The organism is Metaclostridioides mangenotii (assembly GCF_017873185.1).
Taxonomy (GTDB): Bacteria; Bacillota; Clostridia; order Peptostreptococcales; family Peptostreptococcaceae; genus Metaclostridioides; species Metaclostridioides mangenotii.
Genome location: NZ_JAGGJX010000006.1, coordinates 1 through 115,343, shown reverse-complemented (window position 1 = coordinate 115,343; position 115,343 = coordinate 1). Strand labels below are relative to the sequence as shown.

General features: G+C 31.1%; 111 protein-coding genes, 45 tRNA genes, 1 rRNA gene, 1 other RNA gene, 1 pseudogene and 3 other annotated features. Of the genes and pseudogenes, 13 read left to right on the top strand and 146 right to left on the bottom strand.

The genetic code is table 11. The features are described 5' to 3' along the window. Window positions 1-27: 27 nt before the first annotated feature. Together J2Z43_RS12380 and J2Z43_RS12375 are read right to left on the bottom strand one after the other, a co-directional pair. A complete protein-coding gene (locus J2Z43_RS12380) occupies window positions 28-339 on the bottom strand; it encodes a hypothetical protein (protein ID WP_209457436.1) in 312 nt (103 codons plus the stop codon). 49 nt (window positions 340-388) lie between these two features. Then, complete coding sequence (locus tag J2Z43_RS12375) at window positions 389-940, bottom strand: helix-turn-helix domain-containing protein (protein WP_209457435.1); 552 nt, start codon at window positions 938-940, stop codon at window positions 389-391. Window positions 941-1,065: 125 nt separating this feature from the next. Here J2Z43_RS12375 and J2Z43_RS12370 point away from each other — a divergent pair, with 125 nt between their 5' ends. Continuing rightward, window positions 1,066-2,016, top strand: a complete 951-nt coding sequence (locus tag J2Z43_RS12370; RefSeq protein ID WP_209457434.1) for a DMT family transporter — start codon at window positions 1,066-1,068, stop codon at window positions 2,014-2,016. 188 nt (window positions 2,017-2,204) lie between these two features. On the opposite strand, the gene J2Z43_RS12365 is transcribed toward J2Z43_RS12370, so the two are convergent. Further along, window positions 2,205-2,543 carry a zinc ribbon domain-containing protein YjdM gene (locus tag J2Z43_RS12365; RefSeq protein ID WP_027703116.1) on the bottom strand — a complete coding sequence of 113 codons (339 nt, stop codon included), beginning with the start codon at window positions 2,541-2,543 and terminating at the stop codon, window positions 2,205-2,207. A gap of 459 nt (window positions 2,544-3,002) precedes the next feature. On the opposite strand from J2Z43_RS12365, the gene ppnP reads away from it, so the two are divergent. Continuing rightward, on the top strand, window positions 3,003-3,311 hold the full coding sequence (gene ppnP, locus J2Z43_RS12360; protein WP_209457433.1) for a pyrimidine/purine nucleoside phosphorylase: 309 nt from the start codon (window positions 3,003-3,005) through the stop codon (window positions 3,309-3,311). Window positions 3,312-3,487: 176 nt separating this feature from the next. On the opposite strand, the gene J2Z43_RS14895 is transcribed toward ppnP, so the two are convergent. From J2Z43_RS14895 to J2Z43_RS12310, 11 genes are all read right to left on the bottom strand, one after another. Continuing rightward, on the bottom strand, window positions 3,488-5,581 hold the full coding sequence (locus J2Z43_RS14895; RefSeq protein ID WP_234926385.1) for a vWA domain-containing protein: 2,094 nt from the start codon (window positions 5,579-5,581) through the stop codon (window positions 3,488-3,490). A 7-nt stretch (window positions 5,582-5,588) separates the two neighbouring features. Next, window positions 5,589-7,241 (bottom strand): AAA family ATPase, encoded by a 1,653-nt coding sequence (locus J2Z43_RS14890; RefSeq protein ID WP_234926384.1) that lies wholly within the window; start codon window positions 7,239-7,241, stop codon window positions 5,589-5,591. Window positions 7,242-7,290: 49 nt separating this feature from the next. Further along, entirely contained in the window at window positions 7,291-7,638 is a 348-nt protein-coding gene (locus J2Z43_RS12345) for a GIY-YIG nuclease family protein (RefSeq protein ID WP_209457432.1), read from the bottom strand. Window positions 7,639-8,050: 412 nt separating this feature from the next. Next, window positions 8,051-8,296 (bottom strand): DUF1653 domain-containing protein, encoded by a 246-nt coding sequence (locus J2Z43_RS12340; RefSeq protein ID WP_209457431.1) that lies wholly within the window; start codon window positions 8,294-8,296, stop codon window positions 8,051-8,053. 120 nt (window positions 8,297-8,416) lie between these two features. Continuing rightward, a complete protein-coding gene (locus tag J2Z43_RS12335; protein ID WP_209457430.1) occupies window positions 8,417-9,271 on the bottom strand; it encodes a GNAT family N-acetyltransferase in 855 nt (284 codons plus the stop codon). A gap of 95 nt (window positions 9,272-9,366) precedes the next feature. Continuing rightward, the gene (locus tag J2Z43_RS14885) at window positions 9,367-9,858 is read right to left on the bottom strand and encodes a hypothetical protein (protein ID WP_234926383.1); all 492 of its coding nucleotides are present in this window, start codon (window positions 9,856-9,858) and stop codon (window positions 9,367-9,369) included. A 120-nt stretch (window positions 9,859-9,978) separates the two neighbouring features. After that, the gene (locus tag J2Z43_RS14880) at window positions 9,979-10,287 is read right to left on the bottom strand and encodes a hypothetical protein (protein WP_234926382.1); all 309 of its coding nucleotides are present in this window, start codon (window positions 10,285-10,287) and stop codon (window positions 9,979-9,981) included. 324 nt (window positions 10,288-10,611) lie between these two features. After that, window positions 10,612-11,460, bottom strand: coding sequence for a C39 family peptidase (locus J2Z43_RS12325; RefSeq protein WP_209457429.1), 849 nt, complete (start codon window positions 11,458-11,460; stop codon window positions 10,612-10,614). A gap of 404 nt (window positions 11,461-11,864) precedes the next feature. Continuing rightward, on the bottom strand, window positions 11,865-12,065 hold the full coding sequence (locus tag J2Z43_RS12320) for a cold-shock protein (protein WP_024621548.1): 201 nt from the start codon (window positions 12,063-12,065) through the stop codon (window positions 11,865-11,867). A 187-nt stretch (window positions 12,066-12,252) separates the two neighbouring features. Next, on the bottom strand, window positions 12,253-12,870 hold the full coding sequence (locus tag J2Z43_RS12315) for a DUF488 domain-containing protein (protein WP_209457428.1): 618 nt from the start codon (window positions 12,868-12,870) through the stop codon (window positions 12,253-12,255). 100 nt (window positions 12,871-12,970) lie between these two features. After that, window positions 12,971-13,393 carry a GtrA family protein gene (locus J2Z43_RS12310; RefSeq protein WP_234926381.1) on the bottom strand — a complete coding sequence of 141 codons (423 nt, stop codon included), beginning with the start codon at window positions 13,391-13,393 and terminating at the stop codon, window positions 12,971-12,973. A 208-nt stretch (window positions 13,394-13,601) separates the two neighbouring features. On the opposite strand from J2Z43_RS12310, the gene J2Z43_RS12305 reads away from it, so the two are divergent. Continuing rightward, a complete protein-coding gene (locus tag J2Z43_RS12305) occupies window positions 13,602-14,321 on the top strand; it encodes a tRNA 2-thiocytidine biosynthesis TtcA family protein (protein ID WP_209457427.1) in 720 nt (239 codons plus the stop codon). Between the two features lie 192 nt (window positions 14,322-14,513). Here J2Z43_RS12305 and J2Z43_RS12300 read toward each other — a convergent pair whose 3' ends face one another. Beyond that, complete coding sequence (locus J2Z43_RS12300) at window positions 14,514-15,569, bottom strand: ABC transporter substrate-binding protein (RefSeq protein ID WP_209457426.1); 1,056 nt, start codon at window positions 15,567-15,569, stop codon at window positions 14,514-14,516. A 465-nt stretch (window positions 15,570-16,034) separates the two neighbouring features. Between J2Z43_RS12300 and J2Z43_RS12295 the strand changes: the two genes are divergently transcribed. Together J2Z43_RS12295 and J2Z43_RS12290 are read left to right on the top strand one after the other, a co-directional pair. After that, window positions 16,035-16,958, top strand: coding sequence for a PhzF family phenazine biosynthesis protein (locus J2Z43_RS12295; protein WP_330617500.1), 924 nt, complete (start codon window positions 16,035-16,037; stop codon window positions 16,956-16,958). 20 nt (window positions 16,959-16,978) lie between these two features. Next, window positions 16,979-17,164 (top strand): annotated as a pseudogene (locus J2Z43_RS12290) (DDE-type integrase/transposase/recombinase); the annotation flags it as partial. Window positions 17,165-17,354: 190 nt separating this feature from the next. Here the strand turns inward: J2Z43_RS12290 and J2Z43_RS15340 are convergent. The 6 genes from J2Z43_RS15340 to J2Z43_RS12260 all read right to left on the bottom strand — a co-directional run bounded on the left by J2Z43_RS15340 (window position 17,355) and on the right by J2Z43_RS12260 (window position 22,961). Further along, window positions 17,355-17,558: a DUF2935 domain-containing protein gene (locus J2Z43_RS15340; protein WP_334299292.1), complete on the bottom strand. Its 204-nt coding sequence runs from the start codon at window positions 17,556-17,558 to the stop codon at window positions 17,355-17,357. Window positions 17,559-17,833: 275 nt separating this feature from the next. Beyond that, window positions 17,834-17,980 (bottom strand): AgrD family cyclic lactone autoinducer peptide, encoded by a 147-nt coding sequence (locus tag J2Z43_RS12280; protein ID WP_077173542.1) that lies wholly within the window; start codon window positions 17,978-17,980, stop codon window positions 17,834-17,836. Further along, window positions 17,977-18,564 (bottom strand): accessory gene regulator ArgB-like protein, encoded by a 588-nt coding sequence (locus tag J2Z43_RS12275; protein ID WP_209457425.1) that lies wholly within the window; start codon window positions 18,562-18,564, stop codon window positions 17,977-17,979. Before J2Z43_RS12275 ends, J2Z43_RS12280 begins: the two co-directional genes overlap by 4 nt. A 32-nt stretch (window positions 18,565-18,596) precedes the next feature. Next, complete coding sequence (locus tag J2Z43_RS12270) at window positions 18,597-19,799, bottom strand: GHKL domain-containing protein (protein WP_209457424.1); 1,203 nt, start codon at window positions 19,797-19,799, stop codon at window positions 18,597-18,599. Between the two features lie 1,698 nt (window positions 19,800-21,497). Beyond that, window positions 21,498-21,845, bottom strand: a complete 348-nt coding sequence (locus tag J2Z43_RS12265; protein ID WP_327786963.1) for a hypothetical protein — start codon at window positions 21,843-21,845, stop codon at window positions 21,498-21,500. 579 nt (window positions 21,846-22,424) lie between these two features. Continuing rightward, window positions 22,425-22,961, bottom strand: a complete 537-nt coding sequence (locus tag J2Z43_RS12260; RefSeq protein WP_209457423.1) for a flavin reductase family protein — start codon at window positions 22,959-22,961, stop codon at window positions 22,425-22,427. Window positions 22,962-23,427: 466 nt separating this feature from the next. Between J2Z43_RS12260 and J2Z43_RS12255 the strand changes: the two genes are divergently transcribed. After that, window positions 23,428-23,754, top strand: a complete 327-nt coding sequence (locus tag J2Z43_RS12255; protein ID WP_209457422.1) for a winged helix-turn-helix transcriptional regulator — start codon at window positions 23,428-23,430, stop codon at window positions 23,752-23,754. Window positions 23,755-25,082: 1,328 nt separating this feature from the next. Here J2Z43_RS12255 and J2Z43_RS12250 read toward each other — a convergent pair. From J2Z43_RS12250 to J2Z43_RS12235, 4 genes are all read right to left on the bottom strand, one after another. Beyond that, window positions 25,083-25,988 (bottom strand): DUF434 domain-containing protein, encoded by a 906-nt coding sequence (locus tag J2Z43_RS12250; RefSeq protein ID WP_234926380.1) that lies wholly within the window; start codon window positions 25,986-25,988, stop codon window positions 25,083-25,085. A gap of 554 nt (window positions 25,989-26,542) precedes the next feature. Then, entirely contained in the window at window positions 26,543-29,500 is a 2,958-nt protein-coding gene (locus J2Z43_RS12245; RefSeq protein WP_209457421.1) for a cell wall-binding repeat-containing protein, read from the bottom strand. A gap of 341 nt (window positions 29,501-29,841) precedes the next feature. Continuing rightward, window positions 29,842-30,348: a DUF3189 family protein gene (locus J2Z43_RS12240; protein ID WP_209457420.1), complete on the bottom strand. Its 507-nt coding sequence runs from the start codon at window positions 30,346-30,348 to the stop codon at window positions 29,842-29,844. 327 nt (window positions 30,349-30,675) lie between these two features. Then, window positions 30,676-31,263: a hydrolase gene (locus J2Z43_RS12235; protein WP_209457419.1), complete on the bottom strand. Its 588-nt coding sequence runs from the start codon at window positions 31,261-31,263 to the stop codon at window positions 30,676-30,678. 230 nt (window positions 31,264-31,493) lie between these two features. Here J2Z43_RS12235 and J2Z43_RS12230 point away from each other — a divergent pair, with 230 nt between their 5' ends. Continuing rightward, window positions 31,494-32,045 (top strand): helix-turn-helix domain-containing protein, encoded by a 552-nt coding sequence (locus J2Z43_RS12230; RefSeq protein WP_209457418.1) that lies wholly within the window; start codon window positions 31,494-31,496, stop codon window positions 32,043-32,045. 465 nt (window positions 32,046-32,510) lie between these two features. Here the strand turns inward: J2Z43_RS12230 and J2Z43_RS12225 are convergent, their stop codons facing one another. The 6 genes from J2Z43_RS12225 to J2Z43_RS12200 all read right to left on the bottom strand — a co-directional run bounded on the left by J2Z43_RS12225 (window position 32,511) and on the right by J2Z43_RS12200 (window position 38,234). After that, window positions 32,511-33,791 carry a VanZ family protein gene (locus J2Z43_RS12225; protein WP_209457417.1) on the bottom strand — a complete coding sequence of 427 codons (1,281 nt, stop codon included), beginning with the start codon at window positions 33,789-33,791 and terminating at the stop codon, window positions 32,511-32,513. A 56-nt stretch (window positions 33,792-33,847) separates the two neighbouring features. Further along, entirely contained in the window at window positions 33,848-34,987 is a 1,140-nt protein-coding gene (locus J2Z43_RS12220) for a M56 family metallopeptidase (protein WP_234926393.1), read from the bottom strand. A 19-nt stretch (window positions 34,988-35,006) separates the two neighbouring features. Beyond that, window positions 35,007-35,372, bottom strand: a complete 366-nt coding sequence (locus J2Z43_RS12215; RefSeq protein ID WP_209457415.1) for a BlaI/MecI/CopY family transcriptional regulator — start codon at window positions 35,370-35,372, stop codon at window positions 35,007-35,009. 547 nt (window positions 35,373-35,919) lie between these two features. Then, the gene (locus J2Z43_RS12210; protein ID WP_209457414.1) at window positions 35,920-36,432 is read right to left on the bottom strand and encodes a DUF3189 family protein; all 513 of its coding nucleotides are present in this window, start codon (window positions 36,430-36,432) and stop codon (window positions 35,920-35,922) included. A gap of 222 nt (window positions 36,433-36,654) precedes the next feature. Beyond that, window positions 36,655-37,290, bottom strand: coding sequence for a flavodoxin family protein (locus J2Z43_RS12205; RefSeq protein WP_209457413.1), 636 nt, complete (start codon window positions 37,288-37,290; stop codon window positions 36,655-36,657). A 98-nt stretch (window positions 37,291-37,388) separates the two neighbouring features. Beyond that, entirely contained in the window at window positions 37,389-38,234 is an 846-nt protein-coding gene (locus J2Z43_RS12200) for an aldo/keto reductase (RefSeq protein WP_209457412.1), read from the bottom strand. Between the two features lie 336 nt (window positions 38,235-38,570). Here J2Z43_RS12200 and J2Z43_RS12195 point away from each other — a divergent pair, with 336 nt between their 5' ends. Then, on the top strand, window positions 38,571-38,993 hold the full coding sequence (locus J2Z43_RS12195) for a MerR family transcriptional regulator (RefSeq protein ID WP_209457411.1): 423 nt from the start codon (window positions 38,571-38,573) through the stop codon (window positions 38,991-38,993). A gap of 127 nt (window positions 38,994-39,120) precedes the next feature. On the opposite strand, the gene rlmH is transcribed toward J2Z43_RS12195, so the two are convergent. The 3 genes from rlmH to J2Z43_RS12180 form a co-directional block, all read right to left on the bottom strand. Further along, entirely contained in the window at window positions 39,121-39,600 is a 480-nt protein-coding gene (gene rlmH, locus J2Z43_RS12190) for a 23S rRNA (pseudouridine(1915)-N(3))-methyltransferase RlmH (protein ID WP_209457410.1), read from the bottom strand. 37 nt (window positions 39,601-39,637) lie between these two features. Further along, complete coding sequence (locus J2Z43_RS12185) at window positions 39,638-40,435, bottom strand: MBL fold metallo-hydrolase (protein ID WP_209457409.1); 798 nt, start codon at window positions 40,433-40,435, stop codon at window positions 39,638-39,640. Between the two features lie 346 nt (window positions 40,436-40,781). Further along, window positions 40,782-42,245: a M1 family metallopeptidase gene (locus tag J2Z43_RS12180; protein ID WP_209457408.1), complete on the bottom strand. Its 1,464-nt coding sequence runs from the start codon at window positions 42,243-42,245 to the stop codon at window positions 40,782-40,784. A 120-nt stretch (window positions 42,246-42,365) separates the two neighbouring features. Between J2Z43_RS12180 and J2Z43_RS12175 the strand changes: the two genes are divergently transcribed. After that, the gene (locus tag J2Z43_RS12175; protein ID WP_209457407.1) at window positions 42,366-43,436 is read left to right on the top strand and encodes a DnaD domain protein; all 1,071 of its coding nucleotides are present in this window, start codon (window positions 42,366-42,368) and stop codon (window positions 43,434-43,436) included. Between the two features lie 8 nt (window positions 43,437-43,444). Further along, the gene (locus J2Z43_RS12170; protein WP_209457406.1) at window positions 43,445-44,437 is read left to right on the top strand and encodes an ATP-binding protein; all 993 of its coding nucleotides are present in this window, start codon (window positions 43,445-43,447) and stop codon (window positions 44,435-44,437) included. Between the two features lie 406 nt (window positions 44,438-44,843). On the opposite strand, the gene J2Z43_RS12165 is transcribed toward J2Z43_RS12170, so the two are convergent. The 10 genes from J2Z43_RS12165 to J2Z43_RS12120 all read right to left on the bottom strand — a co-directional run bounded on the left by J2Z43_RS12165 (window position 44,844) and on the right by J2Z43_RS12120 (window position 53,297). Continuing rightward, entirely contained in the window at window positions 44,844-45,638 is a 795-nt protein-coding gene (locus tag J2Z43_RS12165) for a formate/nitrite transporter family protein (protein ID WP_209457405.1), read from the bottom strand. 248 nt (window positions 45,639-45,886) lie between these two features. Next, window positions 45,887-45,961, bottom strand: a tRNA-Glu gene (locus J2Z43_RS12160). A 6-nt stretch (window positions 45,962-45,967) separates the two neighbouring features. Beyond that, window positions 45,968-46,043: transfer RNA gene (locus J2Z43_RS12155), tRNA-Lys, on the bottom strand. Window positions 46,044-46,258: 215 nt separating this feature from the next. After that, window positions 46,259-47,548: an adenylosuccinate synthase gene (locus J2Z43_RS12150; RefSeq protein ID WP_209457404.1), complete on the bottom strand. Its 1,290-nt coding sequence runs from the start codon at window positions 47,546-47,548 to the stop codon at window positions 46,259-46,261. 78 nt (window positions 47,549-47,626) lie between these two features. Then, window positions 47,627-47,935 carry a hypothetical protein gene (locus tag J2Z43_RS12145; protein WP_209457403.1) on the bottom strand — a complete coding sequence of 103 codons (309 nt, stop codon included), beginning with the start codon at window positions 47,933-47,935 and terminating at the stop codon, window positions 47,627-47,629. Window positions 47,936-48,208: 273 nt separating this feature from the next. Beyond that, window positions 48,209-49,537 (bottom strand): replicative DNA helicase, encoded by a 1,329-nt coding sequence (gene dnaB, locus J2Z43_RS12140; RefSeq protein WP_209457402.1) that lies wholly within the window; start codon window positions 49,535-49,537, stop codon window positions 48,209-48,211. Window positions 49,538-49,554: 17 nt separating this feature from the next. Next, window positions 49,555-50,004 (bottom strand): 50S ribosomal protein L9, encoded by a 450-nt coding sequence (gene rplI / locus J2Z43_RS12135; RefSeq protein ID WP_209457401.1) that lies wholly within the window; start codon window positions 50,002-50,004, stop codon window positions 49,555-49,557. Next, window positions 50,005-51,999, bottom strand: coding sequence for a DHH family phosphoesterase (locus J2Z43_RS12130; RefSeq protein WP_209457400.1), 1,995 nt, complete (start codon window positions 51,997-51,999; stop codon window positions 50,005-50,007). A 10-nt stretch (window positions 52,000-52,009) separates the two neighbouring features. After that, a complete protein-coding gene (locus J2Z43_RS12125) occupies window positions 52,010-52,969 on the bottom strand; it encodes a DUF2232 domain-containing protein (RefSeq protein ID WP_209457399.1) in 960 nt (319 codons plus the stop codon). 7 nt (window positions 52,970-52,976) lie between these two features. Next, window positions 52,977-53,297, bottom strand: coding sequence for a MazG-like family protein (locus J2Z43_RS12120; protein WP_024621602.1), 321 nt, complete (start codon window positions 53,295-53,297; stop codon window positions 52,977-52,979). Window positions 53,298-53,674: 377 nt separating this feature from the next. On the opposite strand from J2Z43_RS12120, the gene J2Z43_RS12115 reads away from it, so the two are divergent. Next, complete coding sequence (locus J2Z43_RS12115; protein WP_027703203.1) at window positions 53,675-54,139, top strand: S-ribosylhomocysteine lyase; 465 nt, start codon at window positions 53,675-53,677, stop codon at window positions 54,137-54,139. Window positions 54,140-54,328: 189 nt separating this feature from the next. Here the strand turns inward: J2Z43_RS12115 and rpsR are convergent, their stop codons facing one another. From rpsR to J2Z43_RS11660, 91 genes are all read right to left on the bottom strand, one after another. Next, entirely contained in the window at window positions 54,329-54,556 is a 228-nt protein-coding gene (rpsR, locus tag J2Z43_RS12110) for a 30S ribosomal protein S18 (RefSeq protein WP_024621604.1), read from the bottom strand. A 49-nt stretch (window positions 54,557-54,605) separates the two neighbouring features. Beyond that, complete coding sequence (locus tag J2Z43_RS12105; RefSeq protein WP_024621605.1) at window positions 54,606-55,043, bottom strand: single-stranded DNA-binding protein; 438 nt, start codon at window positions 55,041-55,043, stop codon at window positions 54,606-54,608. A gap of 33 nt (window positions 55,044-55,076) precedes the next feature. Then, window positions 55,077-55,355, bottom strand: coding sequence for a 30S ribosomal protein S6 (rpsF, locus tag J2Z43_RS12100; RefSeq protein ID WP_024621606.1), 279 nt, complete (start codon window positions 55,353-55,355; stop codon window positions 55,077-55,079). A 128-nt stretch (window positions 55,356-55,483) separates the two neighbouring features. Continuing rightward, window positions 55,484-55,663: a hypothetical protein gene (locus J2Z43_RS12095; protein WP_209457398.1), complete on the bottom strand. Its 180-nt coding sequence runs from the start codon at window positions 55,661-55,663 to the stop codon at window positions 55,484-55,486. 263 nt (window positions 55,664-55,926) lie between these two features. Next, the gene (gene rplL / locus J2Z43_RS12090) at window positions 55,927-56,292 is read right to left on the bottom strand and encodes a 50S ribosomal protein L7/L12 (RefSeq protein ID WP_209457397.1); all 366 of its coding nucleotides are present in this window, start codon (window positions 56,290-56,292) and stop codon (window positions 55,927-55,929) included. A gap of 56 nt (window positions 56,293-56,348) precedes the next feature. After that, window positions 56,349-56,852, bottom strand: a complete 504-nt coding sequence (rplJ, locus tag J2Z43_RS12085) for a 50S ribosomal protein L10 (RefSeq protein WP_209457396.1) — start codon at window positions 56,850-56,852, stop codon at window positions 56,349-56,351. A gap of 42 nt (window positions 56,853-56,894) precedes the next feature. Then, window positions 56,895-57,022, bottom strand: a sequence feature (ribosomal protein L10 leader region). 51 nt (window positions 57,023-57,073) lie between these two features. Then, a complete protein-coding gene (gene rplA / locus J2Z43_RS12080; protein WP_209457395.1) occupies window positions 57,074-57,772 on the bottom strand; it encodes a 50S ribosomal protein L1 in 699 nt (232 codons plus the stop codon). 96 nt (window positions 57,773-57,868) lie between these two features. Further along, window positions 57,869-58,294: a 50S ribosomal protein L11 gene (rplK, locus tag J2Z43_RS12075; RefSeq protein WP_024621610.1), complete on the bottom strand. Its 426-nt coding sequence runs from the start codon at window positions 58,292-58,294 to the stop codon at window positions 57,869-57,871. Between the two features lie 39 nt (window positions 58,295-58,333). Further along, on the bottom strand, window positions 58,334-58,876 hold the full coding sequence (nusG, locus tag J2Z43_RS12070) for a transcription termination/antitermination protein NusG (RefSeq protein WP_209457394.1): 543 nt from the start codon (window positions 58,874-58,876) through the stop codon (window positions 58,334-58,336). 19 nt (window positions 58,877-58,895) lie between these two features. Beyond that, a complete protein-coding gene (gene secE, locus J2Z43_RS12065; protein WP_209457393.1) occupies window positions 58,896-59,102 on the bottom strand; it encodes a preprotein translocase subunit SecE in 207 nt (68 codons plus the stop codon). Between the two features lie 24 nt (window positions 59,103-59,126). Then, window positions 59,127-59,276 carry a 50S ribosomal protein L33 gene (gene rpmG, locus J2Z43_RS12060; protein ID WP_024621613.1) on the bottom strand — a complete coding sequence of 50 codons (150 nt, stop codon included), beginning with the start codon at window positions 59,274-59,276 and terminating at the stop codon, window positions 59,127-59,129. A 354-nt stretch (window positions 59,277-59,630) separates the two neighbouring features. Then, window positions 59,631-60,824 (bottom strand): elongation factor Tu, encoded by a 1,194-nt coding sequence (tuf, locus tag J2Z43_RS12055; protein ID WP_209457392.1) that lies wholly within the window; start codon window positions 60,822-60,824, stop codon window positions 59,631-59,633. A 72-nt stretch (window positions 60,825-60,896) separates the two neighbouring features. Next, window positions 60,897-61,544, bottom strand: a complete 648-nt coding sequence (gene sigH / locus J2Z43_RS12050; RefSeq protein ID WP_209457391.1) for an RNA polymerase sporulation sigma factor SigH — start codon at window positions 61,542-61,544, stop codon at window positions 60,897-60,899. Between the two features lie 70 nt (window positions 61,545-61,614). Further along, complete coding sequence (locus J2Z43_RS12045) at window positions 61,615-62,154, bottom strand: NYN domain-containing protein (RefSeq protein ID WP_209457390.1); 540 nt, start codon at window positions 62,152-62,154, stop codon at window positions 61,615-61,617. After that, window positions 62,144-62,875 carry a 23S rRNA (guanosine(2251)-2'-O)-methyltransferase RlmB gene (gene rlmB, locus J2Z43_RS12040; RefSeq protein ID WP_209457389.1) on the bottom strand — a complete coding sequence of 244 codons (732 nt, stop codon included), beginning with the start codon at window positions 62,873-62,875 and terminating at the stop codon, window positions 62,144-62,146. The genes J2Z43_RS12045 and rlmB overlap by 11 nt, the downstream gene beginning before the upstream one ends. 50 nt (window positions 62,876-62,925) lie before the next feature. After that, the gene (locus tag J2Z43_RS12035) at window positions 62,926-63,420 is read right to left on the bottom strand and encodes a dihydrofolate reductase (protein WP_209457388.1); all 495 of its coding nucleotides are present in this window, start codon (window positions 63,418-63,420) and stop codon (window positions 62,926-62,928) included. A 12-nt stretch (window positions 63,421-63,432) separates the two neighbouring features. Continuing rightward, entirely contained in the window at window positions 63,433-64,263 is an 831-nt protein-coding gene (gene thyA, locus J2Z43_RS12030; RefSeq protein WP_209457387.1) for a thymidylate synthase, read from the bottom strand. A gap of 489 nt (window positions 64,264-64,752) precedes the next feature. Further along, window positions 64,753-65,166, bottom strand: a complete 414-nt coding sequence (locus J2Z43_RS12025) for a Mini-ribonuclease 3 (RefSeq protein WP_327786962.1) — start codon at window positions 65,164-65,166, stop codon at window positions 64,753-64,755. After that, window positions 65,151-66,548 (bottom strand): cysteine--tRNA ligase, encoded by a 1,398-nt coding sequence (cysS, locus tag J2Z43_RS12020; protein ID WP_209457386.1) that lies wholly within the window; start codon window positions 66,546-66,548, stop codon window positions 65,151-65,153. Before cysS ends, J2Z43_RS12025 begins: the two co-directional genes overlap by 16 nt. 137 nt (window positions 66,549-66,685) lie before the next feature. Continuing rightward, the gene (locus J2Z43_RS12015; protein ID WP_185748192.1) at window positions 66,686-66,838 is read right to left on the bottom strand and encodes a hypothetical protein; all 153 of its coding nucleotides are present in this window, start codon (window positions 66,836-66,838) and stop codon (window positions 66,686-66,688) included. Between the two features lie 627 nt (window positions 66,839-67,465). Beyond that, window positions 67,466-68,317: a TIGR03943 family putative permease subunit gene (locus tag J2Z43_RS12010; RefSeq protein ID WP_209457385.1), complete on the bottom strand. Its 852-nt coding sequence runs from the start codon at window positions 68,315-68,317 to the stop codon at window positions 67,466-67,468. Then, entirely contained in the window at window positions 68,314-69,924 is a 1,611-nt protein-coding gene (locus J2Z43_RS12005; protein ID WP_209457384.1) for a permease, read from the bottom strand. Before J2Z43_RS12005 ends, J2Z43_RS12010 begins: the two co-directional genes overlap by 4 nt. A 2-nt stretch (window positions 69,925-69,926) precedes the next feature. Further along, a complete protein-coding gene (locus J2Z43_RS12000) occupies window positions 69,927-70,922 on the bottom strand; it encodes a CobW family GTP-binding protein (protein ID WP_209457383.1) in 996 nt (331 codons plus the stop codon). A gap of 39 nt (window positions 70,923-70,961) precedes the next feature. Beyond that, on the bottom strand, window positions 70,962-71,771 hold the full coding sequence (locus tag J2Z43_RS11995) for a metal ABC transporter permease (protein ID WP_209457382.1): 810 nt from the start codon (window positions 71,769-71,771) through the stop codon (window positions 70,962-70,964). 51 nt (window positions 71,772-71,822) lie between these two features. Further along, the gene (locus J2Z43_RS11990; RefSeq protein WP_209457381.1) at window positions 71,823-72,494 is read right to left on the bottom strand and encodes a metal ABC transporter ATP-binding protein; all 672 of its coding nucleotides are present in this window, start codon (window positions 72,492-72,494) and stop codon (window positions 71,823-71,825) included. A 16-nt stretch (window positions 72,495-72,510) separates the two neighbouring features. Beyond that, window positions 72,511-73,473 carry a metal ABC transporter solute-binding protein, Zn/Mn family gene (locus tag J2Z43_RS11985; RefSeq protein ID WP_209457380.1) on the bottom strand — a complete coding sequence of 321 codons (963 nt, stop codon included), beginning with the start codon at window positions 73,471-73,473 and terminating at the stop codon, window positions 72,511-72,513. A gap of 40 nt (window positions 73,474-73,513) precedes the next feature. Next, the gene (locus J2Z43_RS11980; RefSeq protein ID WP_209457379.1) at window positions 73,514-73,819 is read right to left on the bottom strand and encodes a hypothetical protein; all 306 of its coding nucleotides are present in this window, start codon (window positions 73,817-73,819) and stop codon (window positions 73,514-73,516) included. A gap of 32 nt (window positions 73,820-73,851) precedes the next feature. Further along, a complete protein-coding gene (locus J2Z43_RS11975; RefSeq protein WP_209457378.1) occupies window positions 73,852-74,271 on the bottom strand; it encodes a Fur family transcriptional regulator in 420 nt (139 codons plus the stop codon). A 312-nt stretch (window positions 74,272-74,583) separates the two neighbouring features. Further along, on the bottom strand, window positions 74,584-75,183 hold the full coding sequence (locus tag J2Z43_RS11970) for an ATP-dependent Clp protease proteolytic subunit (protein ID WP_209457483.1): 600 nt from the start codon (window positions 75,181-75,183) through the stop codon (window positions 74,584-74,586). Further along, window positions 75,180-75,605, bottom strand: coding sequence for a helix-turn-helix domain-containing protein (locus tag J2Z43_RS11965; RefSeq protein WP_234926379.1), 426 nt, complete (start codon window positions 75,603-75,605; stop codon window positions 75,180-75,182). Before J2Z43_RS11965 ends, J2Z43_RS11970 begins: the two co-directional genes overlap by 4 nt. A 167-nt stretch (window positions 75,606-75,772) precedes the next feature. Continuing rightward, window positions 75,773-77,254 (bottom strand): glutamate--tRNA ligase, encoded by a 1,482-nt coding sequence (gene gltX, locus J2Z43_RS11960; protein ID WP_209457377.1) that lies wholly within the window; start codon window positions 77,252-77,254, stop codon window positions 75,773-75,775. A gap of 419 nt (window positions 77,255-77,673) precedes the next feature. Continuing rightward, on the bottom strand, window positions 77,674-79,389 hold the full coding sequence (locus J2Z43_RS11955) for a proline--tRNA ligase (RefSeq protein WP_209457376.1): 1,716 nt from the start codon (window positions 79,387-79,389) through the stop codon (window positions 77,674-77,676). A 116-nt stretch (window positions 79,390-79,505) separates the two neighbouring features. Next, window positions 79,506-79,707, bottom strand: a binding site (T-box leader). A 36-nt stretch (window positions 79,708-79,743) separates the two neighbouring features. Then, a complete protein-coding gene (gene ispF, locus J2Z43_RS11950; protein ID WP_027700795.1) occupies window positions 79,744-80,229 on the bottom strand; it encodes a 2-C-methyl-D-erythritol 2,4-cyclodiphosphate synthase in 486 nt (161 codons plus the stop codon). A gap of 84 nt (window positions 80,230-80,313) precedes the next feature. Then, the gene (locus J2Z43_RS11945) at window positions 80,314-80,928 is read right to left on the bottom strand and encodes a DUF3267 domain-containing protein (protein ID WP_209457375.1); all 615 of its coding nucleotides are present in this window, start codon (window positions 80,926-80,928) and stop codon (window positions 80,314-80,316) included. 64 nt (window positions 80,929-80,992) lie between these two features. After that, the gene (gene ispD / locus J2Z43_RS11940; protein ID WP_209457374.1) at window positions 80,993-81,670 is read right to left on the bottom strand and encodes a 2-C-methyl-D-erythritol 4-phosphate cytidylyltransferase; all 678 of its coding nucleotides are present in this window, start codon (window positions 81,668-81,670) and stop codon (window positions 80,993-80,995) included. A gap of 55 nt (window positions 81,671-81,725) precedes the next feature. Then, on the bottom strand, window positions 81,726-82,520 hold the full coding sequence (locus tag J2Z43_RS11935) for an ABC transporter permease (RefSeq protein ID WP_209457373.1): 795 nt from the start codon (window positions 82,518-82,520) through the stop codon (window positions 81,726-81,728). Further along, a complete protein-coding gene (locus J2Z43_RS11930; protein ID WP_027700799.1) occupies window positions 82,514-83,233 on the bottom strand; it encodes an ABC transporter ATP-binding protein in 720 nt (239 codons plus the stop codon). Before J2Z43_RS11930 ends, J2Z43_RS11935 begins: the two co-directional genes overlap by 7 nt. Next, window positions 83,234-83,602, bottom strand: coding sequence for a GntR family transcriptional regulator (locus J2Z43_RS11925; RefSeq protein WP_209457372.1), 369 nt, complete (start codon window positions 83,600-83,602; stop codon window positions 83,234-83,236). Between the two features lie 167 nt (window positions 83,603-83,769). Beyond that, window positions 83,770-84,861 (bottom strand): PIN/TRAM domain-containing protein, encoded by a 1,092-nt coding sequence (locus J2Z43_RS11920; RefSeq protein WP_027700801.1) that lies wholly within the window; start codon window positions 84,859-84,861, stop codon window positions 83,770-83,772. 85 nt (window positions 84,862-84,946) lie between these two features. Next, a complete protein-coding gene (gene disA, locus J2Z43_RS11915) occupies window positions 84,947-86,017 on the bottom strand; it encodes a DNA integrity scanning diadenylate cyclase DisA (RefSeq protein WP_209457371.1) in 1,071 nt (356 codons plus the stop codon). A gap of 8 nt (window positions 86,018-86,025) precedes the next feature. Beyond that, window positions 86,026-87,393 carry a DNA repair protein RadA gene (gene radA / locus J2Z43_RS11910; protein ID WP_209457370.1) on the bottom strand — a complete coding sequence of 456 codons (1,368 nt, stop codon included), beginning with the start codon at window positions 87,391-87,393 and terminating at the stop codon, window positions 86,026-86,028. 141 nt (window positions 87,394-87,534) lie between these two features. After that, window positions 87,535-88,092: a DUF3841 domain-containing protein gene (locus tag J2Z43_RS11905; protein ID WP_209457369.1), complete on the bottom strand. Its 558-nt coding sequence runs from the start codon at window positions 88,090-88,092 to the stop codon at window positions 87,535-87,537. A 202-nt stretch (window positions 88,093-88,294) separates the two neighbouring features. Continuing rightward, window positions 88,295-90,739, bottom strand: coding sequence for an ATP-dependent Clp protease ATP-binding subunit (locus J2Z43_RS11900; RefSeq protein WP_209457368.1), 2,445 nt, complete (start codon window positions 90,737-90,739; stop codon window positions 88,295-88,297). Continuing rightward, complete coding sequence (locus J2Z43_RS11895; protein ID WP_209457367.1) at window positions 90,726-91,754, bottom strand: protein arginine kinase; 1,029 nt, start codon at window positions 91,752-91,754, stop codon at window positions 90,726-90,728. The genes J2Z43_RS11900 and J2Z43_RS11895 overlap by 14 nt, the downstream gene beginning before the upstream one ends. Window positions 91,755-91,768: 14 nt before the next feature. Further along, a complete protein-coding gene (locus J2Z43_RS11890; RefSeq protein WP_209457366.1) occupies window positions 91,769-92,263 on the bottom strand; it encodes a UvrB/UvrC motif-containing protein in 495 nt (164 codons plus the stop codon). Between the two features lie 5 nt (window positions 92,264-92,268). Continuing rightward, window positions 92,269-92,733 carry a CtsR family transcriptional regulator gene (locus J2Z43_RS11885; protein WP_027700808.1) on the bottom strand — a complete coding sequence of 155 codons (465 nt, stop codon included), beginning with the start codon at window positions 92,731-92,733 and terminating at the stop codon, window positions 92,269-92,271. 294 nt (window positions 92,734-93,027) lie between these two features. Further along, the gene (locus tag J2Z43_RS11880; protein WP_209457365.1) at window positions 93,028-94,977 is read right to left on the bottom strand and encodes an elongation factor G; all 1,950 of its coding nucleotides are present in this window, start codon (window positions 94,975-94,977) and stop codon (window positions 93,028-93,030) included. A gap of 536 nt (window positions 94,978-95,513) precedes the next feature. After that, window positions 95,514-98,957: a pyruvate carboxylase gene (locus J2Z43_RS11875; protein WP_209457364.1), complete on the bottom strand. Its 3,444-nt coding sequence runs from the start codon at window positions 98,955-98,957 to the stop codon at window positions 95,514-95,516. Window positions 98,958-99,185: 228 nt separating this feature from the next. Next, window positions 99,186-99,614, bottom strand: a complete 429-nt coding sequence (locus J2Z43_RS11870; protein WP_209457363.1) for a hypothetical protein — start codon at window positions 99,612-99,614, stop codon at window positions 99,186-99,188. A 162-nt stretch (window positions 99,615-99,776) separates the two neighbouring features. Next, window positions 99,777-99,852, bottom strand: a tRNA-Val gene (locus J2Z43_RS11865). Window positions 99,853-99,882: 30 nt separating this feature from the next. Continuing rightward, window positions 99,883-99,959, bottom strand: a tRNA-Arg gene (locus J2Z43_RS11860). Between the two features lie 5 nt (window positions 99,960-99,964). Next, window positions 99,965-100,038 (bottom strand) — tRNA-Cys (locus tag J2Z43_RS11855). Window positions 100,039-100,062: 24 nt separating this feature from the next. Beyond that, window positions 100,063-100,138 (bottom strand) — tRNA-Lys (locus J2Z43_RS11850). 6 nt (window positions 100,139-100,144) lie between these two features. Continuing rightward, a tRNA-His gene (locus tag J2Z43_RS11845) sits at window positions 100,145-100,221 on the bottom strand. Window positions 100,222-100,227: 6 nt separating this feature from the next. Continuing rightward, window positions 100,228-100,304, bottom strand: a tRNA-Pro gene (locus J2Z43_RS11840). Window positions 100,305-100,319: 15 nt separating this feature from the next. Beyond that, window positions 100,320-100,396: transfer RNA gene (locus J2Z43_RS11835), tRNA-Ile, on the bottom strand. A gap of 8 nt (window positions 100,397-100,404) precedes the next feature. Beyond that, a tRNA-Met gene (locus tag J2Z43_RS11830) sits at window positions 100,405-100,481 on the bottom strand. Between the two features lie 4 nt (window positions 100,482-100,485). Next, a tRNA-Phe gene (locus J2Z43_RS11825) sits at window positions 100,486-100,561 on the bottom strand. Window positions 100,562-100,563: 2 nt separating this feature from the next. Then, window positions 100,564-100,652: transfer RNA gene (locus J2Z43_RS11820), tRNA-Ser, on the bottom strand. A gap of 9 nt (window positions 100,653-100,661) precedes the next feature. Next, window positions 100,662-100,737 (bottom strand) — tRNA-Gln (locus J2Z43_RS11815). Window positions 100,738-100,748: 11 nt separating this feature from the next. Then, window positions 100,749-100,825, bottom strand: a tRNA-Arg gene (locus tag J2Z43_RS11810). An 11-nt stretch (window positions 100,826-100,836) separates the two neighbouring features. Next, a tRNA-Gly gene (locus J2Z43_RS11805) sits at window positions 100,837-100,911 on the bottom strand. Between the two features lie 13 nt (window positions 100,912-100,924). Then, a tRNA-Leu gene (locus J2Z43_RS11800) sits at window positions 100,925-101,008 on the bottom strand. Window positions 101,009-101,021: 13 nt separating this feature from the next. Beyond that, window positions 101,022-101,107: transfer RNA gene (locus J2Z43_RS11795), tRNA-Tyr, on the bottom strand. A gap of 9 nt (window positions 101,108-101,116) precedes the next feature. Continuing rightward, window positions 101,117-101,191 (bottom strand) — tRNA-Thr (locus J2Z43_RS11790). Between the two features lie 127 nt (window positions 101,192-101,318). Then, window positions 101,319-101,395: transfer RNA gene (locus J2Z43_RS11785), tRNA-Asp, on the bottom strand. Window positions 101,396-101,400: 5 nt separating this feature from the next. Beyond that, window positions 101,401-101,476, bottom strand: a tRNA-Val gene (locus J2Z43_RS11780). Window positions 101,477-101,483: 7 nt separating this feature from the next. After that, a tRNA-Gly gene (locus J2Z43_RS11775) sits at window positions 101,484-101,557 on the bottom strand. Between the two features lie 9 nt (window positions 101,558-101,566). Next, window positions 101,567-101,641, bottom strand: a tRNA-Glu gene (locus J2Z43_RS11770). A gap of 10 nt (window positions 101,642-101,651) precedes the next feature. Further along, window positions 101,652-101,727: transfer RNA gene (locus J2Z43_RS11765), tRNA-Met, on the bottom strand. A 19-nt stretch (window positions 101,728-101,746) separates the two neighbouring features. Next, window positions 101,747-101,821: transfer RNA gene (locus tag J2Z43_RS11760), tRNA-Asn, on the bottom strand. 10 nt (window positions 101,822-101,831) lie between these two features. Further along, window positions 101,832-101,905 (bottom strand) — tRNA-Cys (locus J2Z43_RS11755). Window positions 101,906-101,911: 6 nt separating this feature from the next. Then, window positions 101,912-101,987: transfer RNA gene (locus tag J2Z43_RS11750), tRNA-Lys, on the bottom strand. A gap of 18 nt (window positions 101,988-102,005) precedes the next feature. Further along, window positions 102,006-102,082: transfer RNA gene (locus J2Z43_RS11745), tRNA-His, on the bottom strand. Between the two features lie 30 nt (window positions 102,083-102,112). Continuing rightward, a tRNA-Ile gene (locus J2Z43_RS11740) sits at window positions 102,113-102,189 on the bottom strand. Between the two features lie 8 nt (window positions 102,190-102,197). Then, window positions 102,198-102,274: transfer RNA gene (locus J2Z43_RS11735), tRNA-Met, on the bottom strand. A gap of 4 nt (window positions 102,275-102,278) precedes the next feature. Further along, a tRNA-Phe gene (locus J2Z43_RS11730) sits at window positions 102,279-102,354 on the bottom strand. Then, window positions 102,355-102,443 (bottom strand) — tRNA-Ser (locus J2Z43_RS11725). It abuts the tRNA gene before it with no gap. 2 nt (window positions 102,444-102,445) lie between these two features. Further along, window positions 102,446-102,521: transfer RNA gene (locus J2Z43_RS11720), tRNA-Lys, on the bottom strand. A 12-nt stretch (window positions 102,522-102,533) separates the two neighbouring features. Beyond that, a tRNA-Gln gene (locus J2Z43_RS11715) sits at window positions 102,534-102,609 on the bottom strand. 7 nt (window positions 102,610-102,616) lie between these two features. Beyond that, window positions 102,617-102,693, bottom strand: a tRNA-Arg gene (locus J2Z43_RS11710). Window positions 102,694-102,715: 22 nt separating this feature from the next. Beyond that, window positions 102,716-102,799: transfer RNA gene (locus J2Z43_RS11705), tRNA-Leu, on the bottom strand. A gap of 13 nt (window positions 102,800-102,812) precedes the next feature. Then, a tRNA-Tyr gene (locus J2Z43_RS11700) sits at window positions 102,813-102,898 on the bottom strand. A gap of 9 nt (window positions 102,899-102,907) precedes the next feature. Then, window positions 102,908-102,982, bottom strand: a tRNA-Thr gene (locus J2Z43_RS11695). 47 nt (window positions 102,983-103,029) lie between these two features. After that, window positions 103,030-103,106: transfer RNA gene (locus tag J2Z43_RS11690), tRNA-Asp, on the bottom strand. Window positions 103,107-103,111: 5 nt separating this feature from the next. Further along, window positions 103,112-103,187 (bottom strand) — tRNA-Val (locus tag J2Z43_RS11685). A gap of 9 nt (window positions 103,188-103,196) precedes the next feature. Next, window positions 103,197-103,270 (bottom strand) — tRNA-Gly (locus J2Z43_RS11680). Between the two features lie 9 nt (window positions 103,271-103,279). Next, window positions 103,280-103,354 (bottom strand) — tRNA-Glu (locus J2Z43_RS11675). A 10-nt stretch (window positions 103,355-103,364) separates the two neighbouring features. Beyond that, window positions 103,365-103,440, bottom strand: a tRNA-Met gene (locus J2Z43_RS11670). A gap of 23 nt (window positions 103,441-103,463) precedes the next feature. Next, window positions 103,464-103,549, bottom strand: a tRNA-Leu gene (locus J2Z43_RS11665). A gap of 6 nt (window positions 103,550-103,555) precedes the next feature. Further along, window positions 103,556-103,630, bottom strand: a tRNA-Asn gene (locus tag J2Z43_RS11660). A gap of 315 nt (window positions 103,631-103,945) precedes the next feature. Here J2Z43_RS11660 and J2Z43_RS11655 point away from each other — a divergent pair. Next, on the top strand, window positions 103,946-105,154 hold the full coding sequence (locus J2Z43_RS11655; RefSeq protein ID WP_209457362.1) for an MGDG synthase family glycosyltransferase: 1,209 nt from the start codon (window positions 103,946-103,948) through the stop codon (window positions 105,152-105,154). 117 nt (window positions 105,155-105,271) lie between these two features. Here the strand turns inward: J2Z43_RS11655 and J2Z43_RS11650 are convergent, their stop codons facing one another. Then, window positions 105,272-106,120, bottom strand: coding sequence for a MerR family transcriptional regulator (locus tag J2Z43_RS11650; RefSeq protein WP_209457361.1), 849 nt, complete (start codon window positions 106,118-106,120; stop codon window positions 105,272-105,274). Between the two features lie 105 nt (window positions 106,121-106,225). Here J2Z43_RS11650 and J2Z43_RS11645 point away from each other — a divergent pair, with 105 nt between their 5' ends. Continuing rightward, window positions 106,226-107,461 carry an agmatine deiminase family protein gene (locus J2Z43_RS11645; protein ID WP_209457360.1) on the top strand — a complete coding sequence of 412 codons (1,236 nt, stop codon included), beginning with the start codon at window positions 106,226-106,228 and terminating at the stop codon, window positions 107,459-107,461. A 162-nt stretch (window positions 107,462-107,623) separates the two neighbouring features. Here the strand turns inward: J2Z43_RS11645 and J2Z43_RS11640 are convergent, their stop codons facing one another. The 10 genes from J2Z43_RS11640 to rrf all read right to left on the bottom strand — a co-directional run. Then, complete coding sequence (locus J2Z43_RS11640) at window positions 107,624-107,869, bottom strand: hypothetical protein (RefSeq protein ID WP_209457359.1); 246 nt, start codon at window positions 107,867-107,869, stop codon at window positions 107,624-107,626. Window positions 107,870-107,990: 121 nt separating this feature from the next. Further along, window positions 107,991-108,590: a recombination mediator RecR gene (recR, locus tag J2Z43_RS11635; protein WP_027700815.1), complete on the bottom strand. Its 600-nt coding sequence runs from the start codon at window positions 108,588-108,590 to the stop codon at window positions 107,991-107,993. An 11-nt stretch (window positions 108,591-108,601) separates the two neighbouring features. Continuing rightward, entirely contained in the window at window positions 108,602-108,946 is a 345-nt protein-coding gene (locus tag J2Z43_RS11630; RefSeq protein ID WP_027700816.1) for a YbaB/EbfC family nucleoid-associated protein, read from the bottom strand. A gap of 147 nt (window positions 108,947-109,093) precedes the next feature. Then, on the bottom strand, window positions 109,094-110,722 hold the full coding sequence (gene dnaX, locus J2Z43_RS11625) for a DNA polymerase III subunit gamma/tau (RefSeq protein WP_209457358.1): 1,629 nt from the start codon (window positions 110,720-110,722) through the stop codon (window positions 109,094-109,096). A gap of 65 nt (window positions 110,723-110,787) precedes the next feature. Further along, an RNA gene (gene ffs / locus J2Z43_RS11620) (signal recognition particle sRNA large type) lies at window positions 110,788-111,052 on the bottom strand. Between the two features lie 35 nt (window positions 111,053-111,087). After that, a tRNA-Ser gene (locus J2Z43_RS11615) sits at window positions 111,088-111,178 on the bottom strand. Between the two features lie 2 nt (window positions 111,179-111,180). Next, entirely contained in the window at window positions 111,181-111,633 is a 453-nt protein-coding gene (locus J2Z43_RS11610) for a nucleoside deaminase (RefSeq protein WP_209457357.1), read from the bottom strand. 301 nt (window positions 111,634-111,934) lie between these two features. Further along, a complete protein-coding gene (serS, locus tag J2Z43_RS11605) occupies window positions 111,935-113,206 on the bottom strand; it encodes a serine--tRNA ligase (protein WP_027700819.1) in 1,272 nt (423 codons plus the stop codon). A 75-nt stretch (window positions 113,207-113,281) separates the two neighbouring features. Next, window positions 113,282-113,490, bottom strand: a binding site (T-box leader). A 231-nt stretch (window positions 113,491-113,721) separates the two neighbouring features. Next, window positions 113,722-114,621: a mechanosensitive ion channel family protein gene (locus tag J2Z43_RS11600; protein WP_209457356.1), complete on the bottom strand. Its 900-nt coding sequence runs from the start codon at window positions 114,619-114,621 to the stop codon at window positions 113,722-113,724. Window positions 114,622-115,269: 648 nt separating this feature from the next. Further along, a 5S ribosomal RNA gene (rrf, locus tag J2Z43_RS15460) occupies window positions 115,270-115,343 on the bottom strand; the annotation flags it as partial.

Below are 115,343 nucleotides of genomic sequence, written 5' to 3'. Positions count from 1 at the left end.
AAACATTGCCGAGGCTTCTTTTACTTTCTATAATCCGTACTCTTTATTTAAATTTGAAAAATGGTGTCCATATATACTATTTGCTTTAGTATCACATACAAGAACTAAATAAAAATTCTTCTTTATTGGAAACATTATATGAATATATGCTTTGTCTGCATTTTCATATAGATGCTCAATATAAGTATTCTCGTATTCACTTTCTTTTAAATACTTATCTATAAATAACTGAAACATATACTCATCAATATCACTTAAAATTCCATCGTCTAAAGTTTCAATCTCATTCATAGGTCTAACAAAAGTTGCATCAAACTCTTCACTAGTCAATTTTCTCATTATTTTTATCAATCCTTATCTTAAAATAATTTTAATTCTATATTTCTTTTTAACTATAAACTATAATATTGTGGAATGTACACTTCAGATCCCCAAAATTTTCATAGGTATGTTCAACATTTGCAGTGAACCTTATGCAACATCCCTTTTCTAAAACAACTTCTTTATCGTATAGGGTCATTTTTAAAGCACCCTCTGTCACTAATATATACTCTTCTACCCCCTCGTCATGCTTAGGGGATTCATGCGTACAGCCTTTATCTAAATCAATAACAAGTATTTCAAAATTCTTTTTACTATCGTATGGAAATACTGGATAAATCCTCATTTTATCACTATTTTCAGATATATGGCTTATTTTACTAGCATCTACAATCTCATAATCACAAAACTGCTTTTCTATAAATGAGGAAAAAGGTACTTTTAAACCAGTAGAAATCTTCCAAAGCGTAGATACTGTTGGATTTGTTTTGCCGTTTTCTATTTGTCCTAACATAGATTTACTTACACCTGTTAAGTTTGATACTTCATCTAGACTCATTTTTTTATTGCTTCGTATTCTATTTAAGTTCTCACCGATAACCATATTTAAATCTTCCAAGCTATATTTCACCTCTTTGTATAGTATATTGCATAATTATATCATATATTATATTATATTACTTGTGACCAAATTATAGCTATTATTTTTTAGCCATATATCATATTATAACAGGAGGACATTAAATGAAGAAAGCACTATTTTATGGTATAGCATCATCCTTGTTTTTTGCATTTACATTTGTGCTAAACAGAAGCATGAATCTTTCCGGTGGAAACTGGATGTGGAGCGCATCTCTTAGATATTTTTTTATGCTTCCACTTTTATACATAATGCTTTTAAAGAACAGAGGAATTAAAAATGTATTGAAATCGATAAAGAATAGCCCAAGACCATGGATCATATGGAGTACAATTGGTTTTGGACTTTTTTATGCGCCTTTAACTTTTGCTTCTGATTATGGGCAGTCATGGTTAGTCGCAGGATGTTGGCAGCTGACTATAGTTGCAGGTATCTTACTAACGCCTATATTTGGAGAAAAAATTCCTTTAAAAGGTCTAGCAATGTCATTTGTAATACTAACAGGTGTATTTTTAATACAATATGAGCAAGCATCTGATATAGATACTAAACAAATATTTTTGACTATAATACCAATAGTAATCGCGGCTTTTGCTTACCCATTGGGAAATAGAAAAATGATGCAGGTCTGTAAAGACAATCTAACTACTACTGAAAGAGTATTTGGAATGACACTGTGCAGTATGCCATTTTGGATTGTACTTGCATGTTTTGCACTAGAGAAAAGTGGTCTTCCTAGCATCAGCCAAGTTTCACAATCTTTTGTTATTGCTATATCCTCTGGCCTTATAGCTACAATACTGTTTTTTAAAGCTACGGAGCTCGTTAAAGACAACGCCCACCAACTTGCAATAATTGAGGCAACTCAATCAGGAGAAGTTGTATTCACTCTACTAGGAGAGGTTTTGATACTCGGAGGAATGTTACCTGCCATAAAAGGATTTACAGGTCTAGCTTTAATCATAGTAGGAATGATATTAAATAGCTTGATAGCTTCTCCCTCAAATAAAGATGTTTTAGATGATAGTGAATCTCAAAACAGCGCTACAGCTTAAATACTCGATTTTTATATAAGAGATATTTAAAGAAGTTGATTTCTAAAATACAGAATAATAAAATGCAAAATAAATAAGATACCTAGAATTGAATATTGTATCCAATTCTAGGTATCTTATTTTTAATTTGCAAATCTAAAACTCAAATATAAGCAATATATCAAAGTTATTTTGTATCTCTGATCTATCTATATTTTCTTTACAAATTCCGACTTTAACTTCATAGCTCCGATTCCATCTATCTTACAGTCTATATCGTGATCGCCGTCTATAAGTCTTATATTCTTAACTTTAGTGCCCATCTTAACAACAAGTGAGCTACCTTTAACCTTTAGATCTTTTATAACAGTAACTGTGTCTCCATCATTAAGCTCGTTTCCATTTGAATCCTTAAATACTTTTACATCGCTCTCTTCGCCAATACCATCTTTAGACCACTCATGTCCACATTCTGGGCAAACAAAAAGATTCCCATCATCGTAAGTATATTCCGAATTACACTTTGGGCAATTTGGTAATTTTTCCATTTTTACATCCTCCATTATTTAATTTGTTTATTCACTAATACTTATACTGCCATATACAGGCTATAAAGACAATACCCATAGAATAGAAAAAGTTTTGATGAATGTTATTATATACTTACTAAAAGATTATTCCGACAACTTAAACTTTTATGAGTAGTGCATTTCCTGGAAGATATACAAGTGGTATATCTTCCATACTTATATTTTACGACAGACCGGTTTGTACCAGATTTGATTATTTATTGTATTATTTAAATTATTATATACAAATGAAATAATTCTATTGATTATTCCACTTTTATTGGCTATTATTGTAATTAGATGAACTTGTTAATAAATTAATAGATTTAAAGTAATTATATTATGCTCACTAGTCAATTTGCTTACAAATGGTGCTGATTATGATTACCACAGTAAGAATTGCCTTTTGATAAATCAAAAAAGAGGAGATTATCTAAAATGGAATTTAATAATGTTAAACTAGTTAAAGCTGCAAATGTGTATTTTGACGGAAAGGTAACAAGCAGAACATTTTATATGGAAAATGGAGAAAGAAAAACTTTAGGTTTCATGATTACCGGAGAGTATAAGTTTAATACTGACGCTGAAGAGTTGATGGAAGTTCTTGGGGGAGAAATGGACATCAAATTGCCAAATGAATCAGAATTCTCTACTTATAAAACAGGTGATTCTTTTGTAGTACCTTCTAATTCTAGTTTTGATGTAATTGTAAAAACTTATGCCGATTATTGCTGTTCTTATAAATAGGCTTAATTTTTACTAGCTCATTCCTTTAAATAGGACAAAAGAAAAGATATAAATATATTTGTTTTGTATAATATAAATATGCTCCCTTTATGCCAACAGTTTTATTATTTAACTGCTTTGTATAAAGGGAGCATATCAGTGTATCCAATTACATTTTAGGAAACTTAATCTTATCACTATAATATGTTCTTCAAAATTATCGCTAATCTATTTGGTAGATTATTTAAATCCGATATATCTAAAAAACGCTCTTCTCCATAGATTCTTTTTATTACTTCTTTATCTTGTCCAATAGCGGCTGCAAAGAAAGTAATTCCTTTTCTTGTATATTCTGATACTATTTTTTTCATATCTTCCTCTGCATTCTCACCACTATAGTCCGGAAGTGCCATTGGTTGACCATCACTTATTATAAACAATAATTTTATATCTGCATCTACAGTTAAAAGTCTCTCTGACATTATTTTAATTGCCGCACCATCTCTATTGTTATTTTTAGGGCTTATTTTCATAACTCTATATAAATCATTACTGTCTACTCTATCAAAATCGGCATATGAATATATGGATAGATTCTCGTCATTTGAAACATCCGCAGTATCACCGTAAACAGCTACTGGAATATCGCACTTATGACAAAATTTCATTAAAGTAATTGCAGCTGCCTTTGCTGCTTCAACACGATTTTGTGATGTCATAGAGCTTGACTCATCGACACGAAGCCCTAATGCTACAGATGGCGACTCATTTGGTGGATTTTTACGAGAGAAATATCTAAAATCTCTATTTACCAATGAGAAAGCATTAAATTTTGCACCGTAATATCTATTTTTAGTGTAATCACTTGACTTATCAGGCTCTAGTAAAGGCATAACCTTCAACGCCAACTGATTAGCTACTTCTATATATTCTTTACTAATTTGTTCATATTGCTCTTTATCGTTTTGGGTAACTTCAGGAAGGTGAATTTTTACCTTTAATCCCTTATGAATATCTCCATAGGATATTGATTTTATTTGATTTTTAATATATTTTGGTAAATTAGTTTCTGCATTATCATTCTGTGTTGTCTCTGTTATTTCACCAATTAAATTATCTATATCGCCATGGTTTCTACTCAAAGTTTCACTTTCTTCACTTGAATCTTTTTTATTTGTGTTCAGTTTAGCAGCACTTTCGTCTTCACAGGAGTCATCACTTGCAGTATTTTTATTATCTGCCTCTATTTCAGTACTGTCTTCCTTAGACTCTACAACTTCTTTATCTAAATTTAAAATCTCCATAGATTCGCCAGTTTCAGAAGTTACTTCTGTGTTTTCATTTAGATCATCTCTAACTATATTTGCTAATGATATTTCCGATAGATTTTCTCCCTCGCTATTTTTATCCGCGATTCCATCAATATATAACTTTATGTCATCCCAAATTAATACAGCTATATTATTAATAAACTCTACTCTCTTAATCGACGATGGCTCTTCAATTAATCTATCAATTAAATGTGCTATTTTATTAAACTTATTGATAAGCTCAACTGATTTGCAATCAATGTCGCCAATCCCTTCAATCTCATTAATTCCTTTAAACTTTCTAAATTTACTATAATAATTTATATGGTTTAATAAATAATAAAATTTTTGATTGTTAACTAAATCTATATTACAATTACTCATCTTTTTATACTGAATGCTTCTTAATACATTAAGACCTTCAATTAATCTCCCATAATTGGAGCAGTATTTATACATTAATTCTTCGATTCTTCCATCTTCAATCAAATCGTATAAAAACAGCAACACTGCGCTTAGCTTTACAGATTTCTTAGAATCTTTGATATACTCTAACATCTGTCTTCTATTTTCATTTAATTCAGTATCATTTTCTATATTGAATTTATTAGGAAATGCTATACCTTGTAACATTGATTCTTCAAACAATTTACGCATAAAAAAATCTGTATATAGTATATGGCCTATCTCATGACAATATAGGCCCAGATATATTTTAAGTTTCTGTATATTGCTATCACAATCCCTTATAATTTTAGATGTAGAATTTATATAAATTAAATCAGACTTTGTAAAAGCTTCTCTAGTTTCACTTTCATTCCAAATTAATATTAGATCATTCTGCTCAATATTAAATTTTGTAAATAAATCACTACTTATACTCTTTAAATATTCACTAAAATCTTTGGTCTTAAAAATTTCTTTATCGGATAGATTAGTGTTTACATCATTTATATAGTTTATTATTTCTTTAAATCGCATAAAAAAACTACCCCCTTCTAAGAGGTTCAATGAATAAAGAAGTATTATTTTCTACTGCTTCCTCTAATATAATTATTTCATCCGCATCTGTAGTCATTTTATAAATAACCTTATGATACATAGATTCTCTAATTGACTCTCCGTTTAATATCGAATCCAACCAGAAAAATAAAGAACGCATTCCAGCTACTCCTCGAATTGCGTTAGCTTTTGCAGTCTTATCAAGTGTAATAATTGCATCTGCCAATTTCGATGTTAGTTCAATATCATTACTATCGACTTTTGCCATAGCTCTTTGAACCATAATCTCTTTTGGAGGTAAATCCATCTTCTCAGTATGCTGTATTCTATCACGTAGAGCTTCATTTAACGGTCTACTACCTATATAGTTTCTATTTGTTGTAACAACTGCAATAAAATCTGGATGTCTATGAATTACTCCAGTTGGAAGATTTAATGTTCCCTCTAATTCTAATGCTGAATTTAAACTCATCAACACTGCTGCATCTTTTATAACCGCAGGCTCTTGAATTTCTAAAATATAGCCGTATTTAAATGCACGAACTATTTCCGATGGGAAAAACTTATATTCAACCTCATCACTTCCACGATCTTCTAGATCACCGTCAGCTGTAACCGGAAGTATAGATCCTATTACATCTGACTTATCCATATCAGCAAAACATGTCACTTTTGTATATGGTATCCCTAAATCATAAGATAGAGCCTTAGCAAGCTGAGTTTTACCAGAACCAGCATCCCCTTCTAATAAAATATTTGCTATTTTCATTTCACCCTTGTCCCAATTTCGCTTAATTTCTTTGCATATTCTTATTTCTGACGCTGTAACACAATGTGAATCTGGAATTTCTATTATTTCTTTCTCTTCTTTTTGGGTCAATACTCTAGATAGTTCTAACTTAAACTCATCTTCCTTTATAGTTAGTTTGGGTACCACTTTTACATCCTTTAGCTCACCAACAATAAATATATTAAATTCTCCTAATAAAATATTATTTGGATAAACCTCTCCAGATAGAACATCGTCAATGGAAAGTCTCATAAGAGCTGTATACTCTTCAATATCTAACTTTATAGCTCCAGTTATAACTCGTTGATAAATATTATCACAAAGTGTAGCCATAAGTTTTATCGATTTTTCATCAATACCTTTAGCTTCATCCTTATTTAATCTATACTCATTAAATAGTTTTATAGCTTCATTATCCTCTAATATCACTGGTAACAAGGCCACGAAAATAGCAGTTCCTCTTTCTCCACTTGGTTTTCTAGGCCCATTTAGTTGATATGGGTCTACTTTATTTTCATTTATATTATAATTACATGCTTTACATACACCCGTTGTCTTATTGTAAACTAATAATTGCACTGAGTTAGAATTGCGTCCAGATCTTTCTATATATATATTGTTACCATTTCTTCCTACTGCCCCAAATTTACTACTGCCATCCAATAATTCTATATATTCATGAACTGCATTAATAACAGCATCTATTAGCATAGATTTTTTGTCAGAGCGATTACTCGGTGCATACTTACTCGAAACATTTACACTCTTGCTCTCAATATTTGCAAATGGTTTTGTCTTAAGTTTCTCTCCTCTACCCCACAGAGAAGATATGTTATTTACTCTCGCCATAATCTCTCCTCCTTTCTAGTTGAATTGTTGATACGCTAATTCAAATTATTTATATTTCTTCCACATTTTCTAATTTTTCTTTCCAAAAACATCTCAACACTTTTAGATCCTCAGTATAGTCTGTTTTAGATTCATCTTTATCGTATTCTAATATTTCAAGCACTTCTATTTCAAAATCTTTTTCTGTATTTTCTTTCCACTCTTTTTGAAGTTCTCTATTTTTGTGTCCTCCAGCATTTAACTTAAATCTCTCACCGTTTAAAGTTCCCTTTAAATCTTGATTATAGCCTAGATATACCTTCCCTGTTTTTAAAGACTTAATCATATAAACACCCATCTCAGACTTCATTTCTTTATATTTCAATAATAATTCTTTTTTCCTATTTTTATCTAACATTCCATCACCTCATTAATATGTTTTTTAATTTTACTATTACATAATTATTGTTTATATAATATATTATTTTAAATTCTATGTCAAGTTAATAGTTCATTTTATCAATATATTAACTTTAATAAGTTCAATAATATTTATAAGATTTATATTCTATAGATTTAGCTCTTAAAATAATATTTCTCATAAAAATAGAACGTATCAGGTATTCAATCCCTATACGCTCCAAATATTATAATGTATTCTTCTATACTTTTTTATTTCTATGTATTATTAACATTTAAGTAATATTTTATTTTGTTTTTCATCCACTCGGATATATACAATCACCTTGTTTTTCATTTTCCACATTCTTTATTCTTCTACTTAATCTTTGAAGTTTAGAATTTATCTTCTCTTTATATATTTATATACTTTATAACTTCGAACTATCGTAAAGCTCAAATCTGTACTCTTGATTTGTAATATTATCTGTTCTTCCCGTCTCAACTTTTTCTAAAAACATCTCAAGCGGTCTTACAAACATTCCATACGGCGGGTAAAGCGCTTGATACGATACCAACACTTCCTCTGTTTCTGTATATGTAACTACATGATGTACGTAGTATAATTTCCCTTTAAAATGCCTGTATGGCCTTTGTATCTCTATCTCTCTATTCATAAATATTATCCTTTCATTATAATTTTTATATCATTCTTCTTATTTATATAGTTATATTGTGATGCCTTTTAGGCATTCCATTTATTGGAGGATTGAACCTAATATATTCACCTCTTCTTTCTAAAATAAATCCAATTTCATTTCATACTGACTAGCAAACTCTTGAAAACCCAACTTAGTCAAAAACTCTTGTGATGATAAGTTCTCATCGTCTATATTTATAACTCTGATATTATCTGATCTTGTTCCCTTTATTAAGTCGCTTAAGATACTTCTACCAATTCCTCTTCCTCTATACTCAGGATCTACAGCCAACTGAGGTATATCCCCTGATTCTATATCGATAACTCCATATCCTACAATTTTATCATCATTTAGTACTGTTGATATTTTAAACAATTCTTTCACTGATGCTATTGAATCATTGGAATTTTGCCATGATGGAGTTCCATCCCAAAACTCCTTAATATAATTCCAATCATCAAAAGTCATATATCTGGTTTCCACATTGTGATCACATTTTTTGGAGTCGTATTCATTCTTATCTATTTCATAACATGTAAATTCTCTAGTCGCTTCAAATCCTCGATTCCTATAAACTTCTATCGCTCTAGGATTATTCTTTAAAACCTCGAGTATATACTGTCTTATATTCCTTTCTCTTAGTATATCTTCATTGTATCTAAGCATTTTATTCGATAAGCCTTTACCTCTATACTCACTTATAATTCCCGTTCCTAAATCATAAGCGGCCCATTTTCTATCTATTTTTCTTAAGCCATTCAATACAAATCCAATTAAGTCATTGCCATCAAATACCCCCACTGATACTTCAGGGTCGTATCCTTTTCTCGATATCATTTGATCAAATTTGATTATAGACATTTGCATATCTATTTGGTAGTCAGAAAAAGCTTTATTAAATGTTTCACATAGAGTTTCTAAACTTACATTCTTCAATGTCTTGTATCTCACTTACAGACATCTCCCTTCTATTTATATTAACAATTTATATAGCACCAGTTTGTTTCTAAACTTCTGAACCTTTTATCTAAATTATATTACTTTTGTTATGCCCGAGACAAGGTAGGAAATCTTAAAAATTTATTTTCAAATGGATTGTACTTCCCTTTCTTTATAAAAAGCGTTGTGTCTTCCTCAATTAACAAATCCAAATTGTAACCGTCAGTATCCTTTGGTATAAATCCTAATACTACTTTCTCAATTTCACTATTTGCGATTACATTAATAATGCTATCAAGTTTTACTTCATCTGTGCTAAATAATTCATGTAAATACAGTGTATCCCCTTCAAAATCACAAATAACTGCTGTATTGTAATCTTCTAAATAATAAATATCATCCTTCATAAAATACGTACAGTAAAACATTATAAGCGATGGATTATTTATCATTGATACTGATGAAAATATTCCCGATTTACAGACCAAATTATATAAAATAGCTCTGTCTATATCATCATCCATATTTAATTTCCTTATATTTGTATATCTCATCGATTCTGTAGAGTTATCTTCTTTGTCTTTTCTTAATGAATACACATATTCGTCTTTTTTATTAAATCCGAACTTTGGATAGAAATCTAAAACACTATCATTAGCGTAAAGATAAATTAAATCACAATTATTATCCCATTCTTTTAAGACAAGTTCTAATAACGCTCAACTAAATCCTTGCCCTTGGAATTCTATATCTGTCATAACTGTTCCAATTTGTATAAATCTTTTTTGTTCTCCAAAAATATCAAAGTCAATCATATTCACCGATACATTTGAAACTATTTGGTCTTCACACAATAGAGAATACTGTATATATCTTTCTCCCCAATACCCATCATTGTACCATTGTTCAAAGTTAAATCCATAAGTCTTTTCTGTCAATTTATTAAAACTATCCCTCGATGCTGATTCATTCTTATAATTACATTTATATATGTATTTTTTATTATTTATTGATAAATATCCATCCATAGTTTAATCTCCTTATACTAATATTTCCACTTCTTAATTTATAAAACTCTCTATAGTCTCAATATCACGATTTTCACTCTACCCTTAGAAAATTTCATGTAAATTATCTCCTGAAAAATTGATTAGTTAACCTTATGATACCTTATTATATTTTAGTATTCAAGAAAAGCTCCTTCTCATATTAACCCTATAATATCCCACATTAAAAGAGAGCCATATCACAAATTGCAATATGGCTCTTAATCACTTAATTAAATTTTATTTCATACATAGAGGTTTACTTTTTCTATGTATTCTAAAACTATCGGTTTTGTTGAAAGCCCTCTACTTCTTTTTAGGTTCTGCTATTACCCATTGTTGTATTGCATGATCGTCAGGAAGTATGTTTCTATCTTGCCACATATAGAAAAATCTCTCTGCCGGATATGTATAATAACCATCTTGATTGTGATCTGAAGTATCATAAGCATCTGCAAATATTATAACATCATCACCGAAATCATTCGTTCCCATAGTATCGTAACCTATGATATCTTGCCAGTGACCTGCCCAATCAATCCATTCAATCATTATCGGTGTTTCATTCTTTAAATTTTTGATAACCCAACTTTTGAACTCTTCTGGATCAGTAAAGCTGTATCCATCTTTATCTGCTTCTGTTAAACTTGATGTTACATTCCATCCTATCTGATCAAAGAATTTTACCATGCCTGCTGTAGATGTTCCATACTCACCTTTTTCATTTGCTTGGCCAGGGTTTTCTTTGTTATTTCCATTTATATCTTGATTACACTGCATAATATCAGCTATTTTTAGTTCTTCATAGCTCTTTTCACCGTAATGTTCTAAAACCATAAGCGCTGAAACAGGCCCACATGTATACTCTGTAGTTTGTTGATATGTCTTAAACTTTGGAATTATTGTAAGATTTCCATCAGATTTCATATTGTAAACATCTAACTGTTTATAGTAAGGTGAATCATTATGATTTCCTCCACCTGCATAAGATGAAGCCCCCGAAGATGCCGTGTCATACCCATTTGGAAAGGCTATAGTATTCTCTACCTTAGCATTACCTTTTTCTTCTTTCTTTGTATCAACTTCTTTATTACTACATCCTACAACACTTGCTCCAATAACTAATGAAAGTGCTAAAGTAACTATTTTCTTCATCCCTCTACCTCATTTCTTAGTTTTATAATACCAAGTATATCATGTTTCCTTGTATTGTAAACAGTTTTTTGATTTTTCTATTTGACGATTACCTCATACATGCTTCTTATTTACAAGCTTTTAACGTTTTTTATAAAAAATACTTACTTATACTAAACTATTTATTTAGTTTAGTATAAGTAAGTATTTTTGAAAAACTGTATATGTTTTTTATTTCCTATATTCAAAAGTATTGTTTTTCCAACGTATACTATATTTTACATATTTTTCTTTACCAATAAATTTTTATTTTTCTCTAAATTTTTATATATTTTTTAATTTAATTTCAACTAAGAACTTTTTTATTTTTTGCATAAAAAAAAGACCCATACTTGGATCTCTTTTCTAAATGATCGATGTCTATATTATAATATAGTTATGTTATCTGCTTGAGGACCTCTTGCACCCTCAACTATATTAAAACTTACTTTTTGACCTTCTTCTAATGATTTAAATCCATCAGTTTGTATAGCTGAGAAATGTGCGAATACATCATCTCCACCTTCTACTGATATGAATCCAAATCCTTTGTCATTATTAAACCATTTTACTATTCCGTTAGTCATTCTAACTTCTCCTATTAACCTATTCAAAAAAATTTTTGATTTATTGTAGTTTATCTACTTAATAAAGTATAACTCTTTTTTGACATAGTAGCTAGTATTATTTTTATTATTTTTAAAATTTATTATTTTAGTAGCAATTTATTCCATCAAATGTATACTTAATTCGTAAATATTTCAGTTTTAAATTCTACTTTTCTAGATGTTCTGTTCTGTATCCGATTTCTTTATTTGCCATTTTATAAGCTTCTTTTATCATGTCTTTTCTCGACATCGCAGTTCCTAATAAGTTGTCCATACTTAATTGATTTCTATTGCTAAAGTACTTATCGAGCAATGAGTTTTCTATATACTCTTCATCCCCTAATATTTCTTCGTGAAGTATATGGTTTACTATGAACCCTTCTTCTCTAAGTATTCTCCCCATTAGAACGCTTCTATGGCACCTTATAGGGTCTTGCATTGCTCCTAATAGCACAATCCTATAACCCATCTCGCATCCGTTTATAAGCCGTTTAATTCCGTTTAAAAAGATATCCTCTTTTAGTACTTTTTCAAAGTCTGCGTATCCTTCAAGTGTATAACTATCTAGATCTATACGTTTAGCCCCAAATTCTTTCCCCATATATATATACTTATATCCAGATTTCTTAAGGCTTTTATGGAAATCCTCTTTATTGTACTGTACATTGTATTTTGAGTACGGTGTCTCTCTTATATCTACTACGCAGTCTATATTGTATTTTTTTATCATCTCTAGCAATTTATCGTATGGATAGTTTGAATGGCCTATTGTGTATATTTCCATTTAATCACCTATCTCATTTTCATATATAGTTCAAATATAAAGTAATTTAATTTAATTATATATAAACTTTCTTGCTAAAACTTTTTAATTATCGATTTATCTATTGAATCTTTTCTATTTTTTTATTTTTGAATACAATTAATTTACTTAATATAAAGTTAATAATTATAACCACTATATTTGTTATTACTTTTACTATAAAATCATTTATTAGCAACAAGTTTAGCATTACAAACATTAATACAAGTTCGATTACTCCTGATAATACTCTGCAGCTCATAAATGACAACATCTCTTTTATAACATACTTATATTCAATAGATTTACTTTCAAAAACATAGAACTTATTTGTTATATATGCAAATAGTACAGCTACAAACCAAGCTATAATATTTGAAATGTAATAATTAACACCTAAAATCCTTGTGCAAAAAGCATAAGTCGCTATATTAATTAAAGTTGTAAGTACTCCAAATATCAAATAAAGTATTGTTTCCTTGTATTTTTGAAATATTTCCATCATACACTCCTAATTTGTTTTTACATTATCATAATATAGTAACACTTCTATATGCAACTTTACAAGTTGCTAAAATTAATAACTAATTATACAATTTTTACTATTAAATATATTTTACATTACATTTCTAAGTACCAGTTCTTTAGTTGTATTTGTCCTGTTTTGACAAGTTTGTTATAATATTTGAGTAAATTTAAACGGGAGGATATATATGCAAAAACTACTTAGCAAGGCAAGACAAGCCATAAAAGACTTTGATATGATACAAGAAAACGACAAAATTGCTGTTGGATTATCTGGAGGTAAAGATAGTTTAACATTACTTCATATTTTAAAAAATTACCAAAGATTTTCACCGCAAAAGTTTGAATTAATAGCGATTACATTAAATCCAGGGGACGTTGATAACTATCCCCTCTATAAACTATGTGAAGATCTAGAGATCCCATTTTATGAAATTCAAACGGATATAAAGGAAATTGTCTTCGATATAAGAAAAGAAAAAAATCCATGTTCTCTCTGTGCGAATTTAAGACGTGGAGCTTTAAATGACAATGCTAAAAAGCTAGGATGTACTAAAATAGCTTTAGGACATCATAAAGATGATGCCATTGAAACTTTCATGATGTCCATGCTCTATGAGGGAAGGGTTTGTTGTTTCTCTCCCAAAACGCACCTAGATAGACAGGATATTACTATAATCAGACCTATGATATATATAAATGAATACATGACAAAAAAAGCAGCTAAAGATTATAACTACCCAATCATTAAAAATCCATGCCCCGCTGACGGTAAAACAAACAGGCAAAATATAAAGGAATTAGTTGAGAGGCTTAATAGAGAAATCCCTGGGTCAAAGAAGAACTTGTTTGGAGCATTGAATAATTCTGATAAATTATTTATTTGGGATAAAGAGAATATAAAATAATCATGAAATTATCCCCCAAAACATAATAGAAGATAGAACTCCATTTTATTTGGACAATCTATCTTCTACTATGTCATTGCTATATTACTTGTATTTAATCTTTTATTTATTTGATTTTACCCTATAAATAATACCCCACCATAATTTTTTGAAAAATAATAAAAGGTTGTATATTAGCCCTTCATCATTGATTTAATTATTTGATTTTATGTTTACCCACGCCTCGTCATATAGTCTTTTAATATCTTTAGAGAAGTCAACATAGATTTCACATCGATCCATTATTTCTTTAGGCATATATGCGTTCGGATTGTTTCTAACTTCTTCAGGTTGCTCTAATCTTGCTTCTTTGTTTGGTGTTGTATAACCTATTTCATCAGCTATTCTAAGTGCGCTTTTCTTATCACTTACAAAGTTTATGAATTTTTCAGCCCCTTCAATATTTTTGGCATTATGAGGTATACATAAACTATCAATCCAGAAGTTTGCCCCTTCCTTAGGTACTACATAAACTAAATTAGGATTTTCATCTTGAAGATTTAGACCTTCTCCAGACCAGATCATATTTATATCGGATTCCCCTGCTGGAATCATTGTAGTTCCATTATCAACGCCATATATTGGATCTACTAATTTTCTTTGACTTAATAAAAGCTCTTTAGCTTCTTTAATTTCTTTTGGATTAGTTGAATTTAAAGAATATCCCAGTTTCTTTAAAGTGGCTCCCATAGTATCTCTATAAGTATCAAACATGAATATTTTATTTTTATATTTTTCATCCCATAATATATCCCAACTATCCACTTCTTCTGTTACTACATCCTTATTATAAATAATGCCTATAGTTCCAAACATGTAAGGAACTGAGTATTTATTTCCTGGGTCAATTTCTAAATTTAAGTACTCTTTATCCATTTGCGATATATTTGGTATATTTTCCTTATCTAGCTCTTTAATTAGATTTTTTTCAATCATTCTTGGCATCAAGGCATCAGATATTAAAATAACATCATATTTTACCCCTCCGCTACTAACCTTTTGATACATTGTTTCCATATCATCAAAGGTTTCAATATTAACCTTTATACCATATTCTTTCTCGAATTCTTTTACGCTTTCTTTATCTATGTTTTCTCCATAGTTTAAGAAATTTATTTCTTCAGTAGTCTTCTTGCTACATCCTACTAATAAAAGACCCATTATTGCGATGCAAATTGATAAACTCAATAGTTTAATTATTTTCTTCATACTGCTATTCCTTTCATTTTTATACAATTTTTCTAATACCCTAAATTAGTATAGTAAATCTATATATTTTATAGCTTCAATACCTAACCCTCTACTTAGAATATACTCTCTCAAATTATATTACAAGCTTAAATTCTTCATAATTTTTGATTTATAAATTTTGATTTTTATTGAAATATCAACTAAGTATTAGATATAATTTTTCAAGTGCAACAATTAGATTATAGCTCATCTATTTGAAAACATCGGAAGGAAAATGTAGTTGAGTAAAGAAAGCGATAATTTAATGCCTTATGTTATATTTATAAGGTATGGTGCAACTATTGATAATATTGGTACTAAGAAAACATTACAAAAAGCGTAAGAAGCAATAATTCAAGTACAATTTTCTTTTCATTCTAGCATTGCTTAATTTTCAAGCAATAATTGATGTTTCTTTATTATTTAGGAGGATTTCCTTTCTAAATGTTTAAGTACTTTATAACTATAAAAACTATAAAGGGGGGAAGATTTAGTGTTATGAAAATAAAAGTTTTTACATTAAACTCATTTGCAAAATCCATTGAGGGAGGAAATCCTGCCGCAGTTGTGTTTAATGCTGATGACCTTTCAGAAAATGTTATGAAAAAGATTGCAGGTATAATTGGTTTTAGTGAGACTGCCTATGTAATGGAGTCAGACCTTGCAGATTTCAAAGTAAGATTTTTTACTCCTACTGAAGAAGTAGATCTTTGCGGACATGCCACAGTGGGAGTTTATTACTTATTATTGAGTCTAGGTAAAATAAAGCCAGGTATATATACACAGGAAACTAAGGCAGGGATTTTAAAGATAGAGATAAAGGAAGATATGTCAATCATAATGAATCAGAATCTACCAACCTTTTACGAAACAATTTGTAAAGAAGAAATTGCAGATTCCTTGAATATTGCTGTAGCTGAAATAGAAGAAAATTTACCAGTGCAAATAGTGTCTACTGGTCTAAGAGACATCATTGTTCCTATTAAAAATATAGAAATATTAAGAGCGATAAAACCAGATTTTGATAAGGTAGCCGAAATTAGCAAAAAATATAATGCTGTTGGTTATCATATCTTTACACTAAAGTCACTTAATGGTTCAGATGCTCACTGCAGAAATTTGGCACCTCTTTACGGAATACCAGAAGAGTCTGCAACTGGTACATCCAATGGAGCTCTTGCATGTTATCTGTTTAAGTATGATAAAATCAACCCTAACAATACTGAGTATATAGTAATTGAACAAGGTTATTCAATGGAAAAACCTTCAGAAATAATTGTTTCCTTAGCAATTCATAATAAAGAGGTTGTTGAGGTGCTAGTAGGTGGAAAAGCATTAAATATATCTGAAATTGAAGTTGAAATATAAAGATATTAAACAAGACAGCCAAATATCTAAATAACATAATTGAGCAGGATCATAGATTTATTAAAAAGAAAGTTCGAAGTATGTTAGGTTTTAGATCTTTAAAAACTGCAAACAAAACTATTGTGGGTATTAAAATTATGAATATGTTAAGAAAAAGACAGGTCAACTTTAAAATTACTCTGTCCTTTTTGAAATTGAATTTATAAATAATATCATGGGTATAAGTATTTAAGAATTATTTATTTATATTTTATTTACAAAAAATTGGGAACCGTATCCTATATTAATGATATAATTCCCTATTTTCTAACTCCATATTATTTAATATATTTTAAGCATCTTAATTATCTCAAAGTTAACGTTAATCCTTTACTCTTTTACGATTATTGAATTATATTATATTTCTTCAAAAGTTTCTAACAATCTAATATAATGATTAGCTTCTCTTAGCACATGATCTGCAAGAAGTGGCAGTATTATGGATCTTATTTCACAACTAGCAATTCCTTCAGTAGCTTCTTGCTTAAAGTTTTTAAGTTGGATAGTTTGAAATAAAGTCTCATCTGTAACACTATCTATTGTGGCATCTGTCCTAGCCAGAGCTTCTTTCCTTAAACATTTGAATTCATGATATTTAATGATAACATATTTTTATAAATTAGAAATCAAAATAATAATGTACTAATTTATTGATTCTTTATTTATATATTTTAATATTCACTTCTTATACAGTATAATGAATTCTTTAAACAATAATTGTTATAGTGTCATAATGTGAATTTAGAATGAAAAAAAGTATTAATTTAAAAACCGACTTACTATAGTAAAATTAATTTAGCTAAAGGAAGTCGGTTTTTTGAACTTTTTTGGACTTTCTATTTCTTTTTAAAATTTTTTATATCCTGTGGCATTTTTGCTTGATGATTTAAAAATGTACAAGTAGAGTTTGCCGATAATTTAATAGCACTTACCGCTAAAGATCCTACTTTTTCCAATACTGTTGAAGTTATATCTTTTTTCATAAGTTAGTCACTCCTTTCTTGATGAGACCTAGAATTAACATTATAAAAATACATACAATAACAGATGATAAATACATAGCATACTCATAAGTTTTTGTAAAATTAAAGCATACAACTGAAATTACTAATAGAATACTACAAAGATATATTACTATTTTTTTATATTTTTTTCTTTCTTTGTTACTTAAAGGATTATGTCTATGCTCTTGTGGCACTAAAAAAAGTATCCCTATGTAACTTACAAATGCTATTACTAATACAAGTGTAGTTGAATTTGAATTAATTAGTTTATCTAACACGTATATATTAGTTAGGTACATTGTAATGAAACAAAACAAACATCTTTTATAATTTTCAGCATGAAACCCACCAGCAAATTGCCTTATTGAACAGTAAAATACTAAAAATAATAGTGTTTCAATAAATCTATTTAACAATGTTCCTATAGTTAGTATAACAATTATGTTACCTATAGAAGCTATTAATGTCTCAAATCCAAATGAATAGATTTCATAATCTTCATATTCTATTGTCTTCTTGGCAATTAAAAGTGATGTAATCTTATTAGCACAAGACTTAACCATTTTCATCCCCTCCAAATTTTTCATTAATTAAACTAATTTAAGCTTCCTATTACCTTAAATCGATTTCTAACTAAAGGTATCAAAATAGTCATTTCAAAATCATCTTCAGTTAAATCTAGTACTACCTCCCCCTTATACTTTTCTACTGATTTTATTATACTATTAATACCCATTCCAAATGGCAGAGATGCAAGAGGTTCCTGCTCATTTGTAAGTATTTTATTCTTTAGAATGAGTTTATTAGTTTTGGGATTTTTGCACTTTATTACATGAAATTTATTTACAACTTTACCCGAAATATCTATTCTCTTTATCATACTATTGTTTCTAATATTTTTACACGCTTCTATTGAATTATCAATCATATTTGAATATATACAACATACATCTGCGGTTTCCATAAAATCGCACTTAGAAAAATCTACATCTACATTAAAATCTATAATACTTTCATCACAGATAGATTTTTTCTCATTTAAAAGAACATCTAAAAATATATTATGTGTATCATAAAAAGTGTTTATTTGTTTTTTCTGTAAACACAAATAGTGTTTATATTGTAATTCCGTCTTTTCTTTAATTATCTCGTTTTCTACTCTTGAATCATTATGTTTCACTATGTTGGATACAATTAAAATTAATGATGCGTTTGAAAGTAATAATACACATGATGCAGAGAATGCAATTATACTTTGTGAATAGCTAATAGTTGATATAGAAAACAATAAACTAATAATTGTAACAATACTAATGATGTTGGCAATAATTGGAATGGTTATGTATATATATTCTCTTTTACTTATTTCAATTCTTAATTTAATTCCTTTAATTATAGGTATTAATAATAATAGCAATGACTTAGCCATAATGGTATTTTCTAACCTAAATACGTTATCTCTTAAAAGTACATCCATACTAGGAACTTTGTTTATTAAAATCACTAAACTACCAGCTATTGTATCAACTCCAGCTAACAACATAAAATAAAATAAAGTTATAAATACACATTTCAATATTGTTACTTTATAATTATATTTATATATTGTGAAAGCCATAGCTATACCAATTGATAATTTTAAAATCGGATTGACTCTAATTACAGTCATGAGAAAAAGCACACAAATAGGTACTAGAAATAACAGATTTGAGACTAATTTACTCCTTTTTGCTTCACTTGCTTCATCAAAAATATACTTTAACACATACCACTCAATTACTCCTGCTGTTAATGTCATTAATAACCAAAACAAATTCGAATCTAGCAAATTATATCACCAACCTTGATCTGGATAATACTGTCCTTATAAATAACTATTCTATACATAGTCAAGCCCCCTATAAGTTTAATAGTTGCAGTATAAGAATTATTTTGATTTTATTGATAAAATAATTTATTCTTATTTAAAAAAATTAATTAATATGAGACTATGATATAAATTAAGATCAAATTACATACCTATAAAGCCCTATTTATTGATTGTTTAAACTAAATTTTGCCATAAAACATGTTCATGTATAAAATAATTCGACGTAAGTCAAGTCTTATCCTTTTTTTTAGAGTTTTTTTTTTACATTCTCCGAAAATAGGGATATTTTTTTCTATAACTAAGAAGTATCTCTATTTTTGAAATTACGGATTATTAAAAATAATAAAATTGGTATTGATACAGAATAATAAATTATTGAAAACTTTAAAGAGAAATTTTTAGAGTCTAAAGTATACCCTGAAAAGTTATTGTGAAATCCAACTATATATTGAGAAAAGGGCATAAATTGAAGAGTAAACTTATCACCTGTTACCAAAAGTGCATTATGAATAATTGAAATAAAAAATATACTACCTACTACTAAAACTGCTTTATTAAAGTATAATGAAAGTAATATACGAAAAAATTACAATAAAAGTAAAATAAAAAAACATAGGATTATATATTAATTTTCATATTTCATCTCCTTGATTAACAAGAGAGTGCCCTTCATATGAATAAGATTTTAGTTATTTCTCTGGCTTCTTTTCTTAATGCTAATACTTCTTTTGAATTTTCATCAAATTCTAGCAACTTTATTATTTCTTTTTTAGGTAACATTTTTACCTCCTTTCTAATTTGATTTCAAGCATCCATATTTCAAGTTATCAATTTTGAAAAAATTTAGCAATAAAAAAAAATGTTTTTATTATAGAAAATTTCTATATAAGGATTTAAATTATATAAGGGGTTACTATTTTCACAATCTACCTAATTAATAGAATAAAAAGATAGACTACCCTTTTGTCGGCAATCTATCCTCCATCATCATATATTTTATAACTTCGTTATTTATTTGTAGTTCTATGCTTTATATTTCTCATTTTTCCTTTAGATTTATTTATGAGATTAAAAGTGTATCTACTTTTTCCTCTGTTCAATTGTGCTTGTAATTAAAAATACTTCTTTGAACTTGTTGCCCTTACTTGTGATAATGTTCTCCGTATCATACAGAGCGGAGCGTAATTCACTAAATCAATTTATATACAATCCAAACACGATGTTATATTTTTATTCAAAATTTCTCAATCTAAGCTTATTATTTAAAACAATGAAAAACCGTATCCCTTATTTGTGATACGGTTCTCCGCTACACCTCCAAAGGAGGTCGTTTTTCTATTCATGTATGTATTTACCATACTTATCCTTAAGTTTTTTAAAATGGTTTTATACTTACCTTTTTGAGTGTTATGTTAGTTCACCATACTAATATTTACAATCATATTAACCATATTCTTTTTATTTGACATCACATTGATACTTCTGATATTTATTACAAATAATATCTCATCTTCATTATCAAATAAATCGTTAAAAATTTCTAAGGCTCTAACTTGGTTTTATATTCCAGTTTCACATTTATAATTACTCATAAAGATTTTATATTTACTTATTAAATTTTACCCTCTAAAAAGGATAATAAGAATATGGATACTGTAATAATGATAATGCTATTAAAGCAGCAAGTGGAAAAGATCTACGTCTAAAGCGTCTAAATCTTCTAGGAGGACCAAATTGTCGTTGTAGACTATGTTGATTATCTGATTCTTGATCTATTACATCCTCACCAACCAAAACAATAACACAATCTGGCTCTACACTTTCAATAATCCCGTCAAATACACTCCCATCTTTCATTGTAAATATAGTGTGATAACTCATTAACCTCCTACATTCATCATGTAAATTCTGTACGTTTTCTTCCGTATTATTTCTTTCTAAATACATTTTCAACCAACTCCTCTCTTCTACCATAATATTAATTTATAGAGAGAGTGTTCATCTTTTAATATATAAATCGTTACAAAAAATTCTACAAATAATTTATAAGCATTTCATACAATAATTTCCTTTATTTTTGCTTCAAGCTTTTTATTATACTAATATAAATTAATACGGTTGATTTTATAGCATCCATTGACCAAGTTCTTCTGGATAAAATCCCAAGTGTACAAATTTAATCATATTTTATTATTCAATCGAGTAGTCGCTAAAAGATTATTTTATTTGGTAAACAATAAAAAAGTATGTATCGAATTTAACATCAATACATACTTAGCTACCTTTATATACTTCTAACCCTTATTTATGATAATGCTCTGTAAACCTTACTCAAAAGCTTATTTTAAGTTACACGTTTTATTATCTCTTATCATACAAACTACGATGACTTATTATATTCATGTGCTTTTAATTTAAGAATTCCCTTATATAAAAGTTATATAAGATCGAATTTTCTTATTTTTACTTTTAGTATCACTTCAGGAATAGAAATTTTTTATACTAGATCTCAATTATAATTAATATAATAATATATTGAAATTTAAAAAAATACTATTCAATAATGTAAGCACTTACAATTTCACCATAGTAAGCTGTATGGAAATCTCTGTTTGCTCCATGGAATGATCCATCTACATCTTGAGGATAACATGCTTTTAAATTTTCTTCTGTAATCTCATTCTTGTCTTGTTTTTGTTTATATATAACCTTACATTCAAGTGTTAATGGAAATTCTTTTATCCCTGGAACAGAAATACTTTTAGGTTCCTCAAGTGATAAATTTAGTTCACTAATTTTATCAGTAGTACGACCTGATTTCGTTCCACATACACCTAATATTTTTCTATTAAATTCACCAATAGGTATATTTACAGTGAATTCAGGATTTTTTTCAAGTTGATGTTTTGTAAAACGATTCTCTCTTACAAAAATTGTAAAAATAAGTTTCCCCCATTCAATTCCAAGGGTCCCCCATGAAATAGTCATAGGGTTAACTTTATCTTCTACCTTTGTTGTTACCAAAACACCAGTTTCAACAGCTTTCATAATTTCATTAGCATAATCAAATACTGCTATTTCTTTCTTCATAATATTATTCTCCTTCAAACTTTATTATACTTTTTTATTTTTATGTTTTATAATCTCTATCTCTGTACTCGTTTATTAAGCCCGATTTTTTAATCAAAGTATGACATAGTCCAAAATATTCTATGTTAGTATAATTTGAAATTTCATTCATTGCATTCCGCTTCTTCAAGCAGCAAAAAAACATTTATACTTCCTTTACTAGTTTATCCATTTTTCTTAAAAACCTCAGAATTAATTTTATTAATACAGAATAATCTTTTCCTACTATCTTTCCAATTTCATGATCTATTTCAATAATATCGTACCAACTCCACCTTTAGTAAACTCTTCATATACCTTAAATAATTCATCTGTCATATTAATTCTTATCAATCTTGTACTTTGTATATGCTTATTATATAATCAATTAAGTTAACAAAAAAGTACGCACTTTTTTGTTAACTAGTAACCAAAAGGAGAGTATTATATGTCAGATAAGAATATCGTAAATATCAAACCATTTGCATATGCCATTTCATTAATTGAAGGAAAATGGAAAATGCATATACTATTCTGGTTATGGAAAAAAGAGACTATGCGTTATGGTGAATTGAGAAAAGCTTTAGAGACTGTTTCACACAAAATGTTAAGCAATCAGTTAAAAGAGTTAGAATCAGATGGATTAATTACACGTACAGAATATCCTCAAGTTCCACCAAAGGTAGAATACAGTTTAACAGAAACCGGACATTCACTTATGCCTATTTTACAGGTACTTTGTAATTGGGGACATGAGCATTTTGAAGATTACTAAAAGTTAGCCAGTTAAAGCAAACTAATATTTTACATATATACATATAAGTTAAAAAGTGCATTTACAACCACAGCTGCTACTGGTGGATTTTTAGGTGCTACAAATATAGGATGATATTTGTGATAATGGTTCTATAAGGAGGCTTTTTAAAATTAGAGCTAGTACGGATTATAGCAGATATTGTAATGGATTAATGGCTAATTGCATTATTAGCCCTATCTCCAATAATAGTTGTCGAAACAAAATTGTATTTTGAACGCCTAAATAATACTCAAAACCAAATAAATAAGAAACTTTAATAGATTAATTTAAATATAATATAAAAAGATACCAATAAAACTTCATCATTTGAAAGTCTTTATTGGTATTTTTTTATATTATTAGCTATACTTTTCTTTAATACTCCGATTTTTATCAATTTGTCCAACTATGCTTTGCTTTATTCTCTATATTTTCATAACGTTTTATTGACTTATTGATATAAAGCCACTTTAGTACTAAATAATTTATCAATATTTTTAGTGGTTATATATAATGTAGAATATTTATTCGTTGATACTGTTCCAAAAAACCTTCTGGTTTATTTTTAACGAACTTTATATTGTTATATTATAAGGTTGATATTATACCATTTATTTTTAGTAAAAGTATGATTAATATAGAAATGTTGCCTAGCAAAGTAATCATTATAATAGAAAATCTAATTGTCCAGATTTTATACCATCCACCTTTATAATTAGGTACGCTTCGACGACCACGATAATTGAAGGCTGAAAATAGTGTTAGCAAGACCAATACAATCTGCATGCCAATACTTATTAATTGTAAAGAATTTGTGAGGTCACTATTTGTCCACAATCCATAGTTAAAAAAAGATGCTAAACCAGTTACAATTGCTAATAAGGTTATCATAAGCTCTCCTCGATTATTTTATTAAAAGTTCTGTAAAAACAATAAATGTATTTATGTCTTCATTCAAATATACATATAATAAATGATTTTTTCAATAAAAAATAACTAACAATTATCTAACAATTTTGTAATAGTATTTTTTTACTTGTACTATTATAACAATCAAATAAGAGAAATAGGAGAATGTTTACAATTTTATTTATTCTCTATACTCTATCGGCAACCTACCGTCTCTTATGCCTTTTTAAATTGCTTGTCTTAAACTCCCTTTATCACTAGGCATATACTCCACGTTAGCAACTAAAGATCCTATTCATTTTTTTATTTCTACTTAGGTCATACTTCATCTCTTTAGATAGGTTTATTTTAAAGTACATTAAGCTAAACACTACTTTAATTGAGTCAAACGGATCAATTTAGAATAAATTTTTATTTAAATTAACAATATTAGCCTCTTTTATAAATTCTTCTATTATACTTCTCCCTACATTGAAATAACTTATACACTTATCAATTATAGCTGCATCACTACTAACTACTCTATCTAACTTTTCTAAAATTACATCTGCATTATTTACTAGCTTAACTTCAGTTTTAATTTTCCAACTTTGCGCACAATCTAATATTTTATATTTCAAATTACCCGAATTAGAAACTGGGGAATCTAAGTAAAATTTCACTTCTTTCGCATTATATTTATTCAAAAATTCTCCTATTAAATTTAATGCTTCATCTGTTTTATCAATAATTTTATATGTCCCCCTAAGTCCTGCTAAATCTCTAACATTTCCATCACTACCTATAATTAAAATACCTCCAGATAACGCAACTTCTAATGTTATTATCAAATTAAATCCATCTATATATATAGGTCCTTCACTTATTTCATCTATAGAAAGTTTTTTTGATTGTCTTATTAGTTTCTTTTCCTCTGAACATACAGCTCTTTTTAGCGCATCTCTTTGTCTTAGTGAAAATTGGTATCTATCTCCTGCAAAGTTTACTACTGGTTCTATTTTATATTCTCTATTTATTAACCACTCAATTTCTTCTTGAGCCTTTATTAATCTTAATAGTTCTTTATATGAAAACCATCTTTTATCATTTTCATTAAATCCTCTTTTGGATACTTTAGTCATACTTTGATTCACCACCTTACTGTAGTTGTACAACGTACATAAAAATAACACTTTAAAAGTTTTATTTCTTAGTATAACTCTTAAAATAAAAGTTATACTTCCGCTGATTTTTAACCAAAGCTTCTTCGCCTCCTTAAGACCTCCCTCTATTAATAAAATTAAACCAGGACTTAAGCCCCCCATACTAAGATCATAAAATCCGGTTATTGATATTTATTTCTATTTATCATAAAAATAGCATGTATAATTTATTTTATTTTTGGCTTATAATTATGAGTTAATAAAAAATAAAAGTTTTCATCTAGAAAATGTGCAGATTTAAAAAGATTGCACTTACTTAATGGTATAATACTGTGAAATAAAGATAAAATGGATAAAAAACTAATAAAACAGTTGTATTTTTCTACTAACATTTGTAGCTCTGTGACCCTTATTTATGATAAGGTTCTCCGTATCGTTGTTATGGAGCTATTATAGATATATTGCTATAATTCACATAATTAAAGACGGTTTATATAAACCGCCTTTTAAATACCTTCTTTACCATCTTTATAACTCAATTCCAAATTAGAATAGAAAATAGCGAAGACATATAAGACCTCGCATTGTACTTTCAATATATCTATTCAATTAGTATATTTACCTAGTATTATAAAAACTCCTTTCTAGCATCTGTTATATTTATAAACATTGCTTGAAAAGAGTTTTTATTTAATTATTTATTTTGTAGTTTCTTGTTAATTATTATCAGGTACATATACTGCATCAGTATGGAAGAAATATTGATGATTATCATCTACACATGCTTTTCTACCATTTAAAATATCATCCTCTGCTAGACCCTCTGCAAATTTTACTACATTTTTTACTAATCTACCTGAATTACCAGTACAGTCATACCCATCAATCCATATAACTGGCTCTGTTTCTGTTTCCTCAGTATATGTCACAGTTCCATTTACAGTTAATTTTGGCTCTCCTATACCATCAGCTTCACCTTTTGATACTTCTATTCCTCCAGATTCATTTCCGCTTACTTCTACTATTCCTGTTAATGTTACTTCAGATCCATTTACAAGTATGCCACCATCTGCTCCTGATGATGATACATCATTTAATGTAACATTTTTCGCATTATAAACTTGAATTCCGTACACTCCTTGCCATCCCTCTTTAGGCGTCATTTCTACTTTTAAATCATCTATTTTAGTTCCACTTCCACCATTTGTTATTAATAAACCATTTCTAGCAGTACCTACTTCTGGATTTTGATTTGAAGGTATCTCATTTATATCTTTTGTAAATGATAATGTTTTTCCTTTTCCATTTATAGTTACATCTCTATCAACTTCTATTATCTTACCTATATTATTTATTGATTTCGTTATATAGATTGTCTTTATACTCTCTTTTTCTAATGCAGATTCTAATCCTTTTAAATCCGATACATCTTCTACAGTGTCATTATATTCTTTAACAGTATAGAGATATTGATACTCACTATTTCCTTCATCACATACTTCTCTACCTTTTAAATTATTACCATTTCCAAAATGTACTACACCTGTTCCTAATCCAACTTCTCCATTTTCACTACATGCAAACCCATCAATCCATATAACTGGCATTGTTTTTGATTCCTCAGCATATGTCACAGTTGCATTTACAGTTAATTTTGGCTCTCCTATACCATCAGCTGTACCTTTTGATACTTCTATTCCCCCAAATTCATTTCCACTTACGTTTACTGTTCCTGCTAATGTTACTTCAGATCCATTTACAAGTATGCCACCATCTGCTCCTGATGATGATACATCATTTAATGTAACATTTTTCGCATTATAAACTTGAATTCCGTACACTCCCTGCCATCCCTCTTTAGGCGTCATTTCTACTTTTAAATCATCTATTTTAGTTCCACTTCCACCATTTGTTATTAATAAACCATTTCTAGCAGTACCTACTTCTGGATTTGAAGTTATATTATTTATAACATCTGTAAATTTTAACATATTGCCATTTCCATTTATAGTTACTTTTCTATTAACTTCTATTATCTTATTTATTTTGCCTATTGATTCCTTTATATTTATTGTCTTTATACTCGTATCTTCTAATGCTTTTTCTAATTCCCCTAATTCTGATACATTTGCTACTGACGATACAGATCCACCTCCACCGCCTCCAGTTGAACCACCTGGTCTATTTCCTTCTATATTTGGTGTTTGATTTCCTGTTGGATTATTAGATATAGTACCACTATTATTTATTACAGTTCCTGATGCATCATTTTTCACATTTGTTACTGTTCCTTTATTTACTACTTCTACGTTACTTGCACTTCCCTGAACTTCTATATCAGATATTTTTGCTCCACTCGTATTTTCAATTTTTCCACCAACACAATCTTTAACTACTATTTTATCTATTGTACCTTTGTTTACTATACTTGCATTTGGCGCACTTACAGTTATAGTATTTTTGTAGTTTCCTGATAAGTTTATTGCTATAGCTTTGTTAGTCTTTATAACTATTTCTTCATTTATATCAGCTGATGCCTTATTTATAACATTGTTTGCGTCACCTTTAGCCATCGCTTTATTAAGCACAGCTGGTGCCATATTAATAACATCATTTGCGTCAGCTTTAGCTATAGCTTCATTAAGCTCAGCCACAGTAGATACATTATATGTAGTAACTTCTTGCAAAGTTTTTAATTCATTAAATGAGGCTTCATTACTTCCTCCACCAACTTGAGTTATAGTTTTGAAAGTCTTAGTATTAGTTACATCTTTTTGACCTTGACTTAAATTCTTTCCTACTAGTATAACTGGTGAATCGTTTTTAGCAGCTAATACTCCAACAGCTAATCCATCTATTAGTTCATTTTCTTTAGTCATACCATTTTTAGCTACATAAGCATTCTTTAATTCTTTTTCTGTATAGAATGTTTCTATAACCTTTGCATTAGTTTCATTTCTATCTTTACCTTCTACTCTTGTTGCATTTGGAAGTTTACTTGCTACTTCTTTTGTTACTGAGTTTGTTCCACCTATTACATATGAAGTTTTTATAGACTTTTCTGCTATAAATTTATCTGCTACTTCAGTTCCCTTACTTGGACTTGCAAGTATTATAGGCATATCTTTATCTGCTGCAATTGGAGCTATACTTATAGCATCTACTATACCTTTTTCTCCATTTGCTACTGAGATTTCAGATACTTTTTTTATATCGTCTAATCTTTTAGCTAATTCTAGAGAAGTTTCGTATCTAGTATTACCCCAAATTCTGTCAGTTGATATTTTTTCAGAATTTAATGCAGATTCTACAGATTTATTTAATGAACTTTCTCCACCTATTAAGTATACCTTTGTTACACCTAGCCTTTTTAACTCAGCTTTAGTTCTATCATCTAATTTATTATTTTGTGTTAAAAGTATTGGAGCATCTTTTGCTTCTGCAAAAGGTGTTGCAGTTAATGCATCCGCTAAAGAGTTATCATTTACTATTACTGCTTCTTTAGCTTTTGTCCATCCTTTTTTACTTATTTCTATTGCAGTTTCCCATCTTCCATTTCCCTTTAATGTTTCACTTGATACACCTTCTGCTGCATCTACAGTCAAATTCCCTAGTACGCTTCCTGCTACTAATGTTACAGTAAGCAGTGTTGCTATTTTCTTTGGTAATTTCATTATAACGCCTCCTATGAATGGTATATTACTCCTTATTCTATACTATCATACATCTATGTCATTTTTTGCCATTTTATGCAGTAATATATTATTTTTTTATAGAATCTTGTCTTTAAATAAAAAATGTATGCTTCGCCTTTGGCTCCGCATACATTATACTTTTTCTTTAAAACTCAAATATGTACTATTCTCTCCTACTGTAATCTATTATCTACATATTATCATAACTAAAACAATTAAGGGTAGTTTATTCAAACCACCCTTAATTTCAGGTATATAATTTCAGGTATATCAGAAATTTTTATATTATCTTAGAAAAATAAAAATGTTAAAAATTACTTTTACTTAAATTCTTTATTATCTAAAATAACGACCTCTGACTTAACTTCCTTTGATTCCTTCTTTGTATTATTTACAAGATTTATGACATCTTTATATGATTGCTTTGCTCCCTTTATAAGCAAGGGTACTCCTATAAAATCAATCTTTAACCACCTAGAAAATAATCCACCAAAGGTCATTGATAATGGAACCGTCGGCGACGTATTGGAAAATACAATTTTCTCATTTAATAGCTCTTGTTTATGAAGCATAGAAGCTAAATTATATAATCCTGGAATTAGAACCTTTGAACGTCCCCTACCTATAGTATAGACTTTGTTTCCATCCTTATCACTTCCATAATAAAAAAGTTCTCCGCGATTTCCAGATTCTAACTTATTAAAGTTAGGTAAATTTAGTATTTCTTCCTTAGTCGGTTCTCGAGTTTCATCCAGCATTTCTAAGTGATAAGCAATTGCTAGAATAGATGAATGGGTTCCCCCATAACAATTATAAATGTATATCATTAAAATCACCTAATTTCTTATTTTAATAATTGTAGTATATGCATTGAACATTGAAATTAAACAATATTTGAAAAATTCAATCCAAGGTCTTATCTATCTTGGGGTTTCAACTTCATTGCGTTCAATAAGTTTTTTAGCATATTTATATCTAATAGGCTATCTTTTACAATCGCTGTAATGATTTATTTAGCATTTTTATCAATAAAAACACCATTATAATAAACCAACGACACTTTCAGCATCATTGGTTTATTTCTTAGTCTCTATTAATCTTTACTTATATCAAGCTTTTCTTCTTATCTTTATATAAAACTGTAACTATTCACATTATTTATTAAGGATTTCCATTTCATTATTAACATATGCTTCACAAGAACGCATAGCTTGAATTGTTTCTTCAAACAATTTATCTAACTCCCATCCAAGCATCTCTGCACCTTGTTTAATTACATCACGCGAGCATCCTGCTGCAAATTTCTTATCCTTGAATTTTTTCTTGAGACTTGAAAGTTCCATATCCATAGCACTCTTAGACGGACGCATTCTTGCTGCTGCACCAATAAGTCCGGTAAGTTCATCCACTGCAAACAATATTTTTTCCATCTGATGCTCTGGTTTAGGCAGTTCTCCTGAGCAAAGTCCATATCCATGACTAGCTACCGCTCTTATTAATCTTTCATCAATACTTCTTTCTCTCATGATTTCTTGAGTTTTATTACAATGTTCTTCTGGATACATTCCAAAGTCTAGATCATGGAGCAATCCAACCATGGCCCAAAATTCTACTTCATCTCCATATCCTAATTTCTCTGCAAAATACTTCATAGCTCCTTCAACTGTTAAAGCATGTTGGATGTGAAACGGCTCTTTATTATATTCATTAAGTAAACTCCATGCTTCTTCCCTTTTTATCATAATAATATCCTCCTTTAAAATTATAAAATATGATACAGAAATTAATCTGGCCTAAAATACTCCAATTCACTATTTCTAAATGTCAAAATAAATTTTTTCTATTTATTTTCCTTGTTTCATTCAAGCGATTACTGTATAATAGTTTACGATCGTTAAATATATTTATCGTTAACTTTATTTTACTTTCGTTAATTATATTTGTCAATACTATTATAGGAGGTTATACCTTAATGAATATAAATTTTATTATTGCAGAGAATCTTAAAACACTTCGTATTGAGAGAAATTTAAGCTTAGGTCAACTTGCTGAATTATCTGGTATAAGTAAAGTCATGTTATCTCAAATTGAAAAAGGTGACACTAATCCAACTATAAACACTTTATGGAAAATAGCTAATGGGTTAAAAGTTTCTTATACCTCATTACTTGAACAAAAGGAGCATGATACCTATGTCATAAGGAAAAGGGATATTGAAGCTCAGCTTACTGAAGAAGGTCACTATCGAGTATATTGTTATTATACTAGTACACCCTATCGTAATTTTGAACTTTTCCAAATTGAAATTGATGAAGGTTACTCATATAAATCTGTAGGTCATTCTAATAAGTCACAGGAATATATCATGGTTTTAGAAGGGGAATTGACATTAGAAGTAAACAATAAAACTTATAAGCTAACTCCTGATGATTCAATAAGTTTTTCTGCATCTAGTCAACATATATATGTTAATAGTGGAAGAGGGACTTTAAAAGCTACTATAACAAATTTTTATTCTGCTTAAGATTAGGGGAGTTACCTAAATTATAAATAACTTAAAGCAAAAAGGATATTTATTTCATTTAAGTTAACAGAATAAATATTACCTCATTAAAATAGAAAAAGGAATACTCATAGTTCTTGTTACTCATTAATAAATATACTAATAAAACTGTTATAACTGCAGCTCCAATAGCATAAAATATATTTTTAATAATATTATTTCTATATTTATTATCTTTAATAGGGATTTCTCTATTTTCCATATACGCTAATTAGGTCTGTATATCTTTATTTTTTTTAATTTTTTCTACCTTAAATACAGACCATAGCATTATTACCATGAAAATACATTCTAAGCTGTTATTAATCTTTCAATTATAAAGTAATAAAGACACATACACCCTATAGATATATATGTCTTTATATTGTAAAATCCGCACACCTTACTTGTTATACATATATTTATTTTTTTTATTTCAATGCTTGATTATTCAACTACCCTAGTTATTTCAATATCATCTGCAATAAATATATCTCCCTTTTTAGTTCCTTTTAAGGCTACAGTATCTTTAATTTCTATATCTTTTTTTGTGCAATCTTTTCTTTCAATAATATCACCATTTGCTTTACCTATATTTAAAGTGAATTTTGCATCACTACTAAACTCTACTCTTACCAAGTTAGCATGTCCATCTCTTCCTGCTACAGAAACTGAACTACCATCTTCAAATTCTTGAACAGTTATTAAGTTTATAACAATCCCTCTATTGTTTATTTCTTCAATATTTCCATGTATTTCTTTTTTCTCATTACTTTCAATTGTTACAGCTGAGTCTGAAGTAGATAGTTTTTTAGATACTTCTATTGTACCAACAATATCATTATTGCTTTCATCATACCATACTTTTAAAATAGAATAAGACTCATATTTAAAAAACTCTTCCTTGCTTAATTCTTTATATGTAATAATAGATTCATTTTTTAATTCATCTACCTCTGTACAATAAAATTTAGTTTCATCATTTATTTCTACATTCATCTTCTCTAAAAAGTCTATATCACTTGAATTTTCTGCCACCATACCTTTGTACATATAAATTTTTTCATCCTTTGTATTTAAATAAGTACCTATAATATCCGGTTCTCTTTGTGGAATATTTTCTTGTCCTATAGTTGTAACTTCATGGCTAGTTAATCCTAATAAGCTTCCAAATTGTTCTCTTGCGATTATAAATGCACCAATACAGGCAATCGTACTTAATATTATAGTTGCTTGATTTAATTTTTTCTCATCGCTTATAAGTTTTTTTATAACTATATACACTAAATAACCACTTACTCCACCTAATGTATTTAATATTAAGTCATCAATATCTAAACTTCCTAAGTATCCAAAATATTGACTAAGTTCAAAAAACATACTAAGTGTTAAAGTTGCTATAACTACATTTTTTAAACTTCTAAACTTTTCAAAAAACAAGGGTAGAAAATATCCTAAAGGCATAAATATACATATATTCCCAAATATATTAGAAAAAGCCCATATCAAATTATTATCTTCCATACCAATACTAAAAAACTCTAGTATTGTTTTAAAAGGTATTAGATTAGCACTTCTAAAACTTGTACCTATATCACCTTTTATTATATCAACTAATGGTTTATATTTAAATAAAACTATTTTAAATAAAACTAATAGGTATATTATAAAAATTGTATATAATATGTATCTACCTTTACTATTTTTCTTTTCAACTTTATTTTCCATAAATAAATCCTGCTCCCCTTTTAAACTTATACTACTTTAATAAATTTATATATTTGTTATTTACTTTCTTTTTCAAAAGATTTATTTATAGAAAAAGATTTACTATCTCCTACAAAAATAATTGGATAATTATCTTCATCTCTTCCAATCTTTACTTGCTTTTTTTCTTCTTCTGTTAATCTGCTCATAATATGATTTACAAACTCTTCTTCTATAGATTTAAAATCGGTAGATACTACACTCTCACTAGCATAAACTATATTCTGCTTAGTAATTGTACTAATAGAAAACATAGAAATCACGGCTATCATAACTATAAATATAGATATACTAGTTCCATTTTTATATCTATTAGAGTCTAATATTTTTTCTACTCTACTTTTAATCAACTTTATCTCATCATTATTAAACTGAGATGAACAAAAAGTACTTTTAAGTGTATTTTTATATCTTAATGAATTTACTAACACCAAAGCGTAACTTTTTACTTCTTCTATACTAAATTTCTCAACTACTTTTTCATCACAAGAAAGCTCACATTGCTCTTTAAAATATTTATTTAGTATTTTTACTAATGGATTAAACCAATGGATTGCACTAGCAATCATTAATAATAATTTTAATAAATTATCTTTTCTTATAAAATGAATAAGCTCATGTCTAAGTATCCACTTTATCTCTTCTTGGTTATAGTCTTTATTAGGTATTATTATTTTATGATTTATAAAACCTATTAACGCTGGTGATGAAAGTCCATTTACCTTAAACATATTAATATTTCTTTTAATATTTAAATCTTGCTTTTCTTTTTCTAAAGTATTAATTATATATTCATCTTCAATCTTATATTTTATATTTTTCATTTTTTTATAAAACATAATTTGCTTATACATATTACTTATAAGTACAAATATTGTACCTATTATCCAAACATAAAATATTAAATTTAAAAAAGTTTCTAGATTAGTGCTACTTTCATATATGTAAGCTATACTATCTAAGTTATTACTTCTTTTATTAAAAATTTCAATAGGTAAATATATATCTATACTAAATATAAAAAGCATTCTTAATGCTATTAAAATACAAATCATGTAATTTAGTTTATGTGTATATTTACTTAATGTTTTATTTTTTAATAAATGTATTAATATGATTGGTATACTTATATATATACTTGTCTTAAATACGTCCATAACTATATAGCTCATACTATCACCTACTTTTTATCCAATCTTCTAAAGCCTTAATATCCTCCTCTGAAATATCCTTAGAATCATCTAATGCTGATACCATACTGGATAAAGAGTTGTTATGCATAAAACTAAAGAATTCTTTAGTTTCAAATTTTAAATACTCCTCACCATCAACTAATATGTAATAAAAAGTTTGTCTTCCGTCTTTTTCTGATTTCAAAAATTCTTTTTCGACTAATCTTATAAGCGTTTTTGATGTGGTTCCCTTTGACCAATTATATTTTTCACTCATAAATTTTGTAATATCTACTGATGCTACTCTTTCCTTTTTTTGTTCCCATATAAATTTCATAACTTGTAGTTCTGTTTTCGGAATCTTTTTCATTTTTAACACCTTTCTTGTGCGACATTTGCCTACCATTAGTCTAAGTATATTACGGCACATGTCTACTGTCAATTGTAATTTAGCTTTTTTGTATATAATCCTAGCTCTTACAATGAATTTACTTTAATCTATATCAAAAATAATTGATAATCCATAATATATTTGCAAGTTATATAATGATTAAAATTAATATTACGAGTCTTAATATAGAGATTAAAAACAAGAAAAAAGTACTCATCCGACCAAGATTAGTACTTTTTATTCTTAAATTAATCATTTTATCTAGTTCTAAGGATGCTTAGTGTTCCCGCACTAAGCATTCTTTTTTATAGTGTCCATGATATTTATCTTTATTTATCTTTATTTATCTTTAAACCTAATAACTTAGCTCTCTATAAAAACCTGATTAAATATAAATAACTTCTGGCAGTATACCAGGATTGGAATCATAGAGATCCTTCCTATAAAGTTTTGGTATATATATGACAATAATATTGCTTATCAAAAATGAAATCAGCCCAATAAGGAATGTAAAAAATATTAAAAATCATTTTTTCTTAAATTCTTTATTATCTAAAATAATAACCTCTGACTTATCTTCCTTTGCTGCCTCCTTTGTATGGTTCACAAGTTTTATAACGTTCTTGTATGATTGTTTTGCTCCCTTTATAAGCAAGGGCACTCCTATAAAATCAATTTTTAACCATCTAGAAAATAATCCTCCAAAGGTCATTGGCATTGGAACCGTTGGCGATGTATTGGAAAATATAATTTTCTCATTTAATAGCTTTTGTTTATGAAGCATAGAAGCTAAATTATATAATCCTGGAATTAAAACCTTTGAACGCCCTCTACCTACAACATAGACTTTATTTCCATCTTTATCACTTCCATAATAAAAAAGTTCTCCTCGATTTCCATATACTAACTTATTAAAGTTAGGTAAATTCAATATTTCATCCTTAGTCGGTTCTCGAGTTTCATCTAGCATTTCTAAATGATAAGCCATTGCTAGAATAGATGAGTGGGTTCCTCCATAACAATTATATATGTATATCATTAAAATCACCTAATCTCTTATTTTTTATTTTATTTTAATAATTGTAGTATATACATTAAACATTGGAATTAAACAATATTTGAAGAAAATAACGTAACGATTTTGATTACATTCTAAAGTAACACGCTTTTTATAAGAATTTATTTAATCCTCTTTACTGTAAATTACTCATTAATAAATACTAAAAGACCGTATCCATTATTTTGATACGGTCTTTTTTATCTATCTTATAAAGTTTGTAAATATCTTATCTTCCTTTGCATTTTCTTTAACTTGAGATTTTCCAGCTTCAACTACTTTCATCATCCAAGCAGTGTTCTTACCAAGTACTCTCATTATTTGCATACCTTCTTCATCTTGCATTACTTCTCCAGGAGCAGTTCCATAGGCTACATTCCAATAATTAGATGTCGGCATTATCATTTCTGAGTAATTAATATAATTATTTAATTGGTCAAATACAGGTATTCCTCCTGATCTTCTTACTGCTACTACACTTGCCCCTATTTTATGTCTAAACATTCCTCCATTTGAAGTAGCTACAAAAAATGCACGATCTAAAAATGATTTCATAGTACCCGCTATTGCTGAATAATAAACTGGCGATCCTAAAATTATTCCATCAGCTTCTTTCATTTTTTGAACCCATTCATTCACTCCATCAGTTTCTATAACACATCTTTCATTTTGATTTCTTGAACATCCTCCACAAGCTAGACATCCACGTATTACTTTATTTCCTACATGAACGATTTCTACTTCTATTCCTTCTTTTTCTAATTCTGTTGCTACAGTTTTTATAGCATTGTAAGTATTTCCTGCCTTATTAGGACTTCCATTAAATGCAACTACTTTCATAACTTTACCTCCAGTCAATAATTATTTCTATATGATTATTATATTTAAATTCGATATCCTTTTATTATTAACAAAAATATTATATATATCAGATAACTTTAGAAATCTACTTTATCAGGATGAAGCCCTGAATCTCCACAATCAGTTAACCTATCAATTCTATCAACATCTTGTTCACTGATTTCAAAATCAAATACCTCAAGATTATTTTTAATTCTCTCTGGTGTAACAGACTTTGGTAATGGTAAAATACCTTTTTGAATAATCCAACGTAGACTAAGTTGAGCTACAGATTTTTTGTATTGATCTGCAATTTCTTTTAATACCGGATGATTAAAAATCTGTCCGTTTGAAAATGGGGCCCATGCCTCCACTAAAATATTGTGTTGCTTGCAAAATGCTACTGTTTCCTCTTGCATCATGCCAGGATGTAATTCAATTTGATTTACCATCGGTTGAATCTTAGCAGTTTCCATTAATGACTTAAGGTGATGTTCAAGGAAATTACTAACTCCGATTGATTTGACTTTACCCTGTTTATAAAGTTTCTCGAATGCTCTCCAACTCTCTCTGTTTTCTTCCTGCCATTTGTTTTTTGATGCTTTTGCAATAGGCCAGTGGATAAGGTATAAATCTAAATAATCAAGCTGTAAATCCTCTAATGTTTTATTAAAGGCAACTAACGTCTCTTCATATCCTTTGTCATCATTCCATAGTTTACTTGTTACAAATAATTCTTCGCGTGCCACACCAGATTTACTTATAGCTTCACCAACACTTTTTTCATTTCCATAAGCAGCAGCACAGTCAATATGTCTATATCCTGATTTAATTGCATTTAGTACGGACTGCTCTGTTTCTTCTCCACTAGGTGTACGAAATGTTCCAAATCCTATACTTGGTATCTTATAGTTATTGTTTAATAAATAAAAATTCTCCTTCATGTCATTATTTTCCTTTCAGGTTTATTGTTTTATAAATTTAATCTAATTATGATATTCTTTTGCAAAAATTAATATATTCTCTTTTTCTGTATAAATTTTACAGGTAATTGATATAACATATTTTGCACTCTTTTTTTTGCTATAAGGCAAGTATAGACCTTACACTTAACTCTAAGTCAATAGCATATTTTAAAAAATTTTTATATTTTCAAATTCATAGTCTTTATATAATACTATAACAAATAAAATCTTATATTTAATAATTTTCATAATCACCCTTGACTTAGATTTAATTGTAAGTAATATAATATATAAAAACTACTTGAGGTGATAAATATGAACTATTCTATAGCACAAGCCGCTAAAGAAATGAATTTGACAACATATACATTAAGATATTATGATCGTGAGGGATTGCTCTCTAATGTTAAAAGAGATAAATCAGGCAAGCGTATTTTTACAAAAGATGATATGGAAACACTTTCTCTTATATGCTGTCTTAAAAATACTGGAATGCCTATTAAGGAAATAAAGCAATTTATAGATTGGCAAAATGAAGGTAATAATACTCTTCATGACCGTAACAATATGTTAGGAAAACATAAAGAAGATGTTTTAAATCAAATAGAAAATTTGAAAAAATATCTTCGTTTGATTGACCGAAAGCTTGATTATTACTATGATGCTTGCCAGGCATATGATACAAACTCACCAATTCCAACTTGTTGCGAATATACAGATGATGATTCAAAGTTTTAGGTTTAAAATATACAACGCTATCTCACTAAAAAATTAACAAACTTTAAATTAAAAGGGGCTATCACAGAACATTTTTTATATTCATGCGATAGCCCCTTTTTTTATAAATCTTAAAAAACCGTATCCCTTATTTGTGATAAGGTTCACCACAATTAATCCTATAAGCCCTATAAATCTGCTCCAACAAAATCAACCTCATCAACTGATGAGGAAAAGTCATCTTAGAAAACGACAACTTAAAATCGGCCCTCTTCATCACCTCATCAGAAAGCCCTAGAGAGCCACCGATTACAAAAGTAAGGCTACTATTGCCAGTAACAGCCAAATTGCTCATATGGCCTGCTAATTCTTCAGAAGATAGGTTCTTGCCATCTATAGCTAGTGCAATAACATAACTGTTTTGCTTTATCTTACTTAAAATCTTGTTTCCCTCTTTATCCTTAACTATCTCCCTGCCTTTATCACTCAAATTCTCGGGAGCTTTTTCATCATCTAATTCTACTATATCGAGCTTGCAATACTTGCTAAGTCTTTTACTAAACTCTTCAATTCCAAGCTTTAAATATTTCTCTTTAATTTTTCCAACTGAAACTATTTGTATGTTCATAAAAACCTCTCAAAATTCAACTCTTCGTTTTACGTTTCTATTTTACTCTGTAAATCTTAGACGGACTGTTTCTTAAAAGAATATCCAAAGTTACATCTTGTCCAACTGCCATGTCGTTTGCAGCTAGAGTCCCGTTAGCAGTTTCAAATGCTAATTCTGGGAAGTTGTTTTCTTTGCTTAAATGCGCTAATAAGATTGACTCCGTCCCGTTATTGATTAAATCCACACAGAATTGAGATGCTATATCGTTTGATAAGTGACCTATATCTGACATAACCCTCTTCTTAAGAGAGTAAGTATAAGATCCCATCATCAACATATTTTCATCGTAGTTTGATTCTAAAACCACTAATTTTGACTTATAAAGATGTTTTTTTACGTTCTCTGTTACACACCCTATATCTGTAGCTATAGAAATCTTCTCGTCATTATCAGTATAAAAATTGTATCCTACTGGATCCGCTGCATCATGCTGTATTGAAAATGGTCTTATAACAATATTCTCGAGAGCGTAAGTCTTGTCATTCTCGAAAACCTTCATATTCTTATCCTTGATTTCACCTATCTTGTCCTTCATTGAACACCAAGTCTTTATATTCGCATAAATGGGTATATCAAATTTTCTAGATAAAATACCCGCACCCTTTATGTGATCCGAATGTTCGTGAGTAATAAAAATCCCCTTTAAACTCTGTGCATCTATATCAATATCTTTTAGACCTGTAGTTATAGTCTTTCCACTTAAACCCGCATCTACTAATATATTTGTTCCTTTATATCCTACGTAGTGGCAGTTTCCACTACTGCCGCTGCCTATTGAACAATACTCAATCATTTCTCTGTCCTCTCTTCCTTACTCTATAAGTTACATTATACCAAAAAAAGAATATTAGAAACGAATTAAAGTATTTCTTGTATTAAATTTACAATTTATGTTGACTTTAGCCGCCATATTATATTACAAAAAATACAAAGGGCAAGTTCTAAAAGTCGTAAATACCTTTAAAACTTACCCTTAAATACTAATATAATCTTTATTCTAACTACTGACCATTAATTTACTTATTTTTAATTTACTTATCTTTAATTCACTTTACTTATCTTTACTACTATATCGTTTTACTGCCCTTTAAATTAATTCCTTCTGTAGTAACTCTACAATATTATATTTATAAATATACCTACTTGCATTCACTTATTATTTTATCAATATCTACGCCCTTACTGTTCCAAAGATCTACAAAAACTCTACCGTTTACATTTTGGTGTTTATTCTTATTGTAGTATTCTTTTAAAGTACTGAAAAAGACTTTATCCCCTACTTCTTTTCTAACATTATGTAGTGCTACAGCTCCTTTTGTATATACATTTAAGCTGTAATCCGTTGAATTTTTATAGTCAGTTGTAGGCTTAAATATATTTTCACTTCTGTAGCTCTTCGATTGTACTTCCATTGTCTTCATAAGCTTTTCAGCTGTATCTTTTCCGTATTTATTTTCAAAATAAAGAACTGTAGAGTACTCTGTAAGAGCTTCATCCAGCCACGGTTCGCTTATTTCATCATTTCCGACTACAGAATACCACCACTGATGAGCTGCTTCATGAGCTATAACATACTCAAGTAAAAACTTATTTTTTTCGTTATATAGACTCTGATCTATCATTACTAACATCGGGTACTCCATTCCACCTATGTAAAAATCACTTGCAACAACTGAGAATCCTTTATATGGGTACTTTCCAAACAGGTCGCTAAAAATTCTTATTGAATCCTCTGCCACTTCCGTACTTTTATGAGCCAAATTTTTGTTTAAATTGTATGTATTTATTGATACTCCCTTGCTCCTACCCCTTGCGATATCGAAATCTTTACTCATTACAAATGCGAAGTCTCTTACATTTTTAGCCTCGATTTCGTACATCTTTTTCTTTTCGTCGTATTTATCATTTACTACAATACCTGTATTCGCTAACTTATACTTTCTAGGCAACAATAAGTTTACATCAAAGTCGCTAGTTTCACTGTAAAAAGGGTCTCCAATTGCCTCATAACTCTTTAAATTCCATCCTCTACTATCATTTACACATGCTATCGGGAACCAGTTTGTCACATTTACAGTGTTGTCGCCATACCCAAACCTTCCTAAAGAGTTTGGAAGCTTTACATTGTATTTAAAATCAATAGGTACGCTATCTCCTGGTTTTATTTTTTCATTTAATTTAATCTCTAGTATATCATTTTTCTCACCTTTGACTTCATATTGTAGTTTTTTCTTTGAGCTCAAAACATTTTTGATATCTATGTAACCCTCATTGAACCCATTTGGGTAAGCTTGAGTCATCTCTTTCTTTTCAAATGGTGCGTACTCCCTTTTAGAAAAAGCATTGGGGTATATATGGAAATATACTTTGTCTAAATCTTCTTTAGTGTTGTTGACATACTCTGTCGTCTGATTACACATGATTTTTTTGCTCTCATCATTGAAGATAGCATCAATTTTGTACTGATTTATTTTAGCTGGTCCTTTTAGCATAAAAGTTTCTAATGTCTGTGTCTTTTCAATTACTATTCCTCCAACTAGTAGCATAAATATAATAGCTACAGAAAAAGTTTTTCTTACCCTTTGGTCCATCCTAATAACCAAAACATCTCCTCCTATTCACGTAAGTTCTTTGATATATTTGCAATATTATCCTTCGTCAAATTTCTCCTTAATAACCAATAACACAGTAAAAAATGATATAATCTTATCTGAGGTGATTATATGTTTTATAAGGAAGTCAACGATATAGATTTAGGTGATACAGCAATACCTAATATCTTTATAGATATATTTATGCCAATGGCAAATGGTTTATACGTAAAAGTTTATTTGCTTGGCTTTAGACAGGCATGCGATAAGTCAGCTAACCCAAATTTTGATAATAATTCTATAGCTAAGAATTTGGACGTGCCTTTGGCGGATGTGCATGACGCTTGGAAGTACTGGGAGGACAAACACATAGTTAAAATTCATAAAAACGAAGGGTATAATGATTTGAATTATTCCATTGAGTTTTTAGATATTAAAAAGTACTATATTGAGAATACCGCAATTGGATCACCTACAAAATCTAGTACCGATACTATTGTAGAGGCTTCTGAAAACCCGAGTATTAGAAGTATGTTTAATTCCATAAATAAAATTGTCGGTAGGTATTTGGACCCAGGTGAAAAGATTAGTCTAATGGAGTCTATGAACAAATACAACATGAATTCAGATATGATAATATGTGCTTATGAATATGTAAAAGAAAAATCCGGTTTTTCTAAATCGGTTAAATACATTGATGGAATTCTTAGAAATTGGTATGATTCCAACTTTTACACACCACAGGATGTCGAGGAAAGTTTCAAATTTCAGAGCGATAGATACACAATGTATAAAGAGATTTTCCGCCAACTTGGATTCTCTAGACAACCTACCAAGTCTGAGAAGAAAATTATGGATGATTGGTTTGATAAGTTTGAGATGAATATGGACCTTATATTAAACGCATGTGATAGGTCTAAAAATATCTCAAATCCATCTATCTCTTACATCAATGGTATAATTAAAAATTGGAACACTAAAAGTATTAAAACCCTTGAAGATCTTGCTAAAGATGAAGAAGAATATAGATCTAAGGAAAAAGATAACAAAAAAGCTAAAACTACAAATAGTCAAAACAACAATACAAAAAGCTATCAAAGTAAAAAAACTAAGTTTCACAATTTCAATGAGACCTTTACTCAATACTCATCGGATGAACTTGATGAGATAATAAGAAAGAGCCAAAGAGAAAAATTTAAGTAGGTGATTAAGTGAACGAAAACAAAGTTAAAAGGATTCTCAAAAAGTACGAAGAGCGAAGAGATGAAAACGAACTGCTACTTGAAAAAAGAAAAAAACAAGTATACGATAAATTCTCTCAAATTAAAGCAATTGATAATGAAATCTCTTTAATAGGATTGAAATTAGCAAAGTCTGTACTTACGAATCCGGCCGACAGAGAGCATATAGTAAAAAAATCAAAAGAAGAGTTAGATACACTAAGAGAACGAAAATACAAAATTTTCTCAGATAACAAAATCCCAGAAAATTACTTAGAAATGAAGTATCACTGCAATGTTTGCAAAGATAAGGCATTTTTACCTACTGGAGAGAAATGCAACTGCTTTAAACAAGAGATTGTAAATGAAGCATACAAAATGTCAAATATAGAAAATGTACTTAATAAAGAGAATTTCTCTAACTTCAAGCTAGAAATTTTTTCTACAGAAAAATCAAAAGAAAAAGGCATATCTCCAAGAGAAAATATGCTCGATATCTCAAGTTACTGTGAAGAATATGTACGTAATTTTAACCCTAGAGAATCGAATAATATCCTGTTCCACGGCTCTACAGGACTAGGAAAGACATATATGTGTAACTGTATAGCAAAAGACCTACTTGATAGAGGTTATCTTGTTATTTACCAAACCTCATTTAAAATTCTTGAGATACTTGAGGATTACAAATTTAGAAGAGATTCAGAAAACAAAATTAGTGAAGAGAACTACAGAAACTTATTCGACTGCGATTTGCTAGTAATAGATGATTTAGGAACTGAACTTACAAACACTTTTACAAGCAGTGAACTGTTCAATATTGTAAATACTAGACTTACAGCTGGTAAGAGTATGATTATTTCTACAAACTTAACTCCTATTCAGATCGGTGAGACCTATACTCAGAGAACTCTCTCTAGAATTTTAGATCAGTTTAAGATTTTCGACTTCTTTGGAAGCGATTTGAGATGGGAAAGATTTAAGTAAATAAAAATTTATATGCACTTAAAAAAAGCTGTATTTAAAACAGCTTTTTTATTTATTCAAATTCAATAAATTGACAATTCAATTGAAAGCAAATACTCTATAATTATTAATTTATTTTATCGACCCTCATTGATAGTATAGTAATGCTTGGTCCCATTATTGATTTATATGTATATAAACCTGCGCTTATACCTCTCAGAGTAACGTAGTCGTCCTGTAGAACTCTTTCACTTTGCTGTCGTATTCAGCATACATAACTTTATCATAATTACCACTAACAGCTAGTCTTATTGATTTAATCGTTATTATCTTCAATCATATTTCTACGGCTAGTTACTATTCATTATCAATAATAAAAAAGATGGATAGAGCTATTAAGTTCTATCCATCTTTAAAAATATTATCTTTATGACTTACTTTTCGTCATATCCTTTTCTTCGCTTTTATCTTTTGAAATAGCGTAGTACGGTATAGTCAAGAATAAGATCGCTCCAACTATGTTGCCCAGTGTAACTATAAGAATATTATAGAAGTAACCCCCAAGCGTAATTGCAGCTCCCATAGGCTTTAATAATCCAACTGTAAGCAAAGTCATATTAGCAATGCTATGCTCATATCCTGAAGTTATAAAAGCAAATAGACACCAGAATATCATTATAAGTTTTCCGCTCTCTGATTTCAGCTTATAATTACACCATACAGCTAAACAAACTAGTATATTACAAAGCATACCTCTAAAAAATAATTGCATAGGCTCGATGCTCATTTTAGTTGCAGTTGTAGCCGCTATAAACTCGCCTACTGGTCCTTTTGCAAGCCCGGCACCAATGAACATAAGTGATACTATAATTGCCCCTATCCAGTTCCCTAGATAACAAACAACCCATAATTTGATAGTTTGATTTAGGTTAACTGTCTTTTTTAACATTCCTGCCGTCATAATCATATTATTCCCTGTAAATAACTCTGAACCTGCCATAAGTACTAAACTAAGTGCTATCCCAAAAGTTGCACCCATAAAAATCTTTACGTAAGGTGCTCCTGCGAGCATTCCACCTGATGTGTAGATAAATAAGATAGCTAATCCCACGTATAAGCCAGCTAGCATTGATGCCATCAAATAACCAGTAAAATTACGTTCTAAAAACTTAGCTTTTTTTCTGGCAGTCTCTACTATTACCGAAAACTCCTCTTGAAACATATACACACCTCTTCAACATTTATTTAATCTAAGTATAACAAATCTATATTAAGTTTCACAATTATAAATTAGTATTAAATATATTATTAATAAAGTTAATTTCTAATAAAGTTAATATTATAAACTCGTTATACTTTATATTGAATTAATTATAATAATATAACTAAATGTTAGAACTTTTATAGGTATTATTAATACAATAAAAAAACTAGCTTAAAATATTAAGCTAGTCTATATGTTGTAGTAAATGGTGACCCGTAGGGGAATCGAACCCCTGTTACCGCCGTGAAAGGGCGGTGTCTTGACCGCTTGACCAACGGGCCACTTATTGGTGATCTATCCGCGACTCGAACGCGGGACACCCTGATTAAAAGTCAGGTGCTCTACCGACTGAGCTAATAGACCGTATTTTTTTGTCTCTGTTTTACCACAAGTAAGATTATATCGTGTGGTAGATATTTCGTCAATACTTTTTTACAAAATTATTTATTTTTTTTATAATTTCTACAAAAATATAGGGAAAAGCACAAAAGTACCTAAAATCTTTTGTGATTTCCCACTTTTTTAATAAATTCTTTGCTTTTTATAGATAAATTTCAAATAAAATTTATCTCAATTTCCTAAGAAAATATATTTCTTCTAACTATCGTCTGAAGTCTATTTGGTCCGACTGAAACTATATCAGCGCTAACTCCTACAAGTTCTTCTATTCTCTTAATGTATTTTTTAGCGTTTTCTGGAAGCTCATCGTAGTTAGTAACTTTAGTTATATCTTCGTTCCATCCATCTAATTCTTCATAAACTGGCTCACATTTTGCAAGATCATCTAAAGATGCTGGGAAGTTTTTGATTATCTTATCTCCCATTTTGTAAGCAGTACATATTTTTAATTTGTCAAAACCGCTAAGTACATCTAGTAACATGAAAGACATACTAGTAAGTCCATTTACTCTTGCAGCATAACTAACCATAACAGCATCGAACCAACCACATCTTCTCGGTCTACCTGTTACTACTCCAAATTCATTTCCTTGCTTTCTTATTTGCTCGCCTATTTCGTTGTTTAACTCAGTAACAAATGGTCCTTCTCCAACTCTTGTTGTATAAGCCTTAACTATACCAACAACATCTTTGATCATGTTTGGCCCAACTCCAGCTCCAACTGCAAATCCTCCTGATATAGGATGTGAAGAAGTAACAAATGGATACGTTCCAAGGTCTAAATCTAGGAATGTTCCTTGAGCACCTTCAAATAATACTTTTTTTCCTTCTTTTATAGCATCGTATACTACTACTGTAGTGTCATCTACGAATTTTCTTATTCGATCAGCATATCCTAAGTATTCATTGTATATAGCTTCAAAGTCGAATAGCTCTTCTTTTCCGTATATATTTTTTACTATTTTATTTTTAGCTTCTATTTGTGGCTTTAATTTAGCTGCAAATATATCTTTGTCCATAAGATCACATATTCTTATTCCAGATCTTTCAGTTTTATCCATATAGCAAGGGCCGATACCATTTTTAGTAGTACCTATTTTGTTGTCTCCTCTAGCTTCTTCAGATAAAGCATCTATTTCCTTGTGATATGGGAATATAACATGCGCTCTGTCACTTATTTTTATGTTGTCTGGGTTTATAGTCCCCTCTTCAAACATCTCTAGCTCTTTTAAAAATCCTTTTGGGTCAAAAACTATTCCGTTCCCTATTACATTTATAGCTTCTGGATTTAATATTCCTGATGGTATTAAACGCAGTGCATATTTTTTATCTCCAACTACTAGAGTATGACCAGCATTGTTTCCACCTTGTCCTCTTATTACTACATCGGCTTGTGTTGCAAGATAATCTATAACCTTACCTTTTCCTTCGTCCCCCCATTGAGAACCTACAACCGCAACTGTTTTCATATGTTCCACCTCTATTCATATAATATCGAATGTTTTACATATATATATTATCAAATATTCGTTATTAATTCAAACAATTTAACAACTTAATAACTTTAATACATGTTTTTCTATCTCTGACAAGTCTTTCAACGACTTGATCTTGTTTTCATTTTCTTTTATATTATTTACAGCTATTACTAGTTTATCCACACTTTCTAGCTTAAGCATAGGTACTACTTCACCTACATTTGTATTTGTCAGGTTTAAAATTACTTCATCGCCTTTATCCTCTGCAAAGATAATTATGCCTTCTTTTATTTCATTGTCTACTATTCTAATTAAATTTATTTCGTTATTTATCTTAACATAATCAGGATAAAAATATAATATGCTTATTTTTTCCATAATATTTTCACCGACCCTTCGTTTTTAAAATTAATAAAAAACGTAAATTTATAAACTTTATATCTTCTTTTTTGCACTTTCTAACAGTAATTTTTAAGTTTATTCACATTAATATACATGTTATTCACATTTATCAACAGGCTATCTGTGGATACTGTGTATAAATATATATCTATTTTTCAATGTTTATAGATATTCTAGCGACATATATCCACATTTTTGTTGTAAAAAGAAAGGTTGTTCTGTGGACATATGTGTATATTTATCGGATTTTTAAAGATCTCTAAGCTTGTCTCCAAATCTTTGAACTTCACCTAACCATACTAGCTCAACAGAACCTGTTTCTCCATGTCTGTTTTTAGAAATAATAACCTCACATATATTCTTGCTCTCTGAATCTGCATTATAGTACTCATCTCTGTATAAAAACATTACTATATCCGCATCCTGCTCTATAGAACCAGACTCTCTAAGGTCTGAAAGCATAGGTCTGTGATCCGCCCTCTGCTCAGGGGCACGAGAAAGCTGAGATAGCGCTATAACAGGACAGTTTAGCTCTTTGGCAAGTATCTTTAATGATCTTGATATTTGAGCAATCTCCTGCTGTCTACTCTCGTTCTTTCCATCTCCCTCCATAAGTTGAAGGTAATCTATAAGTACTAAATCTAATCCCTGCTCGATCTTAAGTTTTCTGCATTTGGATCTAAGCTCCGATATTTTAATACCAGGAGTATCATCTATATGGATCTTAGTATCAGAAAGTACAGCCATCGCATCTATTATTCTCGGCCAATCACTATCTCCTAGTGTACCAGTCTTTATTCTCTTAAGATCAACACTGGACTGAGACGATAGCATACGCTGTACAAGCTGTTCTTTAGACATCTCAAGACTAAATACTGCTACAGACGCATTGCCCTTTATAGCGGCATTTTGAACAAGATTCAGAGAAAAAGCGGTCTTACCCATTGCAGGTCTGGCCGCTATAAGTATGAGGTCTGTTCTCTGAAATCCATTCATTTTCTTATTAAGGTCTTTAAACCCTGTTGTCACACCTGTAACATCGCTCTTGTTTGTATACAATTGTTCAATCATATCGTAAGTATCCATTAAGACTTCATTTATAGGTTTGAAATCATCACTGGCTTTTTCTTGTGATATATCAAAAATCTTTTTCTCTGCTTGGTCTATTACATCTTCTATCTTTATGGATTTTTCGTATCCAAGTTTAATTATATCGTTTGATGCTTTTATTAGTTTTCTTAATACAGACTTTTCTTTTACTATATCTGTATAGAATTTAACATTTGATGTAGTTGGAACTACAGTCGATAAACTAGTTATATAGCTAATTCCTCCAACATCAGTTAAGTGCCCTTTTCCTTTTAGTTCCTCGGTCAAAGTTATTATATCAATCGGCTCGCTTTTATTGCTAAGCGAGACCATACTTTCGTAAATAATCTTGTGTGCCTCTTTATAAAAATCATCTGGACTTATAATCTCTGCAACAGTAATCATTGCATCTTTATCCAGAAGTATCGATCCGAGTATTGATTGTTCGGACTCGACACTATGAGGGGGAACTCTCGTTATATCTTCCATCATATCACCTCGAGAGATTATTGCTTTTCTTTTACATCAACTCTTATATTTGTAGTTACTTTTGGGTGTATTTTTATCTCTACCTTAGTAGATCCCAAAACTCTTATAGGCTCTTCTAGTACTATTTTTCTCTTATCTACATCTATATCTTTTTGCTTTTTAAGCTGCTCTGCTATGTCTTTAGAAGTTATTGATCCAAATAATCTTCCGCCTTCGCCAGCTTTTGTGTATATATCTATACTCACTTTTTCCATTTCTTTGCCTAAAAGTACAGCGTTGTCGTACTCTTGTTGAGCTTTAAACTCTTCTGATTTATTTTTTTCTTTTAGTTCTTTAACAGCTGTGCTATCTGCAGCTACAGCCATCTTTTTAGGGAACAAGAAGTTTCTCGCATATCCATCACTTACTTCTTTCATCTCCCCTTTTTTACCAGTTCCCTTAACATCTTTAAGTAATATAACTTTCATCTATTCTTCCTCCTCTAAATAATCTAGTATTATGTCTTGAACCATCTTATAAGCATCTTTTAGAGTGACATCTTTTAGCTGTGCACCAGCTATGTCCATATGTCCTCCCCCGCCTAACTTTTCCATAAGTACGTGTACATTTATCTTTCCTAATGATCTAGAACTTATAAATACCTTACCATCTTTATGTCCAAGTACAAATGATGCCTCAACTTGCTTTATATTAAGCAGTTCATCTGCGACTTGAGCTATTACTATATTTATATTGCTCATCTCGGTTTCTGAGTAAGCTATACATATTCTATCGTCAATTATTTTTGCGTTTTGTATTGTTTCTGCTTTTACTATAAAGTCCTTTACATCTGAGTTAAAGAACTTTTTAACTTCCACAGTATCTGCTCCTACTTTCTTTAGATATGAAGCAGCCTCAAATGTTCTAACACCTGTTTTAAACGAGAAGTTCTTCGTATCCAGGCTTATCCCAGCTAGAAGTCCTTCTGCTGTAAGTTTATTTATATTTACATCGTCTTCCATATACTGTACCAACTCTGTAACCATCTCACACGTAGATGATACATAAATTTCGTGGAATAAAAGAACCGTATCGTTGATAAATTCCACACCTCTTCTGTGGTGATCTATTACAACAAGTTTTCTAGATATATTTAAAAGCTCCTCACACTCAGTGTGATTAGGTCTATGTGTATCAACAACAACTACTAAGGTATCCTCTGTGCAATTATCTAGAGCTTCCTCAGAAGTTACAAACAATCCATTGTAGTATTCAACTTCTTTAAGTTTATCTATAAATATTTCCACTGCCTCATTTTCGCTATCTAATACTATATTTGCTCGCTTATCGCACGATTTACATATATCGTATATTCCAACTGCAGCTCCTATTGCGTCCATATCTGGATACTTATGCCCCATAATATATACGTGTTCACTCTGCTTGATTACCTCTCTAAGTGCGTGTCCTATAAGCCTAGACTTAACTTTTGTCTTCTTTTCTACCGCTTTTGATTTACCACCGAAGAATATAAAGTTGTCTTTTGTCTTTACAACAGCTTGATCTCCGCCTCTTCCCAGAGCTAAATCTAAAGCTCCAGTAGCTAACTCTAAATTATCCTTTAAAGAATCTCCATCTACACCGATCCCGATACTTATTGTAACTGGGAGGTTATTTCCATGGTCGATTTCCCTTATTCTATCTAGAATTGAGAATTTTTCTTCTTCTAATTTTAGTAAATCTTCTTTATAAAGTACAACGATGTACTTATCTCTAGCAGTTTTTTTGATTGCACAATTATTATTAGCTTCCAAAACTCCTAGTTGTCTTTCAATGTCCATATTAATAAGGGATCTATGCTCTTCTTTAGCACTTTCAATTACTTCATTGTAACCGTCGACCTGAATCAACATCATTGCATTTTTTTCATTGTTGTAATCACTCTCAAGCTTCAGGCTATCAGTTTTATCCAGCCAATAAAGTATCATGTAGTACTTTGCACTATCCTCTTTATCGTTTTTTACTACATTATATACAATTGTATACTCTCTATCTTTGTAGCTGATGTCAGTATACATCTCTTTATTTTCATTTAAAACTTTTCTTAAGTTAAGATCATCAATCAACTCTTCTATATTCTGATTTAGAAGATCTTTAACATCCATCATATCGTAAAACTTTTTATTAAACCAAGATATATGCCCATCAAATTCAAGAATACAAAGCGGTATTGGCAAATTTAAAATCGCCTGCTTAGTTGTCTCATCTATATTCAAAGACAGGCTCTGAATATACTCAGCCCATTCCTTTGTTCTCATCGAATTCAATCTCCAATTGTGGAAAACTAAGTACAAAAAACAAACAAAGAATGCGCCACCTATATAAAAGTTGTAATAAATCAAAATAACGCTTAGAATTCCAATAGCAATTATATATAGATTTATCTCTGGCATATTGATCTTAAAGGTCGATCTCTTATTCATTCTCATCCTCCTAAGTGGATTTGTTACTTTTAACTTTTCTAAAATCTAATACACAGTCAAACATACCAATAACTGTTGCTCCAAGTATCCCTGCTATAAATAGTACTAGCAACAATACACATACTATTAATCCATTTTTTGATATATTCTTTAGATAGTAAGCATATAACGATATTGCTTGTATTAAGAATAATACAGCAAATGCAAAAAATAAATTAAGAATTACTTGTTCCTTATTCATTTTTATTCCAGCTACATCTAATATCAAAATAGATATGTACATGAATATTAAAGCCCACACCGCATGGCCTGGAAGAAAAATTTCAGTAAATTTAGCAGATTCTAATTTTTCTTTATTTATCTTATTTATAGTAAAAATACTCAAATAATAAACTATAAAGGAATACATTATATTTTGTGCTATCAACCATATTGGCATAAAGTTTAGAAAATAGTTCATAACCTCATCCGCACTAATTGATTCCATACCTTTTATATTTTTAAATATAAGATTGCTTGACTCCATATCCATTGCTTTTATTTGCTCTTCAATCAATTTAGTTATTCCAGACATAAGATCAATTTTAAATGCAAAGTGTACAATTAAAAAATAAATTATTGTACTTATTATAAAAATAATACTTCCCCAAAATATTGGTACAAGTTTATCTGCGTTTTTATCTTTAAAACTTGTATTTATCATTTTACCTATTAATATTCCAGGTAGCATAAATGTTATACATATATTTAATGCGTATGAAATATCTACACTAACCCAAAGCATAAGAAATGTAATTATCACCGCTTGTACTGTGAGTTTGGCATTATTTTTAGCTCCAACTAAAACGTAAGTTACTGCAATAAGCGGGCTAAACAAACTTAGTACTGGAACATATACAAATATTGCTGCTAATGCAATGGTCAAAAAAACTACACCGAGTAGTTGAGATGGCCTAATCTTTATCTCCAATTCAGAATCACTCCCTATTGTCTAAATGTTTCTCTAGATTGGTAAGATCTCCATACCATCTTTCAACACTATGATCTTCTTCTTTACCTATTTTTATTTTTTCTTTCACTTTATAATCAACATCTTTAAAACTAATACCAAGTCTCTTTGCCAAAAGATACGTAATCATAATTATATTAGCAAGTGTATCTTGAATAGCTTCATCTAGTGGCTTTACTCCTTTAAAAAGCAAGTTGAATAGATCACTCACACTCATTAAAATTTCCGTCTTCATCCATTCAATTATCTTAATGTTTCTAGTTATCTCAGAACCTTTATCTACTCTCACAAATCAGCCCTCCTTAATAAATATTATTATAACATAAATCATAATTTATTTAAGTATATATAGGAAAAAACGGCTCCGCTGACTTAATTTTAGGTAAATAAAATTAAGTTAATTTTTGACAAAAAAAGACTCTATTTTAAATTTAATTAATTAATTTCTTATGTGATAGAGATTTAGTAATAAAATATTTATGATAGGTTCAATTAAAATGCAGTTTTTCCGCACAACAATATTTCTATAAATAGGAAATAACTTAATTATAGCTTTATGTATTGGAGTTGTCTTGAAATTAGATCTATGCTAATATAAAATAAATTGGAAAATATAATATTTATATCAAAATAAATCTTAGCACATTTAAGATAGGAGAATATAAAATGGAAAAAATAGCTAGTTTCGTTGTTGACCACAGATATATAGATCCCGGTGTATATATATCTCGTATTGATGGGGATATTACAACATACGATTTAAGAACACGCAAACCAAATACAAATGACTTAATGAGCAATTCAGTAATGCACTCAGCTGAACATTTATTTGCTACATTTGTAAGAAATTCTGAATTAAAGGATGATGTAATCTATTTTGGTCCTATGGGATGTCAAACAGGGTATTACTTACTTGTAAGAAATGCAAACCATGCCAAAGTAATAAATCTAATAAAAAAAGTAATTGAAGATATTATATCATATCAAGGTGAGATGCCTGGGATGAGCGAAATAGAATGTGGTAATTACGCTAATCTTAATGTTGACCTTGCCAAGGAAGATTTAAGAAATTACTATGAGAAAATTAAAGACATAACTGAAGAAGATTTAAAATATCCAGAAGCTAAATAATATATACAATATATTATCAGCTTCTGTAGGGATTCTACGTTCACAACTGAGTACTCTCAATGCAGAGTACTCTTTTTTATTTTTATAGCTTTTTATCATTATTTAAAGAACTATTTTAAATATAAAATTTGAGTCAACTATGCGACAAACCTTTTTTATATAAAAAAAGATGGGCGATTGCCCATCCTCTTAGTCTAATGTATATGGTAAAAGAGCTATGTTTCTAGATCTTTTTATTGCTACAGTTAACTCTCTTTGATGCTTAGCACATGTTCCTGAAATTCTTCTTGGTAATATTTTACCTCTTTCAGTTATATACTTAGTTAATCTTTGAGAATTTTTGTAATCTATTTTAGCGTTTTTATCAGCACAGAACTGACAAACTCTTTTTTTCTTACGTCTTTTTTTATTCATCATGACTGGTTTCCTCCTTTTCTTTTAAAAATGGTCCATCTAAAACTATTTTTTAGAATGGTATATCGTCATCGTCTATAGCTTGGAAACCTTGAGGATCAAGTCCCTGTGGCTCAAAGCTTGGCTCAAACTTTTGAGAATCATCTCCGAATGAATTCTCAGATTTATTTTTATTACTATCTAAAGCTTGTACAGATCTAGTACTTACTTTAGTAAAAGTTCTTTTTTCGCCTGATTGGTTTTGATAATTATCAACTCTTATTGAACCTTGAAGTGATACTAATCTTCCTTTAGTAATATAGTTAGCGCAGAATTCTGCAGCTTTTCCCATAACTTCTATAGGTATAAAGTCTGTATCTCTTGAACCATCTTTTTTTACAAAGTCTCTATCTATTGCAATTGTAAAAGTGGCTACTGGTGTTCCTGTTCCTGGGATATATCTCAACTCAGGATCTCTAGTCAGTCTTCCAACTAAGGTTACATTATTCATAAAAACACCACCTATTCATAATAAAACTAGCTATTAAGCAACAACTATCATATGTCTTATTACGTTTTCGTTTATCTTTAAATTTCTGTCGATTTCTTTAGGAACATCAACACCTGATTTAAAGTTAACTAATACATAGTAACCTTCAGTAAGTTTTTGTATTGGGTAAGCTAATTTCTTATTTCCCCAAGTATCAATCTTAACAACTTCACCATCAGTTCCTATAACATCTTTAACTTTGTTAAGTACAGTCTCTTTTACCTCTTCTTCAGAGTTTGACTTTACTACATAAATTAATTCATAATCTCTCACTTATTTCACCTCCCTTTGGACTAACGGCTCTAAAATCTATTTAGAGCAGAGAAATGAGACATATTTAGTCTCATACCCAACTATTTTACCATTAATTAATTAAGGTGTCAATTATTTTTCATTTTGAACTATCCCCCTATCACACTTATCGTTATTCCATCTGAGAAATCAGTTCCATCTACTAGTATTAAATCGACTCTGTTGCCAGTAAGAGCCCTAACCACATTTGTTAGAATAGTCTTTACTGTATATCCATCAAAATCCTTTACAACAGCTAAATAAGTCACCCCTAAATTTTCGTTTAACACTTCTGTGTAGTGTCCTTGAAAACCCCTGTAACATTTGCTGCGGATATAACCAGCCTATATCCCTCTATTACTTTTGCATCTACATGATAAGATCATCTACATTTTCAATTAAGCTAAAATCAATACGGACATCGGAGATATAAAATTTAGTAATAATTCAATAAAAATACAAAATTAAAAGAGGTTGTCTCAAAACCGATTTTATCAATCAGTTTTGGGACAACCCCTCTATATACTGTTTAAGTAAAGTTGTTTAAGTAAAATTACTTAACTTCTACTTTAGCTCCAGCAGCTTCTAATTTTTCTTTTATTTCATCAGACTCTTCTTTAGTAGCAGCTTCTTTTACTGCTTTAGGAGCATTGTCAACTAATTCTTTAGCTTCTTTTAATCCTAGTCCAGTTACTTCTCTAACAGCTTTGATAACTCCAACTTTTGAAGCTCCAACTTCTGCTAATATAACGTCGAACTCAGTTTGTTCTGCAGCACCAGCAGCAGCACCAGCATCACCAGCTACCATTACTGGAGCAGATGCAGATACACCGAATTTTTCTTCTGCAGCTTTAACTAATTCATTTAATTCTAAAACTTTCATGTTCTCTATAGCTTCTAATATTTGTTCTATTGTCATTTTTCGCACCTCCGAAATTATTTTCTTTTATTTATTCTTTATTTTTTAACTTGCTATTAAGCTTCTTGTTCTTCTGCTTTTTTTGCTATTGCATCTACTAAGTATGCAAAGTTTGATACTGGAGCTTTTAAGCTGCCAAGTAATTTTGCGATAAGAACTTCTCTTGATGGTATACTTGCAAGAGCTTCAATTTGAGACTCATTGTAGAATTCACCTTCAACAACACCCATTTTTAATTCCAATTTTGGATGGTTGTCTATAAAGTTCTTTAATATTCTAGCTGGAGCAACTGGATCTTCATATCCAAACGCTATTGCATTAGCACCAACTAATAATTCATCATTAAACTCATTTATTCCAACTTCTTGTGCTGCTCTTCTTACTAAAGTATTTTTGTATACTTTGTAGTCTATACCAGCTTCTCTCATTTGCTTTCTAAGCTCAGTTACCTCTTCAACTGTTAACCCTCTGTAGTTAACAACTATTGTAGATGTAGCTCTGTTAAGTTTTTCAACTATCTCAGCTACAACACCTGATTTAACTTCTATAGCTTTATTCATATAAACGTGCACCTCCTTTATCAATTTGAGACTAGTTTTCACCGTAAAACCGAAAAAGCCTTTGTTGTCATTGTAGACACCAAAAGCTTTAGCATAATAATTTATCTAAAAACCTCGGTGGGAAATTAAGCTAATGCACCCACTGTCTACGGTAAATCTATTCTGTATTTTGATTGACAAACATTATATTAACACTTTTGACAAGCGTCGTCAAGCATTAATTACTCTGCTGATTTAGCAGTATTTACCTTTACTCCAGGTCCCATTGTAGAAGTCACTGTAACACTTCTTAAATATTGACCTTTTGCAGCTGATGGCTTAGCTTTTACTATTGCATCCATAAGAGCAGCATAGTTTTCTTTTAATTTTTCTCCACCAAATGATACTTTTCCTATTGGAACGTGTATTATGTTAGTTTTGTCTAATCTGTATTCAACTTTACCAGCTTTTATTTCGTCTATAGCTTTAGCTACATCAAATGTAACAGTTCCTGATTTAGGGTTTGGCATTAAACCTTTTGGTCCAAGTACTCTACCTAATCTACCAACTACACCCATCATGTCTGGAGTAGCAACAACTATATCAAAATCAAACCAACCTTCACCTTGTATTTTTTGAACTAATTCTTCAGCTCCTACAAAGTCTGCTCCAGCTTCTTGAGCTTCTTTAGCTTTTTCACCTTTAGCAAAAACTAAAACTTTTTTAGTTTTACCAGTACCGTGTGGAAGTACAACAGCACCTCTTACTTGTTGGTCTGCGTGTCTTGAGTCAACACCTAATTTAATATGAGCTTCAACAGTCTCATCAAATTTAGCTCCTGCTATATCAGTAACTAAAGTTAACGCTTCTGATGCATCATAGAATTTTTGTCTATCTACTTTTTCTAAAGCTCCTGAATATCTTTTACCTTTTTTTGCCATTTTATTTTCCTCCTTGTGGTTAATATTCGGTTTTTTAAAACCTCCCACTAATTTAAAGCGAAATCTTTAATATTAATTATATAATATCGTTTAAGATTAGTCTATTACTTCAACACCCATGCTTCTAGCAGTTCCAGCAACCATTCTCATAGCAGCTTCTACTGATGCAGCATTTAAGTCAGGCATTTTTAACTCAGCAATCTCTTTAAGTTGAGCTTGAGTTATTTTAGCAACTTTCTTCTTGTTTGGTTCTCCAGATGCAGTTTTTAAATTTAATGCTTTCTTTATTAGCACTGCTGCTGGTGGAGTTTTTGTTATAAAACTGAATGATCTATCTTGATATACAGTTATAACAACTGGTATTATCATACCAGCTTGATCTGCAGTTTTAGCATTGAATTCCTTTGTGAATCCCATTATATTAACACCATGTTGCCCTAATGCTGGTCCAACTGGTGGTGCTGGTGTAGCCTTTCCTGCAGGTATTTGTAATTTTATTTGACCTATAACTTTTTTAGCCATTTTAGCGCACCTCCTCTAAATCTCTCTATAAAATAAGTATTAGATTTTCTCTATACCTTCAACATCCATTGTAAATGGTGTTTGCTTACCAAATGCATTAATAGATACTTTAACTTCTTTTTTCTCTATATTAATGTCTTCAACATTTCCAATTTGTCCCATAAAAGGCCCTGAGGCAATTCTTATTGCATCTCCAATTTCTAAATCAATCTCTCCATCAACTATCTTAGGAGTATTGATATCTATTCCCATTGATCTAACCTCTTCCTCACTAAGCGGAACTGGCTTAGATCCTGGACCAACGAATCCAGTAACACCTTTTGTATTTCTAACAACATACCATGATTCATCTGTTATTACCATTTTGACTAATACATAGCTCGGATATACTTTACGTTGTCTGATTTTTTCTTTTCCAGTTTTTGTAGTTTCAACTACATCTTCAGTGGGAACAACTACTTGTGTAATGCAATCTTCCATTCCCCTTGTCTTAACAGCCTTTTCGATAGTTGCTTTGACTTTGTTTTCATGTCCCGAATAAGTATGAACTACATACCAACTTTCTTTTTGTAACTCTGACATTTTGTCCACCTCTTTTCGACTATTTTACTATAAGTGATAGAAGCCATGATAAACCAGTATCTAGCCCCCAAACTATTATAGTAAATGAAACAACTACAGCTAAAACTATCCCAGTGTTTTTAAATAATTCTTTTCCTGTAGGCCATGTAACTCTTTTAAGTTCTTGACGGGTTTCTTTTAGATATCTAAACAAACTGAATCTTTTCTTTTTTACTTCTTCAGTCATTCCAAACTCACATCCTTATAAAACCTATTTTGTTTCCTTATGAGCTGTATGTTTTTTGCAGAATCTACAATATTTTTGTAACTCTATTCTGTCTGGGTTATTTTTCTTGTTTTTAGTAGTGTTATAGTTTCTTTGCTTACACTCTGAACACGCTAATGTTATCTTAACTCTCATGATACACCTCCACTTTGTTATACAATAGTATATATATATTGAATATAATATCCTCAAACTACGTATTTAAAAAAACACACAATTCAAGATATTATTACCTTCCATAATCATTACCTTGTATAAGTTACCACATTTTTATATGAAAGTCAACAGAATTAAAGCTCAATATTAAAAAAAGAGGAGTTAAAACCCCTCTTTAAATATTTTCTGTTATAATCTGGCAAGCCTGTTATTCACTGGATACCAGAACATTTTAACAACGACTCTTTTATTACTATTAAAAACTTAATTGCTTTATTAGCTGAGTTTTAACATCTTATTTATAAATAGTCAATAGTACATATTGCTAAATCATTATTCTAGTATAGAAACAACAACTCCTGAAGCAACTGTTCTTCCACCTTCTCTTATCGCGAATCTTTGTCCTTCTTCTACCGCGATTGAGTTGATTAAGTCTACTTCCATTGTTACGTTATCTCCAGGCATTACCATCTCTATTCCATCTGGTAATTTACAAGCGCCTGTTACGTCTGTTGTTCTTAAGTAAAATTGTGGTCTGTATCCATCAAAGAATGGAGTATGTCTTCCACCCTCTTCTTTTTTAAGAACGTATACTTCTGCAGTAAATTTAGTGTGAGCTTTTACAGAACCAGTTTTACAAAGAACTTGCCCTCTTTCTATCTCATCTCTTTGGATCCCTCTTAAAAGAGCTCCTATGTTATCTCCTGCTTGAGCTTGGTCTAGTAATTTTCTAAACATCTCTACTCCAGTTACAACTAACTTTCTTGGAGCATCTGAAAGACCTACTAGATCTACTTCATCTTGAACTTTAAGAATTCCTCTTTCAACTCTACCTGTAGCAACTGTACCTCTACCTGTTATAGAGAATACGTCCTCAACTGGCATTAAAAAGTCTTTATCTATATCTCTTTCTGGAGCTGGTATATACTCATCTATTTGTTCAAATAATTCAACTATTCTGTCTCCCCATGCACTTGAAGTGTCTTCTAAAGCCATTAGAGCAGAACCTTTAACTATTGGAGTATCGTCTCCTGGGAAGTCGTATTCAGTTAATAAGTCTCTAACTTCCATTTCAACTAACTCAAGCAACTCTTCGTCGTCTACCATGTCGCATTTGTTTAAGAATACAACGATGTATGGTACACCAACTTGTCTTGAAAGTACTATATGCTCTCTTGTTTGAGGCATTGGACCGTCTGTTGCAGAAACAACTAGTATAGCACCATCCATTTGAGCTGCCCCTGTGATCATGTTCTTAACATAGTCAGCATGCCCTGGGCAGTCAACGTGAGCGTAGTGTCTATTCGGTGTTTCGTACTCAACGTGAGTTGTAGATATAGTGATACCTCTTTCTCTTTCCTCTGGAGCCTTGTCTATATTCGCAAAGTCTACTGCTTCTCCTAAGTTGTATCTATCATGTAGCGTTTTAGTGATAGCTGCAGTTAAAGTAGTTTTACCATGGTCAACATGACCTATAGTTCCTATATTAACATGGGGCTTAGTTCTTTCGTATTTAGATTTAGCCATTTTACTTTCCTCCCTATTATATTTGATATATTTAAAAACTTTATTTTAGTCCTTATGGTAAATATTCTACTATTAATCATTCTTGTTTTCAAGATGTTTTTCCATTTTTCTCTTTACCCTCTGAAGGGCGTTGTCAATCGATTTCACATCCCTATCGAGTCTATCTGCGATATACTGATACGATTTTCCATTTAAATATAATTCTAGTACTTTTTGCTCTAATTCGCTCAGCAATTCATTCATTTTTGATTCTATATTTTTTATTTCTTCTTTACTAATAATAAGTTCTTCAGGGTCAGTCACCATACTAGTGGTTATTATATCCAAAAGCGTACGGTCTGACTCCTCATCATAAATTGGTTTATTTAGTGATATGTACGAATTCAAAGGTATATGTTTCTGTCTTGTAGCTGTTTTAATCGCTGTGATGATCTGTCTAGTTATACAAATGTCGGCAAAACACTTAAAGGAATTCGTCTTCGTTCCATCAAAATCCCTGATAGCTTTGTAAAGACCTATCATTCCTTCCTGTATAATATCTTCTTTGTCGGCACCGATTAAAAAATAAGACTTCGCTTTAGCCTTTACAAAATTCTTGTACTTAGAAATAAGGTACTCTAGTGCGATCTTGTCTCCTGCACTCGCTTTTATAACCAAGTTGTAATCATCTATCTGTGAAGCGCTCATTTCTTCAAAACTTTTTTCTTTTGCTACTAACATGTATATCTCCCCCATATAAAAACAAAATAAACAATCATAGCTATATTATAGTCTAAAGAATCCAGTAATTTCAACGCTTTTTACGAATGTTCTCAAGTTTCGACAATATTTCCTTATCTAGCCTTTCATCCAATCTATTTCGATCAATTTTTTTACCAAATACAACATTTTTTTCTCTAATTTTCACTTTAGAATTGTCAATATCGAGCCTTAATTCTCGGGCGGAAACTCTAGCCGCTCCCTTACCCATAATAATTTGTTGCTCTGCGTAATCATTTGTTACTACTTTTACATCATCATACTCAGATAGCGTAGTGATAAATTTCTCAATATAGCTATCTGCAGTTTGATGTTCTTTTGTATAAACCACTGTTACATGGTCTCGTTTTTCTACTTTTTCACGAGAATTCTTTACGTTGTAAGCATCAAATACTATTATTGCCTTGTATCCACTAAATTCTGCATACTCAATAACTTCATCTATCAGCTTCTCTCTAGAGTCTTCTAGATCTTCTCTTGCCAACGCTCTTAAATCTTCCCACGCATTAATAATATTGTAACCATCTATTATTAAATACTGAGTTTTCTTTCTTTGTGTTCTATTTGCCAAGTCTTTGCTTTAGCACCTCGTAAAGGACAATACTTCCTGCTACCGAGGCATTCAGAGATGTAACATTTCCAACCATCGGCATTTTAACTTTGAAATCGCAGTTTTCCTTTACTAGCCTAGATATACCATAGCCCTCACTACCTATAACTAGCCCTAAAGGCCCTTTCATATTTTGTTCGTAGAAAACATCTCCATCCATATCGACAGCTGCAATCCACAGACCTTCATCTTTAAGCTTTTTAATAGTGTTAACTATATTGGTTACTTTACACACTGGCACGTATTCAATGGCTCCAGCAGAAGCTTTTATAACCACTGGAGTAATATGAACAGATCTTCTCTTTGGTATAATAACTCCATGTGCTCCAACTGCATCGGCTGTTCTTATTATAGATCCTAAGTTATGTGGATCGTTTATTTCATCTAATATTATAAAGAATGGATCTTCATCCTTTGATTTAACATCTTCTAAAACTTCATCTAAATCAGCGTACTTGTACTCGCTTACCTGAGCTATAACACCTTGATGTGCATGACTCTCACCTATTTCATCTAGCTTCTGTTTTTCTACATATTGAATTACTAGATTCTTTTCTTTTGCCATACCTATTATTTTTTTGATAGACCCCTCTTTTGCTGAATTCGCTATCATTATTTTATCTATTTCCCTGTTATTTTTTATTGCTTCAATAACGGGATTTCTACCTTCAACAAATGCCAAAAGCTTCACCTCCTATTTTTAATTACTAAAGTCTCGAAACTATTTATATTTTATAGATTATTATTCTTATATGTTGTAAAAACATACTCTATATCTTTGTGCTGTTGTTTTTCACTCTCATATATCATTTCCCAATTTGAATCTTGATCTAATCTTGGAAAGAATTTGTCCGCATCGTTTACACTGCTGTTTTTAGTTATATATGCCTCTTTACAATAAGGTAAAAGCTGCTTGTAAATCATTTCTCCACCAATAATGTAGACTTCATCTTCACTGTACTTTTTAACCTCTTCAAGAACTTCTTCTACCGAGTTTAAAACTATGACTCCATCATTTTGAAACGACTTGTTCTTCGTTAATACTATATTAGTTCTATCTTTTAAAGGTTGCTTTCCTGGAAGAGAATCAAAAGTAGTTCTCCCCATTACAACGACATTTCCAATTGTATTTTCTTTAAAAAATTTCATATCTCCTGGAATAAACTGAAGTAAATCACCATCATGGCCTATTCCCCAGTTTTTATCTACATTAACTATAGCCTTCATATATCGTACCTCCTATACTGCAACAGGTATTTTCTTTATTTGTTCATGAGTTTCGTAACCTTCTAAAACAAAGTCTTCTACTTTAAAATCATAGAAATCTTTAACATCTGGATTTATTTTAAGCTTCGGAGCTTTAAATGGCTCTCTGCTAATAAGTTTTTCTACTAATGGTATATGTCTATCATAAATATGAGCATCAGCGATAACATGTACAAATTCCCCAACTTCAAAGCCAGTAACTTGTGCTAACATGTGAACAAGTATCGCATACTGAGATACATTCCAGTTATTAGCTACTAAAACATCATTTGATCTTTGGTTTAATATAGCATTAAGCTTATTTCCTGTAACATTAAAAGTCATACTGTACGCGCATGGATAAAGATTCATAGCGTGTAAATCGTCATGATTGTACATATTTACAATAATTCTTCTACTGTACGGGTTATTTTTTAGATCGTATATAACTCTATCTATTTGATCAAATTCGCCCTCTTTGTACTTGTGTTTTTGCGCTATTTGATAACCGTAAGCTTTACCTATTGTTCCTTCTTCATCCGCCCAAGAATTCCATATTTTACTGTTTAGATCTTTTATATTGTTAGACTTTCTTTGCCATATCCAAAGAAGTTCATCTATAGCCGCCTTTAAATTTGTTGGTCTAAGTGTAAGTATAGGAAACTCCTCAGATAAATCATATCTATTTACTACACAGAATTTTTTTACTGTATGAGCTTCCACACCATCAAGCCACTTTGCTCTTACTTCTTGCCCTTCTGATGATACCCCGTTTTCTAAAATATCTTTACACATATTTATAAAAATGTTATCTGTTTTACTCAATATAAAACCCTCTTTCTTCTTTAGTTTTGTGATAGTTTATTACTAAAAAATTTTTATTATATTCAAAAAACAATTCCATATCACTTGAATTTTTCATTGACTATATTATACATTAATTCACAAATTTTGTCGCTGTCACGCTAGGTTACATAAGTGTTTAAATCGACCTTATTTACTAGATTTGAATAATAAATAAATTTAATCTATTGTGAAATTTAAATTTATAAATACACCTGATTATACCGTTATTATTACCTTAAATTTACCATTAATGTAAAAGTAAGTTAAAAGTTAGACAGCTCTTATCTGAAATAATCAAATTAAAGAAGCACTCGAACAATTACTGTTCGAGCGCTTCTGATTAATTCGCATATAATTTTTTGCAAGATCAAATTTAAATAACTGTAATTCTTCATTTATATCATTCAATTTCTTGATTGATTAGACACTATTTATACTCTGTTAATTAAAGTTAAATCATTAATCTTACTATTTTTCAATAAAATCGATACTTCTATCTACTAGATATCGTAACCTATCCATCTGTTTATCAAGATATAGATAACCAATAAGCGCTTCAAACCCTGTTGCGTGTTTGTAGTCTATTATATCCCCATTCTTAGGTGATGTATGAGACTTTTGATTTCTTCCTCTTTTGTAAATTCTATGCTCTTCTTCAGTTAATTCATCCTCGATACTATGAATTATATCCGCTTGAGACTTTGCTTTCACATAATTTATAGCCAATTTATGAAGATCGTTAACTTTTTTATTTTTGTTGCACTTAATTAAGTGATCCCTTATATAAGTTTCATATACTGTATCTCCAATGTATGCAAGTACTAGTGGAGACATAGTTATAAGGTCACTTTTTCCTAAGATATTTTCTATACTCTTTTCCACTGTACACCTTGTCTAGTGTCTTCAAGAACTATACCTTTATCTAAAAGCTCTTGTCTTATTTGATCCGCTAATTCAAACTGCTTGTTTTTCTTAGCTTCAGTTCTCTTATTGATTAGATCTTCAATTTCATCGTCTAGAACTTCATTTTTTTTCTTATTAACTATGTTTATTACTCCTGTAAGCTCTTCAAATGAAGCTAAAGACTTCTCTACAAACTCTTTTGATGAGTTTTCATTTACATGAGTATTTATAAATTTAGCTAATTCAAATATAATACTTACAGCATCTGCAGTATTTAAATCATCATCCATAGCTTCTATATATTTAGCTTTGTATTTATCTAACTCTGGCAGTAATTCTCTCTCTCTGTCACTTAAAACCGCATCAGTTATATTAGCTAAAGTAAACTCTAATTTATTTTTAGTGTTGTAAAGTCTCTCAAGCCCTGCTTTTGCTTGATTAAGCATTTCATCACTAAAGTTAACTGGATTTCTGTAGTGAGCAGATAACATAAAGAATCTAACTATCTCTAAATCGTAAAGTTTTGATATATCCCTTACTGTGAAGAAATTCCCTTTAGATTTACTCATTTTTTCATTGTTTATATTTATATACCCATTGTGCATCCAGTACTTAGCAAATGGCTCCCCACTTCTAGCTTCACTTTGAGCTATTTCGTTTTCATGGTGAGGGAATGTTAAATCTTGACCTCCCGCATGTACATCTATAGTTTCCCCTAAGTATCTCTTAGACATCACAGAACACTCGATATGCCATCCAGGTCTTCCTTCTCCCCATGGACTCTCCCATCCAGGTTCATTCTCTTTTTTTGCTTTCCAAAGAACAAAATCCATTGGGTTATTCTTTTTATCGTTTATTTCTATTCTTGCACCAGCTTCTAACTCTTCTTGATTTTGTTTAGAAAGCTTTCCGTATTCATTGAATTTTTTTGTATCAAAGTAAACATCACCCTCTGATGCGTATGCAAATCCTTTATCTTCTAATTCTTTTATAAAATCTATAATTTGCTCGATATTCTCAGTCACTCTTGGGTGTACATCCGCTCTTTTTATACCTAAACCATCGCAATCAATAAAATATTCCTTTATATATTTATCAGCAACTTCAGTAGGAGTTATCCCTTCCTCAATGCTTCTCTTTATAATTTTATCGTCAACATCTGTAAAGTTTTGAACGTAAGTTACATCGTATCCTCTGTACTCAAGGTATCTTCTAAAAGTATCAAATATTATAAAAGGTCTTGCGTTACCTATATGGATAAAATTGTAAACAGTAGGCCCACAAACGTACATTTTTACCTTTCCTTCTTCTAACGGTACAAATTCTTCTTTTGACTTACTTAACGTATTATATACCTTCACACTAATCACCTCACAAGTATTTATTTTAATTATTATTAATTATCATATTATTATATTATAAGTTAAAATCTGTATAAATAATAGTATTACTACTACTTTTTAGCTTATACACAAATAATAGTAATACTAGCATTTATTTATTCCTCTAGAAATGAAACCTTTTGCGCTGAACATTTGTCATAAGTATCTTGAGAAATAAGTTCCTCATCTTTTAAATCATCCAAAATCGTTAAATACTCACTACAAAGTTCTTGTAACTCCTTTTTTATTTCATCCATACTACTATACATATTAATTACCCCCCTATAATTAAATAAAAACAACAACAGTACTATATTTTAAGAATTTATCAAATGCAAAAGGTCAACTCTATTAAAATACTTTTAAGCCCCCACTTAATATGTTTATAACAAAACAAGTATTTTATGTCTGCATAATATATTAAATTTATTATGCTAAATTCCTTCAGGGAGTTATTTAAACATTTTCGGTTATTTATGATAAAATTTAATAAAGAATTACAATAAAATTATTTAAAACATATCTTACTTCAATTTAATTTATTGTAAATGATAAGATATTGTTGATTTTTCTTAAAATCTATATAGATTTTAAGTGCAATTTTTTTATCGACACGTAGGTTTTTTAATCAACAATAAGTAAATGTCTACTTTTATACACTTTATTTTTAAGATGACTTATACCCTTAACAACTAAGTTTATTTGCATTCTACCTTCTATTTTCTCTAAACAAATCACTAAAAGAGTTTGTCTTCTGCTAGGAAGTTTCCTCAGACTAGAAAACAAAATATATAAAATAAAGAGACATCTGAACGGCAATTCAGATGTCTCCAAAGACTGTTAAATTTATTTTTAAATCCCAAATCAATTTAAAACTGTAAATGAATATTTACTTTTTAATATGGATATATATAATCTTCTGTTGGATCTGCAGAAGAAATATTATTTACATCAATTTGTGGATCTTCTATGCCATTTCTTTCTTTTTTTATTATGATACCTTCCACCGTTACCCATGTATCCGCCTCTAGCTCACTGGCCTTGTTATACTTACATACAAAACCACATGGCGACAAATCTGCTACGCAACAGGTCATCATAAGTCTAGCTGGTACAAATTCATCCTCGTCCAATTCTAGATCCTTATATACAAAACCTTTTATAGAGATTTTAAACCCTATATACTTATCAATATTCATATATATTTCATTGAACCACTGAGAGAATTCATCATGAGAAACTATTATCTTCTTATTCTCTTCGTCATATCCATGAAGTAGTATTTCTTCACCAAATACATTTTCGGTTACATATTTTCCGCTTCCTACTGATTCATTATCCATATTACTTTTTTTAGATAAATTCTTTGAATCTTGATCCCGTAGTGCTCCATTATTCTCTCTTATATCATTTGTAGATGCGCTAGTTAGATCATTTCCATTTATTAACTTAGAAGATAGACTCTCTACTGAGACTGAACCATGAGGCAATACAAATAGTAGTATAGGTAAAATTAAGACAAAACAATGGCATACTCTTTTTCTATATTGTGGTTTATATAAGTATCTAATACTAAAAATAATCCATATAAGCATTACTGCCATTATATAAATCAAATAAGGCATCATTTTAGAAGTTACATAATTCAAGTACTTTCCAGTATAAACCAATCTCAATATTACACCGAAAAAAACAGTATAACAAGATATTTCTATAAGAACCTGGTAGTTTAACTCTTTTCCCTTCATAGTAAGTAACCTCCTAATCCAGTACTGAAAAATATAGCCACCGTACTAAAACAAATAAAGAATGTTATTAAGGCTAATTTCACTATAAATTTCGCTGAAAATCCGCTTGATAACATAATTATATTTTTTATATCAATCATAGGCCCGAATACAAGGAATCCTATAATAGAGCCTACTGGCAATTTATTTGCAAAGCTTCGTGCAACAGTTGCATCTGAAGAGGAACATAGAGACAAGAAAAACGCCATTAACATCATAGCTATAATAGATATGTATGAATTAGTATCTTTGTGTATCAATAACGCATTTGAAATAAATACTTGATAAGATGATGAAATAAATGCTCCTATCATTAGGAATTTCCCCACATTAAAAAATTCCATCTGAGAGTGACGTATGAATAATGTTATTTTATCAGACAATGTAGTGATATTCTCTATCTCCTCAAAACAACCACAGCTACAAAGACTATTATCAATACTGCTCAATAAAATCTCGTCTCTCGGCTCCCATACATAAAATACTATGCCAACTAATACAGCTATTATAATCCCTAGACAAACTCTCGCAAGTACAATTCTAATGTTTCCATTAAAAGCCACATAAGTAGATAAGATTACTACTGGGTTAACAATAGGGGCAACTAATAAAAACACTATTGCTGAAGTAAGAGGCACTCCTTTCTTCACAATACTTCTGAAAATAGGTATAGAGGCACAATCACATACAGGTAAACAAAATCCCGCTATTATAGAAAATAAAATCCCTGTACCAATTCTTTTAGGATACTTTTTTTCTAACCATTCCTTTGATATAAAAACTTGAATAAGCGATGACAGTATTACTCCTATCATTAAGAAAGGTAAGCCCTGTAGCAATATCCCTAAAAAAATATTTATCGTTGTATCAACCTGCATAACCATCGTATTAAATAGCATTCTAAATACATAATAGAATACAATAAATAACAATGTGCCACTACATAATACATTTATGGGATGAAATTTCTTTTTATACACAAGATTATCAATCTTTTTAATGGACTTTAAAGGATAAATTTTTACACCTTTATTGATGTTATGAATGGTTCTTTTAATACTAGTAAACTCTTTATTCATATTTCTTGTCATAACTATATCACTATTTGCCATCTGCTCTATTAACGGACTACCCACTTTTCCTAATATAGCTTCAAACTTAGCAATATCCACTATATTAATTATCTTCTGTATCTTGCACAAATCGCATAAATACTCATCTTCTGTGTTACTTTTAGATGGTACATATAAAAACATCGATTGAAGAATTGAAAAAGACGTAACCCCATTCCATTCTATCCATACCTCATCTATGTCGTTATTAAGCAAGTATTCCTTTATTTGCCTAACGACACAGTTTTTATCTTTTTCGAGTTCCTTTTTTGAAAAATAAAGAACATCATGATTCAGGTGCTTATCTGCAATCCCTACTTCACCTGCTTCAAATTGTATTATACATAATCGTTTCTGTAACATCTTTTGCCTGTTAAAAAACTGATTCAAAAATGTTGTCTTTCCTGAATACAAAAACCCTGTGATAATGTATACAGGAATATAACTTGTTCTCATTCTCATATCTTCTCGTTAAATAAATCTTTCAATTTTTGGCGGTCTAAGTTCTCCCCAATTATAGATAAAAAATTTTCTCTAACCGCTGATTCTTCTAATTTAACTTCTCCGGGTAAATATTGAAAGTTTACAAAACGATACTTCTCTTTTAAGATTCCTTTTGCTCTTAAAACAGTTCCATAATTAAATTTTTCTATCTCATTTATTTTTTCTATGATCTCTTTGCACTTTACATTATTCTCAAAATATATAGTTATTGTATCAAATACATCATTTGCATTATGAATACGACTGCAACAACAATATTCGTCCCCTCCATGATGGCTACAATTATTATGTGGATCAGAATTACAATCTTCATATAAATTACATTTCTGTATATCTTCATAAAAATCTATAAAATCATTAAACTCTGTGCTGCTAAGGATATCCTCAAATTGTATATCGTCCCATGAATTTGTAAAAATATCAGCCTTAGTGTTCAGTTTCTTTATAATACTCAGCGCAGACTTGCTCTTTTTATTATTTTCTTCATACCTACTAAATATAATAATATCTGCATTTTTTACCTGATCCTCAAAAAAATCTCCGAAGTTCTCCAAATATATCTCACATCTATTGGCATCTACAACAGTTATTTTTTTTGTTATTTTAATCGAGTCACAAATTGAAGGATCTTTACATGCCTCTGTAACATCGGACAACTTACTTACACCAGAAGGTTCTATTATTATTTTATCTGGTCTATACTGATCTATAATCTCATATAGCGATTTTACAAAATCACCTGAAAGAGTGCAACAAATACAACCTGAATTCAGTTCTTTAACCTGGAAACCATTGTCTTTCAAAAGTGCTGCATCCACACTAACTTCTCCAAAATCATTTTCAATTAAGGCTATATTTTGCCCCTTAAACGACTCCCTTAGTAGTTTTTGTATTAATGTGGTCTTTCCTGAACCCAAAAACCCCGATATAACATAAACTTCTCTATTCATTTTTTTCTCCTTATTTTATACAATCCATTTTCTCTTAAATTAACTTAACGACTTTAAGAAAACTCTTTTGAATAATAAAATAGAGGTAAATATTATTACTCCAATTAAAACAATTGTGCCGCCCGGTTTTAATCTTAAATAATAAGATATGAATAAACCTAGAATTGTAAAAACAACCGCAAAAAATATTGAATACAATACAGTTTGTCTATAATTTTTTGCAAATTGCATTGCACAAGCTACGGGTATAACCATCATAGAGGATACAATTAAAGCTCCGACCGTACGAGCTGCAATAGACACAGTAATAGCCGTTAATATTGTAAAAATAAAGTTAGTTATATTTACTGGAACCCCTGCTAATCTTGCAGAGCGTTCGTCAAATGTTATAAAAAATAATTCTTTATACAAAATAAAAAAGGTAATTAAAACTACACAACTTACGATAATTACCATATACATTTCAAAATCACTAATAGCTACTATACTCCCGAAAAGAAAGCTATTAAAATTAGCCGAGTCCTTAGCAAAACCCGATAGTATACCAGCTAGCCCCACACCAGCTGACATTATAATAGCTATAGATATTTCAGAGTATTGTGGAATTTTTTTACGAATAACTTCAATTCCTAATGCGGCTATAATGCAAAATACTATAGCACCTAAAATAGGATTCACTCCTAATATCAAGCCCGCTGCTACTCCTGCTAATGAAGTATGCGATAACGCATCACCCATCATGGATAGTCTCTTCAACACAATTATAACCCCAATACACGGAATAATCACAGCTAGCAAAATCCCAACTATAAAGGCCCTTTGCATAAATACATATTCAAATATCTCCATAAATTTATACCTCTCTATTGATGGAAAATAATTCTCGCTAAAAAGCTCATCCTAATTATTTACCTCTTTTAACACTCTATCTTCAAGTAACATTGTCTTTGTAACAAACTTATATGTTCGCTTTATATCATGTGTTATCATAATGATTGTTAGACGATTATTTTTATTAAGGTCTGATAATAGCTCGTAAAATGAATAAGAACTTTTTTCATCTACTCCAGTAGTTGGTTCATCTAAAATCATTACCTCTGGATTTGACACTAAGGCTCTTGCAAGTAAAATTTTCTGTCTTTGACCACCGGACATACTACCTATAAGGCTTTTAGAATATTCTTGCATACCAACCATTTCTAGCGCATTTTTAGTTTTTTGATTATGTTCTCCCTTAGGGAAACGAAACAAACCTATTTGTGAATAAAGATTCGCACGGACAACTTCCTCAGCAGAAGCTGGAAAAAAACGCTGATAGGATAATCCACTCTGTGATATATATCCTATTTTTGTCCATTGATTAAAATTTTTTATATTTTGTCCTAGAAGTTTGATTTCACCCTCCGTTGGTGAAAGTTCTCCTAACAATAATTTAATTAGTGTACTCTTTCCTGCGCCATTAGAACCAATTATCGAAACAAAATCTCCTTTTGATACATCAAAATTTATATCTGAAAAAACTTGATCTTCTCCATATGAAAACTTTAAATTTTTAACACTTATAATATTCATTTATATCACCACTTTACTACTGTAATGCTGATTTTAGTGATGCCAAATTTTTACGCATTACAGAAAAATAATCTTCATCACTTGAGGTTTCCTTTGCACTTAGTCCTTCTATTGGATTTAACACATCTGTCTTTGCTCCAGTTGCATCAGCAATAGTTTTTGCTACTTTTGGACTCGCCAATTCTTCAAAGAAAATCACCTTTACCTTGTTTTTCTTTACGAATTTGATAATCTTAGACATTCTAGCTGGATCCGGCTCTGAATCAGGAGAAATACCTTCAATTCCTACTTGATTTAATCCATAAGCTTCGCATAAGTAACCAAATGCCTCATGAGATACAACAATGTCTTTGTTTGAAAGCGGTGTTAATACTTCTTTATATTCTTTGTCTAATTTATCAAATTCTTTAGCGTATTTAGCATAATTATTTTCATAGTATTCTTTATTAGTAGGATCCACTTGAACAAATGAATCTTTTATATCCTTCATTTCTTGTTTTGCATTTTTAGGATCCATCCAAACATGTGGATCAGAAATACTATTTTCATTATATTCATTAGCGCTGCTATAATTTTCATCCTCTTTATCATGAGAGTGACCTTTGGTTAATTCTATATTCTTTGATGCTTCAAGCTTAACGAGATCTTCATTTTGTATGCTTTTTAAAATGTCCTCAACCCAATGCTCCATACCCGCTCCATTATATATAAATAAGTCTGCTTTTTCTAAATTAGTTATATCTTTAGCAGTAGGCTCCCAATCATGAGGTTCAACACCTGATGGTACCATATTTATAATTGTAGCTTTATTTCCAGCAATTTTTTGAGCAAAGTCATACATTGGGTATATACTAGTCAAAACATTAAGCTCTTCTCCCTTAGAATCTAATTGTTCAGTTTCTTTATTGCAACCCGTTAACAAACTAAATAACATAATTGTAATTATAATCAGTAAACAAATCTCTTTTAATTTTTTCATAATAACCCTCCATAATATTGCAGTTTAATTTATGTATGAGTTAATTGTTTAGCCTAACTTTTAACGTAATTAATGTAGATGTTACTTTATATGAATTTGCATAAAAGAGTAGCCTTAAATAGACACTGATAAAAAGTAATCCCCCTATTATCGGCATTAGACCAGTACTTAATTGTTTTAGAGTATTTTCTACTTCTTGTATATGTACACAAATTTGACAAGTATCTCCAACGCAATTGTGATTTGCTTCTTCTAATATGTAAAAAGATGAAAGAAGGTAAATAACAATAAAAATAATACACATCGTAATTGCAAGTAAATTTATAATCTTAATACTTTTTTTCATTGTAATTAACCTCCTTCCTCGTAATTTTCATTTTATATTTTCTTATTAGAGCATTTATCACATTTACCATAAAACATTGTTTTTAATGAATTCAGATTAAATCCATGATTTTTTAGTAAATGCTTCTGTATATTATTTAATTCATCACATTGAAAATGGATTAAGCCTCCACATTCATCGCATTTAAAATGAAAGTGCTCCTCTAATTGATCTTCTTCATCCACATATTGATAACATGCACCTGATACGCCATCTATTACATATTTTCTAACCGCACCATCATTTACAAGTTTATCTAAATATCTATATACAGTTGACATGCCTATTTTCATATCATTTTTTAAAAAATAATCTGTAATTTGATTTATTGTTACATGTTTACCATCAAGTGATTTTATGTAAGACAGGATAGATTCCTTTTGCTTCGTTTTATAATTTGTAGATTTTTTCACTTAAATCACCCCTTCAATTTGAAAACCATTTTCAATTTACCATATTAAATTATCGTTGTCAAGCAAATTGACAATCATTTTCAAATTTAAATCCACACTTAAATATATAAAAATTAAGGTTATTGCATTAGAATAAAATAACTATTTAGATTTTTACATAATCCATCCAAGGTTTATGGGATGTCTCCTTCAAATGATGTAAAAGCTCATTTAATACTACTTTTACATCCCCGATAACTGAGGCGCATATTTAGACTTTAATACATTACAGAAAAAATGAGGAGTATATAAATTTATATACTCCTCATTTTGTTAATCAATATCTCTATAACTATAAACAACTTTGTCTATAATACCGTATGAAGCAGCTTCCTCAGAAGTCATAAAGTTATCTCTATCAGTATCTATTTCAATTTCTTCAACTGAATGACCAGTATTATCGGCAAGCATTTGATTTAGCTTTCTCTTATTTCTCTGTATGTTATCCGAAATTATCTTTATATCACTAACAGATCCTTTAATATTTCCAGAAATTGATGGTTGATGTATCATTATTTCAGCATTTGACAAAGCATATCTCTTACCTCTTGCTCCTGCAGCTAATAGAAATGCCCCGAAACTAGCAGCAAGCCCCACACAAATAGTCGAAACATCACATTTAATAAGATTCATAGTATCATATATCGCAAAACCAGATGTAACTTCTCCTCCTGGGCTATTTATATAAAGATGAATATCCGCATCAGGATCTTCTGACTCAAGATACAGTAACTGAGCAACAATTAAGGCAGCCGTTTTACTATTAACATCTTCTCCTAGATATATTATCCTATCTGAAAGCAATCGAGAAAAAATATCCTGACTTATTTCACCATTACTTGTTTTACCTACAACATAGGGTACAGTACTCATGCCGCCATCTCTCCTAATTTCATAGTTTCTTTATTTATACTAAATTTAGTTTGATATACTAAATTGCTATCTATATGAACCCTTTCAAGTGCTGGAAAAAATTTACCGATTTTTCTATAGGCTTGGGGAGATTGATTATAAATCACCCTAAAAGCGTGTGTAAACGACTGTTGAGAATCATAATTTGCTTCTAAAGAAATCTCTATTATTGATTTATCTGTAGACATTAATTTTTTTGCAGCTATTGTAAGCCTTCTCATTTGTATGTATTTATAAATTGTATATCCTACCTTTTCTGAAAACATTCTACTCAAATGATATTTTGAGTAATTAACACTTCTAGATATTTCATCTAGACTTAAGTCGTTGCTCAAATTGCGTTCTATATAGTCAATAGTTTTTAAGACAATGTGGCCTTTCATACAAGATCCTCCTTTCAGCTTCTAACAACTATTATATCTCTTTATTAAGTTCAAATCTTAATATAAATTGCTATAAAAGGAGCGTGCATAATATTTTGAAACTTGATTTAATTAAAAAAACTCTAAAGTAACTTTAAGTTACTTTAGAGTTTATAATATTTTCTTTTCTATAAAAGATTTTCTTTAACAAAAGCAAGTCTCTTCAAGCACGTTTCCTTGCCAAGTACCTCTACGACTTTTGGTAAATCTGGACCGTGCATTTGTCCTGTAAATATTATCCTAGAACCCATAAATAAGTTTTTACCTTTTATTCCATGCTCTTTTTGGATTTCTTTAAGCATAGCTTTTACACCATCTTCTATAAGCTCATCAGCGTTTGATATCTTCTCTTCAAGGGCTTCAAGTAAAGTTGGGATGTGCTCAAGCGCTAAGAATTCTTTACACTCATCAGTCTCAAGCTCAACTTTATCACCAAAGAATATTCCTGCGTGATCTGTTATTTCCTTCATATATTGTAACTTTTCCTTAACAGCAGAAACCATTCCATTTAAGAAATCGTATCTATTCTTAGCATCTTCCTTAGTAATAAACCCACCTTCAATTAAGAAAGGTATTGCTAATTCTGTTAGACGGTTGTCATCGCCATCTTTAATGTAGTGTTGGTCAACCCAGTTTAATTTTTCTGTATCAAACACTCCACCACTCTTAGATACTCTATCTATAGAAAAAGCTTCCTCTAATTCCTTCATGGTAAATAGCTCTTGATTATCTTCTGGAGACCAACCAACTAGTGCAACATAGTTAACTAGCCCTTCTGGTAAATATCCTTTTTTCTTGAAATCCTCTACAGCTACATCGCCTTGTCTCTTGCTTAATTTTTTCTTTTCAGTGTTTAATATATTTGGAAGGTGCACAAAAACTGGTGCTTCCCATCCAAAAGCTTCGTATAGGTATACGTGCTTTGGAGTAGATGAAACCCACTCTTCACCTCTTATTACATGAGTTATCTTCATAAGATAATCGTCAACTACAACTGCGAAATGGTATGTTGGGAAACCATCAGTTTTTATAAGAACTTGATCATCAAGATCATTTGTATTAAATTCAGTTTCTCCTCTTACTAAATCAGTAAACTTAATCACATGATTTTCAGGAAGTCTAAGCCTAATAACATGCGCCTCACCTGCTGCTAATCTCTTCTCTACCTCTTCTTTAGAAAGATCTCTACAGTGGCCATCATATCTTGGAGTATCTCCCGCTTCTTTTTGTTTTTCTCTTACATCATCAAGTCTTTCCTTAGTACAGAAACAATAGTAAGCCTTACCAGAGTCTAATAATTCTTTGATGTATTCTTTGTATATATCAAGTCTTTCTGATTGAATATAAGGTCCAAATTCACCTTTTTGAACTATATTTCCTTTTTCATCTAAATCTACGCCTTCATCGTGTTCAATTCCAGCCCATTTCATGGCATTTAGCATGTTTTCTATAGCTCCGTCAACAAGTCTACTCTGATCTGTATCTTCTACTCTTAAAATATATTCTCCGCCCATTTTTTTAGCAAATAAATAGTTATAAAGAGCTGTTCTTAAACTACCTATATGTACAAATCCTGTTGGACTTGGTGCAAATCTAACTCTAACGCCCATCTTTAGTACCTCCTGATTGATTTATTCAATATATTTATATTATTAAAATACACTGCTGTTTTGCAAGTGTAATTCTTTATCTGTGGAAAACTCTTAATAACTCCTTATTAATAATATAAACTTATCCACAATTACAAGTATATCCACATGGATATGTTGATTATACATTTTAGAATAATCGAGTTATAAATTCCTATACTATTATATCAGATTCTATTGATTAAAATATAGTTAACCTAAAAAATAGCTCTAGTTAATCCAGATTTTAATCTAAATCCAACTAGAACTATTATTTTAAACTAAAAATATGAATTTGGTTGTTTTTCTGGCGCATCCTCTAGAAGTCCCTTATCTCTTCTAGGACTATCAGTATTTAGATGCCACTCATACCAACCTCCATCATACACTTCGCTATTTTATTATCCTAACTTAACTTCATTTTTAACAAACTCAGCTTTTACTTTTTCGATTATTTCAGATATTTCTACAAGTTCTTTATCAGCTGCATCTCTAAGTTTGTACTCTACTTTTCCATCCTTAGCGTCTTTTCCAACAGTTATTCTTATAGGAATTCCAAGAAGTTCTGAGTCCTTAAACTTAACTCCTACTCTTTCATCTCTATCGTCTAGAAGAACTTCTACACCTATAGCTTCAAGTTCATTTTGTATATTTTCAGCTATTTGGCTATTCTCTTCATTCTTCATATCTACTTGAACTATACTCACATGGTATGGTGCTATTGCAAGTGGCCATATTATTCCATTTTCATCGTTATGTTGCTCAATTACTGCTGCTGCAGTTCTCTCAACACCTATTCCATAGCATCCCATAAGTATTGGCTTAGATTTTCCATCTTTGTCTATAAAATTAGCGTTCATAGCTTCTGAATACTTTGTTCCAAGTTGGAATATGTGTCCTACCTCTACTCCTCTAGCTATTTCTATAGGACTACCACATTCTAAACACTTATCTCCCTCTTGAACATTTCTGAAGTCTCCTACAACACCTTCATAATCTCTTCCGTAGTTTGCATTCTCTATATGGAACTCAGTTTTGTTAGCACCGATTATCATATTATTTTGATCTGCTACTTCTTTATCTATAAATACGAAATCAGCTTTTATATTTATTGGTCCTGCGAATCCTACATCTGCACTTGTAACCTCTTTAACTACTTCATCAGTTGCAAGAGCAAACTCTATAACTCCACCAATGGCATTTTCAACTTTTACCTCGTTTACATCTCTATCTCCTCTTACCACAACAGCTACTGTTTTTCCATCAGCTGTATATACAAGAGTTTTAGCTAATTTTTTAGGAGAAGCTTTAAAGAAATCTTCTAATTCTTTAATTGTACCTACTCCTGGAGTATGAATTTCTTTTAATTCTTTTAGCTCTTCTTTTTCTAATGTATCATTTATTGATTCTGCTCTTTCTACGTTCGCTGCATAATCACATTTGCTACAGAATACTACTTCATCTTCTCCAACATCTGACTTAACCATAAATTCCGCTGATACTGAACCACCTATAGCACCTGAATCTGCCATAACTGGGCTATTATCAAGTCCACATCTTCTAAATATATTTACATAAGCATCAAACATATCTTGGTATGATTTAGCCATTCCATCATGGTCAACATCAAAACTATAAGCATCCTTCATAGTGAACGTTTTAGTTCTCATAACACCAAATCTAGGTCTTCTTTCGTCTCTGTACTTAGTTTGTATTTGGTATAAATTCATTGGCAACTGCTTGTAAGAAGTTATTTCTTGTCTTACTATATCAGTGAAAGCCTCTTCATGAGTAGGTCCTAGGCAGTAGTCTCTAGATGTTCTATCTTTAAGTCTAAACATTTCCTCTCCCATAGCTTCCCATCTTCCAGATTCTTGCCATAATTCTGCTGGTATTATTGCTGAACAAAGTATTTCTTGAGCTCCCTTTGCGTTCATTTCTTCTCTAATTATCTGAGCTACCTTGTTGAAAACTCTAAGGCCTATAGGAAGTTGATTGTAAACTCCTGAAGACATTTTTTTGATCATTCCAGATCTAATCATCAACTGATGACTTCTAATTTCTGCATCTGCTGGAATTTCTTTTAACGTTGGTAAAAACATTTTAGACATTTTCATTGTATTGCCCTCCTAATTTTTATTAAATTAATTTTTTATTACATGATTAGTTTTAAATCTGTTTCTTTGCGAGTTTAAGCATTTTGAATATAAAAAAAACCCATCATCTCTACAAATATAGAGACGAAAGGTTGTAATTTCCGCGGTACCACTCTAGTTAGCTAACTTAGCCCACTTTTTGGAATATAACGGTTCCTACCGTAAAGTTTTACTTTAAGCTAGAAGTCAGGTTCGAAGTTTTCCTCTTAGAAACTCTCAGCATCCGTTTCCTCTCTGTGAAGATTTCACCATCTACTATTACTTCATAATTGCATTAATATTTTGATTAATATTTAACTTATATCATATAATATATTAATTATTGCCAGATGTCAATAATAATAAACAAATACTTTGAGAAGATATTCCATCCTCTGATCCAGTAAATCCAAGGTTTTCTTCAGTTGTCGCTTTTATGTTTATATTGTCTATTTCTGTTTCAAGTGTTTTTGCTATTACTTCTCTCATCTGATCTATATAAGGAGCCAGCTTTGGTCTTTGAGCTATAATCGTACTGTCGACATTTCCTATTTTATAGCCTTTAGATTTAACCAGTTCGTATACATGAGATAATAATTTTACACTATCTGCGCCTTTGTATTTTTCATCCGTATCAGGGAAATGCTTCCCAATATCACCTAGTGCTAGTGCTCCTAATATAGAGTCTGTTATCGCATGTGTAATAACATCAGCATCAGAGTGACCAAGTAATCCTTTTTCATGAGGAATTTCAACGCCTCCTAAAATAAGCTTTCTACCTTCTACTAACCTGTGCACGTCGTATCCTAAACCTACTCTCATATTATATCCTCCTAATTAACTTTTTATTAATTTATCAATTTTTTTGTTTTACATTCTCTAAACTACAGACCTGAATACTCATAATTATTTAAAGTATGTCTCTAACCCATTATTTATAATATAAGAACCTTTTGGAACTTGTGTTGCAATTAGAAACATATTTAAAAAATCAACACAAGAGCCCATCGAATTAAGCAAACACAAAAATAATGTAAATAAATTTAGATATCCCAATGCATTGAGTAAAAAGGGTAAAATAACTGATAATAGCATAAATGGCATAACACTAATTATAAAGTATCTATTTTTCTTGATTTTTTCTGTGGTATAAACGAATCCAAATAGTCCATTTAACCCCCAATATGTTTTATCAGATTTCAATAGATTTGGTATAAATGCTGCATGAATAAATTCATGTAATGCCATAAATAAAACCATTGCAACAATATATAACAGAAACGTTAAATTTATTGTAAATGTAACGTTGAGTCCACTACTATTGTTTAAAACTTCTCTTATAGGAGCGTATAGATAAAACGCGATAACAATAGATATAATACCATTTATAATCATAAATGGTATTGATAGAAATGTCGCTGAGACTAAATTAGAGGGCTCTTTTAATTTTGTCCATCCATCTGATATTAGCATTTTTCTTAAATTTTCATCTGCATCAGGTATTGTTTTTGTATATTTCATAATTCACGCTCCAAATATAAATAAACAAATAGCTGTAATGCAAATTACAACTATTTGTTTTCTATTAAATATCCTGTATTATTTGATTTGCTGTCTTTAAATCTTCTTGGTTCGTTATCTTAATATTTTTATGAGATCCCATAACCATGCTGACTTTCTGACCGATTCTTTCAACAAGCATTGAATCATCGGTTCCGTAAAATCCAGATTCGTACGCATCTTCATATGCTTTTTTTATAGTGTTGTAATCAAACACCTGTGGAGTCTGTGCAGCCCACAGTAAACTTCTATCTGGAGTGCTTTCAATTTCTCCATCTTTTACTATTTTTATAGTGTCACTTACTGGAACTCCTACTACTACTGCTTTTTTAACTTTCGCTTCTTCTATAGATTCTTTTATGATTTTATCGTCTATAAATGGTCTGGCTCCATCGTGAATTAAAACAATGTTGCATTTTTCATCTAGTTTTTTTAGACCATTGTATATGGAATCCTGTCTCTCTTTTCCACCGTATGCTATCTTTACGCCTTTGAAATTATACTTATTTATAATATTGTCTAAAAAGTATTTCTCTTCCTCAGGCTTAATACATACAACTATTTCATCTATGTCTTTATTGATGTAAAAAACTTGAATAGTATGCGCAATTACTTCCTTCTCGCCTAGTTTTATAAACTGTTTATTTATTCCGATATTCATTCTTTTTCCGCTTCCGGCAGCTACTACTACTACACTATTCAAGTTTCTCACCTCATATCAAAATATATATCTATCTTAAGTTATTCTTAATTAACTACTATTCTAAGTTAAGTTTATTATCTAAAATATAACTTGTTCCGAAGAAAAATACAAGTACTTGAGCAAGTGTCCATCCTAATACTGATAACATGCCTGGATTGTTATATAAGTGATTGTACACTGGTGCATCTGTATACATATACATGCTGTTGTTAATTCCTGGTATAAACTCTCCTAAAACACTTTGTAAAATCGAAAGTACTACCGTTATTGCAATAAATGCTGTGAATGCAACTAACTTTCTATGTTTATTAAATGCAGGTAATTGACCTAATGAAAGTACGAAATATATTAAAACTATAAAAGATGCAAATCCTAATATCATCGTTAACATCAATATTAGTAAGTCTAATATATTTTCAAATTTAAACAACCAATTGAAAAGTTCTCCGAATACTTGTGGCATAAATCTAATAACTTCAAATCCACCTGTACTAACCGCTATTATAAATAATACAATCATTGCTACTATAAAACTAAGAGCACCGTATATACAAGAAGAGAGACACTTAGATATTATAAGTTTTTTACTACTTACCGGAAGTGTAAACATTAAATAACCTTCATCTTCCAATAGGTTCTTACTAAATCTTTGTATTATAACCATTATTGTTAAGACAATAAGTGAGATGAACAATCCACCCATTACAAATCCTGATATTCCTTGTGCAAGTAAAGAAGTAGTTTTTCCAGACAGCCCTGCAATAATAGAAACAACTATTAGCGCTAAATAAAGCGGTAAAAAAGTTCTTGCACTAGCTTTAAGTTCATATTTTAACAATTTTCCTAACATTTGAATTCCTCCCTAAACAATGCATCTATAGATTTTCCTTTTTCCTCTTTGATCTCTTCTACATTCCCTTGTAGAACTATATCTCCATAAGATAAGAATATTATTTCATCACATATATTTTCAATTTCACTTATTAAGTGTGTCGCTATAAGAAGTGTACTGTCTTCATTGTAATTTTGAAGTATTGTTTTAAGTATATACGATCTTGCAGCCGGGTCAACTCCACCTATTGGCTCGTCAAGTATATACAGTTCAGCTTTTCTAGACATTACTAGTATTAACTGTACCTTTTCCTTTGTACCCTTTGACATTGTTTTTAATTTTTCTTCAGTATCTATATTTAAATCCTTCAGCATTTTTATTGCTTTATCTATATCAAAATCACTGTAAAAATCAGAGAAAAATTTTATTATATCTTTTACTTTCATCCAATCATTTAAGTATGTTCTTTCTGGTAAATAAGAAACTATTGATTTTGTCTCTATTGAAGGCTTCATACCCTCTATCAAGATCTCACCACTGTCAGGATGTAATAAACCGTTAAGAATTTTTATCATTGTACTTTTTCCACTACCATTTGGCCCTAGAAGTCCAACTATCTTTCCTCTTGGTATATTTAAATTAATATTTTTTAAAGCTTCTTTTTTACCATAATTTTTTTGTAAATTTTTAAATTCAGCTACGTATCCTTTATCAACCCTAATACTGTTCATTTAGTTCTCCCCTTTCAAACTTTCAATGATTATTTCTATCATCTGATCTTCATTGTAACCTAGTCTATTTAATATCTCTTTTAATTTTTTTATTTCAATTTTTGCTATATTTTTTTTCATTTCATCTATCTTTGTTTTATCTTCTGTTACAAATCTACCCTTAGTCCTTTGACTGTAAACAAGGCCTTCTCTTTCAAGTTCTGAAAGAGCTCTCTGCATAGTGTTTGGATTTACCTCCGCCTCTTCTGCCATCGTCCTTACTGACTCTAGTCTTGAACCAATCTGTAATTCACCAGAAATTATTTTAAACTTTAAGTATTCTATTAATTGAATATATATAGGCTTATTATTATCAAATTGCAATTTCACTTAGAGCACCTCCTCTGTTTATTTATGTATCGCTGTATTAATTGCTCACTGTATTAATCTGTTAATACAATAATACAATGCCTATTATATTCTGTCAACTATTTTTTTAAAAATCTTTAAAAAATAAAAATCCCTGAAAATAATCCAGGGATTTCGATTTAATCTTTTTAGTTTTTTGGCTTTGCAAATATCATTCTACCAGCTGGTGTTTGAAGTACAGATGTAACTAAAACTTTTATAGTCTCGTTCATATGTCTTCTTCCACCATCTACTACGATCATAGTTCCATCGTCAAGATATGCAATACCTTGCTGAGCTTCCTTACCATCTTTAACAACTTGAACAACCATATCCTCGCCAGGGATTACTACTGGCTTTATAGCATTGGCAAGTTCATTTATATTTAAGACATCTACTCCTTGGAACTGAGCTACTTTATTTAAATTGTAATCGTTAGTAACTACTTTACCATTTAAAACCTGAGCTAACTTCAGTAGTTTACTATCGACTTCAGCTATATCTTCAAAGTCCCTCTCGCTTATCTCAACATCTATATTCAGTTCTTGTTGTATTATGTTTAGTATATCAAGACCTCTTCTTCCTCTAACCCTTTTTAAGTCGTCAGATGAATCGGCAATATGTCTAAGCTCTTCTAAAACAAATGAAGGAATTATTAATGTTCCCTCAACAAAACCTGTCTTACATATATCTGCTATTCTACCGTCTATTATTACACTTGTATCTAATACCTTTGGTGGTATAGGTTTAATTTTTTCTTTTTTTGATTCTTTGTCCTTATCTTTAGATGAACCTGAAAGTCTAGATAACTTATTTATATTAAATAAGTCATTTTTACTTTTAAGTACGATCCTCATTCCTACATATCCTAAACATAGATAAAGCAGTAAGGATATAACTCCTCCCACTACTGGTATTTTATCAAAAATACCGCTAATTAGGTAAGCAACTACAAATCCGCCAATTATACCTATCGATGCTAGCAAGATATCAACTTGTGGATATTTAGAAAGCTCTTTATCTAACACCTTTGCGACATCTTTTGTTTTTTTAGATGCCCAAGGCTCAATTAGATAACCTAAGATAGCAATTATAATACCAAATATAATAGCAGCTATGAGTCCATATAGTTCACTCCCAAAAGTCAATATTTCAAAAGACTTTGCAAGAGTTGAGTAAGAAGTAAAACCAATAATAAGTCCAATTAAACTAAATACTAATCTTATGGCTTTCCTTATCAAATTTTCACCCCCCTTGTATTTTAATATTATAGACTAAAGTATACACTATTTACAACATAAATAAGGAAAATTCACCTAAAATTCACTATATCTTCTTATCTAAAAGCACTAGCTGTTGCATTTTAATAAGCTCATTTTTTATGTGTTTGGCCCTTATTTCTCCAACCCCATCAACATTACAAAGCGCATCTAATGATGCATCTAAAACACTCTGAAACTCCTCAAAATAGAGCACTAAGTTCTCGACAATTGTATTTGGTAATCTATGAATTTTACTCATAATCCTATATCCTTTTGAATTAATTTGCATATCCATATTTTCAGCTGTATCTTTGTATCCAAGAAGTTTTGCTATTTTGGTCAAATCTATGATATCCTCTGAAGAAAGTTTTTTGATATTAGTTTTAAAACTCGAAATATCATCATTAGAGATATTGTAGTCTTTAAATACTTGTTCTAAATCTAAATATGTTGTTCCCATAAGCTCTTCTAGCTGCATACTTACAAGAGTTCCTTCATCTCCAAGTTCTATAACGTATTTTTCTATAATATTTGTAACTCTCATTACTAATTCAATTTTTTGCATAACCAATGCTACATCGTATACAGTGACTAAATTGTTGAATTCTAGTGTATTTAAATTTGCGATAACTTGATCCAAAACGGATTTATACTTCTCCAAAGTTTGTATCGCCTGATTTACTTTAGTAAATATCTTAGATATATCTTCTATTTCATACTTGTGATTTCCTCTATAAATTGTTATAACACTTCTTTTTTGTGAAACACTTATTACAATTGCATCAGTCTGCTTGGCAACTCTCTCAGCTGTTCTATGCCTTGTACCCGTTTCAGATGAAGGTATCGAGTTATCTGGAACTAACTGGACATTTGCACACAGTATCTTTTTTAAATTTCCACTTAAAATTATCGCTCCATCCATTTTTGCAAGTTCGTATAGATAAGCCGATGAATAGTCCGCGTTTATTGTAAAACCTCCGTTGACTAAACTCATAACCTCATCTTTTTTTGAAAGCGCTATTAAAGCACCTGTTTTTGCTTTTAGAACATTGTTTAGACCTCTTCTGAGAGGAGTTCCTGGAGATATCATTTTTAAAGCTTCTAACATGTCTTTATTGTTCAAAATATCATCCATATATATAACTAGCCTCCTAACACTATATTTATAGCTTGCCTCAAATTTTCTGCTGGCAAGATTTTTATTCCTTTCGTGTCCTTTACTAAGTCGTAGTTAGTCTTCGGGATTACTATTTGTTTAAATCCAAGTTTTTTACATTCTGCTATTCTCTTCTCAATAAAACTTACGGCTCTAATCTCTCCAGTAAGTCCCACCTCACCTGTAACAGCTATATTTTCGTCTACAGCTATATTTTTAAAGCTAGATGCTACAGCAATTGCAATCCCTAAATCTATAGAAGGCTCGTTTATTTTGATTCCTCCTACAATATTTAAATATACATCTTGATTTTGAATTTGTAGACCAACCCTCTTTTCAAGTACTGCAAGAAGCATTGCAACCCTATTATAGTCTACTCCCGTAGCAGTTCTCTTAGGTATACCAAAACTAGTTGGCGATACAAGTGCTTGAAGCTCTATAAGCATAGGTCTTGTTCCCTCTACTGTAGAAATTATTACAGATCCCGAAACGTCCTTTGGTTTTTCTGAAATAAGCACTTTTGAAGGATTCTCAAGTTCTTCTAGACCAGTGTCTCTCATTTCAAAAACTCCGAGTTCATTAGTAGATCCAAATCTATTTTTTACAGCTCTAACAAGTCTGTAAGTATTGTACCTTTCACCTTCAAAGTATAAAACAGTATCCACCATATGCTCCAGTAATTTAGGTCCAGCTAATGACCCTTCTTTTGTTACATGACCAACTAAAAAAGTAGATATTCCCATTTTTTTAGCTATTTTCATAAACTTAGAAGTTCCTTCTCTTATCTGGCTTACTGTACCAGGAGCAGACGCTATATCAGGACTGTAAACAGTTTGAATAGAGTCAAGTATTATCATCTCAGGATCTATTTTATCTAGTTGCGCCTCTATTAGATTTAAATTGTTCTCTGCAAATATATACAGGTTGTCTGAGTTTATTCCAAGTCTTTGGGCCCTCATCTTTATTTGAGATTCAGATTCCTCACCTGTAATGTACAGAACTCTTTTTCCAGACTCTGCAACATTGCTAGAAACTTGAATAAGCAAAGTGGATTTTCCTATTCCAGGATCTCCTCCTACAAGCACCAAAGATCCCTTTACAACTCCACCTCCAAGAACTCTATCCAACTCATTTATACAAGTGCTAAATCTCTCTTCATTCTTTGATTCAATAGTGTTTATTGACATCGGTTTAGAGCTAGATTTATCTACTATAAACGTTTCTTTTTTTGCACTTTTATCGTCTATTTCCTCTACAAATGTATTCCATTTTGTACATTCCGGGCACTTTCCTAGCCATTTAGCTACTTCATAACCACAGTTTTGACATACATATTTTGTTTTAATCTTCGCCATTATTATCTTCCCCTATTTTTTGAATATTAGTTATATATTTTAATATTTTCCATTAATTTATTTTATTTCAATTTAAACTTATCTTGTATTTTAATATTAACATATGTTCGATTATTTTGTTGATTTATAATATAAAAGCTATTATTTACTTATCTTAGTAATCCATTCTTTTTTTATTTCCCACAGAGTTCCCACCCTTGCATTACTTAATATTATGCTGTCATCAAATAGCCTTTCCCAGCTTTTTACTATTTTATTTTTTATATTCGGATAGAAATTGCTCATATAGCCTCTCGTATCATCTATTCCATATGATTTGAGAATTTTTGCATGATTTTCTTCGTCTTCTTTGTTTTTTGGAATGTACATATAGTTTACTATATAGCCCCATTTATCCAAATCCATTGTGATAAGAAGATCCTCATCTACTTCAATTTCAAGAAGCACATTTCCTTCGCTATTTGGTATTTTAGATTCTTCTGTAACGCTTACCCAGATTGGAAATTCAACGTCATCCGGAACAGGTACAATTTCCTTTGCCCTATTTCTAAACCAGTTATAAGAGCTAAAATACAAATCAGAGTGATCTTCCATCTTATTTTCTATATATTCTTTTTTTACTATGTATCTGCCATTATCATTTAAGTCTTTAAGTATATCTTTATGCTGCTTTGTCCAAACCTTAACCTTTTTTGACATAAACTACACTCCTTTAAATGAATAAATCTATTAGATTTTCTTAAATTATATCATTACTTACTATGTACTCATATTATTATTCCCCTATTGATATAACTATTTATTAAAATCATTTTTTTATTTATAGATATTAAGATAAAAATAAAAAAGCTACTCCAAAGCTAAATAAATAACTTTGGAATAACCTTTAAATAGTAAATATCTAAACCGTAGTAAATACAATCTTATCGTCTACTACACTCGCTACTACTTTGCTTCCTTTTTTAACATCACCTTTTAAAATAGCTTCAGATAACTCGTCTTCAAGGGCCTTCTGAATTGCTCTTTTAAGTGGTCTTGCACCGTACTCTAGATCAGTACCTTCTTTTGAAATCAAATCTACAGCTTCACTACTAATATCCAAATCTATATCCATATCTTTAAGTCTGTTTATTACTTCTTTGGCCATTAGTTTTACTATCTTGCCTATATCTTCTTTTGATAATGAGTGGAATACTACAATATCGTCAATTCTGTTTAAAAACTCTGGTCTAAATCTGTTTTTAAGCTCACCCATTATGTTTTCTTTCATTTTTTCGTATTTATTTTTAGCCTCATCTTCCGCTTTACCTGTAGAGAACCCCATAACTTTTTCTTTTCTTATAGTAGATGCTCCTACGTTAGATGTCATTATTATTATTGTATTTTTAAAGTCAACTGTTCTTCCTTTTGAGTCTGTAAGTCTTCCGTCGTCAAGTATTTGAAGTAGTATATTAAACACATCTGGATGCGCTTTTTCTATCTCGTCAAATAGTATTACTGAATAAGGAGATCTTCTCACTTTTTCTGTTAATTGACCACCTTCATCGTGTCCTACATATCCTGGAGGTGAACCTATCATTCTTGAAACTGCATGTTTCTCCATGTACTCAGACATATCTATTCTTATAATTTGGTTTTCGTCACCAAATTGAACTTCTGCAAGTGCCTTTGATAATTCAGTTTTACCGACACCAGTTGGCCCTAAGAATAGGAATGAACCTATTGGTCTATTCGGATCTTTAAGACCTGCTCTCGATCTTCTTATAGCCCTAGAAATTGATTCCACAGCTTGCTCTTGACCTATTACTCTATTGTGAAGTTTTTCTTCCAGATTCAGCAGTTTGTCTGCTTCTTCCTCTACTATAGTATTTACTGGTATACCAGTCCACAATCCTACTACATCCGCTATTACTTCGCTGTCCACCAAATCAGCATTTTTAGAAGATTGATTCCAATTTTCTCTCACTTCTTTTAGTTTATTTTTAAGGTAACTTTGTTTATCTCTTATCTTGGCGGCATTTTCAAAGTCTTGGCATCTTACTGCCTCTTCTTTTTCTTTATCTATATTCTCTATTTCTGATTCTATCTCTTTGATTTCAGCAGGTGGAGTGTTTTCTTTTAATCTAACTCTTGAAGCAGCTTCGTCGATTAAGTCTATTGCTTTATCCGGTAAGTATCTATCCGTAATATATCTAACTGACAACTCTACTGCTGATTTTATAGCTTCATCTGTTATCTTTACTTTGTGATGAGCTTCGTATTTGTCTCTAAGACCTTCAAGTATTTTAACAGCATCTTCTTTTGTAGGCTCATCAACCATTACCGGTTGGAATCTTCTTTCAAGAGCTGCATCTTTTTCTACATGTTTTCTGTATTCATCTATCGTAGTAGCTCCTATAATCTGCATTTCACCTCTTGCAAGAGCTGGTTTTAGTATATTTGAAGCGTCTATAGATCCTTCTCCTGTAGTTCCTGCCCCGATTATAGTGTGCATTTCATCTATAAACAAAATTATATTTCCATTTTCGATAACTTCATCTACTACATCTTTGACTCTCTCTTCAAATTCACCTCTATACTTTGCACCAGCTAAAAGCGATCCCATATCAAGAGTGTAAATTGTTTTGTTTATCAATGTATCAGGTACATTTCCATTTGAAATATCTGTTGCTAATCCCTCTATTATCGCAGTTTTACCTACACCAGGATCCCCTATAAGTACAGGATTATTTTTAGTTCTTCTACTTAAGATTTGTATGATTCTCTCAATTTCTTTAGATCTTCCGATTACAGGATCCACTTTGTTTTGTTTTGCGTATTGAGTTAGATTTCTTCCGTATTTTTCAAGGGTTTTAGCTCCCTTTTCACTATTGTTTGACGTGTAACTATTATTTTGACCTTCGCTTTTACTTCCCATTCCCATCATATCAACTGTCGCTTGAGCTAGTGTTCTATCATCCACTCCAGCTGCATGAAGAATTCTATTTGCAATTCCTTCACCTTCTTGAATTACAGCTAAAAGAATGTGCTCTGTACCAATATAACTTGTCTGTAGTTTATTTGAAAACATTCCAGACAACTCTAATATTTGCTTACTTCTAGGACTAAAAGGTACATCTCCAGTTATAGGATCTGCTTGCCCTTCAATTTCTACAATTCTACTTTCTAAGTACTCTTCTGTGATACCTGCTTCTTTAAGTACTTTAGCAGCTACTCCCTCGCCTTCTTCTAAAAGACCAAATAAAAGATGTTCACTTCCAACTATGTTGTGCCCTAGTCTCTTAGAAAATTCCATTGCTAAATCTATTGCATTTTTTGCTCTTTGTGTAAACTTATTGAAGTTCATAATTTGCACCTCCAACTTTTAATTTTTCTAGCGTTTCCCTAATATATTTTGCTCTATTTATGTCTCTATTTTTTCTTTCTGCATTTTCAAACATCGTGCTTTGATGTGCCGGTTGAATATTTATCATAAGTTTATCTAAGTCGTCTAGTTTTATATTTTCTATATATCCCATCTCAACTCCTACCTTAACTACAGATAAATATCCCATAGCTTCCGATGTGTCGATTATTCTAGCGCCTTCAAGTAGACCTAAAGCTCTAAATATCTTATCTTCTAATTTTATTCCCCAAGTTTTTTTGATCATCTCTCTCGCTTGGAGTTCTTTTGATACTATATCGGTCGCCATACCTTTTATATTTTCAATTGTATTTTTTTCAGTTCTTCCCAGTGTAAGTTGGTTTGAAATTTGATATATATTTCCTAAAGCCTCTGTTCTCTCTCCGTATATCCCTCTAACTGCGACACCTATTTGAGAAGATACCTTATATACATCGTTTATATATCTCAATTGAGTAAGTGCAGGTAAGTGAAACATCACCGATGCCCTCATTCCTGTACCAGTATTTGTAGGACAAGAAGTTAAATACCCCAACTCTACATCAAATGCGTATTCTAATGTCTCTTCAAGGAAATCGTCTATTTTATTTGCTATTTGGTAAGCCTTTTCTAATTCTAGACCATCACACATTGTCTGTATTCTAATATGGTCTTCTTCGTTGATCATTATACTGACTGTCTCATCTTTTTTTATCAAAACAGCACCATTTACATTACTTGCTAAATCCGGACTTATAAGATGTTTTTCAACCATACATATTTTCTTCAGTTGGCTTAAATCTGCCATCTTGTAAAAATTATATTCTCTTTCTAGTCCGCTATTATCTTTAAAGAGGGCTTCCTTAACTTTTTCAATGACTTCTAAAGACTTCTCTTCATCAAGTCTATTGGGGAATGGATAGTCCACTAGATTTCTAGCAAGTCTCACTCTAGATTTTATAACTATTTTATTTTCCACAACCTATCTCCCTCCTAATCTATTGAATCCACCAAAGCTTTAATTTTATCTCTTAGCTTTGCAGCTTCTTCGTAATCCTCAGTTTTTACTGCTCTATCCAATTCTTCTTTAATTTTCTTTACTTCATTTTTTACACTTATACTATGGTAAGATTTTTTAGGCGCTTTACCTACATGCTCCAAATGACCGTGAATATTTTGAAGCATAGGATTTATCTGACTGCTAAATGCTTCGTAACAATGACTGCATCCAAATCTACCAGTATTCTTAAAGTCGCTGTAAGTGCTATTGCATGTTGGGCATATAAGCTTGCTTTCAGCTTCTTTCTCAGGTTGAAATCCTAATTTTGATATTACATCCATCATTGAAAACGGCATATTAAAATCGAAATCAACATTTGTGTACTCTTTAGCACACTCACTGCATAAATACTTTTCCACTTTCTCACCATTTATATTTTCATTGTAGTAAACGGATGCTTTATTTTTATTACATTCTTGACATAACATAATTATCACTCTCCCGTGTTAATTAAAAGTATTATTAAATTTTTTAAAATACTTGCCCTCACTTTTTCCTTCATATCACAAATTGGAATAATCAGTGATTTTTCATCAATCGAGGACAGTATTATCTTTGACTCTCTTTCGGTAATTAATTCAGTATCTTTTAAGTTTTCTACAATATCTTTAGCTCTTTTAAAAGATATCTGGTCTCCTATCTTTTCATTGAGTAGGTCTTTTATATAGTCCTTTTTGTTTTGTTGTATTTTTGCAATCTGGACATATCCTCCTCCACCTTGCTTGCTCTCTACAAAATACCCTCTATCTAAGGTAAACCTTGTTGTAAGAACATAATTTATCTGAGATGGGACACATGAAAACAAACTCGCAAGCTCATTTCTTTGAATCTGAATCGAATTACTTTCCTTCATTAATTCCTTTATAAAATTCTCTATTATATCAGTCATTGTCGCCATATTTATCACCACTTGCTTTCTTTTGACTATCTTTGACTACTATTTTACACCTTTTTGATTTTTTGTAAAGTGTCTAATAAATAATATTTAATATCTATATAAATTATTTTGTAACATTATTTATAGTAGTTTAATGCACTTTGTAATATACTTTTTACCACAAAAAGACAGAGTTTAATCGATACTCTGCCTTTTTGTTATTTTATTTAATATATTTTAGTCTCTTTCTTACTTACACCCAAATTATCCTCTATTATTTTTCTTTATTTATTATTAGATAAACATCTACATCTATTATGATAGGGCTTTTTCTTTCTTAAGATTTCCAGATTCCTCAATTATTTTTTCTGACAAGTGTTGTGGAACCTCTCCATAAGTCTCTAATTCCATTTCAAATACTCCACGACCTTGAGTCATAGATCTCAGATCTATTGCATACTTGAATGTCTCAGCCTGAGGTGCAAGAGCAAATATAATTTGTTTGCCTTTTCCATCCGGTTCCATTCCAAGAATTTTACCTCTTCTCTTATTTATATCTCCCATTACATCACCCATATAATCATCTGGAACTGTTATCTTAAGTTTCATAATAGGCTCAAGTAGTATTGGGTCCGCTTCTTCCATTCCCTTTTTAAAAGCTACACTAGCTGCCATCTTAAACGCCATCTCAGATGAATCAACATCGTGATACGATCCATCGTAGAGAACCGCTTTTATATTAATAACAGGGAATCCCCCTAATATACCTTTTGACATTGAATCTTTTAACCCTTTTTCTACTGCTGGAACATATTGCCTTGGAACTGATCCTCCAAATAGTTCCTCGGAAAAATCAAAATCATCATCAGATCTTGAGAATCTTATCTTAACATCGCCGTATTGTCCATGACCTCCAGATTGTTTCTTATACTTACCTTGAACATCTGCACTTCCTTTTATAGTCTCCTTATATGGAACTTTTAGATCGTTTAAAGAAACATCTACTCCAAACTTATCCTTCATTCTATTTTTGATAGTTTTTATATGTAACTCTCCTTGACCGCCAAGTAGAGACTGTCTGGTATCCACATTACGGTACCAATGAAGTGTTGGGTCCTCTTCAACAAGTTTATTTAAAATAGTTCCTACTTTATCTTCGTCGCCTTTATTTTTAGTCTCAACGGCGTAGTATATCTGTGGTTTCGGAAATTCGATACCCTCTCGTAAGTCTGCATTTTTATCTGTAGACAGTGAATCTCCTGTTTTTAGCGAATCTACCTTTGTAACTACTACAATATCTCCGCCTTTAGCTTTTTTTATATTAACAAGCTCACCATTTTTTAGAGTATAAAGTCCTGCTAATCTTTCTTTATTTTTTTTGTTCAAGTTATAGAACTCTGTATCTTTAGTTATCTCTCCGTCTACAATTTTTATATAAGACATCTTTCCTACAAAAGGATCCATTAAAGTTTTGAATACAAAACCGTTAAATCCTTTTTTATTTTCTTTAACTTTAGGGGCCAAGAAGTTTGTAATCGTATCTAAAATTTCTCTTGTACCTATATTATTTATAGTTGATCCACATATTACAGGAATTATATCTCCTCTTTGAATACCTATTATAATTCCTCTCTGAATCTCTTCTTTGGTAAGCTCTTCTCCGCTAAAGTACTTGTCTAGTATTTCATCATCAGTCTCTGCTATTAACTCCATAAGTGCTTCTCTAACACTTACAGCTTGCTCTTTGAAGTCGCCTTCTAAATCATCTACATTTTCAAATACATTGTAAAGCTTAACAAACTCTTTATCCTTGTATATAGGACTTATCATAGGTACTATCTTATTGTTGTACTTATCTCTAAGCATTGCTATTGCATCTTTATATCTAGCTTTTTCATTATCTATTTTATTAATAAACATTATTTTAGGCATATTTTCAGTTAACTCTAGCGATTTTTCTGTACCAACTTGAATTGGTGAAGTTGCATCAATTACTATCACTGACGCATCACTAGCACTAAGAGCCGAAATTACATCTCCATTAAAGTCAAAATACCCTGGTGTGTCCAATAAATTAAATTTATAGTCGTTGTATTCAATAGGTTTTAACGACATGTGGTAAGTCATGTTTGCTTTATCTGTCAGTTTTGGGATTTTATTTGTATTTGCTGTGTAAGCTATTGTTTCAATAAGATTAGTCTTACCGCATCCACTGTGTCCAAGTACTGCTACATTTCTCAACTTGTTGCTCTCATAGACTTTCATATAAGCACCCACCTTTAATTATGTATTTTGTTTTTATTTCCTAAGAAATACCTTTTAATATTTTATTAATAATATTTAAAAATAGTACAGATATCAATAAAGTATTTCTATATACACCTCTCAAATCCCTTCTATATTTTGAATATTCTATTCATACTTAAAATTTAATGCTTATATACATCTTAATCCAATATAGTGCATATATATTTATTTCTGTAAATTTGGGTACCATCCCATCCTTTGCTACATATATATTCTTGAATCTTTATTCGGATGAAAATGCTATACAATTTTACATTTGTTTCATTTCTATCCATTCCAAATAGTCTTGTTACATTTGAAACTTATTTTTCTCAATTTTTCCAGTTTTCTCTATTTTCATATCTTTTTTACTTGTGATGCAATCCTTTTTAATAATATAAGACGCATTATTAGATTATTTTATTAATTTATTATAATTAAGCATCTTATATTACAATAAAAAAGAGAGCTAATATTTAAATTAACTCTCTACTTTTATTATATAAAATTATATTTTATTCTGAAATTTCGCTTGTCATCATTAATAACTGTTTATCTACAACCATGTCATTTTGAGCAACTTTGATAGACTTAATTACTCCAGCAGCTTTAGCAACTATATTTGTTTCCATTTTCATAGCTTCTATAACAATCAACGGTTGATTTGCAGTTACAGTATCCCCTTCTTTTACAAGTATCTTTACAACCTTACCAGGTATACTTGCTCCAACTTGATGAGGATCACTCATATCAGCTTTTTCAATGTTTGCAACTTGACCAGTGTAATTAGTGTCTTTGATTTCAACTTCTCTAAACATTCCATTAAGCTCAAATCCGATAGTTCTCATTCCATCTTCTTTAACTTCACCTATTTCAACTAATCTTATTGTTAAAACTTTTCCTTCTTCTATTTCAACTTCACATTCTTCATTTTTGTTTAGTCCATAGAAGAATACATCGCTTTCAAGTTTTGATATATCGTTATACTCTTCAAGATGATCTAAATAGTCTTCATAAACTTTTGGATAAAGAGCATAACTCAATATATTTCTTATATTAGCTTCCATTTTGTATTTGTCTTCTAAATGCCCTTTTATCTGACCGAAGTCTTCATCTAGTAGTAAAGATCCTGGTCTCTCAGTTATAGCTTTTTCACCTTTCAGAACAACGTCTGATAAGTCTTTTGGTATTCCACCTTCAGGTTGACCTATCATACCTTTACAGAAATCAACAACTGAATCAGGGAACGATAAATTCTTTCCTTCTTCTATTATATTTTCTTGTGTAAGTTTGTTCTTAGTCATAAATATAGCTAAGTCTCCAACTACTTTTGAAGATGGTGTAACTTTAATTATATCTCCAACTACTTGGTTTGCTACTTTGTAGTTAGCTTTTACTTCATCAAATCTATTTACAAGACCTAAGCTATCCGCCTGTGGCTTAAGGTTAGTGTACTGTCCACCTGGTATTTCGTAGTTGTATATTTCTGCATATGAAGTAGTTAAATCACTTTCAAATTTTCCATATACTTTTCTTAAATCCTTGTAGTACATGCTCAGCTCATCATATCCGTATAAGTCGATATTTGTGTCTCTTTCTGTATTTCTTAGAGCCTCAACTATAGCGTTTAATGATGGTTGACTTGTTATACCTGCAACAGATTCTAATGCAGCATCTACTATATCAACGCCCGCTTCAGAAGCCATTAAGCATGTAGCAACACCATTTCCACTTGTATCGTGAGTGTGTAGGTGTATTGGCGTCTTAACATTTTTCTTAAGCTCTTTAATTAGCATATACGCAGAGTATGGTTTTAAAAGACCTGACATATCTTTTATAGCTATTATATCAGCTCCAAGACTTTCAAGCTCTTGCGCCATTCTTACATAGTACTCCATATTGTACTTAGTCTTAGTTTTGTCTAGAACATCACCAGTGTAACATATCGCTGCTTCAGCAATTTTTCCTGTCTCAAGAGCTGTCTCTAAAGAAGGTTTTATATTCTCTATCCAGTTCAATGAATCAAATATTCTAAACACATCTATACCTTGTTTAGCTGATTCTCTAGTAAACTCCGCTATTAGATTGTCTGGGTAGTTTTTGTACCCTACGCCGTTTGATGCTCTAAGTAACATTTGGAACATTATGCTCGGTATTTCTTCTCTTAATTTTTGAAGTCTTCTCCATGGTGACTCTTTAAGGAATCTATAAGCAACATCATAAGTCGCTCCACCCCACATCTCCAGTGAGAATAAATCTTTCATGTATTTCTCAGTTGCAGGCGCTGCTTGAAGTAAATCGTAAGTTCTAAGTCTTGTAGCAAGAAGCGACTGATGAGCATCTCTCATTGTTGTATCTGTTAAAAGTATCTTTTTATCATTTTTAATTTTTTCTAAGTATTTTTCTTTTCCTAATTTGTAGAATAAATCTCTACTTCCCTCTGTTTGTATCGCAGGTACTTCTAATCTAGGCTCGTGTAGTGCATCGAAGAATGGTTTTTCTTTACATGCGTTGTCATTAACTACAACATCACCTATAAATTGAAGTAATTTTGTACCTCTATCTTTGCTCTCTCTTATATCGAATAATTCTGGGTTTTCGTCTATAAATTTAGTACTGCATTGACCATTTAGGAATTTATCGTTGTTTAACACATTTATTAAGAATCCTATATTAGTTTTAACACCTCTAACTCTAAATTCTCTTATAGATCTTAAAGTCTTACTAACGGCTCCCTTAAAAGTTCTATCCCATGATATAGTCTTTACTAGTAAACTGTCGTAGTGAGGGCTTATATTTGATCCTGTAAACCCATTTCCACCATCTAGTCTTATACCAAAACCTGATCCTGTTCTGTAAACTTGAATTTTTCCTGTATCAGGCATAAATTGATTTTTAGGATCTTCAGTAGTTATTCTACATTGTATAGAGTAACCCCTTACTTCAACGCTATCCTGTGATTTTATGTCTATCTCATCACTGTCTAGAGCGTATCCTTGAGCTATTAGTATCTGGCTTTGAACTATATCAATTCCAGTAACCATCTCTGTTACAGTGTGCTCAACTTGAACTCTAGTATTCATTTCTATAAAATAATGCTCTCCACTAGCATCTACTAAGAACTCTAGTGTACCTGCATTAATATATCCAACGTGTTTTGCAAGCTTAACTGCATCATCACATATAGCTTTTCTAATTTTATCATCTAATGAAAATGCTGGAGCGTACTCTATTATCTTTTGATGTCTTCTCTGTACTGAACAGTCTCTCTCATATAGATGAACTACATTTCCATGCTCATCCCCAAGTATCTGTACCTCTATATGCTTAGGATCTGATATATATTTTTCTATAAATATTATATCTTCACCAAAAGCCTTTCTAGATTCACTACAAGCAGTTTCATACTCTAATTCTAAATCTTCCTCGCGAGTTACGATTCTTATTCCTCTGCCGCCACCGCCGTTAGAAGCTTTTATCATTACAGGGTAACCAATTTTTTTAGCAATTTCTTTTGCTTCATCAGTAGATTTGATAGCTTTGTCTACACCAGGTATAGTAGGAACCTCTACCTCATGTGCGATCTTCTTAGAGTTTATTTTATCTCCCATCATATGCATAATATCTGATGATGGTCCTATAAATGTAATTCCCTCTTCTTCACATCTACGTGCAAACTCAGCATTTTCAGCTAAAAACCCATATCCAGGGTGTATAGCATCTACTTTCTTCCTCTTTGCTAAATCTATTATTCCATCAATATCTAAATAAGCATCTATAGGCCCTTTATCTTCTCCTATAAGGTACGATTCATCAGCCTTTGTTCTAAATAAACCATATTTATCTTCCTTACTATATATCCCAACACTTTTTATACCTAATTCAGAGCAAGCTCTAAATACTCTGATAGCAATTTCGCCTCTATTTGCAACTAACACTTTGTTAAACTTTTTAAGCATATGGCATTCTTCTCCTTTTAAAAATATATAATATAAAGAGTATAGACTAAATTACTTTATTTTTGAATACTTTTTCGCAAGTTCCTTAATTAATAAGACAAATACGTATAAAGAAGTAATTTTCCATATGTAATATTCGATTTTACCAATCATTTTTTAAGGGTTATTTTTACCATAAAGTATAGTTTATACTAAATATGAATCATTTTATATATAAATTTCTTCTTTTTAATCTACTTGTGATAGCAATCTTTTCAAAACATCTGTAAGCTTGATTAAACCTAAGTCTGTATGCGATATCGCAACTACTATTTTAATGCAATTTTCTGATAAATCAAATTTATACGATCTATATTTCATTATTGTGTATTTAGGCATTAATTTTTCTATGCTTAAAATAATATTTTCACTTAAATTCATATAAATCTCGAACTTTTCCTCTTCATCCATTCCTTTTAGTTCATCTTTACTAAACTTTCCTTCTTTATCTAAAATCTTGTCTAACTCATCTATGTCTACTTTAAGTTTGTATGCAAGAACATCTTCTCTTTTAGATGCTTTAGATAAATCTGTTTCTACTTCAAATACACTGTTTTCATTTATACTAGACTTTAACTCTTCACTGTCCACTATATCCATCCCTATAATAATATACAAAGTTACTTCCTCCTAAAAATATCTCTATTTTCTTTCTAATATAATTTAATTGTCGTACTGATTTTTTTATTTAATTTCTACAATATTTCTCTACTATATTCCCTGTTTTAATAATATTGAATAAAACAAAATCCTCTAGCAAATATTCACTAGAGGATGAAATGGTGGGATTAACAGGGCTCGAACCTGTGACCCCCTGCTTGTAAGGCAGGTGCTCTCCCAGCTGAGCTATAATCCCTTACTAAGTAGTCTCTTATATAAACTTATATGGTGCGCCCAAAGGGACTCGAACCCCTAACCTTCTGATTCGTAGTCAGACACTCTATCCAGTTGAGCTATGGGCGCAATATTGGAGGCGACACCCAGATTCGAACTGAGGATCAAGGAGTTGCAGTCCACTGCCTTACCACTTGGCTATGTCGCCGCCTTATAAAAATTACAATTAATCTGGTGATCTATCCGAGGATCGAACTCGAGACACCCTGATTAAGAGTCAGGTGCTCTACCAGCTGAGCTAATAGACCTTATTTTGGGGTGGATAATGAGATTCGAACTCACGGCCTCCAGAGCCACAATCTGGCGCTCTAACCAACTGAGCTATACCCACCACTATTGGTCGAGGTGAAGGGACTCGAACCCCCGGCCCCATGGTCCCAAACCATGTGCGCTACCAAACTGCGCTACACCTCGAAAATAACTTAAATGTGGTGGACCATCAGGGACTCGAACCCCAGACCTACCGGTTATGAGCCGGGCGCTCTAACCAACTGAGCTAATGGTCCACATTTATTGGTAGCGGTAACAGGAGTCGAACCTGTGACCTTTCGGGTATGAACCGAACGCTCTAGCCAACTAAGCTATACCGCCACACTGGTGCCCAAAGGCGGAATCGAACCACCGACACGGGGATTTTCAATCCCCTGCTCTACCGACTGAGCTATTTGGGCTCTGGCGGAGAGGGTGGGATTCGAACCCACGGTGCCGTTAAGCATCACTGGTTTTCAAGACCAGCTCCTTAAACCACTCGGACACCTCTCCGTATTTAACTGGCAGGGGATGCAGGACTCGAACCTACGCATGCAGCAGTCAAAGTGCTGTGCCTTACCGACTTGGCGAATCCCCTATTTATTTAAATGGTGAGCGCACAGGGATTCGAACCCCGGACACACGCCTTAGAAGGGCGTTGCTCTATCCAGCTGAGCTATGCACCCACATTGTGATATGGAGCGGGAAACGAGATTCGAACTCGCGACATCGACCTTGGCAAGGTCGCGCTCTACCACTGAACTATTCCCGCGAAATAAATAAAATGGTGCGGATGAAGGGAGTCGAACCCCCACGCCAAAGGCGCTAGATCCTAAGTCTAGTGCGTCTGCCAATTCCGCCACATCCGCATCTTATTTATTCTGGTGGAGGATGGTGGATTCGAACCACCGAAAGCGAAGCTAACAGATTTACAGTCTGCCCCCTTTGGCCAACTCGGGAAATCCTCCATGTTTTTGTGGAGCTGGTGATAGGAATCGAACCTACAACCTGCTGATTACAAGTCAGCTGCTCTACCATTGAGCCACACCAGCACAAAAATTTAAAATGCTATTCATATTATTTAGTTAGTTAATTTAATTATATGACATTTTAGTTTTAATTATACTAATAGTGCCATAGCAAAAATGATTATATAATTTAATATCATATAATTTAGTTTGGCGACCTGGAAGGGGTTCGAACCCTCGACCTCCAGCGTGACAGGCTGGCATTCTAACCAACTGAACTACCAGGCCGCAAATGGTGGGATTAACAGGGCTCGAACCTGTGACCCCCTGCTTGTAAGGCAGGTGCTCTCCCAGCTGAGCTATAATCCCACGATTTTGGAGCGGGTGAAGGGGATCGAACCCTCACAGCTGGCTTGGAAGGCCAGAACTCTACCATTGAGCTACACCCGCATATTTAATTGGTGACCCGTAGGGGAATCGAACCCCTGTTACCGCCGTGAAAGGGCGGTGTCTTGACCGCTTGACCAACGGGCCTTTGTTTTAATGGTTGCGGGGGCAGGACTCGAACCTACGACCTTTGGGTTATGAGCCCAACGAGCTGCCAACTGCTCCACCCCGCGATATTTGTTATAGTTTTTATGGCTCCAAGGGAGGGACTCGAACCCTCAGCCTATCGGTTAACAGCCGAGTGCTCCACCGTTGAGCTACCTTGGAATAAATAAATTGGAGGCGACACCCAGATTTGAACTGAGGATCAAGGAGTTGCAGTCCACTGCCTTACCACTTGGCTATGTCGCCACCTCTTGGTGATCTATCCGCGACTCGAACGCGGGACACCCTGATTAAAAGTCAGGTGCTCTACCGACTGAGCTAATAGACCATGTCTTCGTTTTCTTTATGGGGTGGATAATGAGATTCGAACTCACGGCCTCCAGAGCCACAATCTGGCGCTCTAACCAACTGAGCTATACCCACCATAAAAAAATTAATTTATCAATTTAAATGTGGTGGACCATCAGGGACTCGAACCCCAGACCTACCGGTTATGAGCCGGGCGCTCTAACCAACTGAGCTAATGGTCCACATTTATTGGTAGCGGTAACAGGAGTCGAACCTGTGACCTTTCGGGTATGAACCGAACGCTCTAGCCAACTAAGCTATACCGCCACACTGGTGCCCAAAGGCGGAATCGAACCACCGACACGGGGATTTTCAATCCCCTGCTCTACCGACTGAGCTATTTGGGCTGGCGGAGAGGGTGGGATTCGAACCCACGGTGCCGTTAAGCATCACTGGTTTTCAAGACCAGCTCCTTAAACCACTCGGACACCTCTCCATTGGTGATCTATCCGCGACTCGAACGCGGGACACCCTGATTAAAAGTCAGGTGCTCTACCGACTGAGCTAATAGACCTTAGTATAAAACTGGCAGGGGATGCAGGACTCGAACCTACGCATGCAGCAGTCAAAGTGCTGTGCCTTACCGACTTGGCGAATCCCCTTTGTTTTTGGTGAGCGCACAGGGATTCGAACCCCGGACACATGCCTTAGAAGGGCATTGCTCTATCCAGCTGAGCTATGCACCCAAAAAAAGTTTTATAAATAAAATGGTGCGGATGAAGGGAGTCGAACCCCCACGCCAAAGGCGCTAGATCCTAAGTCTAGTGCGTCTGCCAATTCCGCCACATCCGCATCTTATTTATTCTGGTGGAGGATGGTGGATTCGAACCACCGAAAGCGAAGCTAACAGATTTACAGTCTGCCCCCTTTGGCCAACTCGGGAAATCCTCCATGTTTTTGTGGAGCTGGTGATAGGAATCGAACCTACAACCTGCTGATTACAAGTCAGCTGCTCTACCGTTGAGCCACACCAGCACAAAAATTAAAATGCTATTCATATTATTTAGTTAATAAAATTAGTTTGGCGACCTGGAAGGGGTTCGAACCCTCGACCTCCAGCGTGACAGGCTGGCATTCTAACCAACTGAACTACCAGGCCGCAAATGGTGGGATTAACAGGGCTCGAACCTGTGACCCCCTGCTTGTAAGGCAGGTGCTCTCCCAGCTGAGCTATAATCCCACGATTTTCTGGAGCGGGTGAAGGGGATCGAACCCTCACAGCTGGCTTGGAAGGCCAGAACTCTACCATTGAGCTACACCCGCATATTTAATTGGTGACCCGTAGGGGAATCGAACCCCTGTTACCGCCGTGAAAGGGCGGTGTCTTGACCGCTTGACCAACGGGCCTTTGTTTTAATGGTTGCGGGGGCAGGACTCGAACCTACGACCTTTGGGTTATGAGCCCAACGAGCTGCCAACTGCTCCACCCCGCGATATTAGTTTGTTTGGTATTAAATGCCGAAGACCGGAATCGAACCGGTACGAGAGGTAAGTCCCGCAGGATTTTAAGTCCTGTGCGTCTGCCAATTCCGCCACTTCGGCTTTTTATGGCTCCAAGGGAGGGACTCGAACCCTCAGCCTATCGGTTAACAGCCGAGTGCTCCACCGTTGAGCTACCTTGGAATAAAAATACCACACATTTCCTGAAGCAATATAGAGTATATCTCTTAGATTCAGAACACGTATTATATTATCATTTATAATTTTAATTGTCAATACTTTTTCTACACTATTAATTATAAATTTTTTTGCTCTCTAATTTACTTATTTACATACTATTTATATTATATACTATTTTTACATAAAATATTTTTATTTTTTTACTAAACTTGTAATTTTTATAGTAATATAATAGATTATTAGTAATAAAACATAAATTACTTAGCTATATCACAATTTATATTAACTATAAATTATAATACCTGGGAGGATTTTATTATGGTAAAAAAAGTACTTATTATGTCAGCCTCAACTGGAGGAGGTCATAATAGAGCTGCTAAAGCTATAAAAGAAGAATTAACCATTAAGGAAATAGACGGTATAAAAATAGAATGTGAAATTATAGATAGCCTTAAACTTGTAAACAACACAATGGACAAAATCATATCTCAAGGCTATGAAAAATCTGCTCTTTATACACCAAAAGCTTATGGAAGTGTTTATCGCATTTCGGAAAACAGTTTTATTTCCAAAAATGAATTTAAAGACAACCCTATTACTTCATTTATGGCTAAAAAGTTTATAAACTTACTTAAAGACTACAATCCTGACATAATTATAGGAACACATCCTTTTCCAATGATAGCTTTAAGTATGCTTAAAAAAAATATAGCCATACACAATAACAAAGAAAATAAATATTTAGAGCCTTTTCATAAGTACTTTCACAATCTAAATATTCCTCCACTAATTTCAGTTTTGACAGATTATACTACTCATTCTACATGGATACAAAATGAAATTGACTATTATATAGTAGGGCATGAATACGTTGAAGAATTACTTGTTGAAGAAGGTGTCGACCACGAAAAAATAAGAAGTTTCGGTATTCCTGTTGAAAAATCTTTTTTAACTCACGGAAATAAGAAGGATATCCTTTCAGAAATGAACTTGTCCTCTGATAAGCTTACAGTGCTCTTAATGGGTGGAAGCTTTGGAGCTGGTAACATAAAAGAAACCCTAGAAGAGCTACTTGATATTGATAGGGATTTTCAAATTATAGTTGTAACAGGTAGAAATCATTCTTTAAAAGGAAAGATAGAAAAAAAAGTGCTGAATCATCCGCACAACAAGGATGTAGTTGTACTTGGATATACCAATAAAATGAATGATATCCTTGCTTCTATAGATGTTCTAATCACAAAACCTGGAGGTCTTACAACAACAGAAGCTCTTTTAAAAGATGTACCGATGATAGTTCCTTACTATATACCCGGCCAAGAACAGGAAAACTTAGAATTTCTAATGAATTGTGGAGCTGCATTACATCCTACTAAAAAGTTTAATTTATCTATACTTTTGAAAGTTCTTATAGATGATCCAACTCGACTTGAAATATTGAAGTCAAATATAAGATCTATAAGAAAAACCAATTCATCACAAAATATATCGAATTTGGTTGTAGACATACTTTCAAGACCAAAATAATATAAATAATAAATTAATTAATTATAAAAAACTGACTATATACCGTGATAGTCAGTTTTTTATATTGCATCCAGTCTCAGTCATTATCCTTTATTTATCTATATGTTCTTTATTTATTTATCTATTTTTTATTCTTATTGATATTTGTAAAAAGTATTCATCATAGTTTTTTATAGATAATTCATCTAAGAGAATATCTTCAAAAAAGTATTCATCTAAACATAATTTATTTTTATCGGCATAACTTATCAGGCTTTTATATGTATTAATTGAGTTTTCAAATCCATCGCTATGATATGCTATTAAATATGATCCACTCTGTTTTTTATAAGCTCCTTTAATGTTTTCACCTTGTTTTAATTTTGTGTAAAAGTACTTGTAATTATAAAACTTTTCATTTTCGATAGATTCTCTTGTAAATATCTCTCCTATAGAATAAGGTCTCCTAATATCGTATTTATCACAGTTTTTAATATGGGCAGATAGAGATGTCGATATTTTCTTAAGTTCCTGACCACCTAAAAGTTCCGTTAGCATCAGGTATTCTTCATCAATTTCAACTATTTCTATATAGTTTTCTACTGTATTCAAATAGCGTCCTTCTAAATCCAATGCTTTTTGAGTAAGATTTATTTTATCTCTAACTATATCTTTTATACTTTGAAGCTGAATTATCTTATTGTCTATTTCTACTTCCTTTTCTTTTAAAACTTCAATTAAATTTTCCGGGCTTCTACTGTCTAAATACGCTTTTATCTCCTTTAAAGGCATACCTAAATTTTTTAGCAACTTTATAACCTGAAAAACTTCTATCTGAACTACAGAATAATATCTATACCCATTAGAATCCACTACATCTGGTGAAAAGACCCCTATTTCATCATAGTGAAAAAGAGTATGTTTGCTTACCCCGCATAAGATTGAAAATTCTCCACTAGTAAAATGGGTCTGAGGATTAAATTTCATATTTTCAACTCCTTATTATTGAATATATATTGACTATAGTGTTACCCTATAGTCTATCATAGTAGAAAATTAATATTGAATATATTTACAAAAGGAGATCAGGTAATGAATCATAAAAAATATAGAACAATAGGTGAGTTTGAAAAACAAGAATCTGTGCTAATTATTTGGCCTTTAACTCCATATGCAACAAAGGAACTTTGCATAGATGCTGTTAGTTTAGAAATCGTAGAAAATCTAATTGACCATGTAAAATGTATAATTTGTTGTTACGATGAAAAAGTAAAAACTAGAGTTATAAGTCTCTTAAAAGAAAAAAATATAGATTTAAATAAAATAGAGTTTACTGTGTTCCCATCTTCTATAGTATATCCAAGGGATTTCGGAGCTGAAATAATGTTAGATGATGATGGTAATAAAGCACTTGTCGATTTTGATTTCGATATGTACGGATACTGTTCTAAAAACGATCCACTATCGAGAACTCTCGAAAAATTTGATAAATTTCACGCAAATTTAATTGGCGCTAATGATAGAGTATTTACTAGACTTATTGGAGAAGGCGGCGATAGGGAGTTCAACGGCGATGGAATACTTATGACCATAGAGGAGACAGAAGTATCAAAGAGAAATCCTGGTATGGAGAAAGAAGAAGTAGAAAATGAACTAAAAAGGATATTTAATTTAGAAAAAATAATTTGGATTCCTAAATGTACCTACGATGACGACCTTTCATATGAAGGACCTATTCCATCAATAAATGGCGAATACTCTTCTTACAGAGCAGCAACAGCTAATGGACATATAGACGAAATGTGCAGATTTGTAGATAAGAATACAATATTGATTGCTAGTATATCAGATGATGAAGCAAGTAAAAGCAAGTTAAGCGCTCTAAATAAAAAGAGATTAGATATGGCATACAATACTTTACTTAATGAGACAGACATATATGGCAAGCCTTTTAAGATTATAAAAATGCCTCATCCTGAGCCAATATATATAGATATAACTCCAGATGATGACTGTTACTGTAATTGGGAACAGGCTAGATTTGATTATGAAGATAAACTCTTAGATGGAAGTGATTTCCCGACTGGTACAATGAATGTTTTACCAGCTATGAGCTACTGTAATTTTTTAATTGCAAATGGGATTGTTTTAGCTCAAAAATACTATAAAGAAGGAATATCCCTTGATGTAAAAAGAAAAGATAAAGAAGCACTAGATATCCTAAAATCGGTATTTCCCGATAGAAAAGTTGTAGCTATAGATGTTTTACCTCTAAATTTATATGGCGGTGGCATCCACTGTCATACAAGAAATGTTCCATGCAGATAAAAACTAGTTTATTATGTAATACTTTAAATATCTAAATTTTCTTACAGGTGATTATTTAATAAAAAAATTTTTCTAATATAAAATAATAAATTCTGTATAAACTTTAAAAGGGAAAGTACTATTATAGAACTTTCCCACTAGTTTAATATGATTCAAGGCTTTCTAATATGGTTCGTAAAAATCTTCTTCGTAATCGTATTGATAATTTTTGTAATTATTTCTAAATGAACTGTTTTTACTCTTTGGATTTTTCTTAGTCTTCTTCTTTAAAAGTAAATTAATATCATCCACTTCAATTCCAACCTCAGAATTGTTTTCAACAGTTTTTTCTCTGTTCTTTGACTCCATTTTTTTGATTCTTTTTTCCTTCATAGCAGTATGCTCATCAAAATTCAATTCAGCTTTCATTTAGCACCTCTAACAAATATTATAATAGTTTTAAGATGATTATACGACAGTAATAAAAATACTTCAATATATAAAATAAATATTGAAGTATTTTTAACAAATCATTTATATAATTCTTTATTTAGATCTCTCTTCTTCCTTCAAGAGCCTTTGATATAGTGACTTCATCGGCATATTCAAGGTCTCCTCCAACCGGTAGTCCATGGGCAATTCTAGTAGTCTTAATTCCCATTGGTTTGACAAGTTTTGCTATATACATAGCAGTTGCCTCACCTTCTATTGTTGGATTTGTAGCCATAATTATCTCTTTTACATCTTGATTTCCAAGTCTTTGGATTAATTCTTTTACATTTAACATCTCTGGTCCTACTCCATCCATTGGAGATATTACCCCATTTAGTACATGGTATTGACCGTTAAATTCTCTTATCTTTTCCATTGCAGCTACGTCCCTAGAATCTTCAACAACACATATAACATTTGAGCTTCTGTTTTTATTTGAGCATATGCTACATGGATCAGAATCTGCTATATTACAGCATATTGAACAATACTTTATATCGCTTTTAGCATCTAAAATAGCTTGAGATAGCTCTTTTACATCTTTTTCATCCATGTTTATCACGTGAAAAGCTAGTCTTTGAGCTGTTTTTCTTCCTACACCTGGTAGTTTTGAAAATTCTTCTATAAGCCTATTAATAGGCATTGTATACTCCTGCATATGACCACCTTCTAGAATAAACCAGGTATGTTCATACCCCCAGTTAATTTATTCATTTGATTTGCTTGTATATCTTCTACACTTTTTATAGCTTGATTTACTGCACTTAATACTAAATCTTGTAACATTTCTATATCATCTGGATCTACAACTTCTGGTTTAATTGTTATATCTATTATTTCTTTTTTACCATTTATTTTTACAGTTACAGCTCCTCCACCTACAGAAGCTTCTAACTCTTTAGATTCTAACTCTTCTTGTGCTTTCTGCATATTTTCTTGCATTTTTTGTGCTTGTTTCATTAGTTGGTTCATATTTCCACCACCAGGCATTCCGCCAAAACCTTTTTTAGCCATAAATTAAATTTCCTCCTGAATTAATTTTATATTAATAATTATATCATATTACATTTTATATTATTTTTAATTTATTTTTCAACTTATTTATTATTAGCTATTATTTAAAGTTCATTTTATATTTATCATTTATAATAAATTTCGTCCTTAAACTTCATCCAATTTATCTATTACTTCCAGTACTCCACTTTCCACTATATTTTCCAAGATTTCAATACCTTTATCTTTCTTTTCAGTCATTTCAAAATTTATATTTTTAATATCTGAAGCCAATACAGTTTTTATACCGAAATTTCTCTTCATTACAGATCTAACTACTTTTTCAATATATTCATGTGTCTCTTTTGCACTAAGTCTATCTTTTGCAAAGCTAAACTTATCGTCAAATACTATATAGAGTTCATTGTTGTGTACATTAAAGTTTTTAGCTTCAGTAAGCAGAGCGTATATGGGCATCTTCTTATCTTTTTTTATTTGCTTTAATACTTCTTTCCATGAAGATTCAACAAGCTCTACATCTTCGCTTTTAACTTCCTCATAGTGCTTTGTTTCTGTGTGTATCTCTTCAGGTAACTTTGTATTTACATAAGCTTCTTCCCCACTGCTTTGAGGTGCTATTCTTATATTTCCTGACTCTATTATTTTTTCTAAGTTTTCAATTCTATCTAAAAGCGCTTCTTTGCTATCTTCAAAAGTAGGTTGTGCTATCTTCATAACTGCAACTTCAACCATTACTCTCGGATTTGACGATGATTTTATGCTATCTTGAGTCTCTGAAAGTACGTTTAGTATTCTAATAAGAGAATTTATTTCCACTCCTTCGGACTGTTTAAAAATTTTCACAATAGTATCTTCTGGAAGCGATAAAATATCCTCCATGTCTTTAGATACTTTACAGACCATTATATTTCTAAAATGACTTATAAGATCGTTTATCAAATTTCTTATATCTTTTCCCCAAGATATAAATTCATTTAAGCTCTGAAGAGATTTTTTTATATCCTGATCTATTATATACTGGGACAGGTCAAAAAGTTGATCTATATTTACTGTACCCATAAGTTCAACTACATCGTCGTAAGTTATTTTATCCTCGCCAAACGACATACATTGATCTAATATACTAAGCGCATCTCTAAGTGCGCCTTGTGAATTTGTAGCTATCAAGTTTAATGCCTTTTCTTCAGCTTCGATGTTCTCTCCAGCACAAATGTCCTGCATTCTCTTAACCATCTCATCTACAGTTACTCTTTTAAAGTCAAATCTCTGGCATCTAGACAGTATAGTTGCTGGTATCTTGTGTGGCTCTGTAGTAGCCAATATAAAGATTACATATGAAGGTGGCTCCTCAAGCGTCTTTAAAAGAGCATTAAACGCTCCCTGAGACAACATATGTACCTCATCTATAATATATACTTTGTATTTGCAATTAGTCGGAGAATATTTAACACTTTCCCTAAGTTCTCTTATATCATCTACACTATTATTAGAAGCAGCATCAATTTCTATAGTATCCATTGTATTGTCGTTTAATATCGACTCACAAGTTTCACACTTATTGCAAGGTTCTTGATCAACTGAATTTAGACAATTTACTGCTCTTGCAAATATCTTAGCTGTAGAAGTTTTACCAGTTCCTCTAGTACCAGTAAATAAATAAGCATGTCCTATATTATCGTTTTTTATTTGATTTTTAAGAGTCTTAATTACATGCCTCTGACCTACCATATCATCAAAAGTTTGAGGTCTATAGGCTCTATACAATGCCTTGTGCATTCTTATCTCTCCTTAATAAAAAAATCCCTCAGTATTTAAGGGATTAGTCTTCTATATATTAAATGCTGTACACCATCTATCGACACAATTCCATAGGCGTTATCTAAACAGTTAACTCGACCTAGGCACCCCCGCGGCACACAGAAGTGATCACTTACCGCTGCTTCCTTCCGGATCTGACGGGGTTTATGAGCTTCTATTGCGCAGGACCTAAGCGTCAACATCACTTATTTAGAGCAGCCCTACAAAAATTGAGCCTTTAGATGGACTTCAACCCTGCTATAGCGGATTGCAGGTTACAGGGCACCGCTACCTCCCCATCTAGTACAGCAAAATTACAACCAAAATTTAATTATTAAACAATCTGGCGGAAAGAGTGGGATTTGAACCCACGATACAGTTTCCTGTATACACGCTTTCCAGGCGTGCGCCTTCGACCAACTCGGCCATCTCTCCATCTATCTTCTTCGTAGTGATTTAAAAAAATCCTGTAATACAACTGAACATTTATCTTCCAACATTCCAAATTGTATATCTATATTATTTTTTTCAAAATAATCCATTTTAAATTCATGTTGTTTTTCAATATTTGAATTTTTTATGTGTTTTGTACCTATAGTAAGCTTTTTTATCCTAGAATTTACTATAGCTCCACTACACATTATGCAAGGTTCCATTGTAACATACATTTCACAAAAAATCAATCTCCATCCACCAAGTTTATTAGATGCCTCTTTGATAGCCAACATCTCTGCATGTGCAGTGCTATCTTTCAAAGTTTCTGTTAAATTATGGGCTCTAGCTATTATCTCTTTATCTTTTACTATAACAGCACCTATAGGAGTCTCTCCTTTAGTATATGCTTTATATGCTTCTTTTAAAGCTTCTTTCATATATAATGTATTCTCCATATTACCTCCAAAACCTTGTAACAAATCTATATTATCATAGTTTATTTTCTTGTTCAACTTTATTTTAATATAATATATTATTTATATATTTTAAAATAAGCTAGATATTTAATATTTAGTTATTTTTAAATTATTTTTACTGAAACTTTTAGCATAATATATTTAGATTATAAATGAATCGGATATAATGATGGCTGTTTAAATTATCCTATTATAGGATACTAATTTGATTTTTAAAAAAATCCTTTAATTTCTAGATAAATAAACTTGAAATTAAAGGATTTTAATTGATATCTTTAAACTATTTTATAACATCTACTCCCATAAATCCTCTTAAAGCTTCCGGAACCACAACAGTTCCATCTTCTTGTTGGTAGTTCTCAAGAATAGCAGCTAAAGCTCTTCCTACAGCTAATCCTGATCCATTTAATGTATGAACGTATTCAGCCTTACCTTTTTTATCTCTTCTAAATCTTACACCAGCTCTTCTAGCTTGGAAATCTTCGAAATTTGAACAAGAAGAAATTTCAACGTATCTATTGTAGCTTGGCATCCAAACCTCTAAGTCGTATTTAAATGCAGCTGTAAATCCTAAGTCCCCTGTACATATTCTAACTACTCTATAAGGTAAACCTAATTTTTGTAGTATAACTTCTGCATCATGAGTAAGAAGCTCTAATTCATTATAAGAATCTTCCGGCTTAACAAATTTAACTAATTCAACCTTATTAAATTGATGCTGTCTAACTAAACCTCTTGTATCTCTTCCTGCAGAACCTGCTTCAGATCTAAAACATGGAGTATAAGCACAGTATTTCATAGGTAATTTATCTCCATCCACTATTTCATCAGCGTGAATATTTGTAACTGGAACTTCAGCAGTAGGTATTAAGAAATAGTCCAATCCTTCTAATTTAAACATATCCTCTTCAAATTTTGGAAGCTGGCCTGTTCCCACAAAGCTTTTTCTATTAGCTATAAATGGTGGTAAAACTTCTGTGTATCCATGTTCTTCAGTATGAGTATTTAAAAAGAAATTTATTAAAGATCTCTCAAGTCTAGCCCCTTTATCTTTGTATAGAGTAAATCTTGAGCCAGTTATTTTACCAGCTGTTTCAAAATCTAATATACCAAGACCTGTTCCTATTTCCCAGTGTGGCTTATGTTCAAAATCGAATTTAGTAGGTTCTCCCCAAGTTCTAACCTCAACATTGTCATCATCAGTAGTTCCTTGAGGAACATCTGGATGAGGAACATTTGGAACTCTCATAAGAAGATACTCTATTTCAGCTTCAACTTTTCTAAGCTCATCATCTATAACCTTTATCTTATCTGATAAATCCTTTAGAACAGTTTTTGCATCAGTAACATCTATGCCCTCTTTTATAAGCTCAGGTATTTTTTTAGACTCAACATTAAGCTCATTTTTCATAACTTCAACTTTTTGTAATTTCTCTTTTCTAACATCATCAAGCTCGATTATTTTATCTAAATCAACCTCTTTTTCGCCTCTTTTATCCATTCCTTTTTTAATCTCATCTAAATTTTCTCTAATTCTTCTAATATCCAGCATTCTACATCCTCCTAAAATATATATATAGTATTATAATTATTTTTTGCAATAAAAAAAGACCTCCGAAACCCTCGTAAAAGGGACGAAAATCTTGTAAAATCCGCGTTGCCACCCTAGTTGATTACATTTAACGCCTGTAATCCTCTCAACCCTGTAACGTAGGTAAACGTAGTCTAAGACTAAAGCTCCAGAGTAGATTCAGAATATATTGTAATGAGCTTTCACCAACTGCTCACTCTCTGTATACAACTATAATTCTTACTAAGTTCCTTCTCAGCTGTTTTATTCAATTGATCTTTATTGATTGATACTAATTATATTACATATATTAACTCTTTTCAATAGTAATATTCAAAATTTCATTAAATTTATTTATTTTTAATTTTTAAAATTAACAAATATATTGTAAAATAAAGGTTTTAAGGTAAAAATAGTATGAAATAACTTCTAAAAAATTCAAATAATAAAGGGATTCACTAAAAATATAACAAGTATTTTTAATAAATCCCTAAATACTACAAGTTTTGCTTTTTATCTAAATCTATATTTGCTTGATTTAAATCATACAAAGAAAGCATATTTCTATAAGGAACCTTAATATTATGTTCATCGAACTTAAGCTTGATTTTTTCCATAACATCGTAGTAAACATCCCAGTAATCCTCGGTATTAACCCAAGGTTTACCAACAATCTGGACAGTATTATTACCGATTCCATTAAGACCTATAATAGGTTTAGGATCATCCAAAATTCTCCCCTCTTCCTTAAAAATCTCAGAAAGAATTCTTTTAACCAAAATTATATCACTATCATAAGAAATATCAAAAGCATAATCTACACGTCTCATTCTCTGATTAGTATAATTTACAATATTATTACTAGTAAGCTGTAAATTAGGGATAATAATTGTTTTATTATCAGGAGTTTTTAAAACAGTACTAAATATTTGAATATCAACAACCGTACCTTCCTCTCCAGATCCTTGAATATAATCGCCTATTTCAAATGGCTTAAAGAAAAGAATAATCATACCAGATCCTAAATTAGATAGAATCTCCTTGAAAGCTAAACCTATACTAAAACCAGCAGCACCAAGCATAGCCACAAATGAGGTTGTTTTTATTCCAAACATATTTAAAGAAACTAAAGTAACAAAAGTCAGAATTAACGCATAAACGGCATATGCAATAAAATTTGATATTCCTTTATTCATATTATATTTAATAAATAATTTTAATATTATATTTCTCACAAATTTAGCAATATACATTCCTATAATAAAGATAATTATCCCATAGATTATATTAGGTCCATTATCAATTATTTTTGAAAGCATAGTATCAATAGTCCTTTTAGCTAGGTTAGAAGCTGCATTAGCCGAACTTAAGCTAGATGTATTAAATAGATTATTCATATGTCCTCCTCTATTCTTAATTTTAATCCAATACCTATTATAACATAATGAAGATATGTGACAAAGTAGAGATAGAATTACGAAATGAAAATTTCTGTACCACCGCTTTGGAAAAAGGCAATAACTGGACAGAAATTATCCTTTCACACCTCCATCCCTATTTCTCATCTCTTATGGGATGGTAGACCAAACCCCTTGTAATAACTAGAATACCAGGTATCTTGTTAAGTTTTTTTATTATTTATTATCCGAAGGCTATTCTTCAAAATAGCTATAAATTATATGCAATTTAGCAAATCATTTACATAATTTGGAATAATACAATTCTAATAGCCAATAAATAAAGTAAAAAGCTAAAAACACAATATTAATTAAAATTTTTTAGATCTTGATCTTGATCTTGTTCTTTCTCGACTTTGATCTTCCCCGCAACACAACCCTAACGTAGGAAGCTTGTAAGGTTTTAGATTTAAATAAAATAGAGGGTTAATGATTGAATTTCGAATGGATATGAGGATGATGTTGTGAGCTTGTAGACGTCTGGCGTGGTTTCTTAGCCAGCCTACAAGCTCACAATGTCGTCATCATATACGTTCGGATTTTAACCACTAACCCCTCATTGTATTTAATCAAAACTAAAAAAAGACTACGTGGCTACGTCTTACTCTCCCAGGCAGTTTCCCACCAAGTACCATCAGCGCAAGAGAGCTTAACTTCTGTGT

What these genes read in the sequence shown, in the direction of transcription:
- radA (WP_209457370.1), bottom strand. Translation starts at nt 87,393, where the DNA reads ATGGCGAAGATTAAAACAAAATATGTATGTCAAAACTGTGGTTATGAA.
- J2Z43_RS11630 (WP_027700816.1), bottom strand. Translation starts at nt 108,946, where the DNA reads ATGGCTAAAAAAGGTTTTGGCGGAATGCCTGGTGGTGGAAATATGAAC.
- J2Z43_RS11965 (WP_234926379.1), bottom strand. Translation starts at nt 75,605, where the DNA reads ATGAAAGGCCACATTGTCTTAAAAACTATTGACTATATAGAACGCAAT.
- J2Z43_RS11955 (WP_209457376.1), bottom strand. Translation starts at nt 79,389, where the DNA reads ATGAAAATGTCTAAAATGTTTTTACCAACGTTAAAAGAAATTCCAGCA.
- J2Z43_RS11890 (WP_209457366.1), bottom strand. Translation starts at nt 92,263, where the DNA reads ATGTTATGTCAAGAATGTAATAAAAATAAAGCATCCGTTTACTACAAT.
- J2Z43_RS12250 (WP_234926380.1), bottom strand. Translation starts at nt 25,988, where the DNA reads ATGGGGGGCTTAAGTCCTGGTTTAATTTTATTAATAGAGGGAGGTCTT.
- sigH (WP_209457391.1), bottom strand. Translation starts at nt 61,544, where the DNA reads ATGTTAGTAGCAAAAGAAAAAAGTTTTGAAGAAATGAGCGCTTCACAG.
- J2Z43_RS12345 (WP_209457432.1), bottom strand. Translation starts at nt 7,638, where the DNA reads ATGTTAGATAAAAATAGGAAAAAAGAATTATTATTGAAATATAAAGAA.
- dnaX (WP_209457358.1), bottom strand. Translation starts at nt 110,722, where the DNA reads ATGCACAAGGCATTGTATAGAGCCTATAGACCTCAAACTTTTGATGAT.
- J2Z43_RS12115 (WP_027703203.1), top strand. Translation starts at nt 53,675, where the DNA reads ATGGAAAAAATAGCTAGTTTCGTTGTTGACCACAGATATATAGATCCC.
- dnaB (WP_209457402.1), bottom strand. Translation starts at nt 49,537, where the DNA reads ATGGAAGATATAACGAGAGTTCCCCCTCATAGTGTCGAGTCCGAACAA.
- J2Z43_RS12230 (WP_209457418.1), top strand. Translation starts at nt 31,494, where the DNA reads ATGAATATAAATTTTATTATTGCAGAGAATCTTAAAACACTTCGTATT.
- J2Z43_RS12295 (WP_330617500.1), top strand. Translation starts at nt 16,035, where the DNA reads ATGTTTAAGTACTTTATAACTATAAAAACTATAAAGGGGGGAAGATTT.
- J2Z43_RS11945 (WP_209457375.1), bottom strand. Translation starts at nt 80,928, where the DNA reads ATGAAATATACAAAAACAATACCTGATGCAGATGAAAATTTAAGAAAA.
- J2Z43_RS12365 (WP_027703116.1), bottom strand. Translation starts at nt 2,543, where the DNA reads ATGGAAAAATTACCAAATTGCCCAAAGTGTAATTCGGAATATACTTAC.
- J2Z43_RS12205 (WP_209457413.1), bottom strand. Translation starts at nt 37,290, where the DNA reads ATGAAAGTAGTTGCATTTAATGGAAGTCCTAATAAGGCAGGAAATACT.
- J2Z43_RS12175 (WP_209457407.1), top strand. Translation starts at nt 42,366, where the DNA reads ATGTTTTATAAGGAAGTCAACGATATAGATTTAGGTGATACAGCAATA.
- J2Z43_RS12225 (WP_209457417.1), bottom strand. Translation starts at nt 33,791, where the DNA reads ATGGAAAATAAAGTTGAAAAGAAAAATAGTAAAGGTAGATACATATTA.
- J2Z43_RS12210 (WP_209457414.1), bottom strand. Translation starts at nt 36,432, where the DNA reads ATGATATACATATATAATTGTTATGGAGGAACCCACTCATCTATTCTA.
- J2Z43_RS11655 (WP_209457362.1), top strand. Translation starts at nt 103,946, where the DNA reads ATGGTAAAAAAAGTACTTATTATGTCAGCCTCAACTGGAGGAGGTCAT.
- J2Z43_RS12245 (WP_209457421.1), bottom strand. Translation starts at nt 29,500, where the DNA reads ATGAAATTACCAAAGAAAATAGCAACACTGCTTACTGTAACATTAGTA.
- J2Z43_RS11990 (WP_209457381.1), bottom strand. Translation starts at nt 72,494, where the DNA reads ATGAATATTATAAGTGTTAAAAATTTAAAGTTTTCATATGGAGAAGAT.
- J2Z43_RS12130 (WP_209457400.1), bottom strand. Translation starts at nt 51,999, where the DNA reads ATGAATAAGAGATCGACCTTTAAGATCAATATGCCAGAGATAAATCTA.
- J2Z43_RS12255 (WP_209457422.1), top strand. Translation starts at nt 23,428, where the DNA reads ATGTCAGATAAGAATATCGTAAATATCAAACCATTTGCATATGCCATT.
- rplL (WP_209457397.1), bottom strand. Translation starts at nt 56,292, where the DNA reads ATGACAATAGAACAAATATTAGAAGCTATAGAGAACATGAAAGTTTTA.
- J2Z43_RS11930 (WP_027700799.1), bottom strand. Translation starts at nt 83,233, where the DNA reads ATGAACAGTATTAGGGTTGATAAAGGATACGTAGCTGAATTTAAAAAT.
- J2Z43_RS12315 (WP_209457428.1), bottom strand. Translation starts at nt 12,870, where the DNA reads ATGGAAATATACACAATAGGCCATTCAAACTATCCATACGATAAATTG.
- J2Z43_RS12380 (WP_209457436.1), bottom strand. Translation starts at nt 339, where the DNA reads ATGAGAAAATTGACTAGTGAAGAGTTTGATGCAACTTTTGTTAGACCT.
- J2Z43_RS11880 (WP_209457365.1), bottom strand. Translation starts at nt 94,977, where the DNA reads ATGAAAGTCTATGAGAGCAACAAGTTGAGAAATGTAGCAGTACTTGGA.
- J2Z43_RS11985 (WP_209457380.1), bottom strand. Translation starts at nt 73,473, where the DNA reads ATGAAAAAATTAAAAGAGATTTGTTTACTGATTATAATTACAATTATG.
- ppnP (WP_209457433.1), top strand. Translation starts at nt 3,003, where the DNA reads ATGGAATTTAATAATGTTAAACTAGTTAAAGCTGCAAATGTGTATTTT.
- J2Z43_RS11970 (WP_209457483.1), bottom strand. Translation starts at nt 75,183, where the DNA reads ATGAGTACTGTACCCTATGTTGTAGGTAAAACAAGTAATGGTGAAATA.
- J2Z43_RS12185 (WP_209457409.1), bottom strand. Translation starts at nt 40,435, where the DNA reads ATGATTGAGTATTGTTCAATAGGCAGCGGCAGTAGTGGAAACTGCCAC.
- J2Z43_RS12260 (WP_209457423.1), bottom strand. Translation starts at nt 22,961, where the DNA reads ATGAAGAAAGAAATAGCAGTATTTGATTATGCTAATGAAATTATGAAA.
- J2Z43_RS11900 (WP_209457368.1), bottom strand. Translation starts at nt 90,739, where the DNA reads ATGAACTTCAATAAGTTTACACAAAGAGCAAAAAATGCAATAGATTTA.
- J2Z43_RS12275 (WP_209457425.1), bottom strand. Translation starts at nt 18,564, where the DNA reads ATGGTTAAGTCTTGTGCTAATAAGATTACATCACTTTTAATTGCCAAG.
- J2Z43_RS12280 (WP_077173542.1), bottom strand. Translation starts at nt 17,980, where the DNA reads ATGAAAAAAGATATAACTTCAACAGTATTGGAAAAAGTAGGATCTTTA.
- J2Z43_RS12370 (WP_209457434.1), top strand. Translation starts at nt 1,066, where the DNA reads ATGAAGAAAGCACTATTTTATGGTATAGCATCATCCTTGTTTTTTGCA.
- J2Z43_RS11885 (WP_027700808.1), bottom strand. Translation starts at nt 92,733, where the DNA reads ATGGCGACAATGACTGATATAATAGAGAATTTTATAAAGGAATTAATG.
- J2Z43_RS11640 (WP_209457359.1), bottom strand. Translation starts at nt 107,869, where the DNA reads ATGAAAGCTGAATTGAATTTTGATGAGCATACTGCTATGAAGGAAAAA.
- disA (WP_209457371.1), bottom strand. Translation starts at nt 86,017, where the DNA reads ATGGATGATATTTTGAACAATAAAGACATGTTAGAAGCTTTAAAAATG.
- J2Z43_RS11645 (WP_209457360.1), top strand. Translation starts at nt 106,226, where the DNA reads ATGAATCATAAAAAATATAGAACAATAGGTGAGTTTGAAAAACAAGAA.
- J2Z43_RS12305 (WP_209457427.1), top strand. Translation starts at nt 13,602, where the DNA reads ATGCAAAAACTACTTAGCAAGGCAAGACAAGCCATAAAAGACTTTGAT.
- ispF (WP_027700795.1), bottom strand. Translation starts at nt 80,229, where the DNA reads ATGAGAGTAGGTTTAGGATACGACGTGCACAGGTTAGTAGAAGGTAGA.
- J2Z43_RS14890 (WP_234926384.1), bottom strand. Translation starts at nt 7,241, where the DNA reads ATGGCGAGAGTAAATAACATATCTTCTCTGTGGGGTAGAGGAGAGAAA.
- J2Z43_RS12005 (WP_209457384.1), bottom strand. Translation starts at nt 69,924, where the DNA reads ATGAGAACAAGTTATATTCCTGTATACATTATCACAGGGTTTTTGTAT.
- J2Z43_RS12105 (WP_024621605.1), bottom strand. Translation starts at nt 55,043, where the DNA reads ATGAATAATGTAACCTTAGTTGGAAGACTGACTAGAGATCCTGAGTTG.
- J2Z43_RS12235 (WP_209457419.1), bottom strand. Translation starts at nt 31,263, where the DNA reads ATGATAAAAAGGGAAGAAGCATGGAGTTTACTTAATGAATATAATAAA.
- J2Z43_RS12015 (WP_185748192.1), bottom strand. Translation starts at nt 66,838, where the DNA reads ATGTATAGTAGTATGGATGAAATAAAAAAGGAGTTACAAGAACTTTGT.
- J2Z43_RS12320 (WP_024621548.1), bottom strand. Translation starts at nt 12,065, where the DNA reads ATGACTAACGGAATAGTAAAATGGTTTAATAATGACAAAGGATTTGGA.
- J2Z43_RS11995 (WP_209457382.1), bottom strand. Translation starts at nt 71,771, where the DNA reads ATGGAGATATTTGAATATGTATTTATGCAAAGGGCCTTTATAGTTGGG.
- J2Z43_RS12215 (WP_209457415.1), bottom strand. Translation starts at nt 35,372, where the DNA reads ATGAAAAAGATTCCGAAAACAGAACTACAAGTTATGAAATTTATATGG.
- secE (WP_209457393.1), bottom strand. Translation starts at nt 59,102, where the DNA reads ATGACTGAAGAAGTAAAAAAGAAAAGATTCAGTTTGTTTAGATATCTA.
- J2Z43_RS14895 (WP_234926385.1), bottom strand. Translation starts at nt 5,581, where the DNA reads ATGCGATTTAAAGAAATAATAAACTATATAAATGATGTAAACACTAAT.
- rplA (WP_209457395.1), bottom strand. Translation starts at nt 57,772, where the DNA reads ATGGCAAAAAAAGGTAAAAGATATTCAGGAGCTTTAGAAAAAGTAGAT.
- recR (WP_027700815.1), bottom strand. Translation starts at nt 108,590, where the DNA reads ATGCAGGAGTATACAATGCCTATTAATAGGCTTATAGAAGAATTTTCA.
- J2Z43_RS11905 (WP_209457369.1), bottom strand. Translation starts at nt 88,092, where the DNA reads ATGTCAAAAAAGGTTAAGGTTTGGACAAAGCAGCATAAAGATATACTT.
- J2Z43_RS12200 (WP_209457412.1), bottom strand. Translation starts at nt 38,234, where the DNA reads ATGAAGGAGAATTTTTATTTATTAAACAATAACTATAAGATACCAAGT.
- J2Z43_RS12195 (WP_209457411.1), top strand. Translation starts at nt 38,571, where the DNA reads ATGAACTATTCTATAGCACAAGCCGCTAAAGAAATGAATTTGACAACA.
- J2Z43_RS12270 (WP_209457424.1), bottom strand. Translation starts at nt 19,799, where the DNA reads ATGACATTAACAGCAGGAGTAATTGAGTGGTATGTGTTAAAGTATATT.
- J2Z43_RS12145 (WP_209457403.1), bottom strand. Translation starts at nt 47,935, where the DNA reads ATGGAAAAAATAAGCATATTATATTTTTATCCTGATTATGTTAAGATA.
- rpsR (WP_024621604.1), bottom strand. Translation starts at nt 54,556, where the DNA reads ATGATGAATAAAAAAAGACGTAAGAAAAAAAGAGTTTGTCAGTTCTGT.
- J2Z43_RS12300 (WP_209457426.1), bottom strand. Translation starts at nt 15,569, where the DNA reads ATGAAGAAAATAATTAAACTATTGAGTTTATCAATTTGCATCGCAATA.
- J2Z43_RS11650 (WP_209457361.1), bottom strand. Translation starts at nt 106,120, where the DNA reads ATGAAATTTAATCCTCAGACCCATTTTACTAGTGGAGAATTTTCAATC.
- tuf (WP_209457392.1), bottom strand. Translation starts at nt 60,824, where the DNA reads ATGGCTAAATCTAAATACGAAAGAACTAAGCCCCATGTTAATATAGGA.
- J2Z43_RS12220 (WP_234926393.1), bottom strand. Translation starts at nt 34,987, where the DNA reads ATGGACGTATTTAAGACAAGTATATATATAAGTATACCAATCATATTA.
- rplJ (WP_209457396.1), bottom strand. Translation starts at nt 56,852, where the DNA reads ATGAATAAAGCTATAGAAGTTAAATCAGGTGTTGTAGCTGAGATAGTT.
- J2Z43_RS12325 (WP_209457429.1), bottom strand. Translation starts at nt 11,460, where the DNA reads ATGAAGAAAATAGTTACTTTAGCACTTTCATTAGTTATTGGAGCAAGT.
- J2Z43_RS12265 (WP_327786963.1), bottom strand. Translation starts at nt 21,845, where the DNA reads ATGGTAGAAGAGAGGAGTTGGTTGAAAATGTATTTAGAAAGAAATAAT.
- J2Z43_RS11980 (WP_209457379.1), bottom strand. Translation starts at nt 73,819, where the DNA reads ATGAAAAAAAGTATTAAGATTATAAATTTACTTGCAATTACGATGTGT.
- rlmH (WP_209457410.1), bottom strand. Translation starts at nt 39,600, where the DNA reads ATGAACATACAAATAGTTTCAGTTGGAAAAATTAAAGAGAAATATTTA.
- J2Z43_RS12000 (WP_209457383.1), bottom strand. Translation starts at nt 70,922, where the DNA reads ATGAATAGAGAAGTTTATGTTATATCGGGGTTTTTGGGTTCAGGAAAG.
- J2Z43_RS12010 (WP_209457385.1), bottom strand. Translation starts at nt 68,317, where the DNA reads ATGAAGGGAAAAGAGTTAAACTACCAGGTTCTTATAGAAATATCTTGT.
- serS (WP_027700819.1), bottom strand. Translation starts at nt 113,206, where the DNA reads ATGCTGGATATTAGAAGAATTAGAGAAAATTTAGATGAGATTAAAAAA.
- J2Z43_RS12150 (WP_209457404.1), bottom strand. Translation starts at nt 47,548, where the DNA reads ATGAAAACAGTTGCGGTTGTAGGTTCTCAATGGGGGGACGAAGGAAAA.
- J2Z43_RS12240 (WP_209457420.1), bottom strand. Translation starts at nt 30,348, where the DNA reads ATGATATACATTTATAATTGTTATGGGGGAACCCATTCATCTATTCTA.
- J2Z43_RS12310 (WP_234926381.1), bottom strand. Translation starts at nt 13,393, where the DNA reads ATGATGGAAATATTTCAAAAATACAAGGAAACAATACTTTATTTGATA.
- J2Z43_RS11935 (WP_209457373.1), bottom strand. Translation starts at nt 82,520, where the DNA reads ATGTTAGGAAAATTGTTAAAATATGAACTTAAAGCTAGTGCAAGAACT.
- J2Z43_RS11600 (WP_209457356.1), bottom strand. Translation starts at nt 114,621, where the DNA reads ATGAATAATCTATTTAATACATCTAGCTTAAGTTCGGCTAATGCAGCT.
- J2Z43_RS11610 (WP_209457357.1), bottom strand. Translation starts at nt 111,633, where the DNA reads ATGGAGAATACATTATATATGAAAGAAGCTTTAAAAGAAGCATATAAA.
- J2Z43_RS12165 (WP_209457405.1), bottom strand. Translation starts at nt 45,638, where the DNA reads ATGTTTCAAGAGGAGTTTTCGGTAATAGTAGAGACTGCCAGAAAAAAA.
- J2Z43_RS12340 (WP_209457431.1), bottom strand. Translation starts at nt 8,296, where the DNA reads ATGAATAGAGAGATAGAGATACAAAGGCCATACAGGCATTTTAAAGGG.
- J2Z43_RS14880 (WP_234926382.1), bottom strand. Translation starts at nt 10,287, where the DNA reads ATGGATGGATATTTATCAATAAATAATAAAAAATACATATATAAATGT.
- gltX (WP_209457377.1), bottom strand. Translation starts at nt 77,254, where the DNA reads ATGGGCGTTAGAGTTAGATTTGCACCAAGTCCAACAGGATTTGTACAT.
- rplI (WP_209457401.1), bottom strand. Translation starts at nt 50,004, where the DNA reads ATGAAAGTTATATTACTTAAAGATGTTAAGGGAACTGGTAAAAAAGGG.
- rpmG (WP_024621613.1), bottom strand. Translation starts at nt 59,276, where the DNA reads ATGAGAGTTAAGATAACATTAGCGTGTTCAGAGTGTAAGCAAAGAAAC.
- rplK (WP_024621610.1), bottom strand. Translation starts at nt 58,294, where the DNA reads ATGGCTAAAAAAGTTATAGGTCAAATAAAATTACAAATACCTGCAGGA.
- J2Z43_RS12035 (WP_209457388.1), bottom strand. Translation starts at nt 63,420, where the DNA reads ATGAAGGCTATAGTTAATGTAGATAAAAACTGGGGAATAGGCCATGAT.
- nusG (WP_209457394.1), bottom strand. Translation starts at nt 58,876, where the DNA reads ATGTCAGAGTTACAAAAAGAAAGTTGGTATGTAGTTCATACTTATTCG.
- J2Z43_RS11875 (WP_209457364.1), bottom strand. Translation starts at nt 98,957, where the DNA reads ATGCTTAAAAAGTTTAACAAAGTGTTAGTTGCAAATAGAGGCGAAATT.